Source organism: Bacillus pumilus, assembly GCF_900186955.1.
Lineage (GTDB): Bacteria > Bacillota > Bacilli > Bacillales > Bacillaceae > Bacillus > Bacillus pumilus.
On record NZ_LT906438.1, the window covers coordinates 3,209,081 to 3,324,423 of the forward strand.

General features: G+C 41.4%; 116 protein-coding genes, 1 tRNA gene, 1 pseudogene and 1 other annotated feature (2 of these 119 running past the window's edge). Of the genes and pseudogenes, 22 read left to right on the forward strand and 96 right to left on the reverse strand.

The window, feature by feature from the left end:
• The 13 genes from CKW02_RS16840 to CKW02_RS16900 form a co-directional block, all read right to left on the reverse strand.
• Window positions 1–7: the beginning of a DegT/DnrJ/EryC1/StrS family aminotransferase gene (locus tag CKW02_RS16840; RefSeq protein WP_003213516.1), read on the reverse strand. The gene continues 1,172 nt to the left of window position 1, outside the view; 7 of the gene's 1,179 nt are visible here — the first part of the coding sequence; it begins with the start codon at window positions 5–7; the stop codon falls past the left edge of the window.
• Window positions 7–693, reverse strand: a complete 687-nt coding sequence (locus tag CKW02_RS16845; protein WP_050782669.1) for an acetyltransferase — start codon at window positions 691–693, stop codon at window positions 7–9. Before CKW02_RS16845 ends, CKW02_RS16840 begins: the two co-directional genes overlap by 1 nt.
• Entirely contained in the window at window positions 656–1,249 is a 594-nt protein-coding gene (locus CKW02_RS16850) for a sugar transferase (protein ID WP_080550302.1), read from the reverse strand. Before CKW02_RS16850 ends, CKW02_RS16845 begins: the two co-directional genes overlap by 38 nt.
• A gap of 20 nt (window positions 1,250–1,269) precedes the next feature.
• Window positions 1,270–2,784, reverse strand: coding sequence for an MATE family efflux transporter (locus CKW02_RS16855; RefSeq protein WP_003212858.1), 1,515 nt, complete (start codon window positions 2,782–2,784; stop codon window positions 1,270–1,272).
• 28 nt (window positions 2,785–2,812) lie between these two features.
• On the reverse strand, window positions 2,813–3,841 hold the full coding sequence (locus CKW02_RS16860; protein WP_050782670.1) for a polysaccharide pyruvyl transferase family protein: 1,029 nt from the start codon (window positions 3,839–3,841) through the stop codon (window positions 2,813–2,815).
• A 5-nt stretch (window positions 3,842–3,846) separates the two neighbouring features.
• The gene (locus tag CKW02_RS16865; protein WP_003212646.1) at window positions 3,847–4,869 is read right to left on the reverse strand and encodes a glycosyltransferase family 2 protein; all 1,023 of its coding nucleotides are present in this window, start codon (window positions 4,867–4,869) and stop codon (window positions 3,847–3,849) included.
• A 27-nt stretch (window positions 4,870–4,896) separates the two neighbouring features.
• The gene (locus tag CKW02_RS16870; RefSeq protein ID WP_003213102.1) at window positions 4,897–6,000 is read right to left on the reverse strand and encodes an EpsG family protein; all 1,104 of its coding nucleotides are present in this window, start codon (window positions 5,998–6,000) and stop codon (window positions 4,897–4,899) included.
• A 14-nt stretch (window positions 6,001–6,014) separates the two neighbouring features.
• Window positions 6,015–7,145 carry a glycosyltransferase family 1 protein gene (locus CKW02_RS16875; RefSeq protein WP_095117889.1) on the reverse strand — a complete coding sequence of 377 codons (1,131 nt, stop codon included), beginning with the start codon at window positions 7,143–7,145 and terminating at the stop codon, window positions 6,015–6,017.
• The gene (locus CKW02_RS16880) at window positions 7,138–7,977 is read right to left on the reverse strand and encodes a glycosyltransferase EpsE (RefSeq protein ID WP_003213036.1); all 840 of its coding nucleotides are present in this window, start codon (window positions 7,975–7,977) and stop codon (window positions 7,138–7,140) included. Before CKW02_RS16880 ends, CKW02_RS16875 begins: the two co-directional genes overlap by 8 nt.
• Window positions 7,978–7,979: 2 nt before the next feature.
• Window positions 7,980–9,119, reverse strand: coding sequence for a glycosyltransferase family 4 protein (locus CKW02_RS16885; protein ID WP_003212708.1), 1,140 nt, complete (start codon window positions 9,117–9,119; stop codon window positions 7,980–7,982).
• Window positions 9,085–10,959: a polysaccharide biosynthesis protein gene (locus CKW02_RS16890; RefSeq protein ID WP_003212834.1), complete on the reverse strand. Its 1,875-nt coding sequence runs from the start codon at window positions 10,957–10,959 to the stop codon at window positions 9,085–9,087. Before CKW02_RS16890 ends, CKW02_RS16885 begins: the two co-directional genes overlap by 35 nt.
• Window positions 10,960–11,124: 165 nt before the next feature.
• Entirely contained in the window at window positions 11,125–11,808 is a 684-nt protein-coding gene (locus CKW02_RS16895; protein ID WP_003212774.1) for a CpsD/CapB family tyrosine-protein kinase, read from the reverse strand.
• Complete coding sequence (locus tag CKW02_RS16900; protein WP_003213148.1) at window positions 11,798–12,529, reverse strand: YveK family protein; 732 nt, start codon at window positions 12,527–12,529, stop codon at window positions 11,798–11,800. The genes CKW02_RS16895 and CKW02_RS16900 overlap by 11 nt, the downstream gene beginning before the upstream one ends.
• A 257-nt stretch (window positions 12,530–12,786) precedes the next feature.
• Here CKW02_RS16900 and slrR point away from each other — a divergent pair, with 257 nt between their 5' ends.
• The gene (slrR, locus tag CKW02_RS16905) at window positions 12,787–13,257 is read left to right on the forward strand and encodes an HTH-type transcriptional regulator SlrR (RefSeq protein WP_003212780.1); all 471 of its coding nucleotides are present in this window, start codon (window positions 12,787–12,789) and stop codon (window positions 13,255–13,257) included.
• A gap of 88 nt (window positions 13,258–13,345) precedes the next feature.
• Here the strand turns inward: slrR and CKW02_RS16910 are convergent, their stop codons facing one another.
• The 4 genes from CKW02_RS16910 to CKW02_RS16925 all read right to left on the reverse strand — a co-directional run bounded on the left by CKW02_RS16910 (window position 13,346) and on the right by CKW02_RS16925 (window position 16,659).
• Complete coding sequence (locus CKW02_RS16910) at window positions 13,346–13,570, reverse strand: phage holin (RefSeq protein ID WP_003212682.1); 225 nt, start codon at window positions 13,568–13,570, stop codon at window positions 13,346–13,348.
• A 139-nt stretch (window positions 13,571–13,709) separates the two neighbouring features.
• On the reverse strand, window positions 13,710–14,615 hold the full coding sequence (locus tag CKW02_RS16915; RefSeq protein WP_034620137.1) for an iron-hydroxamate ABC transporter substrate-binding protein: 906 nt from the start codon (window positions 14,613–14,615) through the stop codon (window positions 13,710–13,712).
• Window positions 14,616–14,632: 17 nt separating this feature from the next.
• Window positions 14,633–15,634 carry a FecCD family ABC transporter permease gene (locus CKW02_RS16920; protein WP_003213657.1) on the reverse strand — a complete coding sequence of 334 codons (1,002 nt, stop codon included), beginning with the start codon at window positions 15,632–15,634 and terminating at the stop codon, window positions 14,633–14,635.
• Window positions 15,631–16,659, reverse strand: coding sequence for a FecCD family ABC transporter permease (locus CKW02_RS16925; RefSeq protein ID WP_197699514.1), 1,029 nt, complete (start codon window positions 16,657–16,659; stop codon window positions 15,631–15,633). The genes CKW02_RS16920 and CKW02_RS16925 overlap by 4 nt, the downstream gene beginning before the upstream one ends.
• Window positions 16,660–16,968: 309 nt before the next feature.
• Here CKW02_RS16925 and CKW02_RS16930 point away from each other — a divergent pair, with 309 nt between their 5' ends.
• On the forward strand, window positions 16,969–18,378 hold the full coding sequence (locus CKW02_RS16930) for a polysaccharide deacetylase family protein (RefSeq protein WP_003213091.1): 1,410 nt from the start codon (window positions 16,969–16,971) through the stop codon (window positions 18,376–18,378).
• Window positions 18,379–18,393: 15 nt separating this feature from the next.
• On the opposite strand, the gene abc-f is transcribed toward CKW02_RS16930, so the two are convergent.
• The 5 genes from abc-f to CKW02_RS16955 all read right to left on the reverse strand — a co-directional run bounded on the left by abc-f (window position 18,394) and on the right by CKW02_RS16955 (window position 23,141).
• Window positions 18,394–19,953 carry a ribosomal protection-like ABC-F family protein gene (gene abc-f, locus CKW02_RS16935; protein ID WP_003212762.1) on the reverse strand — a complete coding sequence of 520 codons (1,560 nt, stop codon included), beginning with the start codon at window positions 19,951–19,953 and terminating at the stop codon, window positions 18,394–18,396.
• 491 nt (window positions 19,954–20,444) lie between these two features.
• The gene (locus CKW02_RS16940) at window positions 20,445–21,614 is read right to left on the reverse strand and encodes a macrolide family glycosyltransferase (protein ID WP_003213609.1); all 1,170 of its coding nucleotides are present in this window, start codon (window positions 21,612–21,614) and stop codon (window positions 20,445–20,447) included.
• Between the two features lie 261 nt (window positions 21,615–21,875).
• On the reverse strand, window positions 21,876–22,340 hold the full coding sequence (locus CKW02_RS16945; protein ID WP_003212622.1) for a DinB family protein: 465 nt from the start codon (window positions 22,338–22,340) through the stop codon (window positions 21,876–21,878).
• Between the two features lie 305 nt (window positions 22,341–22,645).
• Window positions 22,646–22,721: transfer RNA gene (locus CKW02_RS16950), tRNA-Arg, on the reverse strand.
• A gap of 114 nt (window positions 22,722–22,835) precedes the next feature.
• Complete coding sequence (locus tag CKW02_RS16955; protein ID WP_034620141.1) at window positions 22,836–23,141, reverse strand: TM2 domain-containing protein; 306 nt, start codon at window positions 23,139–23,141, stop codon at window positions 22,836–22,838.
• 228 nt (window positions 23,142–23,369) lie between these two features.
• Between CKW02_RS16955 and clpP the strand changes: the two genes are divergently transcribed.
• Window positions 23,370–23,966 carry an ATP-dependent Clp endopeptidase proteolytic subunit ClpP gene (gene clpP / locus CKW02_RS16960; protein ID WP_003212962.1) on the forward strand — a complete coding sequence of 199 codons (597 nt, stop codon included), beginning with the start codon at window positions 23,370–23,372 and terminating at the stop codon, window positions 23,964–23,966.
• A 59-nt stretch (window positions 23,967–24,025) separates the two neighbouring features.
• Here the strand turns inward: clpP and CKW02_RS16965 are convergent, their stop codons facing one another.
• Complete coding sequence (locus CKW02_RS16965; RefSeq protein WP_034620142.1) at window positions 24,026–24,604, reverse strand: LOG family protein; 579 nt, start codon at window positions 24,602–24,604, stop codon at window positions 24,026–24,028.
• A gap of 136 nt (window positions 24,605–24,740) precedes the next feature.
• Between CKW02_RS16965 and CKW02_RS16970 the strand changes: the two genes are divergently transcribed.
• Window positions 24,741–25,070 (forward strand): MazG nucleotide pyrophosphohydrolase domain-containing protein, encoded by a 330-nt coding sequence (locus tag CKW02_RS16970; protein WP_003213115.1) that lies wholly within the window; start codon window positions 24,741–24,743, stop codon window positions 25,068–25,070.
• 28 nt (window positions 25,071–25,098) lie between these two features.
• Here CKW02_RS16970 and CKW02_RS16975 read toward each other — a convergent pair whose 3' ends face one another.
• Together CKW02_RS16975 and CKW02_RS16980 are read right to left on the reverse strand one after the other, a co-directional pair.
• Window positions 25,099–26,721, reverse strand: a complete 1,623-nt coding sequence (locus tag CKW02_RS16975; RefSeq protein ID WP_003213243.1) for a SulP family inorganic anion transporter — start codon at window positions 26,719–26,721, stop codon at window positions 25,099–25,101.
• Between the two features lie 37 nt (window positions 26,722–26,758).
• Entirely contained in the window at window positions 26,759–27,340 is a 582-nt protein-coding gene (locus CKW02_RS16980; RefSeq protein ID WP_003213318.1) for a beta-class carbonic anhydrase, read from the reverse strand.
• A gap of 553 nt (window positions 27,341–27,893) precedes the next feature.
• On the opposite strand from CKW02_RS16980, the gene CKW02_RS16985 reads away from it, so the two are divergent.
• Together CKW02_RS16985 and CKW02_RS16990 are read left to right on the forward strand one after the other, a co-directional pair.
• Window positions 27,894–28,871, forward strand: coding sequence for a 2-hydroxyacid dehydrogenase (locus CKW02_RS16985; protein WP_003213741.1), 978 nt, complete (start codon window positions 27,894–27,896; stop codon window positions 28,869–28,871).
• Window positions 28,872–29,055: 184 nt separating this feature from the next.
• A complete protein-coding gene (locus tag CKW02_RS16990; RefSeq protein ID WP_003212642.1) occupies window positions 29,056–29,544 on the forward strand; it encodes a ribonuclease in 489 nt (162 codons plus the stop codon).
• Window positions 29,545–29,594: 50 nt separating this feature from the next.
• Here CKW02_RS16990 and CKW02_RS16995 read toward each other — a convergent pair whose 3' ends face one another.
• The 17 genes from CKW02_RS16995 to CKW02_RS17075 all read right to left on the reverse strand — a co-directional run bounded on the left by CKW02_RS16995 (window position 29,595) and on the right by CKW02_RS17075 (window position 45,293).
• A complete protein-coding gene (locus CKW02_RS16995; protein ID WP_003213548.1) occupies window positions 29,595–30,338 on the reverse strand; it encodes an arylamine N-acetyltransferase family protein in 744 nt (247 codons plus the stop codon).
• A 39-nt stretch (window positions 30,339–30,377) separates the two neighbouring features.
• On the reverse strand, window positions 30,378–30,635 hold the full coding sequence (locus tag CKW02_RS17000; protein ID WP_003212821.1) for an HPr family phosphocarrier protein: 258 nt from the start codon (window positions 30,633–30,635) through the stop codon (window positions 30,378–30,380).
• Between the two features lie 26 nt (window positions 30,636–30,661).
• Window positions 30,662–31,612 carry a DNA-binding protein WhiA gene (gene whiA / locus CKW02_RS17005; RefSeq protein ID WP_003213321.1) on the reverse strand — a complete coding sequence of 317 codons (951 nt, stop codon included), beginning with the start codon at window positions 31,610–31,612 and terminating at the stop codon, window positions 30,662–30,664.
• A 17-nt stretch (window positions 31,613–31,629) separates the two neighbouring features.
• A complete protein-coding gene (locus CKW02_RS17010) occupies window positions 31,630–32,589 on the reverse strand; it encodes a gluconeogenesis factor YvcK family protein (RefSeq protein WP_003213226.1) in 960 nt (319 codons plus the stop codon).
• Window positions 32,590–33,477, reverse strand: coding sequence for an RNase adapter RapZ (rapZ, locus tag CKW02_RS17015; protein ID WP_034620188.1), 888 nt, complete (start codon window positions 33,475–33,477; stop codon window positions 32,590–32,592).
• A 39-nt stretch (window positions 33,478–33,516) separates the two neighbouring features.
• On the reverse strand, window positions 33,517–33,981 hold the full coding sequence (locus CKW02_RS17020; RefSeq protein ID WP_003213484.1) for an 8-oxo-dGTP diphosphatase: 465 nt from the start codon (window positions 33,979–33,981) through the stop codon (window positions 33,517–33,519).
• 357 nt (window positions 33,982–34,338) lie between these two features.
• Window positions 34,339–35,289 (reverse strand): thioredoxin-disulfide reductase, encoded by a 951-nt coding sequence (gene trxB / locus CKW02_RS17025; RefSeq protein WP_034620189.1) that lies wholly within the window; start codon window positions 35,287–35,289, stop codon window positions 34,339–34,341.
• A 233-nt stretch (window positions 35,290–35,522) separates the two neighbouring features.
• A complete protein-coding gene (locus CKW02_RS17030) occupies window positions 35,523–36,911 on the reverse strand; it encodes a C40 family peptidase (protein ID WP_003213684.1) in 1,389 nt (462 codons plus the stop codon).
• Between the two features lie 363 nt (window positions 36,912–37,274).
• On the reverse strand, window positions 37,275–38,732 hold the full coding sequence (locus tag CKW02_RS17035) for a tetratricopeptide repeat protein (protein WP_003213004.1): 1,458 nt from the start codon (window positions 38,730–38,732) through the stop codon (window positions 37,275–37,277).
• A 131-nt stretch (window positions 38,733–38,863) separates the two neighbouring features.
• The gene (gene hisIE, locus CKW02_RS17040) at window positions 38,864–39,493 is read right to left on the reverse strand and encodes a bifunctional phosphoribosyl-AMP cyclohydrolase/phosphoribosyl-ATP diphosphatase HisIE (protein WP_003212812.1); all 630 of its coding nucleotides are present in this window, start codon (window positions 39,491–39,493) and stop codon (window positions 38,864–38,866) included.
• Entirely contained in the window at window positions 39,490–40,248 is a 759-nt protein-coding gene (hisF, locus tag CKW02_RS17045; protein ID WP_003213021.1) for an imidazole glycerol phosphate synthase subunit HisF, read from the reverse strand. The genes hisIE and hisF overlap by 4 nt, the downstream gene beginning before the upstream one ends.
• A complete protein-coding gene (gene hisA / locus CKW02_RS17050) occupies window positions 40,245–40,982 on the reverse strand; it encodes a 1-(5-phosphoribosyl)-5-[(5-phosphoribosylamino)methylideneamino]imidazole-4-carboxamide isomerase (protein ID WP_003212965.1) in 738 nt (245 codons plus the stop codon). Before hisA ends, hisF begins: the two co-directional genes overlap by 4 nt.
• On the reverse strand, window positions 40,979–41,617 hold the full coding sequence (gene hisH, locus CKW02_RS17055; protein WP_003213571.1) for an imidazole glycerol phosphate synthase subunit HisH: 639 nt from the start codon (window positions 41,615–41,617) through the stop codon (window positions 40,979–40,981). The genes hisA and hisH overlap by 4 nt, the downstream gene beginning before the upstream one ends.
• Complete coding sequence (gene hisB, locus CKW02_RS17060) at window positions 41,617–42,201, reverse strand: imidazoleglycerol-phosphate dehydratase HisB (RefSeq protein WP_003213246.1); 585 nt, start codon at window positions 42,199–42,201, stop codon at window positions 41,617–41,619. The genes hisH and hisB overlap by 1 nt, the downstream gene beginning before the upstream one ends.
• Window positions 42,198–43,487: a histidinol dehydrogenase gene (gene hisD / locus CKW02_RS17065; protein ID WP_003213239.1), complete on the reverse strand. Its 1,290-nt coding sequence runs from the start codon at window positions 43,485–43,487 to the stop codon at window positions 42,198–42,200. The genes hisB and hisD overlap by 4 nt, the downstream gene beginning before the upstream one ends.
• Complete coding sequence (gene hisG, locus CKW02_RS17070; RefSeq protein WP_003213329.1) at window positions 43,484–44,125, reverse strand: ATP phosphoribosyltransferase; 642 nt, start codon at window positions 44,123–44,125, stop codon at window positions 43,484–43,486. Before hisG ends, hisD begins: the two co-directional genes overlap by 4 nt.
• Complete coding sequence (locus tag CKW02_RS17075; RefSeq protein ID WP_003212893.1) at window positions 44,118–45,293, reverse strand: ATP phosphoribosyltransferase regulatory subunit; 1,176 nt, start codon at window positions 45,291–45,293, stop codon at window positions 44,118–44,120. The genes hisG and CKW02_RS17075 overlap by 8 nt, the downstream gene beginning before the upstream one ends.
• 233 nt (window positions 45,294–45,526) lie before the next feature.
• Between CKW02_RS17075 and CKW02_RS17080 the strand changes: the two genes are divergently transcribed.
• The gene (locus CKW02_RS17080; protein ID WP_003212710.1) at window positions 45,527–46,321 is read left to right on the forward strand and encodes a C39 family peptidase; all 795 of its coding nucleotides are present in this window, start codon (window positions 45,527–45,529) and stop codon (window positions 46,319–46,321) included.
• Between the two features lie 215 nt (window positions 46,322–46,536).
• Here the strand turns inward: CKW02_RS17080 and CKW02_RS17085 are convergent, their stop codons facing one another.
• From CKW02_RS17085 to hprK, 7 genes are all read right to left on the reverse strand, one after another.
• Window positions 46,537–47,178: an NAD(P)-dependent oxidoreductase gene (locus CKW02_RS17085; RefSeq protein WP_003213607.1), complete on the reverse strand. Its 642-nt coding sequence runs from the start codon at window positions 47,176–47,178 to the stop codon at window positions 46,537–46,539.
• An 86-nt stretch (window positions 47,179–47,264) separates the two neighbouring features.
• Window positions 47,265–47,693 carry an Rrf2 family transcriptional regulator gene (locus CKW02_RS17090; protein WP_003213266.1) on the reverse strand — a complete coding sequence of 143 codons (429 nt, stop codon included), beginning with the start codon at window positions 47,691–47,693 and terminating at the stop codon, window positions 47,265–47,267.
• A 69-nt stretch (window positions 47,694–47,762) separates the two neighbouring features.
• On the reverse strand, window positions 47,763–48,281 hold the full coding sequence (locus CKW02_RS17095) for an acyltransferase (protein ID WP_003213425.1): 519 nt from the start codon (window positions 48,279–48,281) through the stop codon (window positions 47,763–47,765).
• Window position 48,282: 1 nt separating this feature from the next.
• Window positions 48,283–48,933: a pyrophosphatase PpaX gene (gene ppaX / locus CKW02_RS17100; RefSeq protein WP_003213698.1), complete on the reverse strand. Its 651-nt coding sequence runs from the start codon at window positions 48,931–48,933 to the stop codon at window positions 48,283–48,285.
• Window positions 48,930–49,874, reverse strand: a complete 945-nt coding sequence (locus tag CKW02_RS17105; RefSeq protein WP_003213258.1) for a nucleoside recognition domain-containing protein — start codon at window positions 49,872–49,874, stop codon at window positions 48,930–48,932. The genes ppaX and CKW02_RS17105 overlap by 4 nt, the downstream gene beginning before the upstream one ends.
• Window positions 49,875–49,893: 19 nt before the next feature.
• Window positions 49,894–50,718 (reverse strand): prolipoprotein diacylglyceryl transferase, encoded by an 825-nt coding sequence (gene lgt / locus CKW02_RS17110; RefSeq protein WP_003213250.1) that lies wholly within the window; start codon window positions 50,716–50,718, stop codon window positions 49,894–49,896.
• An 11-nt stretch (window positions 50,719–50,729) separates the two neighbouring features.
• The gene (hprK, locus tag CKW02_RS17115; RefSeq protein WP_003212943.1) at window positions 50,730–51,662 is read right to left on the reverse strand and encodes an HPr(Ser) kinase/phosphatase; all 933 of its coding nucleotides are present in this window, start codon (window positions 51,660–51,662) and stop codon (window positions 50,730–50,732) included.
• A 177-nt stretch (window positions 51,663–51,839) separates the two neighbouring features.
• Here hprK and nagA point away from each other — a divergent pair, with 177 nt between their 5' ends.
• The 3 genes from nagA to CKW02_RS17130 are packed head-to-tail and all read left to right on the forward strand — an operon-like array spanning window position 51,840 to window position 54,505.
• Window positions 51,840–53,030, forward strand: coding sequence for an N-acetylglucosamine-6-phosphate deacetylase (gene nagA, locus CKW02_RS17120; RefSeq protein WP_003213032.1), 1,191 nt, complete (start codon window positions 51,840–51,842; stop codon window positions 53,028–53,030).
• On the forward strand, window positions 53,030–53,755 hold the full coding sequence (nagB, locus tag CKW02_RS17125; RefSeq protein WP_003213114.1) for a glucosamine-6-phosphate deaminase: 726 nt from the start codon (window positions 53,030–53,032) through the stop codon (window positions 53,753–53,755). The genes nagA and nagB overlap by 1 nt, the downstream gene beginning before the upstream one ends.
• 24 nt (window positions 53,756–53,779) lie before the next feature.
• A complete protein-coding gene (locus CKW02_RS17130) occupies window positions 53,780–54,505 on the forward strand; it encodes a GntR family transcriptional regulator (RefSeq protein WP_095117891.1) in 726 nt (241 codons plus the stop codon).
• Window positions 54,506–54,534: 29 nt separating this feature from the next.
• On the opposite strand, the gene CKW02_RS17135 is transcribed toward CKW02_RS17130, so the two are convergent.
• From CKW02_RS17135 to CKW02_RS17155, 5 genes are all read right to left on the reverse strand, one after another.
• Window positions 54,535–58,392 carry a lamin tail domain-containing metallophosphoesterase family protein gene (locus tag CKW02_RS17135; protein ID WP_003213216.1) on the reverse strand — a complete coding sequence of 1,286 codons (3,858 nt, stop codon included), beginning with the start codon at window positions 58,390–58,392 and terminating at the stop codon, window positions 54,535–54,537.
• 95 nt (window positions 58,393–58,487) lie between these two features.
• Complete coding sequence (locus CKW02_RS17140) at window positions 58,488–58,874, reverse strand: phage holin family protein (protein ID WP_003213568.1); 387 nt, start codon at window positions 58,872–58,874, stop codon at window positions 58,488–58,490.
• Window positions 58,875–59,069, reverse strand: coding sequence for a PspC domain-containing protein (locus CKW02_RS17145; protein WP_003213763.1), 195 nt, complete (start codon window positions 59,067–59,069; stop codon window positions 58,875–58,877).
• A gap of 6 nt (window positions 59,070–59,075) precedes the next feature.
• Entirely contained in the window at window positions 59,076–60,167 is a 1,092-nt protein-coding gene (locus tag CKW02_RS17150) for a DUF4097 family beta strand repeat-containing protein (protein WP_003212648.1), read from the reverse strand.
• A gap of 12 nt (window positions 60,168–60,179) precedes the next feature.
• Window positions 60,180–60,515: a hypothetical protein gene (locus CKW02_RS17155; protein ID WP_012011387.1), complete on the reverse strand. Its 336-nt coding sequence runs from the start codon at window positions 60,513–60,515 to the stop codon at window positions 60,180–60,182.
• A 197-nt stretch (window positions 60,516–60,712) separates the two neighbouring features.
• On the opposite strand from CKW02_RS17155, the gene CKW02_RS17160 reads away from it, so the two are divergent.
• A complete protein-coding gene (locus CKW02_RS17160) occupies window positions 60,713–60,943 on the forward strand; it encodes a hypothetical protein (RefSeq protein ID WP_003213489.1) in 231 nt (76 codons plus the stop codon).
• A 229-nt stretch (window positions 60,944–61,172) separates the two neighbouring features.
• Here CKW02_RS17160 and uvrA read toward each other — a convergent pair whose 3' ends face one another.
• From uvrA to CKW02_RS17185, 3 genes are all read right to left on the reverse strand, one after another.
• A complete protein-coding gene (gene uvrA / locus CKW02_RS17170) occupies window positions 61,173–64,049 on the reverse strand; it encodes an excinuclease ABC subunit UvrA (protein ID WP_003213743.1) in 2,877 nt (958 codons plus the stop codon).
• A 7-nt stretch (window positions 64,050–64,056) separates the two neighbouring features.
• A complete protein-coding gene (uvrB, locus tag CKW02_RS17175; protein ID WP_003212686.1) occupies window positions 64,057–66,042 on the reverse strand; it encodes an excinuclease ABC subunit UvrB in 1,986 nt (661 codons plus the stop codon).
• A 294-nt stretch (window positions 66,043–66,336) separates the two neighbouring features.
• Window positions 66,337–66,582 carry a CsbA family protein gene (locus CKW02_RS17185; protein ID WP_003212837.1) on the reverse strand — a complete coding sequence of 82 codons (246 nt, stop codon included), beginning with the start codon at window positions 66,580–66,582 and terminating at the stop codon, window positions 66,337–66,339.
• Window positions 66,583–66,866: 284 nt separating this feature from the next.
• On the opposite strand from CKW02_RS17185, the gene CKW02_RS17195 reads away from it, so the two are divergent.
• The 6 genes from CKW02_RS17195 to CKW02_RS17220 all read left to right on the forward strand — a co-directional run bounded on the left by CKW02_RS17195 (window position 66,867) and on the right by CKW02_RS17220 (window position 74,791).
• Window positions 66,867–69,398, forward strand: a complete 2,532-nt coding sequence (locus CKW02_RS17195) for a PEP/pyruvate-binding domain-containing protein (protein ID WP_003212944.1) — start codon at window positions 66,867–66,869, stop codon at window positions 69,396–69,398.
• A gap of 90 nt (window positions 69,399–69,488) precedes the next feature.
• Window positions 69,489–70,061 carry a TetR/AcrR family transcriptional regulator gene (locus CKW02_RS17200; RefSeq protein WP_003212647.1) on the forward strand — a complete coding sequence of 191 codons (573 nt, stop codon included), beginning with the start codon at window positions 69,489–69,491 and terminating at the stop codon, window positions 70,059–70,061.
• A 40-nt stretch (window positions 70,062–70,101) separates the two neighbouring features.
• Window positions 70,102–71,436: an MFS transporter gene (locus CKW02_RS17205; protein WP_003213302.1), complete on the forward strand. Its 1,335-nt coding sequence runs from the start codon at window positions 70,102–70,104 to the stop codon at window positions 71,434–71,436.
• Window positions 71,437–71,712: 276 nt separating this feature from the next.
• Window positions 71,713–72,696: a YncE family protein gene (locus tag CKW02_RS17210; RefSeq protein ID WP_003213342.1), complete on the forward strand. Its 984-nt coding sequence runs from the start codon at window positions 71,713–71,715 to the stop codon at window positions 72,694–72,696.
• Complete coding sequence (locus CKW02_RS17215) at window positions 72,693–73,379, forward strand: response regulator transcription factor (protein WP_003213668.1); 687 nt, start codon at window positions 72,693–72,695, stop codon at window positions 73,377–73,379. The genes CKW02_RS17210 and CKW02_RS17215 overlap by 4 nt, the downstream gene beginning before the upstream one ends.
• Window positions 73,376–74,791 carry a HAMP domain-containing sensor histidine kinase gene (locus tag CKW02_RS17220; RefSeq protein ID WP_003213526.1) on the forward strand — a complete coding sequence of 472 codons (1,416 nt, stop codon included), beginning with the start codon at window positions 73,376–73,378 and terminating at the stop codon, window positions 74,789–74,791. Before CKW02_RS17215 ends, CKW02_RS17220 begins: the two co-directional genes overlap by 4 nt.
• Window positions 74,792–75,003: 212 nt before the next feature.
• Here CKW02_RS17220 and CKW02_RS17225 read toward each other — a convergent pair whose 3' ends face one another.
• Both CKW02_RS17225 and CKW02_RS17230 read right to left on the reverse strand, forming a co-directional pair.
• Entirely contained in the window at window positions 75,004–76,353 is a 1,350-nt protein-coding gene (locus CKW02_RS17225) for an amino acid permease (RefSeq protein ID WP_003212968.1), read from the reverse strand.
• A 75-nt stretch (window positions 76,354–76,428) separates the two neighbouring features.
• Window positions 76,429–76,653: a binding site (T-box leader), on the reverse strand.
• A gap of 90 nt (window positions 76,654–76,743) precedes the next feature.
• Complete coding sequence (locus CKW02_RS17230; RefSeq protein WP_003212634.1) at window positions 76,744–77,418, reverse strand: NAD(P)H-dependent oxidoreductase; 675 nt, start codon at window positions 77,416–77,418, stop codon at window positions 76,744–76,746.
• 229 nt (window positions 77,419–77,647) lie between these two features.
• Between CKW02_RS17230 and CKW02_RS17235 the strand changes: the two genes are divergently transcribed.
• Window positions 77,648–78,013: a winged helix-turn-helix transcriptional regulator gene (locus CKW02_RS17235; protein ID WP_003213136.1), complete on the forward strand. Its 366-nt coding sequence runs from the start codon at window positions 77,648–77,650 to the stop codon at window positions 78,011–78,013.
• 10 nt (window positions 78,014–78,023) lie between these two features.
• Here the strand turns inward: CKW02_RS17235 and CKW02_RS17240 are convergent, their stop codons facing one another.
• The 3 genes from CKW02_RS17240 to ctpB all read right to left on the reverse strand — a co-directional run bounded on the left by CKW02_RS17240 (window position 78,024) and on the right by ctpB (window position 81,426).
• Window positions 78,024–79,211: a PDZ domain-containing protein gene (locus tag CKW02_RS17240; protein WP_003212835.1), complete on the reverse strand. Its 1,188-nt coding sequence runs from the start codon at window positions 79,209–79,211 to the stop codon at window positions 78,024–78,026.
• Between the two features lie 68 nt (window positions 79,212–79,279).
• Window positions 79,280–79,633: a swarming motility protein SwrAA gene (locus tag CKW02_RS17245; RefSeq protein WP_003212923.1), complete on the reverse strand. Its 354-nt coding sequence runs from the start codon at window positions 79,631–79,633 to the stop codon at window positions 79,280–79,282.
• A 344-nt stretch (window positions 79,634–79,977) separates the two neighbouring features.
• Window positions 79,978–81,426 carry a carboxy-terminal processing protease CtpB gene (ctpB, locus tag CKW02_RS17250; protein WP_003213030.1) on the reverse strand — a complete coding sequence of 483 codons (1,449 nt, stop codon included), beginning with the start codon at window positions 81,424–81,426 and terminating at the stop codon, window positions 79,978–79,980.
• A 153-nt stretch (window positions 81,427–81,579) separates the two neighbouring features.
• Between ctpB and CKW02_RS17255 the strand changes: the two genes are divergently transcribed.
• Window positions 81,580–82,320, forward strand: a complete 741-nt coding sequence (locus CKW02_RS17255; protein ID WP_003213751.1) for a sulfite exporter TauE/SafE family protein — start codon at window positions 81,580–81,582, stop codon at window positions 82,318–82,320.
• Window positions 82,321–82,370: 50 nt separating this feature from the next.
• Here the strand turns inward: CKW02_RS17255 and CKW02_RS17260 are convergent, their stop codons facing one another.
• The 5 genes from CKW02_RS17260 to CKW02_RS17280 all read right to left on the reverse strand — a co-directional run bounded on the left by CKW02_RS17260 (window position 82,371) and on the right by CKW02_RS17280 (window position 86,930).
• Entirely contained in the window at window positions 82,371–83,636 is a 1,266-nt protein-coding gene (locus CKW02_RS17260; RefSeq protein ID WP_003213367.1) for a murein hydrolase activator EnvC family protein, read from the reverse strand.
• Between the two features lie 111 nt (window positions 83,637–83,747).
• Complete coding sequence (gene ftsX, locus CKW02_RS17265) at window positions 83,748–84,638, reverse strand: permease-like cell division protein FtsX (protein ID WP_034620145.1); 891 nt, start codon at window positions 84,636–84,638, stop codon at window positions 83,748–83,750.
• A complete protein-coding gene (gene ftsE, locus CKW02_RS17270) occupies window positions 84,631–85,317 on the reverse strand; it encodes a cell division ATP-binding protein FtsE (RefSeq protein WP_003213646.1) in 687 nt (228 codons plus the stop codon). The genes ftsX and ftsE overlap by 8 nt, the downstream gene beginning before the upstream one ends.
• 380 nt (window positions 85,318–85,697) lie before the next feature.
• Window positions 85,698–86,033: a cytochrome c551 gene (cccB, locus tag CKW02_RS17275; protein ID WP_003212771.1), complete on the reverse strand. Its 336-nt coding sequence runs from the start codon at window positions 86,031–86,033 to the stop codon at window positions 85,698–85,700.
• 48 nt (window positions 86,034–86,081) lie between these two features.
• Window positions 86,082–86,930, reverse strand: a complete 849-nt coding sequence (locus CKW02_RS17280; protein WP_003212797.1) for a YitT family protein — start codon at window positions 86,928–86,930, stop codon at window positions 86,082–86,084.
• 189 nt (window positions 86,931–87,119) lie between these two features.
• Between CKW02_RS17280 and CKW02_RS17285 the strand changes: the two genes are divergently transcribed.
• Entirely contained in the window at window positions 87,120–87,875 is a 756-nt protein-coding gene (locus CKW02_RS17285) for an alpha/beta fold hydrolase (RefSeq protein ID WP_095117959.1), read from the forward strand.
• Window positions 87,876–87,933: 58 nt separating this feature from the next.
• Here the strand turns inward: CKW02_RS17285 and CKW02_RS17290 are convergent, their stop codons facing one another.
• The 25 genes and pseudogenes from CKW02_RS17290 to CKW02_RS17405 form a co-directional block, all read right to left on the reverse strand.
• Window positions 87,934–89,727, reverse strand: coding sequence for a M3 family oligoendopeptidase (locus CKW02_RS17290; protein ID WP_003212697.1), 1,794 nt, complete (start codon window positions 89,725–89,727; stop codon window positions 87,934–87,936).
• Between the two features lie 124 nt (window positions 89,728–89,851).
• Window positions 89,852–90,953, reverse strand: a protein-coding gene (gene prfB, locus CKW02_RS17295) for a peptide chain release factor 2 (protein WP_106030063.1) whose coding sequence is annotated in 2 segments (ribosomal slippage) — window positions 89,852–90,880 and window positions 90,882–90,953 — 1,101 coding nt in all. Because the reading frame shifts where the segments join, the coding sequence is not laid out codon by codon here.
• 64 nt (window positions 90,954–91,017) lie between these two features.
• Window positions 91,018–93,543, reverse strand: coding sequence for a preprotein translocase subunit SecA (gene secA / locus CKW02_RS17300; RefSeq protein WP_003213679.1), 2,526 nt, complete (start codon window positions 93,541–93,543; stop codon window positions 91,018–91,020).
• A gap of 186 nt (window positions 93,544–93,729) precedes the next feature.
• On the reverse strand, window positions 93,730–94,293 hold the full coding sequence (gene hpf, locus CKW02_RS17305) for a ribosome hibernation-promoting factor, HPF/YfiA family (protein ID WP_003213481.1): 564 nt from the start codon (window positions 94,291–94,293) through the stop codon (window positions 93,730–93,732).
• A 189-nt stretch (window positions 94,294–94,482) separates the two neighbouring features.
• The gene (locus CKW02_RS17310; RefSeq protein WP_003213333.1) at window positions 94,483–96,168 is read right to left on the reverse strand and encodes a methyl-accepting chemotaxis protein; all 1,686 of its coding nucleotides are present in this window, start codon (window positions 96,166–96,168) and stop codon (window positions 94,483–94,485) included.
• Between the two features lie 32 nt (window positions 96,169–96,200).
• Window positions 96,201–96,581, reverse strand: a complete 381-nt coding sequence (locus CKW02_RS17315) for a DUF8042 domain-containing protein (RefSeq protein WP_003213093.1) — start codon at window positions 96,579–96,581, stop codon at window positions 96,201–96,203.
• Between the two features lie 13 nt (window positions 96,582–96,594).
• Window positions 96,595–96,936, reverse strand: coding sequence for a flagella biosynthesis regulatory protein FliT (fliT, locus tag CKW02_RS17320; protein WP_003212921.1), 342 nt, complete (start codon window positions 96,934–96,936; stop codon window positions 96,595–96,597).
• Window positions 96,933–97,337 (reverse strand): flagellar export chaperone FliS, encoded by a 405-nt coding sequence (gene fliS, locus CKW02_RS17325; protein ID WP_095117893.1) that lies wholly within the window; start codon window positions 97,335–97,337, stop codon window positions 96,933–96,935. Before fliS ends, fliT begins: the two co-directional genes overlap by 4 nt.
• Window positions 97,338–97,354: 17 nt before the next feature.
• Window positions 97,355–98,884, reverse strand: coding sequence for a flagellar hook-associated protein 2 (locus CKW02_RS17330; RefSeq protein ID WP_003213471.1), 1,530 nt, complete (start codon window positions 98,882–98,884; stop codon window positions 97,355–97,357).
• Window positions 98,885–98,904: 20 nt separating this feature from the next.
• Complete coding sequence (gene flaG / locus CKW02_RS17335; RefSeq protein ID WP_003213002.1) at window positions 98,905–99,246, reverse strand: flagellar protein FlaG; 342 nt, start codon at window positions 99,244–99,246, stop codon at window positions 98,905–98,907.
• 153 nt (window positions 99,247–99,399) lie between these two features.
• Window positions 99,400–99,624 carry a carbon storage regulator CsrA gene (csrA, locus tag CKW02_RS17340; protein ID WP_003212955.1) on the reverse strand — a complete coding sequence of 75 codons (225 nt, stop codon included), beginning with the start codon at window positions 99,622–99,624 and terminating at the stop codon, window positions 99,400–99,402.
• Window positions 99,618–100,052 (reverse strand): flagellar assembly protein FliW, encoded by a 435-nt coding sequence (gene fliW / locus CKW02_RS17345; RefSeq protein ID WP_003212676.1) that lies wholly within the window; start codon window positions 100,050–100,052, stop codon window positions 99,618–99,620. The genes csrA and fliW overlap by 7 nt, the downstream gene beginning before the upstream one ends.
• A gap of 28 nt (window positions 100,053–100,080) precedes the next feature.
• Window positions 100,081–100,659 carry a DUF6470 family protein gene (locus CKW02_RS17350; RefSeq protein WP_003213106.1) on the reverse strand — a complete coding sequence of 193 codons (579 nt, stop codon included), beginning with the start codon at window positions 100,657–100,659 and terminating at the stop codon, window positions 100,081–100,083.
• A 48-nt stretch (window positions 100,660–100,707) separates the two neighbouring features.
• Entirely contained in the window at window positions 100,708–101,619 is a 912-nt protein-coding gene (gene flgL / locus CKW02_RS17355; RefSeq protein WP_003213719.1) for a flagellar hook-associated protein FlgL, read from the reverse strand.
• A 9-nt stretch (window positions 101,620–101,628) separates the two neighbouring features.
• Window positions 101,629–103,149: a flagellar hook-associated protein FlgK gene (gene flgK / locus CKW02_RS17360; RefSeq protein ID WP_003213544.1), complete on the reverse strand. Its 1,521-nt coding sequence runs from the start codon at window positions 103,147–103,149 to the stop codon at window positions 101,629–101,631.
• 15 nt (window positions 103,150–103,164) lie between these two features.
• Complete coding sequence (locus CKW02_RS17365; protein WP_003213076.1) at window positions 103,165–103,647, reverse strand: flagellar protein FlgN; 483 nt, start codon at window positions 103,645–103,647, stop codon at window positions 103,165–103,167.
• 18 nt (window positions 103,648–103,665) lie between these two features.
• Window positions 103,666–103,929, reverse strand: coding sequence for a flagellar biosynthesis anti-sigma factor FlgM (gene flgM, locus CKW02_RS17370; RefSeq protein ID WP_003213252.1), 264 nt, complete (start codon window positions 103,927–103,929; stop codon window positions 103,666–103,668).
• Window positions 103,930–104,008: 79 nt separating this feature from the next.
• On the reverse strand, window positions 104,009–104,428 hold the full coding sequence (locus tag CKW02_RS17375; RefSeq protein ID WP_003212865.1) for a TIGR03826 family flagellar region protein: 420 nt from the start codon (window positions 104,426–104,428) through the stop codon (window positions 104,009–104,011).
• Between the two features lie 56 nt (window positions 104,429–104,484).
• A complete protein-coding gene (locus CKW02_RS17380; protein WP_050782676.1) occupies window positions 104,485–104,991 on the reverse strand; it encodes a ComF family protein in 507 nt (168 codons plus the stop codon).
• A 12-nt stretch (window positions 104,992–105,003) separates the two neighbouring features.
• Window positions 105,004–105,171 (reverse strand): annotated as a pseudogene (locus CKW02_RS20770) (ComF family protein); the annotation flags it as partial.
• Complete coding sequence (gene comFB / locus CKW02_RS17385; RefSeq protein WP_003213271.1) at window positions 105,168–105,461, reverse strand: late competence protein ComFB; 294 nt, start codon at window positions 105,459–105,461, stop codon at window positions 105,168–105,170. The pseudogene CKW02_RS20770 and the gene comFB, both read right to left, overlap by 4 nt.
• Before the next feature lie 66 nt (window positions 105,462–105,527).
• Window positions 105,528–106,907, reverse strand: coding sequence for an ATP-dependent helicase ComFA (locus tag CKW02_RS17390; RefSeq protein WP_269457875.1), 1,380 nt, complete (start codon window positions 106,905–106,907; stop codon window positions 105,528–105,530).
• A gap of 119 nt (window positions 106,908–107,026) precedes the next feature.
• Complete coding sequence (locus CKW02_RS17395; RefSeq protein ID WP_003213402.1) at window positions 107,027–107,869, reverse strand: DegV family protein; 843 nt, start codon at window positions 107,867–107,869, stop codon at window positions 107,027–107,029.
• Between the two features lie 217 nt (window positions 107,870–108,086).
• Window positions 108,087–108,776: a two-component system response regulator DegU gene (gene degU / locus CKW02_RS17400; protein ID WP_008348273.1), complete on the reverse strand. Its 690-nt coding sequence runs from the start codon at window positions 108,774–108,776 to the stop codon at window positions 108,087–108,089.
• A gap of 64 nt (window positions 108,777–108,840) precedes the next feature.
• Window positions 108,841–110,016, reverse strand: coding sequence for a two-component sensor histidine kinase DegS (locus CKW02_RS17405; RefSeq protein WP_003213166.1), 1,176 nt, complete (start codon window positions 110,014–110,016; stop codon window positions 108,841–108,843).
• Window positions 110,017–110,237: 221 nt separating this feature from the next.
• Between CKW02_RS17405 and CKW02_RS17410 the strand changes: the two genes are divergently transcribed.
• Together CKW02_RS17410 and CKW02_RS17415 are read left to right on the forward strand one after the other, a co-directional pair.
• Window positions 110,238–110,906 carry a YigZ family protein gene (locus CKW02_RS17410; RefSeq protein ID WP_003212936.1) on the forward strand — a complete coding sequence of 223 codons (669 nt, stop codon included), beginning with the start codon at window positions 110,238–110,240 and terminating at the stop codon, window positions 110,904–110,906.
• The gene (locus CKW02_RS17415; RefSeq protein ID WP_003213564.1) at window positions 110,891–111,967 is read left to right on the forward strand and encodes an LCP family protein; all 1,077 of its coding nucleotides are present in this window, start codon (window positions 110,891–110,893) and stop codon (window positions 111,965–111,967) included. Before CKW02_RS17410 ends, CKW02_RS17415 begins: the two co-directional genes overlap by 16 nt.
• 35 nt (window positions 111,968–112,002) lie before the next feature.
• On the opposite strand, the gene CKW02_RS17420 is transcribed toward CKW02_RS17415, so the two are convergent.
• The 4 genes from CKW02_RS17420 to tuaF all read right to left on the reverse strand — a co-directional run.
• Window positions 112,003–113,070, reverse strand: a complete 1,068-nt coding sequence (locus CKW02_RS17420; protein ID WP_003212692.1) for a glycosyltransferase family 4 protein — start codon at window positions 113,068–113,070, stop codon at window positions 112,003–112,005.
• A 131-nt stretch (window positions 113,071–113,201) separates the two neighbouring features.
• Window positions 113,202–114,392: a teichuronic acid biosynthesis protein TuaH gene (gene tuaH, locus CKW02_RS17425; RefSeq protein ID WP_003213164.1), complete on the reverse strand. Its 1,191-nt coding sequence runs from the start codon at window positions 114,390–114,392 to the stop codon at window positions 113,202–113,204.
• A gap of 25 nt (window positions 114,393–114,417) precedes the next feature.
• The gene (gene tuaG / locus CKW02_RS17430) at window positions 114,418–115,173 is read right to left on the reverse strand and encodes a teichuronic acid biosynthesis protein TuaG (RefSeq protein WP_003213624.1); all 756 of its coding nucleotides are present in this window, start codon (window positions 115,171–115,173) and stop codon (window positions 114,418–114,420) included.
• Window positions 115,174–115,196: 23 nt separating this feature from the next.
• Window positions 115,197–115,343, reverse strand: partial view of a teichuronic acid biosynthesis protein TuaF gene (gene tuaF, locus CKW02_RS17435; RefSeq protein ID WP_003213233.1) — the 3' portion only. Its footprint extends 531 nt past the window's final position; the window shows 147 of its 678 coding nt (coding positions 532–678); the start codon falls outside the window, past its right edge; the stop codon is at window positions 115,197–115,199.

Consider the following 115,343-nt stretch of genomic DNA (forward strand, 5'->3'; position numbering starts at 1 on the left):
CTTGCATCATTTCCCACCCTCTCGCCGATCTTTGATTTCTATTGCAGGAATGCCTACAGCGACTTTCTGATCGTGTATATCTCTTGTTACTGCGGCTCCTGCGCCAATGATTGTCCAGCTTCCGATCGATGTCCCGGGTATCACAACAGCTCCTGCCCCAATATGGGTACCCATTCGTACAGACACACAGCCAGTTAACACTGCTCCTGGTGACAGATGGACAAACGATTCGAGTATACAGTCATGCTCTACGATAGATCCTGTGTTGATAATCGCATGTTCACCGATTGCTGCATCTGCTTGAACTACTGCCCTTGCCATCACGACAGTTCCCCTTCCAATGACTGCTGATGGACTTACGACCGCCTGTGGATGGATGAGTGTGGCAAATGCCGTGTTTTCAAAGGAGAGGCGTTCCTTTACTAACTGTCTGCTCTCATTTTGTCCGATCGCAATCAGCCATTTCATATGTGGCATTGTCTCTCTCAGCTGTTGACTCATGGAGATCGGTCCATACAAGATACTGCTTTGAGTCGTCGTCTCTTCAAATTGATCATCTAATACGGCACATAATGAGTAATCGGGATGGACAGCAATCATTTCTTGAATGACTTTGCTATGCCCGCCAGCCCCAATTAAACCAATCGGTTGCTCTTTACATATCAGTTCCTTTGAATTTTTCAGCTGTGGCATGATGCGGCTGCTGCACCCCCTCTGTTTTGATGACTTTCAGCAAGGTCATCCATAAAATTTTCATATCAAGCCAAAATGATTGATGCTCGACGTACCAGAGGTCATAGGTGAATTTCTCCTCCCAAGAGATCGTGTTCCTTCCATTCACCTGTGCCCATCCAGTAATGCCAGGCTTGACAAGATGGCGCCTTGCTTGCTCCTCTGTATACATCGGCAAATACTCCATCAGAAGCGGCCTTGGTCCAACGAGACTGAGCTCTCCTTTTAGGACATTGACTAGCTGCGGCAATTCATCAAGACTGAGCTTGCGAATCAAAGCGCCGGTTTTTGTTAATCGAAGATGATCTGGCAGGAGCGCCCCTTGCTCGTCACGTTCATCGGTCATCGTCCGAAATTTATATAGCATAAATGGCCGGCCATACAGACCAGGCCGCTTCTGCCGAAACAACACAGGCGTCCCAATTTTCCACCGAATCAGTCCATAAAGCAGAGGAAAAAGAAAACTGCCTGCGATGAGAAGCGTCAATGCCACCATCACATCTAACATTCTTTTCATCATGAAATCTCCTTATCTCACTAGCGGGAAACAGCTTGTTTTACCTTATGCACCAGCTGCTGCCGCTCTCGTTTTGTTCCTGCAAATTGATACAAGTAGCCCATATAAAGAAAGAAACATAGACCGCCAATACAAAACAGCTCCCACCAGGACGTCACGTCATAAATCGCTTGAATTCCTGCACAGACGCCCCAAATCATGAGCGCTCCTGCAAGTGGAACCATCGTATGTTTGTAAAAGATGGTGCGTTTCTGATTCGTGATGCGGGCCGTATAAAATGGCAGAAACACAATATTTTTGATCAATAAAACAATCGCTCCCGCTGATGCAATGCCGTATAAACCAAGCTGAAGCGTATGAGTCAATCCATAGGCAAAAAGTACATTGGATACACCTAATATGAGCGTGACCACCGCTGGAACCTTCAATCGATTAAAAGCGGTCGGCACATATGTCAGCGGTAAAAACATCAAGGTCAAGCATAAATAAGCAGCATGAATCATAAGAAGCCATTTCAGCTCTTCAAAGGCAGGTCCAAGCCATAAAAGCATGAGCGGACCGGCAAGTCCTCCTAGCAGAGCGGCCGGAAACGCGACAAATAATCCGCTCCACTTAATGGCACTGGCTGCATATTGAATGAGACCTTTTTCATCTTGATTCGAGTAAAATTTCGTAATCGTTGGGGCAAATACAACCGCCAATGTCCCTGCGAGTGTGCGTAATAATAATGGAAATTGTAGTATCGCCGCATACTGTCCCGTCGCTTCCGCTCCAATGAGCAGATTCGTCATCAATAAATCAATCTGTAAAAATAGCAAAATCCCCATTTGCTCAAAAGAATGCCAGACCCCTGATCGAACAAGTGTAAGACTAGAAGATAGTGAAACGTGCCGCCACTTAAACGAAAACCAAGGAATAAGCTTTTTAAAATAATAGATACCAATTCCCATAGCCGCCAAGCTTCCTATCACAGCCGCAAGTGGAATATGCCAGATGGCGGGTGCCGTCCATGTAAACAGCAGCACAATCATCATTGCCCTCAAAAACATTTGAATAGCCTGACCAATACTTGATACATATAACTTATTCGCATAAAACGGCGCAGCCCCAATGCCGGACATGACAAAATTGAGCATAAATAAAAGACCCCCTAATATAAAGGCGGTCTGTGTGTCTTTTGCGAGATAAATAGGCACATGAAGCCACTCTACCAGCTGGCGGGACATGAATAGACAAAACAGAAAAAGACTGATCGATAAAAAAATGGAACTGACGAAATAAGATGAGAGATAGCGCTGCGCCCTCTCCATTTCCCCTTTATGAGCCGCCACAGAAAAAAAGCGCACCACCACAGCACTTAATGACGCCGTAATAACCGATAAATAGTTGATCATATTTTGCGTCAGATGGATTAAGCCGAATGCTTCGACTCCAAGTGTATGAACGATGTACGGTGTTAAACAAACAGACATAAGCATCATCAAGACAAACGTCATGATGTTTGCACTGGCATTGTAAAGAAACGCTCGATTCATTTTGATTTCACGCAGCGTGTAAAAGCCTTCATCCAGCTTCCTCTCCCTTTTGTCCGCTCGTTTTCATCAGCTGATGAATCGCCTCTTTCACAGACGCCCCATTCGGATCTTTCAATAGCGTCAAAAACGGAAGATGAGCCACCCATTCATACCCTTCCATCACCTTATGATCAAACGACCTGAGGACAACACATGGTGTTTGCGTAATCGCACAAAAAATCATACCGTGAAGCCGGTCTGTCACGACGACCTGCGCCTTACTTAACTCTATCCATAAGGCAGATAATTCATCTAAGCGAGTCGTTCGATCCACTCGTTTGCCAATTGTCGTTGTGATCAAATCGACTTGATCATACGTCTCTTGAATTTGCTGCTTTAGCTGCCGCCGCTCCTTTTCGGTGAGGTACGCTTCCTTATCCTCTCGCAAACAAAGTAAAACCCCTTCACGTTTTTGTTCCTTGTTTGATTCATCTAATGTCAGCACCATATCAGGCTGTTTCCACACATCTTGATCAGGGAAGTGCTGCTTCATCCAAGTGTAGGTTGTTTGATCTCTTGCCATGAGAAGCAGCCTCGGATGGTGTTTGTATGTTTGAATGGCGCGGCGTTCCTCTCTTTTTCCTCTCTTTGTTTCTGTAAAATGGGCAGTGGCCGGCAGTTGAATCACCGGATAGGACTTGAAGGTTTTCATGATAAATTGTCTCGTCCATTCTTCATAACGGTATAAGTCCCCCATATTGCCCCCACCGATGATACAGACGATGTCTTCCGGGTGCCGCATACGCTTTAACGGACGGGCGAGGCGATAGATCTCTTTCATGTCCACTTCCATGATGTCATAGGCGGGAAAGTGCTCTTTTAAAAAACAATAACTCGCATAGGCAATCGCATGATCCCCTAAATTATCATGTCCTGGCAGCAGCGTGAGAATGATTTTCTTCTGATGACTCCGCTCTGGCAGGCTTTGGCGGCTCAGTCGATATTCAAGCGGATATTTAACCTTTAAGAGCAGCCACTCTGCGGCGTGCGCCTTCAATTGCTGCAATGTCAATCTCATCACCCCTATTTCCTTGTTTGATATTCGATCCATTTTTGATAGCTAGAAGCGGCGGCAGAAAGTGGATAGACCAGCCGGCACTTCGCAAGGAATAAAATCATTCGCTTCCGCGCGGTGAGCTTCGATGGTTCCACTTGTTTGACGGCATGCTGAAAAGCCTCGTGTGTCACCATTTCCCGCATATGATCAAGCTTTTCCCGAAGAGAGAGTGCATTTTGGCTCTTCCATTCGTTGAGCATACAATGAAGAGTGTGATTGACAATAAAAAAATCAAGTGCCTTCTCATACAGAGAGATGTCATCATATTCTGTCAAAAACAAGCGCTGTGCATGATAAAAGGTTAGTCCATGATGAAAATACTGCTTTTGATATCGCTGCACAATAGAAGATAGATGAACACGGTAGTAATAAAGAGGTTCATGAACAAAGGCAATGCTGCGTGATAAAGAAAAACAGCGCAGCGTCACATATTGATCTTCTATGTTCTCAAGTTCTCCCCGCAACGGAAATCGAATGTCGTGTTCTTCGATAAAGGCACGCCGATACAGCTTATTCCATGAGAACCCCGTCATGTCTCCGTGCAATAACGCTTCAATTAAAATCGTTTTTTCGGCCGACCGCTCGGCTAACAGCGTCGTTGGTATGGTTCGCTTTGACTGTTCAAATTGAATCCAGTACTCACTGATCACTAAATCTGCGCCGGTCATTTCAGCTTTTTCATGCAAGGCTTCGCAGTAATGAGGCGCGAGAATATCATCTGAATCAATAAAGGCAATATACGTGCCCTTTGCTTCTTCGATACCCCGGTTTCTCACAGCGCCTAACCCTTGATTGGTTTGATGAATGACCCGAAACCGCTGATCTTGTGCAGCAAATGCTTCAAGATATTCTCCGCTGTGATCTGTAGATCCATCATTCACGAGAATAACCTCTATATCTGAAAAACTTTGATCTGCAATTGATTGAAGGCATTGCTCCACATACTGACTCGTATTGTAGACTGCGACCAATAGACTGATAGCTGGCATTACAACATGCCCCACCTTTCTCAAAATCTACTTTGTAAATATCGTCCTGTACGGTAACACAGATGAATCGAACGGCATCAGCATGATGCTGTACAGAATATAGCAAACAGCAATCCCTACATAGATAAAAACATTAGACCGCTGATCAAAAATACGTGTGAAATACGGCAGTAAAATAAGCTGATACAAGCCAAAATAAATATGAAATCTTGCATAAATGACATCCTTGGTGGCAAGGATGCCAAACAAGAAACCGAGCAAACAAAAGTTCACAACGTAATCACTCTCAGGCGTCAGCTCACGAAGCCGTTTTCGATAAAAGAACGCAAGCAAAAGCGGCAAAATCAATACACCGATTTTTGTCACATTCATTCCATTTGTATTCGTTGTGAGCCATTCCTCGTAATGCCCATATGAACTGCCTTGCAGCATTACGACAAACACGGAAATAAAGCGGTCATAAAGAGCGGTTAACCCTAAGAAAATCATGCATAAGACCAGCATCATCCAAGACCACGATTTTGTTCTCACGATAAAATACACAGGAATCATGATGAGAGCCGATGAATGAAACAATGAACATACGAGGACGAGCGGAAAATACAATTTCCACTGACCATTGATCACAAGACGGATGGCATAAAAAAGAACCGCCGCCACCATATACTGACGCATGCCATTAAACGAAGCGTAATAATGAAAGGTGCCGAGAAAAAGCAGCATACTCAGCTCAAAGGGACGACCATATTGAATGAGCGTCTTGATGATAAAAAAATAAGTGATCGCCCCAACCGAGATATACATGATTTGCGGATCATGGGACAGTTGATTGAGCATCCATAAAATAAACGTAAATCCTGGGTCAGTGGCCGCCTTGTCCACACCAAATCCGAATATGTGCCAAGGCTTTTCATAATTGATGGAGAACTCATACATCTGTCCATATGTGACAAAATCGGTTCCTACTTTGTAACGAATACCAGCGACAATACAAAGAAACAAAAACGGAAATAACACGAGAATCTTGTTAGGCCGCCATCCGCTTTGAATGGTATCATCACGCCTGCCGTAAAATGCGGCAAAGCTCGACCATAAATAGACCATGATCATGTTCACCAAATATACCGCCATCTGCCATTCCTTCCTTACAGTCCATATCCTTTCAACACACGTGTGATGTTCTGTTTGACATCAAATCCTCTTTGTTCAAGCTGGTACGTAATGGTCTCTTGAAGAGGAGGCTCTGCATGATACGCTTCAAGCACCGCCTTCATCCATTCATGCGCGGAATCCCGGAGCGACATTCTTTTCACAAGACCGCAGCCTAAATCTACTTCCTCTGTAATATGATCTGAAATCACACAAGGCAATCCAGATGCCTGTGCTTCCACTAAAACAAGCGGAAGGCCTTCAAACAAGGAAGGCATCACAAATACATCAAATGCTTTCATATAGTCTGGAACGTCCGATACAACGCCTGTAAAGACAATGTTGTCTAACAAACCGGCCTTTTCCGTATATGATTCAACCACCTGCCTCAGCGGTCCATCCCCTACAAGGACGAGCTGAAATGAGACCCCCTGCTTCTTTAAGGTCTGTGCCAGTTCCATAAAAAAAACGTGATTTTTTTGTTCATGAAAACGGCCAATATGACCTATCACCATACTCTTTTCCTGAAGACCCAGCTGCTTTTTGATCTTCACCTTTTCTTCTGGATCAGGCTGAAAGAAAAGGGATAAATCAATCCCATTCGGCAGCACCTCAACCTGTCTATTCTTCATTTTTTTCTGCCCAAATAAAAAGGAGCCGGCATCCTCACCGCATGCAACAAGCTTTGTAGAAAATGCAAAAATCAGCCGGCGAAACCCTTTGAGCATCAAATGGTCTACCCAATTTGGCGACTGTTTCCAAGCTGTATTATGCGAATGACAAATCCGCACCTTTACACCCGCCAGTTTCGCAGCAAGAGCAGAGAAGCCTGTTTGAAAATCTGTATGTGCATGCACTGCTTGATACGGTCCTGTTCGTTTGATCGTCTTTGTCAATGTTCTGACAAATACCAAAGGAGAGGACGCTCCAATACTCGGGACGTAAAAGATACGTCCTCCGAGCCTCTGAATTTCCTCATCATAATCACAGACATCCTTCCGGTGGGTAATAAAGTCAAATTGGAGGACATTTCTATCGAGTGCACGATAGATGTTCATGATCATCGTTTCAGCTCCGCCGCGGTTCATCCCGCCCACAATATGAAGTACACGCTTTGGCTCACTCATCCCGAATCGTCCTCCTTTTCAACAAAGACGCCTCCAGCTTCCGCTGGTGATAAAATTTCATGATCTTCGGTGATAAACAGGCGCGGATCACCGGCTTTAGCGCAAACAAATAATGAACCGGCGGCAATTTTAATAACCAGCATGCTTTTAAAACGAGCCAAGCATTATCTATCGAATATTGAAACCTACGACGCTGAAAAGCCGCTTCATCCTCTCTCACAAGGTATAACGGCTCTTGTAAATTAAAGCCTTTTCTCCCCGTAGCAAAAAAACGGATCCACAGATCAATATCTTCCATCCGCCTCGTTGTTTTCACAGAGCGATATCCATTTAAAGCCTTGTACGCAGCAGCCCTCATCATAATGGTTCCATGACAAAAAGGCGTCCCTCTTGCCAGCACTTTTCGATCAGGCTCTGAAATCAGTGCACGTACCCCTTTTGTACCCGATTCATCAAACACCGTCATCGCCGTCCCGACCACATCATATTCAGGATGTGATTCAAGGAAATGCACCTGTTTTTCTAAACGATCAAGTACTGATATATCGTCGCCATCCTGCCTTGCAATCAAGTCTCCCCTCGCTTCAGCTAGACAGCGATTCAGACTGGCAGCGAGCCTTTGATTATGCTCATTGCGGATAAGGCGAATTCTTTCAGGTTCTCGTTTTGTATAGGACAGCACTTTTTCATAGGTGCCGTCTGTTGATGCGTCATCACATATGATGAACTCCCAATTATCATATGTTTGATGAAGAATGGATTCAATACTTTCTTCTACTGTGTCTTGGCAATTGTAGACGCCCATGATGATAGACACCTTTGGCTTATGCATGCTCACATCACCTTCTCTGCTTGATCCATATAAGTTGTATAAATTTCTTCCATAGCACTCACCGTCTGCTCCTGTGCAAATGCATGGGCTAAGGAGCGCCCCGCTTTTCCCATGAGGGGCAGCTGATCTCTTCTGTGATAAAGCTGGTGCAAATATTCAGCCAAATCATTCACATCATGCGGTTTGACTAAAAAACCATTCACACCATGTCTGATCAACTCACAGTGTCCTCTATTCTCTGTTGCAATGACCGGCTTTTCCGCAGACATCGCTTCAAGCAGATTCATGCCGAGCCCTTCTCTCAAACTAGTCGACACACATACATCACTCAAATGCATCCATTCCTCAATTTGTTTGCAAAAACCAGCAAAGTGGACATGCTTTTCAAGATGGAGCTCGTGAACCAGCTTTTCATACATCGGCCTCATTGCCCCTTCACCGGCAAACACGATCTTCACATTTGGTATTTTCCTATATAGCTGGGCACATGCTTTGATGAGCATCCCTTGGTTTTTATTCGCATTTAATTCGCCAGCGCACAGCACAATAAAATCTTCTGAAGAAAAGCCATGGACTGCACGAAGACGCTGCTTCTCTTTTGCAGTAACTGGTGCAAATCGTTTCATATCCACACCCATACCAGGAACATAGTAGACAGATGCCCGCTCTTTTGATAGACGATCTGCTCTTTTAAAATCCTCTCCATTAATGGTGATCAGAGCGTCTGTATGGCGGGCGAGCCATCGCTCAATCGGATAATAGAGCAGCCAGTTTTGAAGCGGTGCTCCTTGCCAAAAGTGAAAACCATGTGCTGTGTAAAGAACCTTCGTCCCTTTTTTGCGCGTGCTTTTGGCTGCTAGTCTGCCAATCACACTTCCCATTGGTGTGTGGCAATGGATAAAGTCGTAGTGCTCTTTCGCTAACAGCTTCTTCAGCTCCACATACGCAAACCGGTTGTGCACATGAAAAGGAGATCGCTGAATCGGAATCGAGTGCGCTTGATCCACATAGGGAAGCTCCAGCTGACCATTTGCCGCTGTATGCACTTCCCATCCTTGTTCCTGAAACCACCGGAAATACGGAAGGTGAAATGCCTTAAAATGATAGTCAACCGTTGCGCAAAACAAGACTTTTTTCTTCATCAGCAAGCGCTTCCCCCTCTCTTTTCATCTGTTCAGACAACAAATCATCCGATTCGATGGCAGCAAACAATGCTTCTCTCATTTGCTCTTCACTCATCATGTCAAATTCATGGATAAAGCGGTTCAGCACATATGGGTCTCCATCCAGCGCATGGCCGATATGAATTTTCGGGAAAATTTGTTCCTGTGCTTTTTCATGCTGGTTGAGTAGTTCCTCATACATTTTCTCCCCAGGGCGAATGCCTGTGAACGTAATCGGAATCTGGTCTGTGGTGTAGCCTGAGAGGTGAATGAGGTTTTCTGCGAGGTCAACAATTTTCACTGGCTCCCCCATATCTAATACGAAAATCTGTCTTCCTTCTGCCAAGGCACCCGCCTGAATGACAAGTCTCGATGCCTCTGGAATGGTCATAAAATATCTTGTCATGGCTGGGTGTGTGACCGTGACCGGCCCGCCTTGTTCAATCTGTTTCTTAAAAATTGGAATGACGCTTCCCCTGCTTCCGAGTACATTTCCAAACCGAACCGCGACAAATTTTGTGTCACTGCTTGCCCCCATTTGCATGATCAGCATTTCAGCAAATCGCTTTGTGGCGCCCATCACATTGGCAGGATTGACCGCTTTATCAGAGGAAATGAGGACGAATGTTTCAATGCCATGCTCATGTGCAGCTTCTGCGACATTTTTTGTCCCGATAATATTGTTTTTTACTGCTTCTTTTGGACTGATCTCCATGAGCGGGACGTGCTTATGTGCCGCAGCATGATAAATCATATCCGGCTGAAATTGACCAACGATTTCACTCATTTTCTGTTTATCTTGGATATCCGCAATTTGCGGATAGAGACTGATGGTGTCCCCATACATTTCTTTCAGCTCTAGTAAAATAGAATGAATGCTAAATTCTCCATGTCCCACAAGCACAATCGCTTGAGGAGCAAACACACAAATTTGACGACAGATTTCTGACCCAATCGATCCGCCTGCCCCTGTGACCATGATGGTTTTCCCCTTTAAATGGACAGATAGACGGCTCGAATCTAATTGAATCGGTTCTCTACCTAATAAATCCTCTGGCTGTACATCTCGTAATTGATTCAGCGCATGGGTTCCTTTTAAAATCTGCTCCATCTCCGGCATGATCTGCGTTTTAACCCCAGTCGCTACGCATTCCTTATACAGCCCTTTTAACGTATGGCTGCTTTTGGACGGAATGGCGATGATGATCTTTTGAATATCCATCATCACAACAGCTGTTTGAATCTGTTCTTTTCCCCCTAGAACAGGCAGTCCCATGATTTCAAGCCTATGCTTCGTCTTGTCATCATCTATGAAGGCGACTGGCTCAATATGTACATCACTCGATTGCTGAAGCTGACGAACGATGATCGTCCCAGCTGATCCGGCGCCAATGATTAAGGCCCGCTCCTTTTCTACCTGCAGCCGCTTTGCCCCATCATGTAATAGCCGGGACGCCATTCGAGATGCACCGATGAATAATACGTGAAAAAGCCACACGATGAATAAAAAACGGAAGGGCCATGTCTGCACGAAAAGGTACAGCATTGCCATTGAAAATAAAAAAGAACATACAAAGGTCTTCATTAAAGAAAATAGCTCTCTTACCCCTGTATAAGCCCATACTTGCTTGTACACGTGAAAAATATACGAAAACAAATGGTGCCCAATGAGTAGACTGAGCGAAGAAATGACGAGCATTTCAAATGTATAAACAGTTAACGCCGCTTCTTGGACAAATTGAAAACCAAAAAAGACAGCCACTAAGATGAGATATGAATCTAGTGCCACGATGATTGATAATCTTTGGGCGTAAGTCAACGCTCCTCCCCCTTTTTAAAACATCACTATTCTTACGTAAAATGGGCATCAAACCCGTCCTCACATCCCACTATTGATGACGAGCATCTAAGGCATTGGTCATGCCCACAGCAGGATCGAGTGCCTCCATTGTTAAAGATTAGGAGACATCACCTATCAATCTTGTTAATACATATACAGCCTTCCCTTTTTCTCTTTCTTGCCATTTAGCATAGCCCCAAGCAGTTTACCTGTTGTCCCGTCTAACACTTCTTTTGATTTCTTGACCGCAGCTATCTTGGTTTTGCCGCTTAAGACAACAAGAATGCTTCCATCTGTCCGGTTCGCCAGGATCTTTGCATCGGCTACTGGCAGAAGCGGCGCAGAATCAACAATCACCATGTCATATTGCTGTTCAATTTCATAAAACAGCTGCTTCATGACAGATGAGGAGAGCAGCTCAGCTGGATTCGGCGGAATGGTTCCGCTCGGAAGCAGCTCTAAATGTTCAATAGGTGTGGGTAAAATAGCTTCCTCCAAGCTGCAATTATTTAATAGCACATTGGTCAAGCCCGTGTGATGACTCAGGTCAAAATATTCATGAACAGCCGGCTTTCTCAAATCAGCATCCATTAGCAGCACCCGCTTTTTCTGCTGTGCAAAAACAGCTGCTAGATTTGCAGCCGTAAATGATTTCCCTTCCTTCGGCAAGGAGGATGTCACCAATATGGATTTCAGCCTTGTTTGGATTGATGTGAATTCGATGTTCGTTCGGATCGTACGAAATTGTTCTGCTATGACAGAGTGAGGATCTAATACAGAAATACAGGATAAATCTCTCTTTTCTCTTTTCTTTCTCTTAAAGATCAATGTTCTGTCCTCCCGTTATGACGGACTGCTTGTCTTTTTTTGCCCTCCTGTCTGCCTGCATCTGATAGACGCTGCCGAGCGACGGCAATCCGATCTCTTCTCTTATTTGATGCGTTCGTTTTACAGTATCATCGAGTAGGTTCATTAAGAAAATGAGTGTTACCCCCCCTAATAAAGAGGCGCCTAGTGCCAGTACGATATGAACGAATTTTCTTGAATTCATGAGAATCGTATTGGACAGCTTGGCTTCAGACAAAACATTAATGCGATCCATATTCATGGTTTTTTTGATTTCTTCTTGCAGCACCTCTGTTGCAGTATTCGCGATGGCAACTGCCTTTGCGCGATCCTCATCTTGCACAGAAATATTGATGACCTCAGACTCATTTTCTGTACTTGTGGCAATTTTGTGTTTTAATCCTTCAGCTGATTCTGTGAGATTGAGTGTTTCTTTTACTTTTTCAATAACGATCGGACTTTTTAATAAAACTTGAAAGGTACGTGTATATTGAAGGTTCATCTGAATATCGTTTAAGTTCGCTTGTGCGTCATTGCTGCGTTTATGAACAAGAATTTGAGTGGTTGCCTGATATACAGGAGTCGAGACATAGAACTGATAGTAGGCTGAAATGCCCGTTACGATCAGGACAATCAGGATCAGAAGGGCCATTTTCTCTTTAATGACAGAAAACAGCTGCTTAAAACCTATATTCTCATTCATAGATACCTCCCGATTTCATCATAAAAAGGTTATATATGGTTTCTTTTTGTTAATGATTGGATTATAAAAGATAATACCCGCAAAGAAAAATGTCATAATAGGTCTTATAGTTCTTTTTAAAGAACGAAATCGTTCGTTTTCTTTTGTTTACTTCCTGATTCTTACGTTTTTGAATTTTATAAAGAACAATTTATTTCTTATAATGAACAAAAAGGTCGCAGTACGATTCGCCAGGGAGAAGGGAGATCATTAATCGAATGATAGGAAAGGTGATACGCATTTACCGAAAGAGGAAAGGATACTCCATTCAGCAGCTGGCTGAAGATGCCCATGTTTCTAAATCGTATTTGAGTAAAATTGAGCGTGGTGTCCACAAAAATCCATCTGTCCAGTTTTTAAAAAAGGTATCCTCTTCGCTAGAGATTGATTTACAAGAGCTATTTGATGCAGAGACGTTGATGTTTCATGACTCTGAGAGTGGTGAACACGAATGGCGGGAGCATATCGTCAATGCCGTCCAATCCGGCATGCCAAAAGAAGAACTCTATCAGCTGCTCCAAACGTACCAAAAGGAGCAGGAAGAAAAGACGTTACATGTCACTCATAGAAAGTTGACGGATTCGAATATAACAGAGTGGAAGCGTCTGATGAGTGAGGCGAAAGCTATCGGCTTAAGCATTGAGGAAGTAAAAGCATTCCTCGCCAACATGGGAGAACGACGGGCGTAAGCCTTTCAGGAAGAGTCAAATTGCGGGGAGAGGCGTTTGACGCTTCGCTGAAAAAGAGCCTTTTATCATGAAAAGGCTCTTTTTCCTCTTATTCTGCTTTTTTTGTTCGTGCTTTTTTCGTTATATCATTGTTTTTCCAATAGGCCCAGAGAGATGTAATTCCAAGAAAGACTAACGTGATGAATTGCTGAATACCTTCTTCATCAATAGGAATTGGGCTTTTTCCCGCAGCGGTTAGCGCACTGTTGACAAGTGCGAGCAAAAGCAGCACAAGCCTTGCGATTGTACCTGCACTAATTTTTTGAACTTCCAACTGTAACCCCTCCCTTTCTTCCCCTTCACGGGCGGTAAGGCTCGTTCTCTCTCATATGTATGCAAAAACCGAAAGAATAGAAGACCGGATCAAAAAAAGAGACATCATGCCTATATAAGGAATGATGCCTGATTTCATCTTATTTTGATGTAGAAAACATCTCTTTCGCTTCATCCAATGCCATTTTATTGCCTAGTGCTGAGTAATCGAGCCATGGCTGATCGGCAATCGGATAGACTTGATTGTTCTTCACAGCTTTTAGACCCTTCCAAATCGGCGTCTTTTCTAATTGCTTGAATGCCTGCTGCGCTTTATCGTCACGGTTCACGACGACAAAGATAGCATCTGCATCATAGTCAGGAAGAACCTCTTGAGAAATCACTTCAAATGGCCGTTTGCTGTCCAGTTTCTTCACCCCATCGACAGGTGTGAGGCCTAAATCCTCGTACAAAATTGGACCCATTGGGCGCTTCATGCTAAATACTCGAAGCTCCTTTGCCGTCACACGGATCGCCATCACTTTTCCGTTTCCAATCTTTTGTTTGATGAGCGATTTGACTTCTTTTGCTTCTTGATTGTAATCCTGAATATATTGATCGGCTTCTTTCTCTTTATTGACAAGCTTGCCGATTTTTTTCAAATGATCACGCCAAGTGCCGTTATTTAAATCAAACACTTCCGTTTTGGCGATTTTCTTATATTTCGATAAATCTTGTCCAGCTAGTTCTTCATCAACGTAAATAACATCTGGTTGTAATGCAAGCAGCGACTCCATATCAGGATCGGCTGCGATACCAAGCTTCTTCGTACCACTCAGCTGCTTCTTCGCATGTGGAAGGAAATCTTTTAAATCCCCTCCTACAACAGAGCCTGCTGGCTTGATACCGAGTGCTAATAAGTCATTCGTTAAATGAATAGACAAGGAAGCAATTTTCGGTGTTCCATGATCGTTTTGAGTTGTTGTATTCTTTTTTTCCTGTTGACCACAAGCGGCAAGCAAGATAAAACAGAGCGTTAAACCAAGCACAAGTAATTTTTTCATGATGAGTTCCTCTTTCTTGTTTATTTCGTTTTTGCTAATAAATAGAGAAAATAAGGAGCGCCGATAAAAGCCACAACGACACCCGCTGGTATGGCATTTGGGGCAAAGATGGAACGTCCAATTGTATCGGCACTGACCAAAATCAACAAGCCAATCAGTGCACTAACTGGTAAAAAATATTGATGGAGTGAGCCGACAAGCCGCCTTGCCAAATGCGGAGCGACAAGTCCAATAAAACCAATACCGCCTGTCATCGAAACACTTGCACTCGCCAAACCAACAGCTAAGGTCAGCAAAAGGAGACGCTGACGCTGAACACGTACACCTACACTTGAGGCGACAGCATCTCCTAATGTCAACGCATTGAGCGTGCTTGACTGCATCAGCGTAAGCGGCACAAGGCAGACAATCCAAGGCAGAAGCGCTAACACATGAATCCAGTCTCTTCCCCAGACATTGCCGACAAGCCATCTTGAAGCAAATGTGTATGTATCTTCATCTAGCTTCAATGACAAAAATAACGTCAAAGCACTGAATCCCGCGGCAACTGCAATTCCTACTAGGATCAGCCGGATGGGAACGAGCCCTTCCTGCCGGTCATACGCCAGAAGCACGATGACCGCTGCCGCAAGAAGCCCTCCGCCAAATGTAAAGAGCGGAATAAGAAGAGAGGGATTGCCTTCTAGTGCGTGGAAATACGTCACATACACGATTAAGCCAAATGCGGCGCCTGCATTCAGTCCAATAATCCCTGGATCGGCCAGCGGGTTACGAGATAAACTTTGCAAAATGCCTCCCGCAATACCAAGACCAATTCCCGCTAGCATCGTTACCACGATTCGAGGCAGACGATAGTCAAACAGCACCGTTTCACTTTGAAAATCTCCAAAGCCGAATAACGTTTTGACGACTACAAGAGGATTTAGTTTCAGCGTACCGGTATTTAAGCTATACAGCACAACGGCCACACTTAAACAAAGCAAAACGACTGTCACAACAAGAGCCCGCTGTTTCTCTCTCATGACAGGTTCCTCCCTTCTTTTCTGGCAATATACAAGAAGAAAGGAACACCGACAAGTGCCACCATCACGCCAATGGCAAGCTCTCGCGGCGGATTAACGGTGCGGCTGGCAAGGTCAGCAAAGACAAGCAGTACCGCGCCTAATATCGCTGACATCGGAATGACGAAACGATAGTTTACACCAACCAGCTTTCGTGCGATATGCGGGATGACAAGACCGACAAACCCAATGGAGCCGACTGCTGACACAGAAACCCCTGCTAATAATACAGCAGCTACCATTCCTAGTATTCGCACTTGTCGCGTTTTCACCCCTAAATTTGCCGCTACATCTTCACCAAGCGACAGTAGCGACAGTGACCGTCCTAATAGCATCGCCCATACGATCACTACGAGAATGACCGGGGCAAGAATTGTCAGCTGCGGCCATTTCACACCTGCCACTCCGCCTGCATACCAAAACGCAAGGTCCTGACTTAAGTCAAAATAAATCGCGATTCCAGAGCTAAGTGCATGAAGCAATGCAGCCACAACGGCTCCTGCTACTGTTAAGCGCATTGGTGTCAAAACGCCACCAGCCGCACCAATCGCAAAGATCAGCAGCGTACTGAGCACTGCACCAAAAAAGGAAAACAACATAAGTGCCGAATAAGGGATGCCTGGGAAAAAAGCAAAACAAAGAGCGACCACGAACATCGCACCGCCATTGATGCCTAAAATCCCCGCATCGGCCAGCGGGTTTCTTGTAATCCCCTGCATGAGCGCACCCGCTACGGCAAATGCCGCTCCAACAAGAGCTGCTCCTAAAACACGAGGAAGTCTTAATTCATGGATGATCTGCTGCTCTGTGACATCTGACTGATAGTCAAATACAGCTGTCCAAACCGTTTGCAGAGACAATGTTTTGGCACCATATGACACAGCCAAAAACATGGCAGCTGCCAAACTAAGGACGGCGAGAAAAAATATCAAAAGGAACAGAATATATGATGATCGTTTTTGTTGAGGTGTTCGCTTATCCTGCAAAATCGGTGTCATCCTTTTCTTCATTAAAAGTCTGTTTGAAAATGAGAATCATAATCATCAAAATTATATCTGCCTGCCTCTCAAAAATCAATGTACACCTTATTTTTTAATTAATGAAGGTATGCAGATGACAGTCTTTGCTCGTTTGAAATGACCTATCATTTTTTCTCATAGTTTAATAGGAAAATAGTTGACATTCCGCCTGAATATCCTCTAAAATGACAAAAGTAAGTCAAATGTTATAAAAATATTACAAACAGATGTCAAACTGATAAAGAATGACCCGTCTTGAGAGGAGATTTGAACGTTGTGTCATTAAAGGGAAAATGGAGTATCGGCCTATTTGCACTTGCGATCGTCATTGGAGTCGTTGCTTTCTTTCAGAATCAACAAGCAAGTGGTACCGAGAAGAAAAATGTAAAGCAGGATACGAACTATAAAAACGTCGAAATCGTCACTCTCGTAAATGACGGGAAATTTATGAGATATGCAGTCAACTATCCTCTTTTTCATCAAAAAGAGCTAGATGACAAGATTCAAAGCTATGCCAATTCAGCTTTAGAGCATTTCAAAAAGACGTTTAGTGAAGCCAAGGACGTCGATGAAAACAAACGCTTTGAACTGAATATTGATTATGACATGGTGCATTATGCGAAGCAGTCGGCTGCTATTCGCTTTACGACTTATACCTATACAGGTCAACAAAATGGGACCACCAATCATCTCACGATCAACTATGATTTTCAGAAAAAAACCTTTCTTGACACAAAAGATTTATTTCTACCTAAAACCAACTTTTTGAAGAAATTATCCTACATTACATATTCGGAGCTTTTAAAGGACAAAACCTTATCTAAGGATCAGACGCTCCTTCAGAAGGGAACAGCCCCTACTGCTCAAAACTTCAGTCAATTTGCCTTGAAAGAGAAATATGTAGAATTTTATTTCCCAGCATCTCAAGTAGCCAACGAGGATCTTGGTCCCCAAACACTTGCGGTTAAAAAGACGCTGCTGAAGGATATAATGAAGCCAGAATATATGAATAAAACCAAAAATCAAAATGAAATGAAAGAACCAAATCCGAAAAGAAAAGCCGTCAAGCTGCCGCAAAAATCAAAGCTTGATCCAAATAAAAAAGCCATCGCCCTCACATTTGATGATGGTCCGAATCCAGCGACCACCTCAAAGATTTTAGAAGCACTGAAGGAAAATAAAGGACATGCGACCTTTTTCGTATTAGGCAGCAGGGTGCAGTATTATCCTAATATGCTTGCTGATATTCTAAAAGGCGGGAATGAAATCGGAAACCATTCTTACAGTCATCCTTTATTAACAAGACTGCCTTTAAAGGAGGCTGTAAAACAAGTGAAGGACACTCAGAAGCTGATTGAGAAAGCGAGCGGGTATACACCTACGCACTTTAGACCGCCATATGGTGGAACAAATCAAGACATCAATCAAGCGGTTGGGATGAAGGTCTCTTTATGGGATGTTGATCCTGAGGATTGGAAAATTCGCAACAGCCAGCAGATCACAAACCACGTTCTTTCACATGCAGCAGATGGCAAAACGGTGTTAATGCACGATATTTATGACAGCTCAGCTCAAGCAGCAGTGAAGATCATTCATGAACTCACCAAACAAGGCTATCAGCTCGTCACCGTCAGTGAGCTTGATCAATTAAAAAAAGAACGACATGAACAAGCCCCTGTGCAATAAACACAGGGGTTTTCTTTATGACTCCAAAGATTTCTTTTGTTTCAATAATGCTTGAAATGTCTCCTCCAGCTCCTGAGACGGCTCAATACTTAACCGGCTGAGCACTTCAGACAGCTGTAAATCAATTAACAGAAGCTCCTCTTCTCTTTGGGTCACAGCTGGTTTGTCGCCTTTTTGTTTATACGCTTCATATGTTCCACAAAAAGCTTCAATACGCTTTTCATGAACATGGAAAATGCGAGTCGCCACATTCTCAATCAGTCTGCGATCATGGGAAACGAACACAACCGTACCCGGGTAATCCTTCAATAGACCTTCAAGCGCTTCAACTGCCGCCAGATCTAGAAAGTTCGTCGGTTCATCCAGCATGAGAACATTGGCATCGCTGACAAGCAAGGACGCCAGCATGGTCTTCACCCTTTCTCCTCCGCTTAACACCCCGACAGGTTTATACACGTCACCCCCTCGAAACCCAAGTCTCGCTAAAACCGTTCGTACCACTGTCTCATCTTGAACTGCCTCTTTCAGCGCATTTTGTAAAATCGATTCATCTACCTTTAATCCTGAAAGATCTTGACGAAAATAGCCGAGCTTGACAGCTTCTGAGCGAGAAACTCCGGGATGTCCATTTACCAGCATTCGGAGAAATGTCGTTTTCCCGCTCCCATTCTTGCCAATGATGGCGACCTTGTCCCCGCCTCTCACTTCCACATTCGCCTGTTTCCAAAGCAATTGATCGCCCGCCTTGCCATCTACATTTTTCACTCGCAAAATGGTACGGCTCGCTACTTCCTTCATTGTATGCTGCGTCATTTGAATGGGCTGAATGTCTTTTACTTTCTCAACCTTTTCTAATTTCTCCATCCTTGTTTCAATCGATTTGGCTGTTTTTTGCAGCTTTTTTTGCTTATTTGCATAGTAGGGCTTTGCAATTTTTGGCCCTGAGGATTTCAGCTTTTGGGATGGCTTTGTAGCTTTGTCGGCTTTTTTCTTTTTCTTTTCTAGCGCATGCTCTAACTGTTTTTTCTTTTGGGTATAAGCTTCGTACGCTTCCACCTGCTGACGATGCGCCAGCTCTTTTTGATGTGCAAATTGCGTGTAGTTGCCTTTGTATTGATTGAGCTGTCCATGATCCAGCTCCCAAATCTCCGTACATACCGCATCTAAAAAAGCACGATCATGTGAAACGACAATGAGGGCTCCTTGATAATTGTTCAGCTTCTCTTCCAGCCACTCAATGTGCTCTGTATCTAAATGAGTCGTTGGTTCATCTGCTAATAAAAGGGCAGAAGGACGGTTTAACGCGCTTTCAATATACGTCTGAGTCATCTCACCACCACTCTGTATGCCATCCGCTTGTTTTAGCTGAGGAAGCAGTGTGCAGGTCGTTGTGGCGGCAAACGTGCCACTGTCTGGTGTCTCTTGCCCCGCGAGCACATGCAATAACGTCGTTTTCCCGCTTCCATTTGCCCCGACAAGTCCAATGCGGTCACTTTGATGGATGGCAAGTTCCTCAATATCAAATAACAATCGATCTTTTCGAAACACCTTTAACTGATTGGCTTTTACTAACATCCAACCCTCTCCTTTCGTATCAGGAGACATGAAAAAGCCTCCCATTCTCAGAATAGGAGGCAAAATGGTGTACAAAAATAAGCGGATCAATTCCAGATGACGTGCCGTTCCTATCTGAACACACACATCCCCCGTATCAATCTTCTCATTCTTTGATTCCCAAGCTGTACCATCCTATTCCGAAGCTAAAAAATGAAAACGCAGCAAACATGGCAAACCAATCGTTTGCTCACTGCCTTCGTTTTTTCATTTTGCTTACAGGTCATAGGATTAGTACTTCATTGCATTGGGTCACCCTTCCGTCGTTTGTTACGTTTACAATAAAAGATTGGTTATTTTTTGTCAAGCTGAAATGGTACAGGTGAGTCCATTCATTTCAGCGTAATAGAAAACCTTTGAAGTCTTGGAAGGACTGGTACCGAAGCAGAGCGAATTCCACTTTCACGCACGTCAGACACCAAATACGAGGGTTTGCCTACACGCTGACAGACTCATGATTGAGTCTGTTTCGTCTGCATCCATTGATCAATCGTCCGCAATGCTTTATCTGTTCCACCTGCTGTTTGGAAGCTTTCTTCAATTTTTTCGATTCCAGCACGGTATGTGTTACTTCCCAGAACAGATTCCACGGTTTCTCTTAGCTGCTTTGCTGTCAGTTGGTCTTTATCAAGTGCACGGGCAGCAGATAGCTCGGTCAGTCTTTGTGCGACCATCGGCTGATCTTTGTCGACCGGAATGACAACCATCGGAACGTGATAATGAATGCCTTCATTGACACTGTTCATTCCGCCATGCGTCACAAACACATCTGTCAGATCAAGCACTTCAAGCTGCGGCACATAAGGCTCGATCAGAAAATGAGAAGGTGCTTCTTTCAAGAGAGACCGATCCACTTTTTCACCTGTTGCGAGCACCACTTTTCCATCAAAGTCGGCAAAGGCATCTATACACATATTAAAAAATGCCTCTGTATCCCCAAGAACGGTGCCCATCGAAATAAAGACGACTTTATCTTGCTCAAGTGCTTCCAGCGGGAAATCATGCTGATCTGCCCTTTTTAGAAAGCTCGGTCCAATGAAAACAAATGAATCGTTCACTGCATCGACAGACGGCTGAAAATACTCACTTGTATACACGATATTCAGTTCTCCGCGATTTTTCATGAATTGCATCAAACGCGTTGGCTGAACGCCAAAACGCTCTTGTATGCTTTCTAACAGATGATCGGCTTTCTCATCTTTTCTGTATAGCGGTGTATCAAAATGCGCCTCTTGCAGCACAAAGGATGGGTTTGAACCGATCCCTGGAATTTGTAAATAATCTCGAACAAGCTCCCCTGCCCCAAACATATCAAAATAGACAAAATCAAATGAATGCTGCTGAGAAAGTATTTCCACCACCTCTAAAATATCAAATGATGTTTGCAGCATGGCATGAAAGAATGGCTGCATGGAATCGAGATTTCCTTCATCCACGTGTAATGTCCGAATATAGTCTGGATGTTTATGTACGTGAGCGCCTAAGCGTTTGATTCGTTCCTCATAATGTACAGTTGTGACCGCATGCACTTCATCTCCACGATCCGCCCAAGCTTTGATGATCCCTAACATAGGATTCACATGCCCTTCAGCGGGAAATGTAATCAATAAAATCTTTGCCACAAGAAATCCCTCCTCATTGTCAATTCTCTTCCATGTTAATCATATACAGCCAGCGGGCTCAACAAATACGCCTGTAAAGGGAAGAAATGAGTCTTATGGCTAGTAATTTTAAGAAGATATCAAAAAAAGACAAAGCCCCCTGTTCAGTGGTTTGTCTTTTTTCTATTATTTTTTGAGCAGCATTTGTTTAAACGCAGCAGACTGTTTTTCAATTGAGATCGGATCAGCATAGATAAATTCATTGATTGAAGTTGAAGAACATTATTCAAACATTAAAATTTTGGGGTCTTTATTGTAACAGTGAACAAGCATAGCATGTAATTGTCCCCTATGATGATAAACATGTGCTAATATCTCTAACAACCATTCATACCTTGTATATGTCACACCCCAATATGAAGTGGTACGAGACAGTAGTTCTGTGTCCGATAATTTCATATAATTATTTTTTAATGAATGAAAATTAGTCATTAAGCCATTTTCTATCGACTTTAAAGTTTTATATGATACATTAGCATAAAAATTTTCCATCTCTTCTTGGGTAGCCTCATTAGCAATACGCCAGTCAGCTTCACAAATGATCGCAATGTGTTCCAGCAACTCTCCGATAGACTGCTTATGAGGTGTTGGTCTTTTTTGTAAATCATCTTCTTCTAATTGACTTACTATTTTTATTAATGTTTTAACAGCTACTTCAATTTGATGTAAAACACTTTCACAATTCATGAGTGCCTCCTTATTAAAGGATTCTGCCCTTTTAGTTGAACAAGCTTTGAGAATATTGTTGATTCAATGATTTTATACTCCAATTATAGATTAACTTTACTTAATTGCTATCATAAAGAAAATTTGTCTTTTTAACAATTTCAATCTGTGCTTTTTGATACAAAATGAACTACTTCACTTAAACGATGATAAATAGTGAAGCTCCTCTCAATTTACTCACACAATAACACTCATAAAAAACAAAAAACCCTTTATTTCAAAGGGTTTTCAGGTTCTTTCACAAATGATCAATCGGATACTATAGACGCGCTCGGAGGGATTCGAACCCCCGGCAGACGTGGTACCGGAAACCACCGCTCTATCCGACTGAGCTACGAGCGCACGATATGTTTTTGAACGTCAGCATATCAAATTATAAGGGAAATGCTGCAAGAAAGCAATAATATTCTGATGACTTCAAAGAAGCCTGCACCGAAAAGATGCAGACATATCAATTTATGCACTTTTAACAGACGCAATAATTTTTCGTTCTATGTTTTCATTTACTTCATCCACTGTTTTGACAAGACAAATGATCCCATCAATAAATGGCCAAATGAAAAATGTCAACCATCCTAGTAGAAGCATGGTCACTGCATAACCTTTTTTTTCATCAAGATAAAAACGATGAATAGCAATAGCTCCAAGGAACCACCACAAAATAAATACAACTAATTTCGACTTTTTTTTGGCTTGAAGTTCGGTTGATACAACAATACGCTGTTGATCAGTCAAACTACTTTTCTCCAAAAGATTATCCACTATTCTTCCTTCTTTCCGACTATATATAATAATAACATAGGTAATATTACCTCATAACAGAAAGTTTTACCATATTTTTTTAAAACTTTTCCATGGTTTAAGAAAAATAAATTTTGGGAAAAATAACATGTGGCTGTCGAATTTTTTGATTGCGTTTTGTTTGACCTTTATTGACCAAAAATGTATCATTGAATTACATACTTACCTAAAAGGTGAAGGAGGAACATTATGAATTTAATACCTACAGTCATTGAACAAACAAATCGTGGGGAAAGAGCTTACGACATTTATTCTCGTCTTTTAAAAGACCGTATTATCATGCTTGGTTCTGCGATCGATGACAATGTTGCCAACTCCATCGTGTCCCAGCTGCTTTTCTTAGAAGCTGAAGATCCAGAAAAAGATATTTCTATCTACATTAACAGCCCTGGCGGTTCAATCACAGCTGGTATGGCCATTTACGATACGATGCAATTTATTAAACCAAAGGTATCAACCATTTGTATTGGTATGGCTGCATCTATGGGTGCGTTCCTGCTTGCTGCTGGTGAAAAAGGTAAGCGTTATGCTCTTCCAAACAGTGAAGTCATGATTCACCAACCACTAGGTGGTGCCCAAGGTCAAGCAACAGAAATTGAAATTGCGGCAAAACGAATCCTTTCTTTACGCGATAAACTGAACCAAGTACTTGCTGAACGCACTGGTCAGCCAATCGAAGTGATTGAGCGCGATACAGATCGTGACAACTTCAAAACAGCGGAAGAAGCACTTCAATACGGACTCATTGACAAAGTCTTGACCCGTAATGCAGAAGAACAAAAATAATATGACAAAACAAACCGTCTGCTCCTCGAACAGACGGTTTTTTGTGGTTGAAATACGCTTTAAGACAGCTCCGTCCATTTCTGCTGAAGAGATGGTGTTTGATAAGAAGCCATCTGCGTGATTAATTCCTCCGGTTCGCTGGAGGCATGTAACAATTGGAGGTGTGATTCATTCGAGAAACCTTCCTGTACACTAAACTTCACCATGTCAATGAGCGGATTGAAATAGTCATTCACTTGATACAAGCCGATTGGCTTTTGGTGAATGCCGATTTGTGCCCAGCATAGCACCTCAAATAATTCTTCATATGTACCAAAGCCGCCTGGCATCGCAATAAATCCATCAGCCAGCTCACTCATTTTCGCTTTTCGTTCATGCATTCCTGTTACCTCGATTAATTCTGTCAGCTCTTGATGTACAACTTCTCCTCTAAAAAGCCCCTTAGGCATAACTCCAATGACTTGCCCGCCATGTCTTAAGACCTCATCTGCAATGGCACCCATCAATCCAATTCGTGAACCGCCGTATACAAGACGGATGTCATGCTCTGCCATATAAGTCCCCAGCTCTACAGCCTTTTCTTTGTACACGTCCTTCACGCCTGGATTCGAACCAGCAAACACACAAATCGTTTTCATCAAAACAGCTCCATCTCTCTCTATGATTTCTTCACCCACTCATTCTACTATAATTGTTTTTAAAAAAACAGCCGCTTCATCTATATATAGTGTAAAATCAAAAGGTGCACACCATATAAGGAGCTGTATAAAGAGAATGCAAACAAATGAGATGGAGAAATGGATCAAGGATTTTTACAAAAAGAGAAATTGGACAGAATACGGACCGTTTATCCGGTTAGGGTTCCTGATGGAAGAAACAGGAGAACTCGCTCGCGCTGTTAGAGCCATCGAGATCGGACGTGACCGGCCTGACGAGCAAAAACAAAAATCATCTGAGTTGAAGAAAGAACTCGTTGAAGAAATGGGAGATGTGTTAGCGAATCTACTTATTTTAGCCGATCTCTATGATGTCACAGTAGAAGAGATTTTCTCCTCTCATCAACAGAAACTCACAAAGCGTTTTTCAGAACTGAAAAGCACGTGACCACATCGTCACGTGCTTTTTTCCACCTTTATAGCTGCTGTGGTGAGATATCATCTGTTCGTTCAAAAAAATACTGTTTTCCAATATGATGGAAAAGACCTGTTCGACGCAAAAGCTCTTTCGGCTGTGATTGAAGTCCGACAATCATCAGCTTACCATTATGATGCTTTAACCGATTGGAGATATTCATCAGCACCGCTTCTGCTGATGTGTCCATATAATTGACTTTATTCATGAGCAGAATGAGGGTTTTCGGCTTTGTCTGAACATGGTCAAGAATCGAATTTTCGAGTGAATCTGTTGTCCCGAAAAACAGCGGCCCTTCAATGGCGTACATACTGATGCCTTGCTGGTCTGTCTGTTTTTCTAAAGCAGCTGCTGTTTCCATCTGGGGAACCGCAACGTTTGGATGAATGCTGGTCGTCTGGCTCATTTTTTTGATGAAAGCGATAAAGGCTAAAATGAGACCTGCGGTGACGCCAATAATCAAATCACCGATGACCGTCAGCAGGAAGGTCACAACAAGTACAAGGGAATCCGCATTTTTCACTTTTACAATATTGATAAACTCTTTTTTCTCACTCATATTCCAAGCCACAAACATTAAAATCGGTGCCATCGCAGCAAGTGGAATCATCGACGCATATGGCGCAAAGAGCATTAAGATGAGCAGCACGACGACGCCATGCACAACACCTGAAATCGGGCTTGCTCCGCCATTTTTGATGTTTGTTGCCGTACGGGCAATCGCCCCAGTCGCCGGTATTCCTCCGAACAGCGGTGCCGCCATATTGGCGATCCCTTGTCCGACAAGCTCCTTGTTGCTATCATGCTTAGAGCCTTTCATATTATCAGCAACCATTGCGGACAAGATCGATTCTACTCCGCCTAAAAGCGCAATGACAATCGCTGGAGGGAGGAGGTAGATCATTTTTTCAATCGTTAATTCAGGAAAAGCAAAGCTTGGCAGCTGACGAGGAATTTCCCCATATGCCGAGCCGATCGTTTCAACTTGTCCTTGGAAAAAGAGAACAGCTAGAAACGTTGAAGCCAATAGACCTAATAGAGCACCAGGTATTTTGGGAATGTATTTTTGTGCCACCAATATCACAATAAGCCCAATAACAGCTGTGATGATGGCAAGACTGTTTGCGGTACCGAGATGGACCACAATTTCTCTCATATTGAGGAAAAAGCTTTCATGCTTTTCAACACCCTTTAATCCGAGGAAATTGGCAATCTGTCCTGAAAAAATAATGACAGCAATGCCAGCAGTAAAGCCGATGATAACCGGACGAGGAATAAATTTCATGAGCTTCCCTAGTTTGAATATCCCGAATAATACAAGCATACACCCTGCCATAAAACCGGCAATGAGTAAGTTTTCGATACCGTATTGGCTGACGATACCAAATAAAATCGGAACAAACGCCCCAGTCGGCCCGCCGATCTGATACTTTGAACCACCAAACAATGAAATCAAAATGCCGGCAACGATGACTGTGTATAATCCATATTCTGGTCCGACACCAGATGCAATGGCAAAAGCCATGCCTAAAGGAATTGCCACAACGCCCACGACAAGCCCAGCGATTAAATCACGTCTAAATTTTGATGAATCATATCCTTCAAATCTTCCATAAAAACGCATGGTATGTGTTGGCCTCCTTCAAGTATGTGTAGATGATTTAGGTATACTGCGCATCAATCTGATTATCTTTCACAACGACATCCAGCTTTCCCGTTGCTGGATGAATGACAAGTCCATGAACAGCCACATCACTTGGCATCAATGGATGCTCTTTAACCAATTTCACACTTTGGGACACACTCTCTTCAACCGAATCAAAGCCTGTCAGCCATCCCTTTAAATCAACTCCTGAGTTTTTCACAATGCTCAAACATTTCTCTTCAATGCCACGCGCTTTCGCCTTTTCAAGTAAAGGATCTGCCGCAAGACCTGCCATTCCGCATTCATGATGTCCTACAATGCATACCTCTTCTGCCTTTAGCTCATAGATTGCTAGCAGAATACTCCGCATCACACTGCCAAAAGGATGTGTTACGATGGCGCCCGCATTTTTAATGATCTTCGCATCACCGTTACGTAGCCCCATGGATTGCGGCAATAATTCCAAAAGACGTGTATCCATACAAGTTAATATGACGAGTTTCTTTTCAGGAAATTTCCCCGCTTTGTAAGGCTCATAATGTCTCTCTTGTACGAACTTTGAATTGTGCTGAAGAATCTGTTCTAATTTTGATCCCATCCTGCCATCTCCCATCTTTTTATAAGTCACGTAAGCTCCTGCCTGTCCTCCTTTTCTTTCGTGTGTTCTCAAGCATAAAGATGAAAAATGATAGAAAAAAAAGAAAAAAATGAGAAAACGATGAGAAGAAATGTGATCATTTTCTCTCATTTACGCTTCATCGCAAGGGGGACGCGGTCTTCCTTTCAATCTATCGTTCTCTACTCGCCAAAAGACGATGAAATGGTTTAGTAGAAAACGACCTTCCCGTTTAATATGTTTCAAATATAATCATTTTTCTATCAAAAAATCTCGATCTATTTTCCAGTTTGTCAGATAATCTCTCAGAAAAACCGGCTTTTTCATATATCACAACTCCCATTAGCTGATTTTCATCTAAGTAAAAAATGAATCAGATGGCATATGAATACCCTTTTTCACTAAGAAAATGTCTCTCTTTTCCGTTATTTTAGTATATTAAATATTGAGCAGATAACCTTCAAACGTGTTCAGCCGAAATGGTTGCTTTATAATAAAAGGAGCAAGATGATCATGTGAAAGGAGCGAGTTGACAATGAAACCACACATTTTTGTCGCCAAACCATTACCTGCTTCATTTGAGGAAATACTAAAGGAACATTGTACATACGAGGTTTGGCAATCCAAGGACCCCATTCCAAAAGATATTTTGTTTCAAAAATTGCAGCATGCTGATGGTCTTTTAACGTCTGGAACGAAAATCGATCAAGAGCTATTAGATCACGCACCAAAACTCAAAGTAGTGAGCAACAACTCTGTCGGCTATGACAATTTCGATATAGAATTGATGAGGCAAAGAGGCGTAATTGGTACACACACGCCTCATACACTCGACCACACTGTGGCTGACCTTGCATTTTCACTCATTCTTTCCTCTGCGCGAAGAATTGCCGAGCTTGATCGTTTTATCCGTGAGGGGAAATGGACGAAATTTGTACAGGAAGAGGATATCTTTGGCATCGATGTCCATCATCAAACGCTTGGCATTATTGGCATGGGACGAATCGGAGAGCAAGTCGCCAAACGAGCTGCACATGGTTTTGATATGAATGTTCTGTATCATAACCGCAGCCGGAATGAAAAGGCTGAATCAGCATATGGCGCTTTATATTGCACACTTGATGACCTGCTAAAGCAAGCTGATATCATTGTGTTGATTACACCGCTGACCGATGAAACGTATCATATGATTGGCGAACGAGAATTGAAGTTAATGAAGCAAACGGCTTTATTTGTAAACATCTCCCGCGGGAAAACAGTGGACGAAAAAAGCCTCATTCAAGCGCTTCAAGAGGGATGGATCAAAGGCGCAGGTCTTGATGTGTTTGAACAGGAACCGCTTCAGGAGAATCATCCTTTCAAAGAAATGAACAATGTCACCCTTGTTCCCCACATCGGTTCCGCTACTGAAACAACACGGGATCTTATGCTGAAACGAGCCATTCATAATGTGATTCATGGAATTGATGGCAAAGCCCCTGTAGATATTGTGAAGGAGCTTGCTTCATCTTAATCGGAAAAGACGCAGGATTCAGAGCTGCGTCTTTTTATTTATTTCAATAGAAGGATATCAGGAGAAAAGCCTCATTTTAGCAAAGATCCTGTTTCTTTACATTTCCTTCATATTCGGGTGCTATAATATGAGGTAGACAAGCATCAAGAGGACAGCTTCCGATTTCCTTAATAGGAGGATGAAGATGAAAAAAATCAGTTCGGTTTTTACTATGTTTGCTCTGATCGCTGCTATTCTGTTTTCTGGTTTTATTCCGCAGCAAGCCTATGCCGAAACACCACTTACACCGACCGCCACAAATAAAACAGCTTCTATTCAACTGACATCAGATGTTCATACCCTTGCCGTCATTAATACGTTTGATGGTGTAGCCGATTATTTGATTCGCTACAAACGACTGCCTGATAACTACATCACAAAATCACAAGCAAGTGCTCTTGGATGGGTGGCATCGAAGGGAAATCTAGCAGAGGTTGCCCCAGGCAAAAGCATCGGTGGAGATGTTTTCTCTAACCGGGAGGGACGTCTCCCTTCAGCAAGCGGCCGCACATGGCGTGAAGCAGATATCAACTACGTCTCAGGCTTCCGCAATGCTGATCGCCTCGTGTATTCAAGTGACTGGCTCATTTACAAAACAACAGACCATTACGCTACATTCACACGTATTCGATAATCAATCAAAAAACAGCCCCATTTGACGCAGGGCTGTTTTTTTGATGCTACTTATGGCAGCAGGGTTTTCACGTATTCCTCAAAAGGCAGAGGCAGCGGTTTTTTCGACACTTCTTCATGTTCATGTATGGTGACATGATCCTCGGTGACGATTACACGTCCTGTTGGTGTGAGCTTTGAAGCAAGCGGTCTTTTGTTAAAAGGAGAGGCTTCATTTTCATAAATCTGCTTTCTCATTTGGACCAATGTAGGCTCACTCACCTCTTCCAATGTAAATGCATAGCCTGTCTCAGCGCCTTCTCCTCTATCTAATTGGACAAGATGCGCACCTTTTTCGGTTTTCTCTTCTTTGACTCGAAACCGAATAGACGCTCCTTCCACCCATTCTTCAGTAAAGGGTACAGGCTGGAGAGGTAAATTCACACCAAAACCCGCATCAATAAGGAAGCGTTCGTTGTGATGATTCAACGTCATGGCTACGTGCGTGCCATCGATTGCCCATGTGCCCGCTTCCTTGTTATACACGGTCCCTTGAACGAGCTGTACAGCGAGTCCTGCCTCTTTTAACACATAATATAAAAGAGGATTGAGATCGTAACAAAGACCTCCTCTGCCTCCTTCAAGAAGATGCTGCTTCAATCCTTCTTGATTCAAGGCATAGGATTGTTTGTTCAGCACAGATCTATTTTCAAATGGAAAGGTGTAGGCCATCTTTTTTAATAATGCAGGCAGGTCATCAAAGGTGATAGACTGTCCTTCGTATCCGATCTTCTGTAAAAATGCTGATTGCATCATGTTCATTCCCTTCTAAAAAAACTGAGTCTGTGAAGAGACTCAGTTTTCTTGATTGATAAAATCAGTTAACGCATCAATGGCTTCTTGTTCATCCGCACCATCTGCTATCAGTTTGACAGTGATCCCAGAGCTGATCGCAAGGCTCATGAGACCCATAATGCTCTTCGCATTGACTCTTTTTCCGTCCTTCTCTAGAAAAATTTCAGCCCCAAAGCGATTCGCTTCCTGTACGAACAAAGCAGCGGGACGTGCCTGCAAGCCTGTTTTCAACTGGATGGTGACCGTTTTTTCCACCATATGATCTGCCTCCCTTTTTCATTCTCCTATTTAAGTGTAACAGCTTGTCCGTTTCGTAATTGTTCTGCAATTTGATCTAGCTTTCTTAAGCGGTGATTAATGCCTGATTTGCTGATCTTGCCGCTTTCCACCATTTCTCCCAATTCCTTTAGCGTGACCTCTTGATAGTCGACTCGCAGCTTTGCAATTTCTCGCAGCTTATCTGGCAGGGCATCAAGTCCAATTTTTTCATCAATGAATTGAATGTTCTCGACCTGGCGCAGTGATGCACCAATCGTTTTATTCAAGTTTGCTGTTTCACAATTGACGAGCCGGTTCACGGAATTCCGCATATCACGGACGATCCGAACGTCTTCGAAGCGAAGAAGTGAATTATGCGCACCTACAACACTTAAGAATTCAGTAATTTTTTCGGCTTCTTTCATATATGTGATGTAGCCTTTTTTACGCTCAAGTGTTTTACTGTTGAGATGAAATTGGTTCATGAGCTCACAAAGGGCATCATTGTGTTCTTTATATAGGGAAAAAATCTCAAGGTGATAGGAAGACGTTTCTGGATTATTCACAGAACCGCCTGCTAAAAAAGCACCTCTCATATAGGAGCGCTTACAACATCTTTTCTTTACAAGCTCTTCTGAAATATTACGCTCAAATACAAATTGCTCACCTAATATTTTCAAATCCTCTAAAATGGTTTTCGCTCGTTCTACTAGTCTGACAATATACACATTATTCTTTTTTAATCTCATTTTCTTACGAACGAGCAGCTCGACTGTGACATCATATTTCTTTTTTAGCAGCGTATAAATCCGTCTTGCGATAGCTGCGTTCTCTGTTTGTATATCTAGAATTAATTTTCGATTAGAGAAAGATAATGAACCGTTCATACGGATGAGGGCAGAAAGCTCTGCTTTTGTGCAGCAGTCCTTCACGTCCAGATTAGTCAGCTCTTTTTTTGTTTCGGATGCAAATGACATCCTTGCCACCCCCATTCCTATTTTTTCTTATGCAGCAGGTCGACAAGCAGCGCGGCTACTTTCAGCGTGTCGTGACGAATCACATGCTGGTCGTATGTAATGATTTCCCCAGGGATGACTTCCAGTCCCATTGCCTTGAGTACATCTGTGTCGAACTGTACAGGCTGTGCCTGTTCTTCTGCATATTTTGCTTTGATCTCTTCTGGAATTTCTTTATTGTTTACAAAAATGGTATCAATAAATGGACGAACCATATGATCGTTTAATGCCTGCACATGATCAGCTGCACTGTAGGAAAGCGTTTCCCCTGGCTGCGTCATGACATTGCAAATATACACTTTTTTCGCCTTAGAACGAATCACTTCTTCGCCAATATGCGGTACAAGCAAGTTTGGCAAGATACTTGTATACAAGCTGCCAGGTCCAATGACGATCAAATCGGCTTCACGAATGACTTGAATCGATTCTGGGAGCGGCTCAATCGTATCAGGTGTGAGGAACACTCGTTTAATTCGCTCACCGTATGTTGGGATTTTTGATTCTCCTGTTACCACTTGCCCATTTTCTAATTCAGCATGTAGAACAACACTTGAATTCGCTGCTGGCAAAACTTTTCCTCTCACATTTAAGACCTTGCTCATTTCTGTGACGGCATGAAAAAAATCACCGGTTATATTTGTCATGGCCGCAAGAATGAGGTTGCCAAGAGAGTGGCCTGTTAAGTCATTCCCTTTGTTAAAACGGTGCTGAAATAAGTCTTCTACAAGCGGTTCAACATCAGAGAGAGCTGCAAGGACATTTCGAATATCGCCTGGAGGCGGAATATTCAAATCATGCCGCAGTCTGCCTGAGCTGCCTCCGTCATCAGCAACCGTTACAATAGCGGTAATGTCCACTGGCTTTGTTTTTAGCCCTCTGAGCAAAACAGATAAGCCAGTGCCCCCGCCAAGAATGACCACCTTTGGAAGTGTCTTCATCTATTTTCTGCTTCTCTTTTCAATGTCCCGGTGAGTGACATGAGTGTAGTAGTCATTTTTAAAATACTCCGATAAGTAGTTCGCTAGCGTCACTGATCGGTGCTGTCCGCCTGTACAGCCAATAGCGATCACAAGCTGGCTTTTTCCTTCTCGTTTATAGGACGGAAGCATAAAGCTGAGAAGGTCAATTAATTTCTCTGTGAATTTTTGTGTCTCGCTCCATTTCATTACATAGGAGCGCACTTCTTCATCGTTTCCAGTCTGTGGACGCATGCTCTCAATATAGTAAGGATTCGGCAGAAATCTCACATCAAATACAAGATCAGCATCAATCGGCAGACCGTATTTAAAACCGAAAGACATCACATTCACTGTAAACACCTGCCCTTGGGTCGTGGCAAAGTGCGCGACAATTTTTTCTCGAAGCTGTTTTGGTTTTAAATCCGATGTATCAAAAATCATTTGAGCCCGACCTTTTAACTCTTCTAACAGATCGCGTTCCATTGCGATTCCTTCGAGCGGCAAACCTGTAGTCGCAAGAGGATGCGAACGTCTCGTTTCTTTGTATCTTGAGACAAGCACCTTATCGTTTGCATCTAGAAATAATATTCTTGGTGTGATCCAGCCAAGATCACTCATTTCATCTAAGGCTGCAATCAAGCTGTCAAAGAATTCTCGTCCGCGCAAATCCATCACAAGGGCAACCTTACTCATCTTCGAATTCGATTCCTTCATGAGTTCTAGGAACTTTGGTAAAAGTGATGGCGGCAAGTTATCTACACAGAAGTAACCTAAATCTTCAAAGCTTTGAATGGCAACGGTTTTCCCCGCACCTGACATTCCTGTAATAATCACAAGCTGAATATCTTCTTGTTTGTGCGTATTCATGCCTGCTTCCTCTCCTTCTTTATAAAAACGGTTCATGTATTAGTCTCCTTGAGGATCTAACCGATAAGCAATCAATTCAAAATCAGGTGTATACGTAAAAGTACCGTGAAGAAGTCCTTTTCCCTTTAGCATGAAATCAAGAATATGGGAATCCCCTGGTGCCATCGGTAAATGCGGCACATCCTTTACTTCATGCCACTTTAAAATGCCTTCCTCTGACTCTGTCACGTTTTTTCCAGTAAATGAATCTGCCATAAAGGTGAACATCATCCACTCTTGAACGATTTGATCGCCTTCTTTTATGATAAAGGTAAAAACACCTTTTAACTGTGGATTTAAAATATAAATTCCTGTTTCTTCTCTATACTCTCGAACGACTGAATCCTTGACCGATTCTCCGCTTTCCATTTTTCCGCCCGGCGCTACCCACCAGCCTCGTCTTGGCTTTTGCAGCAAGAGAACTTGATCTTCGTGATGCAGCACACAATTGGTTACTCGTTGCATCAGCTGTCACCTACTCTTTTATGTCTTTAACTTATTATACAGGTTCATCCTGACGTCCACAATGAACATGCCCCTTCTTCACCGAAAACAGACCGAATTTCGTCTGAAAGAAGTGGCGAGCATTTTCTCTACTCTTTATTTTACAGCAATCAATGGTTCTCCATGCGTCATTTGTGAACATCTCATGAATTTCTGATTTTAAGCAAAAAAAAGGACACGGATTCTCATCCGTGCCAAACATGTATTCCTTATAAAAGGGGGTCAATTACTAGTTTTATCATAACGGAAAATTGTTTCACCCGTGTTACATTCCAGTTAAAAGCCCATGACGCTATATTAAGGATTTACGACAGCCTTTTATTTCGTTGCTTTAAGTTTTTCAGCAAGCTCTTCTACATAATGCTGTGCGCTTTGTGCGGCAATACTTCCGTCACCTGTTGCTGTCACAATTTGACGGAGTGTTTTTTCACGAATGTCACCAGCGGCGAAAATGCCTTCCACTCTCGTTTCCATTCTTTCGTTTGTTTCGATGTAGCCTTCTTTATTTGTAATGCCGAGATTTTCAAATGGTTTAGACAGTGGCAGCATTCCGATATAGATAAAGGCGCCATCTGTTTTAAAGTCTTCTTCTTCACCAGTCACCGTATCAATCAAAGTCACACTGCCGACTTTACCGTTTTCTTCATTAATTTGTTTAACGGTTTTGTTCCACATGAAGTCGATTTTTTCATTATCAAAAGCACGTGCTTGTAAAATGCTTTGGGCACGAAGCTTGTCGCGTCTATGAACGATCGTTACTTTTGACGCAAAGCGTGTCAGGTACACACCCTCTTCTACCGCAGAGTCTCCTCCACCAATGACGACGAGCTCTTTGTTTTTAAAGAAAGCACCGTCACATACTGCACAGTAAGAGACGCCTCGACCGCCAAGTTCTTTTTCACCTGGTGCACCGATTTTTTTGTATTCCGCACCTGCTGCAATAATGACAGAGCGTCCTTTGTATTCTTTTGAACCGGCTTTGACGATTTTGTACTCTTCACCGTCTACGATTTCTTTGATATCGCCATATGCATACTCAGCACCGAATTTCTTCGCATGGTCAAACATTTTATTTGAAAGTTCTGGCCCTAAAATGCTTTCAAAGCCAGGATAGTTCTCGACATCTTCCGTATTAGCCATTTGACCGCCTGGAATCCCTCTTTCAATCATCAATGTTGAAAGATTTCCACGAGATGTATAAACAGCGGCTGTCATTCCGGCAGGTCCCGCTCCAATGATGATCGTATCGTAGATTTTTTCTTCTGACACAACTGTCACTCCCTCTTCAATTGCTGCTAGCATTTCTTATTAGAATGCCCTTGGGTGATGCTTCCATTCATGACAGAAAGCATCCATTCCACTCTTATTTTTATTCCTTACCCATATCCTATTAAATCTGCGGATAATAAGCGAATCATTTGCTCATATGTTCAAAAAAAGAAAAAGCTTCCTTAAACTGCTGTTTAAGGAAGCCTGTTTACGGTTATATAGTAAGTAATGATTTATTCAACGACTCTTCTTACAACGCCATTGAATGCTTTTTTCCAGTAAACATTGCTCATAGAGTCAACTGAAACACCGCGAGAGCTGTTATCGTTCAAGAATGTACCGTTTCCTAAGTAAATACCAACGTGTCCATTTACTTTATACGTATCAAAGAACACAAGGTCTCCGCGTTTCATGTCAGATGCACTTACAGCTCTTCCTTTACCTACAAGCGTATCTGTTGTTGTACCGCCAACTGGTCCAAGGTTGATGCCTGCTGATGCAAATGCCCAGCGAACGAATGAAGAACAGTCAAAACGACGTGCGTCAATATCAGCTTGTGATCTGCCACCAGCCCATTTATATGGAGATTGTCCAACAATGGAAGAACCTGTGCTGATTGCACCTTCGATTCCGCCTACGTTACTGCTGACAGGTGATCCACCGCCAGTAGATGGCTTCTTGCTTGGTGAACTGCTGTTGTTATTATCGTTGTTGTTTGAAGATCCACTGTTACTGTTATTTGAAGACGAGCTGCTGTCGTTCGTTGAGCTGTTGTCTTCTGCTTGAACACTAGCTTGACGCTGCTGTTGTCTTTGTACTTTTTCTTCTTTTGCTTTTTGAGCTGCTTCTCTTGCTTCTTTTTCAGCTTGTTTTTGAGCAGTGATTGTTGCGTCTTTTTCAGATGCAATGCTGTTAGCCTCACTGTTTAACTCGCTAATTTGAGAAGAAGCACTTCCTTTTTGCTCTTTCACTTGCTTGAATAGCTTGTCTTTTTCATCAAGCTGTTTATTCAAGTCTGTTTGAAGTGTTTCAAGCTTTGTAAGTGTCTTTTGAACATCTTCAAGCTTTGTGTTTAATTCGTTTTCAGACTTTTGGAGCTCAGCTTTGTCTTTTTCTTGCTCTTTAATGATTTCGCTGTCTGCGTTGATGAGTGTAGATACTGCACCTGCACGGCTGATGAAATCGCTAAAGCTTTTCGCTCCTAGTAATACATCTATGTATTTCGTAGAACCGCCGCTTTCTTGAAGCGCACGTACACGCTTTTTCAAGAATTTGTTTCGATCTTCAATACGTTTTTCAGTATCAGCAATGTCTTTTTTCAGTGCATTGATTTCTTTTTTCGTTTGTTCATTTTCTTTTTGTTTTTCTTCGATTTGATCACTTGTTTTTAAAGCTTTCTCGTCAATTTCTTTTAGCTTTAGTGCAAGTGCCTCTTGTTTTGCTTCAAGCTTTGAAAGCTCATCTTTTTTCTTTTGAAGGTTTTTGTTGACCTCAGATTGCTTGCTGTCCAGCTCTTGTTTCTTTTGTTCAAAGTTCTGTGCGTTTGCTTCATGAGTAAATGGGATAAATAAACTGCTCGCTCCGATGACCGAAGCTAAACCGAAAGTAATAAACTTTTTCACGAATAGTTCCTCCTTTGACAATTTCCAAGCGACATGAGAAAGCAGCAAATTCTCTGCGACCAATCTGTGCTATCTATGTCTTTCTTCCTGATTGATCAGTCAGATGTTGACCAGATTGTTTCTATCACTAGGTGTTTCATTATGTATAGTAAAATATCTAAATATATGTCTTTGTTTTAATCCACGATTTTCATTATACATGAGACATCGACAAAATGAGCTAATATTTTTATTACATTTATGTTTCAAAAACATGTCGTGATTGTCATACTTCGCCAAATCCTTGCAAATCCCACCTTTTTATCCAAGAAAAAAGCATGACCTTTTCGGCCATGCTGCAATCTTCTAAATCTATTTACCTATTTAATCAATTAATGTACAAATGACTTGTTCATATTTAGACAGTGTTTGAACACTGATTTGAAAAGAGGCTGCAATCTCTTTTTTGCTCATAGATTCTTCTTGCTCCTGCATCCATAAATAATAGGATGCTGCTGCCCATGCAGGCGCATTTTTCTTATCTACGCCAGAAGCACGTGCCTGCTGAATAATATGGAATAACCAAAAATAAGGCATATGGCTGTCAGGCTGAACAGCTTCTTCCAAGCTGGATGCCGCCTGTTTTGCGAAAACCGCATCTTCTGAAAAAGACCGTTCTTCCATTTCATCTTCGTATAAGAGCAGTTCAATGAATTGCTGTTCAAAAGCTGTTTTCGCTGCGCGTGCATCAAGGACAGATTGAAGAACGTCACGTTCTCCTTTTTGTTTGCTTACATAGTACGCCGTCAGCCGCTCCTCAATGGAGACCATTGGCTCAGTCTCCTCAGGTTTATCCTGCCATGGCTTGATTTCATCTGCATCGATATCTTCTTCGACCATCTTATCCCAAACCGTCTGTGCAAGCGTTTTGTGACCTGTATAATAAGCTGCGCTTGCGAGCCAGTATAAAAATGTACTATCTCCTTGAAAGCCTGTTTTGTACAAAGAATAAAGCCATTTAAATGCCCATTCAAATTCTCCAACTAGGGCAAATGTTGCGCCAAGCTTATAACGCTGTTCACTTAATATTGGATACACGTGCGTTAATTGCTTTGCTAACGTATTGACCTTTTCTTCTTCTTTTTCATAATGATAGAAGACTAGCTGGTTGCAAAGGGCATGCAGATTACCCGGATTTTCATGTAGAACCCGGTTCAGCATCTCTTTTGCCTGATGGATTTGACCAGAATAAAAATAGGCCAATGCGAGATTGTTATACGCTGACCAAAATTCTGGATACTCAACAATCATCTGTTCCAGCATCTCAATGGCTTCATCAAGCCTGCCGCTTTCCAGTAAGTGATTTGCTTGATCCTGCTTCACAATCAGGTCATCCTGATCGTAAGGAAAATCTTCGTTCTCTTCGTCACTCATATCGAGCAGGTCGAGAAGGTCATCATTTTCATCTGCAAATTCCCCGTTCTCTTCTAATGAAGCATAGGCAGTCGCTGACTTATATGCCTCTTGAAAGAGTCCTAGATTCGCATAATTATTGGCTTTAAAATAGTGACACTCAAACATATTTTCATCAATATGTTCAAGGATGAAATCAAGCAGTTCATTTGATTGTTGGAAATGACCCATTTCAGTATAAATAATAGCAAGCTGTGACAGCATTTCTACATTTTCAGGCTCAAGTACGATAGCCCGCTGTATGAGCTTACTCGCTTTAGATAGATTTCTTTCTCTATAAGCTTTTAGACCTTTATGAAAAAAGTAATGCCCATCTTGGAATAGCTGGACGACTTGTGTGTGATTATTTTGAGAAGTGTATTTACTCACTGATACCCTCCATTTCGAACAGTGTACCGTGTGTAGTATAACATACTTCAAGAGTCGTCACATAGAACAAAAGAAAAGGAAGGATTTGTTTTTCACTTAGGAAATAAAAAGCCGGAGGTGTCCCCGGCTTTTCACTCGCCTTGATGACGTTTTTTTAATACTTTTAATACATCATCAAGTGGCAATTGCTGTTCACGTAATAACACAAGCAGGTGATACAGAAGATCGGCTGTTTCCCATTTCAATTCTTCTTGATCCCGGTTTTTCGCGGCAATGATGACCTCTGACGCTTCTTCCCCTACCTTTTTCAGGATTTTATCGACCCCTTTTTCAAATAGATAGGTTGTATAAGCGCCTTCTGGCATTTCTGCCTGACGTTTCGCAATCACCTGTTCAAGTTCATTTAAAATTGCAAAACGATCCTGCTCTTCCGTTTGACGCTTCACGCCTTCTTCCGAAAAGCAGCTATAGCTGCCAGTGTGGCACGCTGGTCCACTTGGTGAGACAAGAATAAGCAGAGCATCCTTGTCACAGTCATATCGAATGGATGTGACTCGCTGAGTATGTCCAGATGTGGCGCCTTTGTGCCAAAGCTCGTTTCTTGATCGGCTGTAAAACCATGTTTCCCCTGTCTCTAGTGTTTTTTCATAGGATTCTTGATTCATATACGCCAATGTCAATACTTCCTTACTTTGAGCATCCTGTACAATCGCAGGTATCAGGCCTGCCTCATTAAAGGATAATTCGTTTCCCTGTTTCATCTGACCTTCACCCCGTGTTCTCTCAAGTATGTCTTTACCTCTTGAATTGAAGTCTCTTTATAATGAAAAATGGAAGCTGCTAAAGCTGCATCCGCTTCTCCTTTTGTAAATGCCTCCAGCATATGCTGAGCATTGCCAGCACCTCCCGAGGCAATGACAGGTACGGTGACAGCTTCTGACACAAGCTTTGTTAATCGATGATCAAAGCCCTTTTTCTCACCGTCGGCATCCATACTTGTCAGCAAGATCTCTCCTGCCCCCCTCAGCACGGCTTCTTTTGCCCAATCGCTAACCTCTATATCCGTTTGACGGCGCCCTCCGTGTGTATAAACCATGTACGCTTTTTTCTCTTCATCGTACTTTGCATCTATTGCAACGACGATGCACTGAGAACCAAAAAAATCGGCGCCTTCAGAAATCAGTTCTGGTCTTAAAACTGCCGCTGTGTTCACAGATACTTTGTCTGCACCCGCTCTTAATATGCGCTTCATGTCATCAAGGTGGTTAATTCCGCCGCCTACCGTAAAAGGGATGGCAAGAGTGGACGCCACTTGCTTGACCATATCCACCATCGTTTTCCGGCCTTCATGAGAGGCAGAAATATCAAGAAAGACGAGTTCATCCGCCCCTTCCTCATCATACATCTGCGCTAATTCTACCGGATCACCGGCATCCTTTAAGCCGAGGAATTGCACCCCTTTGACCACACGACCTTCCTTCACATCGAGACATGGGATGATTCGTTTTGTCATCATACGCGGTCAAGCCCTTCAATTGCTTCAGCTAAAGTAAACCGCTCCGTATAAAGTGCCTTTCCAATGATTGCACCAGAAACGCCTGACTGTTTTTGTGCTGACAGCTTTTGGAGATCGGCTACCGAACTGATACCGCCTGAGGCAATAACTTGTTTGCCAGTAGCTTCTGCTAAGCGAATTGTACTTTCCACATTGGGCCCAGCCAGCATGCCGTCCATTTGAATATCTGTGAAAATAAAGACCTCCGCGCCTTCCTTTGCCAATTCTTTGCCGAGATCCTCTGCCTTCACTTTCGACGTTTCAAGCCACCCCTCAGTCGATACGAATCCATTTCGCGCATCAATGCCAATCGCTATTTTCTCCCCATATTGCGCAAGCATTTTTTTCACAAAGGCAGGGTTAGAAACAGCCGAGCTGCCAAGGATGACTCTAGCTACACCATTGTTTATATAAAAGGCAACGTCTTCTTCTGTCCGAATGCCACCACCAATTTGTACATTTACATCTAAGGATGAAGCAATCGCCAGCACATGCTCATGATTGACGCGACTCCCCGCTTTGGCACCATCTAGGTCAACGAGATGAATCCACTTTGCTCCTTCATTTGCAAATCGCGTCGCCATATCGAGCGGCGAATCTCCATAAATGGTTTCTTGATCATAATCTCCTTGCACGAGCCGTACACATTTGCCATTTCTCATATCAATCGCTGGATACAATGTAAAGTCACTCATTTGTTCACCCTCTGTTCGTTTGCTAATTGAATAAATTGTTTGAGCAGCGCCATGCCCGTTGTACTGCTTTTTTCAGGGTGAAACTGTGCGCCTAGCACATTTCCCATGCCAACAACTGCTGGTACTTGAACGCCATAGTCTGCGCTTGCTAATTGCTCTTCTGGATTCATATCCCTCACATAATAAGAGTGAACAAAGTACGCAAATCCTTCCGGTACCCCGTCAAACAATGGGGAGGGCTGATGAAATGTGAGCTCATTCCACCCCATATGAGGCACCTTCAGCCTTTGCCCACCCTGGTCACGATCCTTTAGAAGAACGACACGCCCTTTTAGCAGCCCCAAACCTTTCGTACGCCCTGCCTCTTCACTTTCTTCAAATAACAGCTGCATCCCAAGACAAATGCCAAATAGCAGCTTTCCTTCCTGCACTACTTGGTGGATAAACGCCTCAAGCCCTGTCTGTTTTAACAGCTGCATCGCATCACGAAACGAACCGACCCCAGGCAAAATATAAGCATCTGCCTTTTTGAGCTCCTCCACATCAGAGGAGACGATATAACGGGCACCTGCTCGTTCCAGTGCTTTTGATACGCTGAACAAATTTCCCATTCCGTAATCAATGACTCCGATCATTAGAGCATCCCCTTTGTTGAAGGAATCCCTTTCACACGTGGATCAATGGTTGTTGCTTCATCTAAAGCACGTGCCATTGCTTTAAAAATAGCTTCAATTATATGGTGTGTATTGGTTCCATAGTGAACAATTACATGAAGATTTATACGAGCTTCTAACGCAAACTTCCAAAGAAACTCATGTATGAGCTCTGTATCAAAGGTACCGACCTTTTGACTTGGAAAGGCCGCTCTCATTTCTAAATGAGGACGATTGCTTAAGTCGACCACGACCTGGGCAAGCGTTTCATCCATTGGAACAAAACTGGAGCCATATCGCTTGATTCCCTTTTTATCACCTAACGCTTCCTTAAACATTTGCCCAAGCACGATGCCGATATCTTCCGTTGTGTGGTGATCATCAACATCCGTATCTCCTTTCGCATCGACGGTCAAATTAAAGTGTCCATGCTTCGTAAATAGATCGAGCATGTGTGTCATAAAAGGGACATCTGTTTGAATATCCGCTGTTCCTTCCCCATCAATCTCTAACGATAACGAAATATTCGTTTCATTTGTTTGTCTCGCTGTTTCCGCCTGTCTCATGACGATTCCCCCCGCTTTCTCGATTCAATCGACCTTGCATGTGCTTCGAGCCCCTCTAACCTAGCAAAAGCCGCAATGCTATCCCTGTGTGTCTCAAAGGCTTCTTGACTATATGAAATAATGCTTGTTTTCTTTTGAAAATCGGTCACACCAAGCGGGCTAGAAAATCTGGCTGTTCCGTTGGTTGGCAGCACGTGATTCGGTCCTGCAAAATAATCTCCCACCGGCTCAGGGCTATAACGCCCTAAAAAAATCGCCCCTGCATGCTTGATTTGACCAAGAAATGATTCTGGATATGCTGTCAGCACCTCTAAATGCTCTGGCGCTAACTGATTGACGACGTCTACTGCACGTTCCATGGAATCTGTCACGTATATACGGCCATGATGTTGTATGGATTGTGCAGCGATTGATTTTCTTGGCAAGGTGTCCAGCTGCGCTTGCACCTCAGCTCGCACATTTTCAGCAAGTGTCTTAGACGGGGTCACCAAAATACTAGATGCTAGCGCATCATGCTCTGCCTGAGAAAGTAGATCGGCCGCCACCTCATATGCTATGGCCGTGTCATCTGCTAGAACCGCAATTTCACTAGGACCGGCAATCATATCAATGTCTACCTGACCAAATACTTCCCGCTTTGCCAGTGCGACATAGATGTTGCCTGGACCTGTGATTTTATCAACAGGCTGGATGCTTTCTGTTCCATAGGCAAGTGCCGCAATCGCCTGTGCACCGCCCATTTTATACATCTCTGTAATGCCGAGCTCCTTCGCAGCAACGAGTACAGCGTCAGAGAGGTAGCCGTTTTTCCCTGGGGGTGTCACAAGGACAATTCGCTGAACACCAGCGACAAGCGCGGGAATCACATTCATCAAAACAGATGATGGATAAGCAGCTGTTCCGCCGGGGACATACACACCAACTGCCTCAAGTGGTGTCACCTTTTGTCCGAGCATCGAGCCATCCTGCTGGTGATAAAACCAAGAGGATGTCAGCTGACGCTCATGGTATGTGCGAATATGACGGATAGCCGTTTGGATCACATGAATCATGGCTGGGTCCAAACGTTCGGAGGCTTTTGTCATTTCCTCATCTGTGACAAGCGGATCTTCAAGCAGCACCCCATCAAATTGCTTTGTAAAAGACTGTACCGCTTGATCACCATTTAGCCTCACTTCTTGTATAATCCGCTGAACAGCCAGGCGCTGCTCTTCCGTGCCTGTATCTAAAGTCCGTTTGAGCGAGAGTGTCTCTGTCTCACCTTCTTGTATATAGGTGATGTTCATGATGTTTCCTCCCCTTCAATGATTCTTGCAAGGCGCTGCGCCATTTCATCGATCACCGCATCCTTCATCCGATAGCTCACAGGATTGACAATAAACCGTGATGTAATATCACAAATATGCTCCGTTTCAACAAGTCCGTTTTCCTTGAGTGTTTGACCTGTAGAGACAATGTCTACAATACGATCGGCGAGTCCGATGAGCGGTGCTAATTCAATGGAACCATTCAGCTTAATGATCTCCACCTGCTCCCCTTGCTCTCTAAAATAGGAAGATGCAACATTTGGGTACTTTGTTGCCACACGCGGTGCGACACCGCCCCAGCTAGCTCCCGGCAATCCGGCAACCGCTAAATGGCATTTACTGATGTTTAAATCAAGCACCTCGTACACATCACGAGCTTCTTCGAGCATGACATCCTTTCCTGCAATGCCAACATCTGCTACACCGTGCTCTACATAAGTCGTCACATCCATTGGCTTCGCTAAAATAAAGCGGAGGTTTTCTTCCGGTACATCGATGATTAACTTTCTTGAATCCTCGAATTCCTCTGGCAGTTGATATCCTGCCTGCCTTAACAGCCCTGCGGCTTCTTCAAATATTCGGCCCTTTGGCATCGCCATCGTCAATACTTTACCCATTTTGTTCTCCCTTTCTAGCGCCGATAAAATAAGTCACCTGCTCAAATGCCTTGGTCATCGCGTCAATATTTTCAATCCCTGCTAAGTCTTGCAAGACGATCTTTTTCCCTTTTGACCGCTCCTTTTCTGCAAAAGCAAAAGCCTCCAGCCGTTGTTCTTTACTAAAAATCACTGCCTCCTGCGGCTCATTGATTTCTTTTGCATCAAGCGCTTCAAGCAGACGGTCTAATCGAAGTCCGAATCCTGTAGCTGGTGCAGGTGCATCAAAATGAGCAAGCAATTGGTCATATCTGCCGCCACTTCCGATGACTGACCCAACATGATCTGCAAATACTTCAAACAAAATACCCGTGTAGTAGCTCATATGACTCACCATGCTTAAATCTAGACGGATATATTCTGTACAGTCGTAATCTTCAAGTGTCTCCCAAAGCGACTTTAACTGCGTAAGCACCTCTTTTCCTTCTTGTGAAACGACGATTTCCTCTGCCCGCTCTGTGACTTCCTGGCCGCCTCTTAACTCTAAAAGCTGTAACAGCCTCGTTTTATCGATGGAGGAGAGTGGCAATTGCTTCACATGCTGACGGTACCCTACATAATTCTTTTCATATAAAAATCGGCGAAGAACGTTTGCACGCTCTGTATTTCCCAGTACATCTACAAATAACGTCTCTGCTAAAGCGACATGCCCAATCGCGATTTTGAAGGATTTGAGCCCAGCATTTTTTAATGCGAATACGACAAGCGCGATCACTTCAGCATCTGCACTAATCGAACCGTCTCCAATTAACTCAATTCCGACCTGCTCAAATTCTGATGGCCTTCCGCCTTCTCTTTCCTGTGCCCGGAACACATTGGCCGCATACCCAACGCGAAGCGGATACGCCTGTTCATGAAGCTTTGATGCTGCCACTCTCGCAATAGGTCCCGTCATATCAGGTCTGAGTACAAGGGTTTGCCCGTTCTGATCTAAAAGCTTAAAGAGCTGTGTATCTGTAATCGCCGATTGAACACCGACTGTATCGTAAAATTCAAGCGTTGGTGTCTCCATCAACCGGTAACCCCAACCGTTCATGACCTCTGTTAAGGAATGTCTCACTTTTTTCTTCGTCTCATACAATCCTGGTAATGAATCCCGCATACCATATGGTTTCTCAAACATAAACATGTTCTTCTGCACCTCCAACACATTAAAACAAAAAATTCAGAATCCTTTAGTTCGCTAATATGATAATATACTAACAAAATAAAGTAATTAAATCAATCATTTTTATTTTCTCTCTATTTTCATGAAAAATTTGTGGAATTATTACATTCAAGTGACACCTATCTCTTTTCTGCATGTTGGGTGAAAGAACGTGCTATAATACATAAAAATATTGAATAAAACAGGAGATTACAGTGAAGTTCATCCAGACATTAATCTTAACTTTGTTGTGCGCATGCCTTGTTTATTTCGGCTTTATATACGTGACACAAATCGACCAAGTCAAAAAGACAGCTTCACCACACGAAGCAGCCAAAGAAAAAGAAAACGATACGGCACTCGCAGCTGAAGAAACACGATCAACGAAAAAAACAGATACCACCTATTCTTCCTTAAAAGGAAGCAAAAAAGCCATGGACGTCATCCTCTACAATCAAATGGATGCCCCAAAGCTTTATAATGGATGCGAAGTCACAAGCTTAGCGATGCTTCTTCATTACAGCGGCTACGAGCAAGTGACGAAAGACACATTGGCAAATGAAATTAATCGTGTTCCACTCAATTATGAAAATGGCTTAAAAGGAGACCCACATGACGGGTTTGTAGGCGATATGGAGAATGGACCAGGTCTCGGTGTATACCATGAACCTATTTATCAGCTTGCGAAAAAATATGCGGGCGCTCAAGTCGTCGACTTAAGCGGAAAACCTGTCAAAAAGGCCATCTATCAATCACTTGAAAAAGGGTATCCTGTTTGGGTGATTACCACATCCACCTTTGACAAAATAGATAACATCGAAACATGGAATACACCAAATGGCAAAATAGATGTAAGCTTTAATATGCATAGCGTGGTCATCACAGGCTATGACAAGGAGCATGTCTACTTAAATAACCCATACGGAGAAAAGAATCAAAAAGTCGATCGCGATCAGTTTGAAGATTCTTGGGAACAGATGGGCAGGCAGGCGATTATCATTAAAGCATAGAACAATTTCTCTTTGAAAACATGAAAACCCATCCTCTATCCGAATAGAGGATGGGTTTTTCATGATGATAGTATTTCCTTCAGACTGTTCTCAAGCTTTTCAGCTGTCATTACTCCTCCGCCTACACTGAAGCATTCAACCTTTTTTAATAAAAATGAGAGATAATTCTTGATCGTTAAACTCCTCACTCATCGTTTTTAGCGGCAACGAATCGCTTATTCTGCTTCAGATACAACCGTAAAACGTTCTCCAACATGGGCAGCCTGCTCAATTTCATCGACAAGCGCAATGGCGTAGTCGGCATAGCTCACATAGCTGTCACCTTTAGAATTGACAATCAGTTGGTCTTTCCCTTTCACATAAGAACCTGTGCGTTTGCCAGCTGGATCAAAGAATGCAGCAGGGCTGAGGAAAGTCCATTTTAATCCTTCGGTTTGTTGAAGGTCTTTTAAGTTTTCACCTTGCTGTGAAGCAGTAGGCACATACTCCTTTGGAAATTCCGGTGTGTCAACAAGTCTTGTTGTTTTGGCTTCATCAACAAAAAGACTGCCCGCTCCACCCACAACGATTAAACGGGTACCGGGTACCTCTTTCAAAATATCAATCAGCTTTTTCCCTGCCTCTACGTGAAGGTGCTCTTGTCCAGCAGGTGCGCCAAATGCATTGACGATGACATCAAAGCCTTTGATGTCTTCTGCTTGTAAATGAAACACATCCTTCTCAATAACAGCTACGGATGAATCTGTCACTTTTTTCGCATCTCGAACGATGGCTGTTACCTCATGTCCTCTTGATTGAGCCTCTTTTACAATTTCCTGTCCTGCTTTACCTGTAGCGCCAATAATGCCGATTTTCATATGAATTCCTCCTGTAAAATGATTTTATTTAATAAACAAAGGTGTAACCGATTTAGTTACAACAGAGGTAAAAAAAATTGAATAGATCATCCAATTTTTTTGATTAACACCTGCGTTAGTTCACTTAATTTGATCTCAGCAAGCACTTGCTCCATCGCACTTTGAGCGCGGCACAAGATTAACTCAAGCACAGCCTGGATATTTGCACCGATCGGACAGTCAGGATTTGGGCTTTCATGGATTTGAAACAATTCTCCCTCATCCACCACCTCAACCGCTTTATACACATCAAGCAGCGTGATATCGTCTTCACTGCGGTTCAGCTGAGAACCGCCTTTGCCAAGACTCGTTGAGATTAGGCCTGCTTTTTTTAATTTACTCATAATACGGCGGATGACCACTGGGTTTGTATTTACACTTCCCGCGATATCCTCCGATGTCTGTAATGATCCTTTTTCAAGTGATAGCAAGGCCAGAATATGGACAGCGACAGTAAATCTGCTGCTGATTTTCATGTTTTCTCACCTCTGTTGTAATCATTATAGTTACACCATAACATATTGTCAACAAAAAAGTCTGCCGAGCTACTCAGCAGACGTAGATTGACGTGCATTCATTTCTTCTTTCGTATAAATCATGCGCATTGGATTTCCTCCAACAAATGAGCCTGCTGGAACATCCTTATGAACAAGTGTACCAGCGGACACGATCGCCCCATCCCCAATAGTCACACCAGGTAAAATGGTGGAATTGGCTCCAATTAAGACTTCATCCCCAATATAGACTTCCCCAAGTCTGTATTCTTTAATCAAATACTCATGGGTCAAAATGGTTGTGTTATAGCCAATCACCGAATTTCGACCGACCGTGATTTTCTCAGGAAACATGAGATCCACCATGACCATTAAGGCAAACGCTGTATCTTCGCCAACCTTCATACGAAGAAAGGTTCGGTATATCCAATTTTTCATTCCCATAAAAGGCGTGTACCGTGCGATTTGAATGAAAATAAAGTTTTTCACCACTTTGAAAAAGGGGACCGTCCGATAGACTTGTCGTAACGAATTGACCCCTTTTACAGGATATCGATCTGTTTTTCTCAACTCAATCAGCTCCAACAATCGCCAGAAGATCACTCATTTTCTTTAGCATAAAATCAGGGCGATGCTTTAAAAGGGCCTCTTCTCCCTTAATTGACCAAGCAACACCTGCTGTTTTTGTCCCTGCCGCTTGACCAGACAAAATATCGTGATAATTATCGCCGACCATCACCGCTTCATGTGGATCACTGCCAAGCTTGGATAATGCCAGCTGGACTGGCTCCGGATGCGGCTTCTCATTTTGGACATCATCGAGCGTCACAATCACCTCAAAGAATGGCTCTAAACCGGTCAGCTTCAATCCCATTAACACTGTGTCACGTACCTTTGTTGTGACAATTCCAAGCTTAAATCCTCGATCCTGCAAAACCTTCAATGTATCTATAACAGTCTCATATTCAGTCACGAGCAGATCATGCTGTTCATGATTAAACGTACGGTACATCTGAATCATGTCATCCGTTAGATCAGGGTCCATCGCAGAGAATGTATCAAATAATGACGGACCAATGAAATGGAGGATCTCTTCACGGCTGTACTGATCAGGGTAATAATGATCAAGCGTATGTTGAAATGAAGCAATAATTAATTCATTCGTATTGATTAATGTGCCATCTAAATCAAATAGCACGGTGTTAACAGTTGATTCGTTCATATGGCTTCCTTTCTAACAACTGCGAGCTCGCGCTTTCGCCAAATATAGCTAATGGCAGCTGTTAATAAAATAGCAGATATCAGACGGATGACAAGAAGCGGCCACACAGGAATCCCAAGTGGAATAAATATCAGCGTGTCTTCGACTACTGCATGGCAGGCAACAAGGAAAATGAAAGCAAGGGTTAAATCCTTTTTACTCACGCCGTCCTCTTCCACTGCCTTCATCATCACGCCAGCTCCGTATGCTAGACCAATGGTTAACCCAGCGACCATCGTCATCGACGTATTTTCTTTCATTCCAAGCATTCTCGTAAATGGAGACAGCCACTTAGACAGCGTATGGAGCCATCCTAAATCTCTCATGAATTGAATGATGATCATGAGAGGGATGACGATACAGGCGAGCTGGAGCACACCGAGTACGGCTTTTTGTAAAGCGACAAGGACGATCATGTACCAGCTGGAAGGCACATCAGCCGTTTGGGCTGCTGTCAGCAGTCCATATTGTGCCGGCTCCTGGCCTCCCTGCCAAACGAGATGAATAACAATAGCCGAAACAACAGCAAGACTGATTCTGACCAGCAAAATGACAGACACTCTCAGTCCAACCTTTGCTGCCACAGTCGATTCGATGATCAGGTTGTGACAAAAGGACAGCATCACGGCCAAAATAAACACTTCCTTCACAGGAAGATCTAGAGTCAAAATGGCCGCTATGCCCGCATACAAGTTCAGCACATTTCCTAACACAAGCGGAATGGCTGCTTCTCCTGAAAGACCAAACAATCCCATAAATGGCCGTATGAATTGAATGATCCAATCCATAACAGGCGTATGCTGCAAGATACTGACGAGAATGGTAACCGGAAAGATGACTTTTCCAAGTGTCCAAGTTGTCGATAGCCCTGCTTTTAAGCCGTTTTTCCATGTCTCCTGCATCCTTCTGATCCCCCCTGCTTTAATTCGATGAGTTGTTCTCTTTATACGGGATCGATGCGTGACCTTTTATTCTTCTAAAGATCAGCAGCAGAACAGCCACTACAAAAATGGCAATCGAAATCATTTGAGCGATTCGAAGATGTTCTGTCAGCATCAAACTGTCCGTTCTCATACCTTCTATGAAGAAACGACCGATTGAATACCAAATTAAATAAGACAAGAAGATTTCGCCTCTGCGCATCGATGTTCTACGTAATAAAATCAAGATCACAACACCGGCAAGATTCCATAATGATTCGTATAAGAACGTTGGGTGATAATACGTCCCATCAATATACATTTGATTAATGATAAACTCAGGCAAATGCAAATTCTCTAAAAAGGCTCTTGAAACAGCCTCACCATGCGCTTCCTGATTAATAAAGTTCCCCCAGCGTCCAATGGCCTGCGCCAGTAAAATACTAGGTGCTGCTACATCCGCTATTTTCCAGAAGGACACCTTTTTCACTTTTGTGAAGACGATCGCTGTCAGCACAGCACCTATCAGCCCGCCATGGATGGCAATTCCGCCATGCCAAATCTTAATGATTTCATTTGGGTGCTGCTGATAGTAATCCCATTCGAAGGATACATAATAAATTCGTGCACAAATAATCGCTATTGGAATGGCAAATAAGATTAAATCAATAAACGTATCTTTATTGATTCCTCTTTTCTCACATTCTCTCAGTGCGAGCCAGAGTCCTAGTAAGGCTCCGACCCCAATGATCACACCATACCAATGAACCGAAAGAGGTCCGAGCTGAAAAGCAATCGGATCAATTGGCTGAATCGCTTCGTTCATATAGACAACTCCTATTCATCTTGGCCATTGTCTTCAATGACATCGGCTAGTTTACTTGTAAATTGTTCCGCCGCATTATGTCCCATGCGTTTTAACCTGAAGTTCATCGCAGCCACCTCAATGATAACCGCTAAGTTTCGACCAGGGCGGACAGGAATGGTCAGCTTCGGTACATCTGTATCGATGATTCGCATTTTCTCTTCTTCAAGTCCTAAACGATCGTACTGTTTGCCTTGTTCCCAAAGCTCAAGGTTCATGACAATCGTAATTCTCTTATAGCTTCTGACAGCCCCAGCTCCAAATAAGGTCATCACATTAATGATGCCTAACCCGCGGATTTCTAAAAGATGTTCAATCAGCTCTGGTGCGCTTCCGACTAGCGTATCCTGATCCTCTTGACGGATTTCCACGCAATCATCTGCGACCAGCCTGTGTCCTCTCTTCACTAATTCTAAGGCTGTTTCACTTTTTCCTACTCCGCTTTTTCCAATTAACAATACACCTACACCATATACATCAACAAGTACGCCATGAATCGCGGTCGTAGGTGCAAGCTTGCTTTCTAAAAAGTTGGTCAAACGACTCGAAAGTCTTGTCGTTTTTAGGCTTGAACGTAACACAGGTACACCATTTTCATTTGAAGCTTCAATTAATTCCTTCGGCACTTCACGATCTCGTGACAAAATAATTGCAGGGGTAATATCAGTACAAAGAGACATCATTCTCTGCTTTCGTTCGCGTTCTGGGAGCTGTTCAAAAAAAGAAAGCTCTGTTTTCCCTAAAAGTTGAACTCTTTCTTTTGGGTAATATGTAAAATAACCAGCCATTTCAATACCTGGTCTGGAAAGATCACTGATTGTAATGGGACGATTAATCCCTTCTTCCCCACTTACCAGTTCAAGATGAAATTGTTCCATTATGTCCTTCGTACGAACTTTCGGCACGCTTCTTCCTCCTTTTATCACAGGCGATTCAGAAATACAGCTCTATTTTATCACTTTCAATGATGATCCCAAAACAGTATTTTATCCTGATCCTGTTTCCGTTCATTTACTGGTATAGACAACTATACTTAAAAAGGGTAAACTAAGTCAAAGACAATGACTAAAGGGGGCACAATCATGAGCAGCTCTTTATTGCTCTCCAATATTCATATTGTGACAAAGACTGAAATGATTGCAAACGGTTTTGTCGGTTTACGCGACGGCAAGATTGACTATATTTCAACAACACCACCGACAGGAAATTATGAAAAAGTATATATTTCCCGGGAAAACTTTTATTTACTTCCCGGAATGATTGATATTCACATCCATGGCGGATATGGAGCAGATATGATGGATGCGACATCAGAAGCCATGAATACACTCGCTGACAACTTACCGTTAGAAGGAACGACAAGTTTTTTAGCCACAACCATCACTCAAAACCATCATGAGATAGAGCAAGCACTTAAAAATGTCGCCAAGTGGAAACAATACAATGAAGAACAAGCAGGCGTTCAGGCACAATGTTTAGGTATCCATCTTGAAGGTCCTTTTATTTCTAAAGATAAAGCAGGGGCACAGCCTGTTCAATGGATACAGCAGCCCGATCGCCCTCTTTTTGAAAAATGGTTGGATGCTTCTGAACGGCTTATTCGAATTGTCACGTTCGCACCTGAGGAAGACCCTGACTTTGCTTTTCTTTCCTTGTTGCAAGAAAAAAACATTATTCCTTCTATTGGACATACGAATGCCCATCATGACATGATTGAATTAGCAGCAAAGCATGGTGCACGCCATGTCACGCATCTTTATAATGCACTGAGTTCGTTTCAGCATCGTGAACCAAACGCTGTAGGAGCTGCTCTTACAAACGAGGATCTCCATACTGAGCTGATTACGGATGGGATACACTCCCACCCACTTTCCATCAAGCTTGCGTATTTGGCAAAAGGAAGTGATCGTTTAATGATGATCACAGACTCGATGCGCGCAAAAGGACTTGGAAATGGCACGTATGAATTTGGGGGTCAAACAGTCACAGTGAGCGGCGAACAAGCTTTACTGGCAGATGGTACACTTGCAGGATCGATTCTGCGAATGAAAGATGGCGTCAAACGGATGAAACAGATCACACATTGCGAATGGACAGAGATCGCAAAGATGACCTCAACTAATGCAGCCATTCAGCTAGGACTTGATCAGCAGCTTGGTTCGATTGAAGTTGGAAAACAAGCAGACCTTGTGATCTGGGATGAGTCTGGTGAACTAATGATGACGATCTGCCATGGACAAATCGTCTTTGAGAAAAAGGAGGCCAACCACTAATGAACATCATTGAATTTGAAGATAAAGAACAATTAGGAAAAGAAGCAGCAGCCCTGATCGCGCGCACAATCGCTTCTAAACCAGATGCCGTACTCGGCCTGGCAACGGGCGGTACACCTCTTGATACGTATCAAGAGTTAATTCACCTTCATCAATCACAACAATTGTCTTTCAAACAAACAAAAACAGTCAATTTAGATGAATATGCAGGCCTTGATCCAGATCATGAAAATAGTTATATGACCTATATGAAACGTCATTTATTTGATCATATTGATCTTCCACAGGATCAGTATTTTCTTCCAAATGGCGCTGCACCTGATTTAGAAAAAGAATGCTTAAGATATGATCAGCTCATTCAAGATATAGGCGGCATCGACCTTCAGCTTCTTGGAATCGGTCAAAATGGACATATTGGGTTTAACGAGCCCGGTACCCCATTTAACTCAAAGACTCATGTCGTGCAACTAGATGAAAACACACGGCAGGCCAATGCAAGATACTTTTCTTCTATTGATGAAGTGCCTACACATGCCATCACCATGGGCATTGCAAGCATTCTTTCTAGTAAAAAGATTCTCCTTCTTGCATCAGGAAAATCAAAAGCGAAAGTGATACAATATTTAGAACAGACTGAGATACACCCAGACTTCCCAGCATCTGCTCTGAAACTTCATGAAGATGTGACGATTTTGATTGATCGAGAAGCTGGTTCACTACGCTAAAGCTAAACACGAGAGGATTTTCACATGTTTATTGATAAGCAGTCACCTATTCCGATGTACCATCAGATTATGGAGAACTTGAAAAAACAGATTGAGGATGGAACATTAGCACCTGATACACTCATTCCTTCTGAAAGAGAATATGCCGAGCGCTTTGGTATAAGTCGAATGACTGTCAGACAAGCCTTATCGAACCTTGTGAACGAAGGATATTTGTATCGACAAAAAGGAAAAGGCACCTTTGTGAGTCGAAAAAAATTTGAACAGCCGCTTCAAGGCTTAACAAGCTTTACAGAGGATATGCGTCAGCGTGGTCTTAAAGCTTCAAGCCAGCTGATTGATTTCACAAAAACCGTCTGTCCAGATCACTTGCTGCCTGTCTTACAACTGTCAAATGGCGATGCTATATTTGAACTCAAACGGATACGCCTCGCAAATGATGAACCGATGGCGATTGAAACGAGCTATATCCCTGAAGCATTTGCAGGAGATTTAACAAGGGAACATTTAACTGGCTCTATATATGAATATATAGAGACTCAAACAGGCCTTACAATTGCTCATGCAAAACAAGAGCTTGAATCGAATGTGGCTTCAAATGAAGAAGCACATGTGCTGTCTATTTCAACAGGCGATCCCGTGCTCTCAATCGCAAGAACGACTTATTTTCAGAATGATATTCCGTTTGAATATGTTCTTTCCGTTTATAGAGGAGATCGTTACAAGCTCATTCATACAATGGAAAGATAAACAGTGCCCTTATAAAAGGAGCACTGTTTTTATTTCCTAAGAAATGTTTCTTCACGATCATTTTTTGTATGGATTTTCCATATCGGTGAAATCGCTTTTCCTTGAAAACGATCTTTTGCTACGGTGTACCAATAATAGTCTTCGTTTGGCTTTAAGCCTTTCCACTCAAAGCTTGCTTTTTTGCCGCTTTTTACGCCGCGCGCCTCTCCTAACAAAACATTTGTGTACACATTGAGTTCAAAATAGTTGGTTTTGACAGATTTCATTTTCGGCGTCAAATCCACATCGATTGAAAATTCATCCTGATCTCCATACGTTTTAGGATCGTAGAAATGCTCTTGATTCATGTAAGGTGAGTATGTCGTAAAATGAAGCTGGTTTTTTTCTTGATCGGCTGTTATCAATCGCATAAACCCTTGTCCACCTTCAGGCCCTGACTGATAATCGGCGAGTATTTGATATACTTTCCGGTCTACTTTACCATCCTTGTCATCGTCAAGCTCATCTACTTTCCTGCTCGCTCCGTGATAGTGACCGCTAAATACCGCCACTATATTGGGATGGCGTTTCACTACCTGGTGGAAGATGAGGTCGCCAATCGGACTGCGGTTGCCACTGACCAACAAATACTCATGGAAATTTAAAATGACGATACGGTCTGGATGCTCAGAAATCACACGGTTCAACCAATCAATTTCATCTTGCTTAATCCCCCAGCCCATGTATACCATCATATAATCATTGCCACCGGCAGAGATGAGATCATAATGACCTCGATTGTTTTGATAGGATTCACCATAGTACGGTTTATTTGCAAAGCGTTTCTCACCGAAATATTTCCCATATTCCGCATAAAAACCGTCCTTATGTCGAACATCATGATTTCCTGCTAAAACACCATAAGGAATCTGATGCTCATCTAACACGCGCATAAACGTATCGGCTCGTTGCCATTGTTTATCTTTTGAATCATCCACAATGTCACCTGTATGGAACACATATTGAATGTTTAACTTTTCTCTCTGGTCTCTGATCCACTCGACCATTTGTTTAAAGATATGAGGATAGCTCTTTGCATAATATTGTGTGTCAGACATCCAAACCATCTTATATGGCTTTTGCGCTTTACTGATTTCATCCTGTACAAGCAAATCAAACGTATGATTCTTCATGTACTGTCTGACGGACAGCAGTCCTTTCAGGTAAAATTCCTTTTGATCCTTAGCAAAATGATGAGTAATTTTATCCCACTTTTCTTGCTGATGATTCCATGCATACATGGTCACCTTTCTCCCTGTCAATGAACTCCCTTTCCATATCGCTTCGACGACATCCTTTTCACGTACATCTTGATGAACCTTGATTTGAAAACGATGATAGGGAAAACGATGTAAATCCTTCGTTTCAACTGACTTACCATCAGCAAATGCAATGCGATTCCTTTCTTCATGAGAAAAGATCATTTCTCCTTTTTCGTTAAAGCTCTTTGGCGGTTCTGTCTCCGCTGCATATTTCAAAATGTTCATTGATGGATGCAACGATGTATATTGATACGCACGGTAAAAGGAATAATCCAGCTTATCATTCGTTGGGTCCTTGGTGAGCACAGTTTGCTTTGACGATTTCATTTTCGTCTTATCTGCTACACGCTCTGGTGGCTCAGGGTGTTCATGTACCGTCTTGAATTCCTTTTTCAACGTTGACATGTTTCCTGCGGCATCTTTTGCTTTAATTGTTAACGTGTGCTCCCCCGGGTTTAATTCGCTAGAGGACGTCTGGTATGGCAAGGAAATTGGCTTGCCATCTACATATGCTTTCATCTCTTCTATGCTACTCCAACGATCCGTTACCTTTGCTTTTAACGTAAAAGCTCCTTTATATGGATCCTTTGTTTGGACGTTGGTTTTAATTTTTGGACCCGTATTATCAACCATCACATGTACAGATGCATGCTCGTCTGATGTTTTGGCCTCAATCAGGTGCGGCCCCTCTTTCAACCTTCTTGTATCCCACTTCATAAACGTTGAAACATAAGCTTCTTTTGGTATTTCAAATTGAAATGTTCTGACCTTTTTGGCGTTACCGCTGTCTCCCATTCTCCATTCTTTTTCCGGCTTTGCATTGATTGGAGGAATTTGAGTTCCATTCGATAAAATCATTCGGACGTTTTTTAGTTCAAAATCATCGTGATTCTCACCAGGCAACCGATCAACTGGAGAAGATTTTGTTCCTGCATGGAAGGAGATCGATTGGAGACCTGCTTTTTTCATCTCTGCTTCTGGTATTGGCATTGTATAGGTACGATACACTTTTGTCGAATCATCAAAAATAGAAAGTAAGTGCTTACCTATGGACACACCATTTTTAAAATATAAATTTGTCCCTTTGACATCAAATGCAATATATGGATCTGCTTCAAGGGCAGAAAACACTTGCTGATTCCGCTTTCCATCTATCAATAATTCAATGCTTTTTTTCTGATCAGACGTTGCTTTTAATGGAAATAATCCTGAAACCGTATCTCCTTCTTCTACATTGAATCGAAGGCCATGAGCTTTGCTAACTTGCTCCACATCAATCATTTTTTTCATCGTCATTGCTGTATTTTCACCGTCTGACGCTTCAAGCTGATATTCCAATTGTTCTTTACCAATCAACTCAGGTGAGTAAATAATATGATGAAATAATCGGTCGTTATGATCTTTTTGAAGCAGTATTTCCTTAAAATCATCTTTCCGATTTGTTTGATAGCGAAGCTTGACGGTTTTGACGACCTGATCATCCTGTACATCTGCTTTAATCTCTATGCTTTCAGTTGGTTTCACTGGTTTCCTCACTGTCATATCTTCAATCACAGGTTTATGGATATCTTGAGAAATTTCTTTTTTCTCAGATGGAATTTGTGCTTTTAGCACTTTGCCAGGCGTAGGCTCTTCTTCAATTTTCGAGATTAGCTTCATTTGCGAAGTACCGTCCATTGGATATTTGAACAGCAAAGATTTATGCTCACTAAACCATGAAGGCTTTAAGCGAAATGCTGCTGAAGAAATCTCCTCCCCTATATTCGTTGTAATGGAAACAAGACGAGATTTAGAGTTGGAAAGCCCTTTGCTTTCGATGACAGATACATGCTCTCCCTCTTTTAATTGACTTTTGTACATGGCATTGAAGTCCGCTACAGTTAAATGCTCCTGTCCTTTTTTCCTCAGCCAGAAAACATACGGTTTTCCAGGTGAAAGAGTGACTGGATTTGTGTGAAAGGAATACACATCATCCATTTCGGTTCCTTGTGCAGGATTGCGGTAGCGAAGCTGATAATGTTTAAGAGAGATAGGCTCATGTGTTGTGTTATATACCTCAATAAATTCAAATGCATCTTTGCCTTTGCGATTTTTTGAATTGACAACAATTTCTGTGATGACTAAGTCCGGAATGCGCGAAAGATCCTCTTCAAATCCATTTAAGTGGACAGATTGTTCTGCCGTTTTGATCACGGACTTTTGCGTAAGAAACTCTGTATAGTAACGAACGGTTGAATTCCATAATTGATCTGGCGGAATTTTCGCTGTAAATTCTGGCTTCATACCTGGCAGCCGTTCCATTGGGATCAAACGGTACCCTAGCTCATCACTTTGTTTATAATACAAGTTCGCAGACAAAATTTGTTCCGGATCCGTAATCGACGCACGAAAATGGAGATCACGGCTTTTTTCCCCTAGAACTGGACGGACATCCACATGAAAGGGATCAAAGATAAAAGGAGAAAAAGGCTTGTCCGGTATATTGACCTGTGTTTGAATAAAAGGCCCTGCTGAAGCAGGCTGATTGAAACAAAAAAGAATGATAAAAAAACATAAAAGCATGATTTGTCTGCTCACGTTCACCATCGTGCACCGCCTCCCTTCGGATATTGTGTCTCCTGAAGGAAGTTTTTATGTCAGATGAAACGGAGAAACGATACAAAATGGGTCAAAAAAAACCGTTAGCTTTTTTTCGCTAACGGCTCCACAATTCCTTTTTGTATCAACAGATGGAAAATGGATAAGATGACAGCCATCCAAATGGCCGTTCCAAACCCATCAATATTAAAACTATCGCCCATAAAACTTGATGTCATCATAAGTGTGATGGCATTAATCACAAATAAGAACAATCCTAGTGTAAGAACGGTTACTGGAAGCGTTAAAATGATCAAAAACGGCTTCACTAAAATATTGAGCAAGGATAAAATGATACTTGCCACAATGGCTGCGCCAAACCCTTCAATATATACGCTCCCAAGCCCTGGCAGAATGCCTGAATCAAAATATCCAGCAATGACGATTAAAAGTAATGCATTGACTAAAATACTGACGATCCATCTAAGCATTTAGTTAGTGCCTTCTTCCGGAACAACAAAATACCAGATGAAGTAAACCAAGAAAATCGGCATAAATGCTGTCATAAATCCGATGATGACCGTTAAAATGCGAAGCAGAGATGCATCGACCCTTAAGTATTCGGCAAGTCCACCAACAACACCCGCTATTTTTTTATCTGTTGCTGAACGATAAAGCTTCTTCATGTAGAATCACTCCTTGTCTGATTGGTGCTTTACTTGTATTGAACCTGTTTTTGTTTCTGCAAAAATGGATATACTGTTCACTGCCTGTTGGTTGGCTTTGATCATTTTCTCTTTTTGTAATGTCTCATTTTTCTCTTTAATCATCTCTGCATCAAGCAAATCGTGAGAAATAGACCCAAGATTGCTTTTCAGCTCAGCGGTCACTGCACAAGCACGCGGGATCTGGACGTCCACACTGCCTGTTGTCGTTTTCGCATAAATGGAACGGCACTTCTCATCCGACAGCTGAACAGCAATGTTTCCGTTAAAGCTTTGGGCATCAATTGACTCACTTTTCCCGCGCAGGTCAATAAGCCCATTAATGGTTTCTACTTCAATCATACCACACTCGTGATCCGCCAGTTTAATTTGTCCGTTTGCTGTTTCAATTCCAACCTTTTCCGCCTGTAAAGAGGCAAAAGAGACAACACCATTGGTGGTTTTCGCAGTAAGTTCTTTTGTCTTTAGCTTTTCCCCGCGGATCGGACCATTAAACAGCTTAACCTTGATTTTATCGTATTGGATACGTGGCACATATAAAGTGACATTGACTTTCATTGTCTTCTTTTCGGTCCGGATAAAAAATTTATCCCCTTCGAGGCCGCAGTCCAATTGATTGAGAAATTGCTGTCTTGCCTGCTCTCCGTCTTCTGCACGGTAGATTTTCGCATGGCATTCTGCTCGAATATCACCATCGTCCCAAGGCATCACATTGAGACTGCCGTTCGCCAATTGAATATCTAAATGAGAGAGCGAAGCGTCTTTGAACTGAAAAATGTGCTCAACGTCGATCGACTGTCCAAAGTTCAAATCAAGATCTACGTCTTTCACCTTTTTCACCGCAGAATCTAACCAGCCAAACAACTTTGCACCAAGATTTTCTGTACCAGTTCCTTTGCTCTCCGTGCCTGCTTTTTCTTCATGAAAGGTGTGATCAACCGTTGATTTTTCTAATGAAACAGACGGATTTCCCTCCAGTTTTTCAAGCAGCGTAATCGCTTCTTTTGCAGATAATGTCCCGTCTTCTACTAATTTTAAAATGCGTTCTTTTTCATTCATACAAAGCCCCTCCTACGATTTGATGGATTGAAGTACTTTAATACCTTGAATGATATTCCAAATGACAGAGATCAAAAAGCCAATAGCGACTAAAAAGGACAAGATGAGCATCGTGATCACTGGCATGAGTGAGTCACTTGCCTGTGTCGACAATAAAAATGGGATAGACCCAAAAACCAGCAACACGCACGCTGCGACTGGCAAAACATGTGACCATAATGCTCGCAACGCGTGCCGTTTCGGTTCCTTTTGGTCGACTACAAAATATGCCACGATCGGTACAATAAACGGCATAAAAAATACACTGAAATAACAAATTGATGCAATGATCGACTGATCTCTATTCATATATATTCGCTCCTTCATGATGAAAATTCCTTTCTAACTCATACGTTTATTGCGTATCAAAAGTTTCAAAATCATTCGATTTACATATGACCTTAGACACAAATTACATCTTTTTGCACCTAAGTGTAGATTCTTCACGGATTACCCTTTAAAATATGTTGAAAAGATGGTGATTATCATTATAGGGGGTAATTATTTTGACAGATCATCATAATACTAACCACACGGCTCAAACGCTTTTAGACCTTATACAGAAACAAAAAAGCATGAACAGCGATATGATCAGGGAGCTTGAGACCATTCATCCGTCTCATCCACAGTATGGTGATATCCGTTATTTAAAAGTACTGCTCGACAGCAGCAGCACGCATATTTTAAAGGATTTAACGCAGCTCAGTCATTTAATGCCAAAGGAAGATGCGCAATAAAAGGAAAACCCCTCTTAACGAGGGGTTCAGATTGTTGACAAAGGGCTAAAATGATCTTGATTTTAGCCCTTTGTCTTCTTTTCAGCGTGATAGAAAACCTTTGAAGTCTAGAAAGAGCGAGCACTGGCGCAGCAGAGCGAATTTAACATTCGTGAGCACCAGCGCGCAGACCTGACAACGAATGCGAGGGTTTGTCTACACGCTGAAACCCCTCTTAACGAGGGTTTTTTTATGATGAAGTCACACTTTCTATTTCTTTGACCAACTGTTTCATTCGTTTACGGTCACGCTCTAAAATAGGCTTTAAGTATCGACCAGTGTAAGAAGCTTTTTCTTTTGCAATTTGCTCAGGAGTCCCAGAGGCAATGATCGTTCCGCCGCCAGCACCGCCCTCTGGTCCGAGATCAACGAGGTAATCAGCAGCCTTGATAATATCAAGGTTGTGCTCAATCACTAGCACCGTATCTCCGTTTTCGACCAAACGCTGAAGCACTTTTAATAAACGGGCAATATCATCCACATGCAGACCCGTTGTCGGCTCGTCTAAAATATAAAGAGACCTTCCGTTTGAACGTCGGTGAAGCTCAGATGCCAATTTCACACGCTGCGCCTCTCCCCCGGACAATGTCGTCGCAGGCTGTCCAAGTGTAATGTACCCTAGTCCAACATCAAAAATCGTTTGAAGCTTCCGCTTAATTTTCGGGATGTTCTCGAAAAATTGGAGTGCGTCCTCCACAGTCATTTCAAGCACATCAGCAATGTTCTTCCCTTTATATGTGACCTCAAGCGTCTCGCGGTTATAACGTTTCCCGTGGCACACCTCACAAGGCACATACACATCAGGTAAAAAGTGCATTTCGATTTTAATGATGCCATCTCCGCGACATGCCTCACAGCGTCCACCTTTGACGTTAAAGCTGAATCTACCTTTTTTATACCCTCGTACCTTTGCTTCATTGGTTTGTGCAAACACATCCCGCACATCGTCAAATACACCTGTATACGTGGCAGGGTTGGATCTTGGCGTACGGCCGATTGGAGATTGATCAATATCAATCACCTTATCTAAATGATCCATTCCTTTGATTTCTTTGTGCTGTCCTGGCTTCGTCTTCGCTCTGTGCAGTTTTTGCGCAAGTGATTTTAATAGAATTTCATTCACAAGCGTACTTTTCCCTGAACCAGACACCCCAGTTACAGCTGTAAAGACGCCTAGAGGGAACTTCGCATTGACGTTTTTCAGGTTGTTTTCTTTTGCACCTTTGATCTCAATATAGCGGCCGTCAGGCTTTCTTCTTTCGATCGGCAGAGGGATAAATTTCTCTCCTGATAAATATTGTCCTGTTAAAGATTTCTTGTCCTTCATGACTTCTTCCGGCGTTCCAGCTGAAATCACTTCTCCTCCATGAACTCCTGCTCCAGGTCCAATATCAATCAAATAATCAGCGGCTAGCATCGTATCTTCATCATGCTCTACGACAATGAGGGTATTCCCGATATCGCGCATGTTTTTCAATGTCCCGATCAATCGGTCATTATCACGCTGATGCAGACCAATAGATGGTTCATCTAATATATAAAGAACACCTGTCAGCCTTGACCCGATTTGAGTCGCCAGACGAATCCGCTGCGCCTCTCCTCCGGATAGTGTGCCAGCCGAGCGGCTCAATGTGAGGTAATCTAATCCCACATTATTTAAGAAGGACAAGCGCTCTTTGATTTCACGTAAAATGAGCTGAGCAATCTGCAAATCTTTCTCAGACAACTCGATTTCACCATATAAATCAAGGGCATCAGAGACAGACAAATCAGTGATTTCTCCGATATGTTTGCCATTGATCAGAACCGCAAGCGTCTCTTTTTTCAGACGATATCCTTTACATGTCGGACATGGCTGGTTCGCCATATACTTCTCCATTTGCTCACGAATATAATCAGAGCTGGTTTCCTTATAGCGTCGTTCAATGTTACGAAGAACACCTTCAAATTCAATTTCATTTTCACGTACCTGACCAAAATCATTTTCATATTTAAAATAAATCCGTTCAGAGCCGCTGCCATATAAAATTTTATCGAATAAATGCGACGGTATATCTTTCACTGGAATGTCCATGTCGATTCCGTAATGTGTACATACTGCCTCAAGAAGCTGAGGATAGTATTGTGAGCTCTGCGGCTCCCAAGGGGCAATGGCATGCTGTCGTAACGTCAAATCCTTATTAGGAATGACAAGCTCTGGGTCAACTTCTAGTTTAGAGCCAAGCCCATCACAGCTCGGACAGGCACCAAAAGGACTATTAAATGAAAACATTCTCGGCTCAAGCTCACCAATAGAGAACCCGCAGTGCGGACAGGCATGATGTTCACTGAATAACAGCTCTTCTTGTCCAATCACGTCAATCATCACACGGCCTTCACCTAGTCGCAGCGCCGTTTCAAGGGAGTCAGACAGCCGAGCCGCAACGCCTTCCTTCACCACGATTCGATCAATCACGACTTCAATGGAATGCTTCTTGTTCTTTTCAAGCTCGATCTCTTCTGATAGATCTTCCATCTCTCCGTCGACTCTTACTCGCACATAGCCTTGCTTTCGAATTTGATCAAGTACTTTAACATGTGTTCCTTTGCGGCCTGATACGACCGGCGCAAGCACTTGCAATTTCGTTCTTTCTGGATATTCTAAAATACGATCTGTCATCTGCTCAATCGTTTGGGACGTGATTTCAATCCCATGTATCGGACAAATAGGTTTCCCAACTCGAGCATACAAGAGTCGTAAATAATCATAGATTTCAGTAACGGTTCCAACTGTTGATCTAGGGTTCCGGCTCGTCGTCTTCTGATCAATACTAATCGCCGGAGAAAGACCTTCAATGGCATCTACATCCGGTTTATCCATTTGACCGAGAAATTGGCGCGCATACGCTGAAAGAGATTCAACGTACCTGCGCTGACCCTCTGCATAAATGGTATCAAAGGCAAGCGACGATTTTCCTGAACCAGATAAACCCGTGATGACCACTAACTGGTCACGCGGGATATTCACATCAATATTTTTAAGGTTGTGGGCTCTAGCACCTTTCACCTCTATTCGTTCCATAGCCATCAGGCAATCATCCTTCCGCTTTTAGCTCTAGCAATAGATCTCTTAATTCTGCTGCTTTTTCAAAATCAAGCGCTTTTGCTGCATCTTTCATTTCCATCTCGACCTTTTCGATCACTTTTTCTCGTTCTTTTTTGCTCATTTTTGACAGCTTTGGTGCTGCATTTGTTTCATATTCTTCCGATTCTTCATGTATCTTTGTTGCTTTAATGGCATCTCTGATTTTCTTATGGATGGTTTGCGGAGTAATTCCATATTTCTCATTATACGCCTCTTGCTGCTCTCGTCTTCGCTTCGTTTCTTGAATCGCAATATCCATTGATTTGGTCATTTTATCTGCATACATAATGACCCGGCCTTCCGAATTTCTCGCTGCACGGCCTATCGTCTGGATGAGGGATCTTTCAGAGCGTAAGAAGCCTTCTTTATCTGCATCTAAAATCGTCACGAGCGAGACCTCTGGAATATCCAGTCCTTCACGAAGAAGGTTGATTCCCACAAGCACATCATATTTTCCGAGACGTAAATCGCGAATAATCTCAATCCGCTCAAGGGTCTTAATTTCTGAATGCAGATAATTGACTTTGATTCCGATCTCTTTTAAGTAATCTGTAAGATCCTCAGACATTTTCTTCGTCAGCGTCGTCACAAGCACACGTTCATTTTTCTCAACCCGCGCATGAATTTCTCCAATTAAGTCATCAATTTGCCCTTCAATCGGACGCACTTCAATGATTGGATCAAGTAAACCTGTTGGACGAATAATTTGTTCCACAACCTCTGGGGTTTTCTCAAGCTCGTAAGGACCAGGAGTGGCAGATACATGTACAATATGGTTGATATGCTTTTCAAACTCATCAAAGGTGAGCGGTCTGTTATCAAGTGCTGAAGGCAGACGGAATCCGTGATCAACCAACACTTGCTTTCTTGCTTGGTCCCCGTTGTACATCGCGCGTATTTGCGGTATTGTCACATGTGACTCATCGACAACAATCATAAAATCATCTGGGAAATAATCAAGCAATGTGTAAGGTGTTGAACCAGAAGGACGCAAGGTCAGGTGCCTTGAGTAGTTCTCGATTCCTGAACAAAAGCCCATTTCTCTCATCATCTCAAGGTCATATCTTGTCCGCTGCTCAAGACGCTGCGCTTCTAGCAATTTTTCATTATCTCGAAGTTTTTCGAGCTGCTCTTCAAGCTCTTGTTCAATATTAATAATCGCTTTTTCCATTTTTTCTTCTCTTGTGACGAAGTGAGATGCTGGGAAAATAGCAACATGCTCACGATCACCGAGTATTTCTCCAGTCAGTGCATCCACTTCACGAATACGTTCAATTTCATCACCGAAAAACTCCACTCTGATACAATGCTCATCACGTGAAGCAGGGAAAATTTCAACGACGTCTCCTCGTACTCGGAAGGTTCCGCGCTGAAAATCTATATCATTACGAGAATACTGAATGTCCACCAGCTTACGAAGAAGCTGATTTCGTTCAATCTCCATTTCAGTACGTAAAGACAGCACAAGCTCTCGATATTCCTCTGGCGAACCTAAGCCATAAATACAGGAGACACTGGCAATGATGATGACATCTCTCCGCTCAAATAACGAGGACGTAGCGGAGTGTCTCAGCTTATCAATCTCATCATTGATGCTGGCATCCTTTTCAATAAATGTATCAGTCTGAGGCACATACGCCTCTGGTTGGTAATAATCATAGTAACTCACAAAATATTCGACAGCATTATTCGGAAAAAATTCCTTGAACTCGCTGTATAGCTGACCGGCAAGTGTCTTGTTATGCGCAATGACAAGTGTCGGTTTGTTCACTTCTTTGATCAGGTTGGATACAGTAAAGGTCTTTCCCGTACCTGTAGCACCTAACAGCGTTTGATGCTGTTTCCCCTGATGGATACCCTCAACAAGCTTTTCAATTGCCTTCGGCTGATCTCCTTGGGGCTGATAGTTAGAAACTAATTCAAAGCGGTCACTCACATCAAAGCCTCCGTTTCGTTACGAAATCTATCTAATGAATATATTATCATAAAAGAACACAAAAATACGAACTAAAGTTCGGCTCTTACTTGATTTTTATTTCCAATACAGTCATACCCTCTCTTCAATACCAAATAACCCTCTTGCGAAAACCTTCCTTTCAGTATGGAACATTTTGGTGAGAGATATTCGATGAGCAGAAAAAGAGAACAAAAGAAAGCTGCACTCACTAGAATTCGTAAGCACAGCTTATAAAACGTCATCTTTCTGCCTAACATGCTCTTGATGATGATATCAATGATTTTTTTCAGCCTTTTCTCTCTTTTCAATTTCTTTTTTAGCCATATATAATGCCCCAGCTACTAAAGAAATGATATCTAATCCCACAATAAAGTAGGTTTCTGTATAGCCCTTCATGTACGAGGCAAATAAAAGCGCTGCTGTTAATGCAATGCCCACATAATGATTATAAGTAACCTTTGAAAATAAAATAACGAGCAGGAAAGGAAAAACAAGTGCAAATATGGCTTTTGTAATCACAAAAACCCTCCCTCTTCTTGGTCTACTCCCTTGATTATAGTAAAGATTGGCATATTGAACAATTCACAGTTTTCAATTTCACCTATTTTTCTTTCTGTTCGGAGACTTTTGTTATAGATATAGAAGGAAATTAGTGAGAATGTCCCCTTTGTAAAGATAGGTCTTTCCGTCTTTGACAGTAACATCCAATAAATCCTATGATTAAAATGATAGTGCGCACTATCATTTTAAAAACAATAGAGAGATAGACAAACCATTGGCTATTTGGATAAGGGGGCATTCCCATGTATTCAGTTTTATTTCATGCGGCTGAAGAATCCGCAGCACTCGCAGGGGCAAAAGGCCTGAATTTAATCAAATTAAACAATCACGGCCTGCCAGTCCCAGATGGATTTATTATCAAAACCAACAGCTTTTCAAGCTTTCTTTCATATCACAACCTGCACCAAACTGAACAAAACCTTGCTGACAAAATCAAAAAAGCATCGTTCCCTTCTCAAATGGAAGCAGAACTCCTTTCGTCCTTTCAATCATTGCGGAAGACTTATCCCTCAGTTGCAGTTCGATCCTCTTCTGTTGCTGAAGATCTCGAAGGCGCCTCATTTGCAGGACAGTACGAGACCTATTTAAATATCAAAACAAATGAAGAATTCTTACAGGCTGTCAAAGAATGCTGGTCTTCTTATTTTGAAGCAAGAGTGACAGAATATAAGGAAGAGATGGGTGAAAACGAGGAAGAGATGCCGCTCATGGCTGTTGTCGTTCAAGGATTGATCCATTCTGACGTCTCCGGTGTCATCTTTAGTGAAAATCCCGTAACAGGAAAAACAAATGAAATGATGCTCACAGCAAGCTACGGACTAGGAGAAGCAATCGTCTCCGGGATTGTGACACCAGACACATTTATTGTAGACAAAGAGACACTTTCTATTGAAAAATCACTTGGAACGAAAGAACTGCAAATTGTACCTTATCAAGAAGGTGTCATTGAACAATCAGTAACTGAGGAAATGGCTGGTCAGTTTTGCCTGAATGATGACCAATTAGTAGAAATCACGCAAATCACCAAACAAGTAGAAACACTTTATGGTCATAGCGTCGATATCGAATTTGGAATAGCAAATGGCACATTTTATTTACTTCAAGCCAGGCCGATTACTGCAGCCCTCTCAAAAGCAGCAGATGAGACAGCGGGCGCTTCTTTTCAAATGCAGCCAGACGAGCTGCAGGATTTCTGGATCTCAATGGACGATCATATGCCGGGCCCAACAAGTCCTCTCTTTTCAAGTCTGATCATCCCAGCATTAAAAAGCGGTATGAAGAAAAATGGTGAAAAATATCAAGTGCCTGATCTGAATATTAAAGATATCAAGCTTTATAGAGGTCACCTGTATTCATCACCGTCCCTGCCTGAAGCGAGTGCAGAAACTGCACCAGTTTTTGATGAGAGCATATTTGAGTTATTTCCACATTTAAGTGAACGTATGTATGAGATTTTAGAGAAAAATTTCTTTCCCTTTTATGAAAAACTCGATCGCCAAATGAAGGAACCGATGACCATTGAAGACGCCATCGTCGGCTTCGAAAAATTAAAGACTTTTTATATACAAGCATACGATGATCATTTTGATATTGTCATACCTCAAGTCATTTTATCGACTATGATTGAAGACATGCTTGTGACGTATACTGGTGATCAATCACAAGTGATCCTGCTGCATGAGATGATGATAGGCGTGATGAACAAATCTCTTGAAACAGACAAGAAGCTATCTGATTTTGCAAAGAGTGTCCTTCAAGATACTGAACTTCATCAAGCGTTTATGAAGCATGAAAAGAACCCAGAGCTGCTTGATGCACTCACTCAATCGGAAAAAGGCAGACACTTCATTTCGGAATTAGAGGAATTTCTTCAAGTCTATGGCTGGCGATCTGTTAAAAGTCATGATCTTACGGAGGAGACATGGGCGGAAAACCCTGAGTTTATACTAGATATCATCAGAAACAACATTCAACACCAATGTGATTTTGATGAAGAATTTGCACAAGCCGTCATCAAAAGACAAGAGACATATGAACATTTTATGAGCCAAGTGAAGGATGAAGCGTTTAAAACGAAATTTGAGACACTTTATCAATTTGCTCTACAGGCTGCTAATATCCGTGACGATCACCACTTCTACATTGATGCCATGTTAGATGCTAAAGCCAGGGTATATCTATTAAAAATTGGTGAACTTCTTGTACAAAAAGGAGCGATTCCTCATCCAGAAGATCTATGGTACCTCTACGATGAGGAGGTACACACAGCGCTCACAACCTCTACATCATTTGATACGGTCATCGCACAAAGAAAAATTGACATGAAAGATAATGAAGCCATCCAACCACCAGCTTATATGGGTACCCCAACTGAAGCTGAATTGCAGCAAGTAGAAAGAATGCTCGGTTCATTAAGAGAAAATGAAAACAATACAAGCGATATGATCTATGGAATTGGCGCATCTAGCGGCATTGTTTCTGGAAGAGTAAAAGTCATTACATGTGCTGAGGAATTCTCTCAATTTCGAAAGGATGATATTTTAGTTTGCAAAACAACCACACCTTTATGGACGAGCTTATTTAGAGATGCAAAAGCAGTCATCACCGATGCTGGAGGCATTTTGTCTCATTCAGCTATTATCGCTAGAGAGTATATGATGCCAGCTGTCCTAGGAACCCGAATAGCGACTGAAACACTTCAATCAGGTGACCTTGTGACAGTAGATGGAAGCAATGGACGCATTCAGATATTAAAACAGCATGCACGTGTCTAACTTTATCGTTTTGGATCATATTGGCGGTCATAGGTTTTATCGGTATACTTACTTTGTTGCAAACACATTCATAACCTGAGGTGAGTATGCTTGTTAAAATCTACAAATCAACGAATCATTCGTGCAACAATGGATTTATTGACTGAAAAGGGCTATCAAAAAACCACAACAAAAGAAATAGCCACAAAAGCGAATGTCAGTGAAGCAACAATTTTCCGCAACTTTAAAAACAAACGCGGCGTTATTGCTGCCATTATGAAAATGAAATCAACGCCGACGAAAACCTTAGAAGCAGAATTTAAAGGGGATTTATACACCGATTTAAAGTTTCTCGGTTCTTATATCCTTGAACATTTAACTTCAAAAAAAGAATTCATTTATATCAGCATGCGAGAACCGGCTATGTTTAAAGATCTGACCAGTCATGAAAAAATTTATCCTCAAGAACTAAGGGAAATGCTGATACAATACTTCAAAAAGATGAGTGCTTTGCAGCATGTCTTAAAAGGAAAAGAAGACATTTATGCAGACATTTTCATTAGTACGTATTTCGGTTTTTTTATTCAGCAGCTTGAGCAAGACTTCCAGCTCGTATTAACACAAAAAGATGATTTTATTGAGACATACACACACATTTTCATGAGAGGAATTTCTCCCGCTTAAAGGGTGGAATTCTTCTTTTTTACAAAAGGTGGTATACACATTGAAATTGCAAAAAGAGAATTTGATCATCTATTCTTTGTTACTTGGAGCTATACTAGTTCCGGTCAACTCAACGATGATCGCAGTCGCTTTATCATCCATATCAACTTATTATGATCAATCCATTTCAAACATTACTTGGGTTGTCACGATTTATCTTATTGTCATGGCGGTCACACAGCCTATCGCTGGTAAGTTAGGAGATATATATGGACACCGCCGCATGTATTTAACCGGAGTGACACTCTTTTTAATCGGCTCGATTGGCTGTGCTTTAGCACCTAATCTAGCATTTCTCATCATCTTTCGCTCCATTCAAGCAGCTGGCGGGGCTATTTTAACACCGAATAGCATTGCTTTGATTCGTGCAACAGTCTCACCCGAAAAGCTATCTAAAACAATGGGTTACTTTGGATTTGGTGCTGGTATTGGTGCCGCACTTGGGCCATTTATTGGATCGATTCTCATTCAGAGTTTTGATTGGCATTCCATATTCTTAGTAAATATTCCATTTCTGTTTCTTACACTAGTCACCGGCGTCTTGCTCATTCCAAACATAAAGCATACACGCATACATGCAAGGGTAGATATGATCGGTTCATTGTATTTAACCATCGGAATTGCCACAATCATTCTATGCTCAAAAAGCCAGCTACTAAATGAATATTTAATTTATGGCATTCTAGCATTGATTGTCATTCCTTTATTCTTTAAACATGTACGGAAAGTAAAGAATCCAATTATCGATTTATCCCTATTTAAAAACAGTTCATTTACAAATGCGAATCTGTCGATCATGCTAAGTAATTTTGTGATGTATGCCATCCTTCTCATTATGCCGCTGTTTATGGAACAACAACTTGCGCTTTCTCATACACAAAGCGGTATGATTCTATCGATATTTTCTCTTTGTATGTCTCTTAGCGGTTTATTAGGCGCAAGACTCCATCCAAAAAAAGGCGCGAAAAAAATGATTCGCTTTTCATTTCTCTGCCTTACTTTATCAAGCATCATGTTAATTACACTGAGTCAGTACCCAACCTTACCACTGCTTATCGTGACACTAGTCGCAGGTGGAATTTCATCAGGGATTGGTATGACAAGTATGCAGATGGCTTCTTTAACAGCTGTTGATCAAAGCTTAACTGGTTCGGCATCTGGTATTTTCTCAACCTTTCGATATTTTGGCAGTATCATTTCGTCGACATTGATTGGTATCATGAGTGGTTTTCAATCTTTATTTATTGTATTAATGGGCGCAGGAATCCTTGGCTTCCTTTTATCCCAACGCGTCAAAACGAAATCTACCTCTCCATCATCTGGACATTCTGCCTAATCACTCCCTGCGCTCTATGGCGATTTAGAGCGGGGGAGTTTTCATTATTTTTATCACTGTAAGCTATAGCTGGCACAGGAATCAAATATTGAAAATCCTTTTTTAAAGAGGAAAAAATGCCACATGACTAGACAAAAAAGGAACTTTAAATCGAATTGTCCTCATTCATTCACCTAAAATCTGTTTTTCATCTCTTTCAGCATTGATAACTTCGATTTTTTTTCACAATTTTTGTGGTATGCTTTTTGAAAATAGAGGACGCAAAGGAGCGGAAGAATGGAACGTGTAAAATATGTTGTGATCTATTTATCAGCTCTATTGTTATTCCTGTCAGGCTGTGGAAAAGACCAGCAATTTACTCCACCTGACAGCTCTCAATCGATCGCGGTCATCTCTCAATTAAAAAAAGCCTCCTTTTCAATAGTTGATTTACAAAAGAATAAAATGATCTCTTCCGTTGATTTAAAACATCCGCTCACTGATCTTATCCAAATCAACAAAGACGTCATCATCGCAACTAGTAAAGAAGGAGAATCGCTTATCGAAATTAATTTAAAAAAAGGTACAGCAACAGATTATATGGATGTGAATAAAGGGCTGACTTCCCTTACATATGATGCAGCTTCTCACACCTTAATTGCAGCAGATTCGCAGAAAAACGTCGTTTATTTTATTGATACGCAGCGTAAAAAAATAAAAGCAACTGTGAAGACCGGAAAGTTACCTTCTTCTATGACACTTTCTCCGTCAGGTACTTTATTTGTTTTAAATGCAGAAAGTCATACTGTCTCTGTTATAGATATTGAGAAGGAAAAACATATACGTACGTTCTCTGTACTTGAACGACCATCTGGTATTCATTTTGATGGACAGTCCATTTGGATCGGTGGTCACGGAAAACCAGGCACCTTAAATAAGAGCATTTTTGCTTACGACCCTCAAACAGGTAAAAAGCAGCGAGAAATAAAACTAGGCGTTATGCCTGTTGCATTCTTTTCAGAGAAAAATTCTTCTACTTTATATGTACTTTGTCATGGAGATCATACGCTATACAAAGTAGATACAGAGACGAATAAGCAGCTTGCTTCTGTTGAAACTGGTCAAAATCCGAATTATATCACCGCTGATACCACATCAATATATGTGAGTAACTTAGATGACAATTCAGTATCAATTATCGATAAACATACATTCATGATGAAAAATCGACTGAATGTCCCATCAGGACCTTATGCTATCGTGTTGGAGGAAAAGAAATGAAAGAACAAATGCATATTTTAATTGTAGACGATGAGTTCGATATGCTTGAGTTAATCGGATCCTTCTTAAAAAGACAAGGCTTTCACATCATCACAGCTAGTAATGGAATGGATGCCTTACGTCAGCTTGAAAAGGAACCCGTTGACCTTGTAGTACTAGATATCATGATGCCTGATATGGATGGATTTGAAGTCTGCCAGCGTATCAGGCAAACATCTCAAATCCCCATCTTATTCTTAACAGCTAGAAGTTATGAGGAGGATCGAATTAGAGGCCTAGAAATTGGTGCGGATGACTACATCATGAAGCCTTTCAGTCTACGTGAGCTTGCAGCAAGAATTGAAACAACTTTGAGACGAATTAGAGGTCTTTCGCTAAAGCGCAGCCGCATACAGTTTGGTGACATAGAGATTGATCAGGATGGTAGACAAGTCTATATCCATCAGGAGCCCATTAATTTAACTAGAAGAGAATTCGATTTGCTCATGTTTCTTTTACTCAATCAAGGCCAAGTGTTTTCACGAGAACAGCTCTATCAAAAATTGTGGGAATCACATTCTACTAGTGGCTCATTACGAACAGTCGATACACATATCAAAACGCTGAGACTGAAATTAAAGGGAGCGGAACGGCATATAAAAACCGTTTGGGGTGTCGGCTATAAGTTTGAGGAGGAAGAATGAAGCCTTTATCGATTAAAAAGAAAGTGCTCTTCTTAATCCTTGTAGTGACCGGAATCGTTGCTGCCTCAGCTCTTGCCCTCACCTATTACTTATACCAGCACTTATATGTTGATAAGCAGATTGATTCCTTAAGTTTACAAGGTGAAAAGCTGGCACAAATCTATCATCAACACGGGAAAGATACGTATTTTACCGATAGAATAAAATGGGCTAACGACTCGAGTCAGGCGAACATTATTTTTACAGATGACCCAATGGAGCTTTCAAGTGGTCTTCCTTTTGATACGAACACAAATGATAACCTCATTACGTTTAAGGAACGCCAAAAGCTCCTTCAAGGGGAAACCGTCGTGTTGATTAGAGAACACTCACAGTTTCATCAAGATATTCTTGGCATCGCCATCCCTGTTTTTTCAAGCAAAGATGAGCTATCAGGGACAATTTTTCTATCCATGCCCTTATCGGATGTATATGAACCCTTTGTCCAAATCAGATTGACACTTGGCATATCCATTTTATTAATTCTGCTCCTGATTTTCTTTATCGGATATAAAAGCTCCAATAAAGTCGTTCGGACAATTAATCAAATGAAAGAAATTGCGATGGAAATGGAATCTGGTGATTTTTCAAAACGGATGGCTGTGACCAAAAACGGAGATGAATTAAACCAGCTGAGCCGCTCTTTTAACAAACTGTCTTCTACCCTTGAAAAGGTTGAGCAGCACCGCAGGGAATTTCTTGCGAATGTCTCTCACGAACTTCGAACTCCGCTAAGTTATATGAAAGGATATGCTGAAGGTATTGAAGAAGGGATCATTGATCAAAAAAAAGGAATGCACATCATCCAGGATGAGGCCGCACGTTTAAGCCGGCTTGTGAATGATCTTTTAGACCTTGCACAGCTAGAAGGAGATTCTTATCCACTAACGATGGAGCCAATCGTCTTTGCTCAGCTGATTCATGACGTTCTTGATCAAATGGCATTTATCGCTAATCAAAAGAGCATTTATCTGAAACGGACACTTGATGAGGATTGTATTGTGTATGGCGATAGCGATCGGCTGCAACAAGTGGTTCGTAATTTACTGGACAATGCCATTCATTACACTCCCTCTGGAAAATCGGTCTCGATTGAATTACTAGTTCACCAACATAAAGCTGAATTGAGAGTGACAGATGAGGGCAACGGCATTCCAAAAGAAGACCTTCCACATGTTTCTGAGCGATTTTACCGAGTAAATAAGGCACGTACGAGAAAAGATGGCGGCTCAGGTCTTGGACTAGCTATTGTCTATCAAATCATGAAAAAACATCATGGCACGTTCGATATTCAATCTGAGCCAGGATACGGTACGACAGCCATCATCCAGCTGCCAAATACTCCAATCGATGAAGACCTGCATACGATATAATCAATTAGATTTTTTAGGTAAGGTCATTCGTTTCATCCAAATATACGCATCAGTCGCCTAAATTTGAACAACTATTTTCAGCCCCTTTTTGATCATCTACTTTTATGCATCAATTCCTTTCAAAAGGATAGTCGATTGCTTTCGTTCAAACAATAAAACTGCATTTAAAAAAGCGTGCGAGACCTTCTTCAAGAGTCCTGCACGCTTTTAAATTAAACAGCTGTTTCAAACCGTTTTCTATTGATGAAGAAAGAAAGCGTAATGATGAGATAGATACCCATTGTGACCAAGGTTTGGACAATCGGAGTTGTTGATACTACGCCGATAAAAATGGCAATGATTGCAATGACAGAAAACCATGTTGTGAAAGGATACAGCTTGACGCGATATCCTCCTGGTGCTGCTACGCTTCGAGACTTTAAATGCCCGACAGCAATAATAAACCAGATGAATAAGACCGTGTAGCTTAAAGATCCCATTAAATAATTAAAGGTTTGACTTCCTACAAAAAGAGAGATTAATACGGCTGCATACAAAGTAGATGTACATACTAGAATCGCTCTGACTGGCACCTGCTGTTTCGACAGCTTCGAAAAGCCCTTCCATATACGGCCATCCATTGCCTGTGTAAATAGTACCCTTGAAGAAGCATACAGACCAGAGTTCATAGAAGACAAGATCGCTAATAAAATAATCCCGTTCATGATATCACTTGCATATGGCACACCAATCGTTGCAAACACCGTGACGAATGGGCTCACTTGTTCATTGTTTACTTGATTCCAAGGAATTAAGCTGACGATGATGAAGAACGGAAGTACATAAAAACCGATGATTCGTACAAATGTACTTTGAATGGCTTTTGGGATGACTTTTTCAGGGTTTTTCGTTTCTGCTAATGTAACCCCAATCATTTCAGTTCCGCCATATGAATACACGACCACCAGCATTGCCGCAATTAAGCCGCCTGTTCCATTCGGGAAAAATCCTCCGTGTTCGGTTAAGTTAGATAATCCCGGTGCTGCATGCTGTCCGAATGAGACAAACAGCATCGTTAACCCAATGATAATAAATAAAAGAATGACAGCAATTTTAATAGAAGCTAACCAGTACTCTGTTTCAGCAAACATTTTGACTGAACAAACATTGATCAATGTCACAACAAGTGAAATGATTAACACAAGTGTCCAAATCGGTACTTGTGGGAACCAGTACTGAATAAAGATTGCAGACACGATCGCTTCTGCTGCAATGTTCAACACCCACATTTTCCAATAGATCCAGTCTAGGAAATAGGCTGGGTATTTGCCTAACACAGGTTCAATTAAATCACGGAATGTTCTAGCGCCAGGTCGTGCAACTGTCATTTCGGCAAGTCCTTGCATAATAAATAATAAAATAAGACCACCAATCATATATGCCAAAATGACAGCAGGACCCGCGATATCAATGGCAGAACTGCTTCCTTTAAACAGACCAGCACCGATGGCACCGCCAAGTGCGAGCATCATAATATGCCTTGACGTCATTGTTCGTTTTAACTGCACATGTTCCTTTTCCATTTTCTATAGCTCCTTTAAATTTGAATCTTCAGACAAATATAAGATAAAAGCATATAAAAAGGCCAGTCATCTCCTTGAAGAGACGACTGACCTTGCAACCGCGTTACCACTCTTATTGACTCAGACATAGCTGAATCCAACTTGAAACCCGATAACGGAGGTCACACGTAAAGACTTACTATTCATTCAGTCTTGCCGCTCCTTGAGCGAGTTCAATGATCCGTTTTACTGCGTTGCACCAACCCGCAGCTCTCTTAAAAAACGGATATTCATTTACTATTCTCAAGTCAAAGCGTTTTATAGTCAATTTGTCTATTTATAAAAGATTTTATTTTTTAAATATACTGACTAACCACGCAATTGTCAACAGCCTTTTTCAGACATTTTCTTTTAACGAATCCAAACGGCTACTTCATCCATTGGACGACGCGTTTTGCCGCGCTTTGGCTCAATGACTCGATACCCAAAGGCAGCCATGACAGAGATGTCGTACTGACCATTTTCAAGTAATCCTTCTTCCTCAAGTATACGATGAATTTCATCGTAGCTGAATCCCTCAACAGGGCATGAATCAATGCCGATTTGTGCCGCGGCTGTCATCATATTTCCAAGGGCAATATACGTTTGTTTGGAAGCCCAATCGAAGAGCGTACGGTCAGTTTCCATCAAATGAAGATCATTCTCTTGGAATTGTTTGTAGCGTTCTTTTACCATCTCAAACGTTTCGTCTGTCATTCCTTTGATTTCCTTGTTGATGTATTCTGCATATGGTGAATCATACCGGGCGTCTGTTCTTGCCAAAATGATCACAAAATGGCTGGCAGTTGGAAGTTGCTTTTGCGCACCCCATGTACATTCTTTTAATTTCTCTCTAAATGCTTCATTTTGAACGACGAGGAACTTCCAAGGCTCAAATCCGACAGAGCTTGGCGAAAGTCTTCCTGTCTCTAAAATGAACGCAAAGTCATCTTCTGGAATCTTTTTCGCCGGGTCAAACTCTTTTGTCGCATGACGGAATTCATACGCCTCAATGATTTCTTTTTTTAATTGCTCTTTGTCTCGCATGGGATTCATCCTTTCTACTGACCGATTAGGGTGTGAAGTTTCATCAATCCAATTTCTTTCCATTCCCATATAGAAATTGTTATGATAAGAAAACAAACAACCCGAATGTGTGATGTGATATCTCTATGGTAAAAGAAAAGCTTCCCTTGATTCAAGTACGCACATTTTTGTTCGTTAGGTACAATCATGTTCGTTTATCACCCATTTCGTCTTAGAAAGGAGTGTAAAAATGAGTGCACCATCCAATCCAGTCAGTATTGTCAATCATGGCTGTCCCGTTTCAACCACCTCTAGTGTAATAGGAGGAAAATGGAAAGGAGTGATCCTTTATCATTTGACTTGCGGTCCAAAACGATACAACGAATTACGCCGGCTTCTGCCAAGAATTTCTCAGCGTGTTCTTACGCTACAATTGCGCGAGCTAGAACAAGACGGCGTTGTTCACAGAGAAGTCTATGAGGAGGTCCCTCCTCGTGTCGAATATTCACTCACTTCTCTAGGAGATACGTTAAAGCCTATCATCTTCGCTATGCGTGAATGGGGCGAATCCTATGGAAAAGAAGCGCGCCCAAAAGAAAAAAGCTGCCATCTCTAGCAGCTTTTTTTTATGATGAAATCGCCGTTGATTCTTGCTGTGGATCATCCTTCACAAACAGGATGCCAAGCTGATGATGCTCCCCTTCGTAAGAAGCGCGTTTCTCAAACCTTGTCTGACCATTCAAGCCAATGATCTCAAGCTTTGTCAGAGCACCATTGGTTTGAAGGGCTTCGTAAAATTCCGAAACGGTTTTGACTTCAATTCCATTCACCTTTGTAATGACTTCTCCGATCTCAAGCTTTAAATCAGCTGCAGGTGTATTCGGAATGATTCCCAGCACCATTAGCCCTTGATTACGCTTAGAGAAGTAGAATGGAGCCGCATTGTCGTTGACTCTCTGTTTCCATGAAAGGAAAGCTCTTCCGGCAATCGCTATCAATACAGCTGCCCATGCAATCGGCGTAAACCAAATACTTGCAGCACCTAGTAAAGCAACAGCGAGTCCAAGTATGAGAATACGCCGTGCCGTAATTTGAATGCTCACAATTGGCAGCGATCCTTGAATCCGCTGCCCGAAACCGATGATGTATGGAATCAAAATAAATGAAAAGCTTTGATCGTGTACTTGAAGCACCGGCCACCATGGCAGAGAAGAAGTAAATTCACCTGCCGGCATCAGCAAAACAAGCGGTAAAAGCCACAGACGGTTTGCCCGCTGCTGGCCAATCAAAAGTCCTCTCGCACTCATCACCATTGCAGGCGATGTTCGTAAATGCGCCGTTCGATAGGCTAGAATCCCCTCGGTCATTAATAAAAGACCTAGCAGAATAACAACGGCTGATGCATTCATCATTGAGAGCTGCGGCAGCCATGAATGACTCACTTGGACATACATGAGTCCTAGTGCCGCAATAAAACTGAAACCGAGTGTGTATGCAGACGAAAGCGCACTCGTCTTAAAGAATAAAGAGCAAACGATGGTCATCGCTGCAATCAGCACGATGAATCCAGGTGGGAGGGCAATCCCTAAGCCTACTGAAATGACGGATAGGCAAATCCCTAGAATCCATCCTTTTGAATATGTAAATTTAAGTTCATCGTATACATCTTCTATTCTTGTTTGAAACGCTTTTCTCTCCCGCTTTACGCGGATGTAGCCATGTAACAGGCTGATTAATATCATGAAATAAAAAAGAGGGTGGATTAAAAACAGACCGACCGCTTTTAATCCAGCTCCCATCCACTCCGAGCTCATTATCGTTCACCGCCCAAGTCAAGCATTTTCTCTTATTCTATCAAATAAATCGATGCTTGACACCAGGTTTATTTCTCCTGATTCATCCAAAGTGTGACATTGGACAGTGAAAAATCTTTTAAGTAGTGATTGACATCTACATCTAGTATGCCGCCGAGCAGCTGCATCGACCTCTTGATGTCGGTTAAGTTTATACCAAGTCTCTTATGATTATCCATTAAATAATTGAAGTATATCTCAGCACAGTCTTCATCGATTTCGTCGACTGATTCTACCGTTGTGTAATTGACCAAGTACCTGCTTAACAGCATGAGCAGACTTAATGCCTTTGTAGCGGAAAACGTCACATCTTTCGAACGACTCTTAAGCTCCTCTACCAACTCGTAATATTTTTTCTCTCTCACAATACTTGCCCTTTTCAATTGTGTACCCCCATTTACTAGTTCTTTTAAGAAAAGCGCAAACCTCGGTACAGCTTAATGCTCAAGCTGAATATCCGCAAAAAATAAAATATTTAAAATGAGTGCTACTTTATATTGTAAGAATTATTTATGTAACATACAACTTTCAAAAGTTTCATTTTCATGACATGTTTAAATCAACAGAAAGTCTCTTATATAAATATGTTATCGGGTAAAATCGAAGGAATGTTATGTTTTTTGTAAAATAAATGAATATATTTCTCGATATAATTTATTTTTAAGAATAAACTATTACATGTTTGTGACACTTATGAACCAAAAAAAAGAGGCATTTATTCGCCTCTTTATTTTTTAAGATATAGTGCTTTTAGTGCAGTCTGCAGTTGAAGATCATTTTTTTCATAGGATTTCACTTCATCCACCATTTTGTTCATCATTTTCGCTGTATTCAGATCAATTACACCTGATTTATCGAGATTGTATGTGCTTTGGAAGGCTAATACCGCCTTTTTCGTTTCTTCATCAAAGTAGCCGTCTACTCTGCCGGGGTCGAATGACAATCCCTTTAATAGCGTCTGTGCTTGTCTCACTTCTTCATTGTTCATATCAAGCTGAAGTGGTTCTTTCAGCTGAAGCGGTCCTACAGTAAAGTAATCTGGCTGATGAATCGCAATCGTTGGTACGACACCTTTTTTGTGAATCCAATTCCCTTTTGGCGTGAGCCATTTATACAACGTTAATTTAATGTTACTGCCGTCACCCATTGGAACCGCCTGCTGCACAGTGCCTTTACCAAAGGAGACATCACCGACGATTTCATATTTTCCGGCTTCTTTCATAGCACCAGCAAGTATTTCAGAAGCGGATGCACTGCCTTTATCAATTAAAACATTAACTGGGTAAGGCTTCTGTTCTTTCCGCTTTGAAAAATAGCGTTTCCTGTCGCCGTTCCGTTCTGCAATTTGAATATAAGGCTGATCCTTTGTGATAAAGTGCTTCAGAATGTCTTCTACACTTTGCAGATAGCCGCCAGGGTTTCCTCTCACATCAAGCACAAGACCTTCTATGCCCTTTTTCTCGAGCTGTTTCAGGCTTGACGTGAAATCCTTCGCAGTATCTTCTGAAAAGCTTGAGATCGCGATATAGCCTGTTTTATGACCATTCACCTCTTTCACAGAGGAAGTCACGGTTTCAAGTGGGATTTCTTCTCGTTTGATTTGGAACGTTAACTCTTTTTCAATCCCATTTCGTCTGATTTTCAGAGCGACGGATGTTCCTTTTTTCCCTCTTATTTTCAGTACAGCATCGTTTAAGCTTTTTTCTTTCATCGACTCGCCATCAATGCTGATGATTTCATCTTTCGGCTTTAGACCTGCTTTTGCTGCAGGGGATTTTTTAAAGGCAGAGACGATAATGATTTTTCCTTCATCCATCCCCACTTCTGCCCCAATTCCCTCAAAAGAAGAATCAAGCGAATCAGAAAATTGCTTGGCGGTTTGCTTGTCCATGTATACTGAATACGGATCATTTAAAGTTGAAAGCATTCCTTGAATGGCGCCTTCAAGCAGCTTTTGGCGATCCACTTCCTCTACATATTCATTCGAAATAAGGTCATAGGCTTTCTCAATTTTCTCCATCCCATTCTCTTTCGCCTTATCACTTGATTGAGCTTGTCCAGCCATTGCAGCAGCTGCTTGCGGTGACTCCGCATGAGTTCCCTCTTTATGCGTCATCACCCCTGCACTGATTAATAGAACGACACTTGCCATAATAGATGCGATTTGTTTTTTCATATTTGGCCTCCTTCTTCAACTCTTCCTGATGACCTGAGTTATTATATGCCAGAAGAAGGGATTTCATGTAAAGACATTCTGCCGCGAAGGCTTGACTAATTATTTTATTAGGTGTAATTTTTATTTTGTTATGATCGAGAAGGAGTCTTCGCTATGTATATTATATTGACGATGCTATTATTAGGAATTTTATTAGGATTTGTAGGAGCAGGCGGTGCTGGTTTTGTCATCGCATTGCTTACGTTAATTTTTGATATCCCTATCCATACCGCACTTGGGACATCTTTAGCCGCAATGGCATTTACGACGTTATCAGGTGCATACAGCCACTACAGGGAAGGGAATATTCAGCTGAAATCTGGTTTGATTGTCGGAGCTTTGGCTTGTGTGGCTTCCTTTGCAGGAGCTAAGATTGCTCCTTTTATTCCAGAAGGAAATCTGCACTATTTAACAGCCGGAATGCTCTTTTTATCCGCTGTGTTTATGATGATCAAATTATTTGTTCTAAAGGAAGAAGCTGAGCAGCAGCCGCTTTCTTCACGTCAGCTGCTCATAAGGGGTATTATTTTAGGACTTGTATCCGGATTGCTGTCAGGTATGTTTGGTATCGGGTCCGCACCATTTATCCAAGTAGGACTTTTGATTTTACTGAGACTTTCCATTCGACAGGCAGTTGGCACGACGATGCTTGTCATTATTCCGATTTCCATCGGTGGTGGAATTGGATATATTACAGAGGGCTATGTTGATTTTATCTTGCTGATTCAAATTTTAATCGGAACAGTATTAGGCGCATATATTGGCGCAAAATTCACACGCCTTGCACCGAAGCTTTTATTGAAATCGGCTGTACTGTTAACACCTATTATTGCCGGTTTACTGCTGTTATTTTAATTTTATTTAGAATAAGAAAAGCCGATAACGTGATGTTATCGGCTTTTTGATTAGCGAATATATTGCGCTGGATTGACTGCATTTGATTTTGCGCCATTCCATAATCCTTTATGAATTTCAAAATGGAGATGCTGACCATCTGACTGGCCTGTATTCCCCATGTATCCTAGGAATTGTCCTTGCTCGACTCTCTGCCCTGTGGACACACTTCTTGTAGATAGGTGGGCATATACCGTTTGAAAGGTCTGTCCATTGATATTATGCGTAATGAATATCACATTCCCGTAGCTCGATGAGTAGCTTGAGTTCGTGACTGTTCCAGATGCAGCTGCGACGACAGATACTGTGCCTTTTGCTGCAATATCTAAACCGTAGTGGTTTCCGCCAGAACGTCCGCCAAAGCCAGATGAGAATCGGCCAGCAGCTGGTTTAATAAAGCCTGAGCTGCTTGCTGGTGTATCAGATACTTGATCTGAACCGCCACTTTGAGGTGTAGGTGCACTTTTTTCAGCAGCTGCTTGTTCTGCTTTCTTTGCTTCTTCCTTTTGGCGGCGTGCTTCCTCAGACTTCACAGCCGCTTTTTGGTTCGCTAAAATTTCTTGTTCATTTTCAAGTTTGCCTAATTCATCATGGGCATGGTTCTTTTTATCTGTTACATTCCCTAAGATTTTTTCTTTTTCTTTTTGCTGTTTAGACAAATCCTTTTTCAACTCTTCTAGCTCTTTCAGAGATGTTTCAAGTCCACTTAGCTGATTATTTAGCTCTGCTTCTTTTTGCTCCACCAGCTTTAAATCATTTTCATGTTCTGTAATCATGTCTTTGTCTGCTTCGACAATGGTTGTAACAGCTCCAACACGACCGACAAAATCACTAAAGCTGCGAGCACCCAGCAGCACATCTAAATAGTTGATCGTACCGCCGCTTTTTTGCATCGAACGAATTCGATCTTTGAAAATAGCTTTTCTTTTTTCAATTCGATCATTGATGACTTGAATGTCTTTTTTTAGTTTCTTGATCTCTTGCTTCGTTTGTTTGACTTCTTTTTCTTTTTCAGCGACTTTTTCAGTTGCAGCACTTACCTTGTGGTCAATCTTTTCAATTTCTTTTTTGAGCTTGGATTCTTTCTTTTCAAGCTTAGCCAGCTCTGATTTCTTTTTCTTCAAAGTTGATTCAGTCTTTGATGTTTTCTCTTCGATTTGTTGACGTTTTTGATCTAGGTCTTCGTATGCGAATGCACGATTCTCGTTCCCTGGAATATATAGCCACGTTGTTCCAATAAACGCTGCCATTCCAGCCATCATCAGCTTTCTTTTCAAAACGATATTCCCCTCCTATGACAACTGCCTGCATGAAGAGTCGACCGGATGAATCGGTTCAACCGGTCACACCTTCTATCAAACTTTCGAGTGCTGCCATCAAAAATAGATTTATACTTTTAAGAATTTACGGATGGACGTCAAGCTTCCCCATACACCAATGATTGCACCGATCAAAAGAAGGACCAGTGAAACTTGATAGACAAACGGGTTATATGGAAGCATGGAAATAAATGAGCCTTGTACTCTCGGTGCCACCCAGCCCACTGCATATTGATATGTGCCAAGCAGTAGAGCAATCGGTATAATGGAACCAAATACACCAAGCAGTAATCCTTCAATGAAGAATGGCCAGCGGATAAACCAGTTCGTTGCACCTACGAGCTTCATAATCTCGATTTCTTTACGTCTAGCAAAAATCGTAATTTTGATCGTATTAGAGATCAAGAACATGGCTGTAAATAAAAGCCCAATAATGAGCGCAATCCCTACATTCCGCGCCACTCCAACCACATTAAAGAGTCGGCTGACTTCTTCTTTTCCGTAGGTTACTTTATACGTACCTTTTAGGTTTTCTAATTTCTTCGCTACTTTTGGTGTATCGTGTGGATCTGATGTTTTCACAATAAACGCATCGTTTAATGGGTTTTCTTGATCAACAAGTCCCATGGATTGTCCATTTTCACCAAAGCTTTTAATCAGCGCTTTTAGTTCGTCATCTTTAGATGAGTACTTGACATCACTGATTTCAGGAATCTTATCAATTTCTGCTTTTAATTCATCCTGCTGCTTTTGATTCGCCGTTAATTCGATTAACACTTTTACTTCTACTTCTTTTTCAGCGTTCGATGCCATGTTGTTCAAGTTGAGCATAATCACAAGAAAAACCCCAACTAAAATCAATGTGACAGTGACCGCACTAATTGATGCAAATGTCATCCACGTGTTTCTTCCAAGTGAACGGAAGCTCTCACGTAAATGCCGCGAGAGAGTTTTAATCATAAATGCCGTACTCCCCTCTTGCTTCGTCACGCACAATCATTCCATCTTCGATTGCGATGACGCGTTTCTTCATGCTGTTTACAATCTCTTTGTTATGTGTCGCCATGACGACTGTTGTTCCTCGGTTATTAATCTCTTCGAGTGTCTTCATGATTTCCCAAGATGTGTCTGGATCAAGGTTTCCTGTTGGCTCGTCTGCAATGACTACCTCAGGACTATTCACGATCGAACGAGCGATAGATACACGCTGCTGCTCACCGCCAGACAGCTGGTCAGGAAATTGTCGTGCTTTGTGCTTGAGCTGTACCAAATCAAGTACATCCAGCACTTTTTTCTTAATGATATGAGGCTGTTCCCCAATGACTTCAAGAGCAAATGCCACGTTCTCAAACACTGTGAGGGTTGGAAGTAGTTTGAAATCTTGGAATACTACACCAATTTCTCTTCTTAAGTAAGGGATTTCTTTTTCCTTAATCGAGCCTAAATCTTTGCTATTAATTAAGATTTTCCCTTTGGTTGGCTTCTCTTCACGATACATCATTTTGATGAAAGTGGATTTACCAGCACCACTGGGACCAACAACATACACAAACTCTCCTGGGTGGATAGAGACATTGATTCCATTGATCGCCTTTACACCGTTAGAATAGATCTTGTAGACTTCCTTCATTTCAATCATGTAATCACCTAATCTTTTCTTATTGCTGACTAACAGCTTATCATGATGTTTTGACACTTATCGTCAAAAAACGTTATGTATGGTCACGCACATACCCTTCGATACGTACAAGCAATTTATGTCCTTTTCATCCAAAAAGATGAAAAAATTGAATCGTCTAAATTTCAACAACTCCAATTATACGTCATGAATCGACGCAATGGTATTACATTTATATTTCAAAACTTATCGTTAAAAGGTAAAAACAACATTTAAAACCGAAAAACATGTCTTTTTACCCTTATTTTTTAAATAAAACTTAATATAATACGTTTTCATACTATCCAAAAGTCTTTTTCTACATATAAAAACAAAAAAACCTTGTCGATTAGACAAAGGTTTTATTTTTTCTCTGCAAGCCATTTTGCTACTTCTTTTGCTTGCTTCTCATCTACCATTCCGCTTGGCATAGAGCCTTTACCATTCTGTGCAATATCTGCAATTTGGCTTTCATTATATTTCTTCCCTACTTCTTTCAGGCTTGGTCCGCCTCCGCCAGATAGGTCTTTCCCATGACAGCCAATACAGTTTTGCTGATAAATTTCCTCACCACTGCTCACAGTTGAAGCACTTTTGCTGCCTTCTTTGTCACTGTCACTGCTGCTTGAATTTCCTCCACAAGCCGCAAGAACAAGAATCATCGCTGCAAACAGCATCATTAATCCGCTCTTTTGCATCAATTTCCCTCCCTTACAATCATTTGGTCAACGCTATTATATCCTTGTTTACGCCCTTTTAAAACCCTCACCAAGCACCTCTTTTGCATCCATTACGATGACAAATGCTGATGCATCGATTGCTTTCACCACTTGTTTCAACTTTGTGAATTGTGACTGTCCAACGACACACATTAGAATTGGACGGTCATGATCGGTATATCCTCCGACTGCTGAGATTTTTGTGACACCACGGTCAATTTGATCAAAAACTGCCTGTCTGACTTCATCCTCATGCCCTGTAATGATCATCGCCATTTTCGAGTGACTGAAGCCGGCCTGTACGACATCAATCGTTTTACTTGAAATAAACACACCAATGACAGCGTACAGTCCCTCTTCAATCCCAAAAACAGTCATCGCAGCCAGAACGATTAGGCCATCCATCATTGCTAAACAGGTACCAAGCGTGAGGCCTGTATATTTATTGATGATTTTGGCAGCGAGCGCCGTTCCACCTGTTGACCCATTTCCAAGGAACACGAGCCCTATGCCGATCCCAATCACCACTCCGCCAAAAATAGCTGCTAAGAGTGCTTCATGTGTCACAGGTGCAATATGCCTTGTGACAAACACCATCAAAGGTAAGAAAATAGAGCCAACGAGCGTTTTCACGCCAAATGTACCGCCTAATAAATAAAAGCCAGCGATAAACAGCGGAATGTTGAGCCCCCACTGCACATATGCCGCCTCAAAGCCGAATGACTGCATAATCGTACTAATCCCGCTCACACCACCTGCGGCAATCTGATTCGGTAATAATAACGTATTAAATCCAATCGCCACAATGGCTGATCCAATTAAAATGAACAAGTAATTTTTTGCTTCAATCCATAATTGTGAATGTCCCTGCTTCATGTCTGTCTTCCTCCGTTACTTCTGAATGCACACCTATTTTAAGCCCTCCAATTATGAATGTAAATAACAGCCAAATGCAGTGCTAATGGATTAATACTTTATCACACAAACGGATCAGCGTGCTTGCCGTTTGGCATAGGAGCAAATGATGGTATATTTAATATGTACATGAGAAAGAAGGGACATGCGATGAAGAAAATACTGAAGATCACAGGCATTTCATTACTTGCACTGATCATTTTGGCTTTTGGTGCTTTCTATACATGGAGCCGCTTTACATACGGACCATCTGCCGCTTTAAAAAAGCAAGTGAACATCGAGCAAGTGGAACATAAAAACGACGTATATACATTTGCATCAACTAAAAGCGATACGGGCATCATTCTCTATCCAGGAGCAAAGGTAGAACCACTTTCGTACGCCTATATTGGGAATGAATTGATGAAAAAAGGCTATTCTGTCTTTATCCCTGACATGCCATTTTCGTTTGCGATTTTTAATACAAATAAAGCACAAGATATCATAAAAGATCATCAAACGATCAAACACTGGTATATTGGCGGTCATTCACTAGGCGGAACAGCCGCCGCTATGTTTGCAGAAAAAAACCAGCGCAAACTCGACGGTCTTTTTTTTCTCGCGTCTTATCCAGCTTCAGATGAGCTAAAATCATCCTCCTTGAACGTCCTCTCTATATCAGGTGAAAAGGATGGACTTGCGACACAAGAGAAAATCAAGCAATCGAAAACAAATTTGCCGTCTCAAACCGTTTATCATGAAATAAAAGGCGGGAACCATGCTCAGTTTGGCATGTATGGTAAACAAAAAGGTGATCAGCCAGCGGACATTCAAGCCCTCACACAGCAAAAGGATATCGTTCAGACGATGCTTGGATGGCTAAAACCAGCAAAAAAGCTCCATAAAGAAGACAAAGGGCTAAAATAAAGATCATTTTAACCCTTTGTCAACAATCTAAAGCTTCCGTAATGGGGGTTTTTCATTTTCACTTTTTCGTCGCTTCTAAAAACTCTTCAGCGTCTGCTACAGCGAGGCTAATGGCTTCCTCCCAAAAGTCTTTTTGGGTAAGATCGACACCTAAGTGCTTAAAGGCCAAATCTTCTACTGTCATTGAAGCTGTGTCCTTTAATAATGCAATGTACTTTTCTTCAAACGAAGTACCAGCCTGCAAGGCCTTTGCATAAATTCCTAGTGAGAACATGTAGCCAAATGTGTACGGGAAATTATAAAACGGTACACCTGTGATATGGAAATGCAGCTTAGACGCCCAGAAATGCGGATGGTATTCATCTAGTGAGTCACCAAAGGCTTCTTTCTGCGCTTCTACCATCAGCTCATTCAACCGATCCGCCGGCACTTCTCCTTGTTTACGCTCTTCATAAAAACGCTGTTCAAATAAGAAACGAGATTGAATGTTCATGAAAAAAGCTACACTCCGCTGCAGCTTATCCTCTAACAAACTGAGGCGCTCCTCTTCATTTGCCGCTTCTTTCAATGAAGCATCAGCCACAATCATTTCTGCGAATGTCGACGCCGTTTCAGCTACATTCATCGCATATTTGCGATTAAGAATGCGAACATCCTGCATCACTTCCTGATGGAACGAATGACCAAGCTCATGCGCAAGTGTCGCCACATTGGATGGACTTCCTGAGAAGGTCATAAAAATACGGGACTCTCCGCTGTCAGGGAAATTTGTACAAAAACCGCCTACTCGTTTGTTCGGGCGATCCTCAGCTTCTACCCAACGCTCATTAAAGGCCTTTTCTGTAAAAGCAGCAAGCTCTTCTCCAAACCCAGCGAAATGCTTCACAATAAAAGCAGCTGCTTCCTGATACGGATAGATCTTGGTCTCACTGCCAATAGGAGCCCCAACATCAAACCAGCTTAGCTTATCCACTCCAAGCATGTCAGCCTTTCGATGTAAATAATCAATGAATGGCTGCTTATGTTCATCAATCACAGACCACATGGCATCAAGGGTTTCTTGTTTCATCCGGCAAATATCAAGCGGCTCTTTTAAGATATGATCCCAGCCTCTTGCTTCATATACTTGCAAACGAAAACCTGCCAAATGATTGAGCGTGCTTGCAAATAGATGTTCGTCCTGCGTCCATGCATGCTCTAGGTTATGATAAACAGCCTTTCTGACTTCACGGTCTGAATCATCCATCGCATTTTCCGCTTGGCCGACAGAGATCATCTGCGTTTCACCATGTTGTTCAAATGGAATCGTAATCTTATTCACTAAGCTAGAATAAAGCTCATCCCATGCATGGTAGCCATCTACGGCTAGCTTTTGAATCAATGTTTCTTGTTCAACAGGCAATTGATCCTTCACGCGTTCTCTGCGTTCATTTAATATGTAACGAACATCTGAAAAGGCCTCTGAATTCATGAGATCCTCCCATTTTCCAGGAGAGATGGCAGCAAGCGCCTGATCAAACAGCGCAAGAATGGTACCTAAATCAGCTTCCAGCTTAGCAATCGTACCTCGAAGACTGCCAGCCTTCATATCCTTTGTATTTTGAGATTGAAGACAGGAAACAAATGAACCTGCTTGAGACAGTTTTTTATATGTGGTTTCATACGTGTCAAGGACAGACGTTAACCTATTCTCAATGTGTGTATCTTCTTTTGAAAAGGCATCGACCTTTTGTCGTAATTCATCTAATAGCTGCTGAATGTGTTGCAAGTATGTTTTAAATTCTGGTGAAGCGCTGCCTCCTTTAAAAAAGGCATCTAAATCCCACGTCTCTTGTAATGTTGTTAATCCCAAAATATTTCCCCCTTTATTTGCTAATTTCATCATACAAAGGATATAGAGTCAGTATGGCGTATGTATTCCTTTATATTCATTATATTTTCTCACAATAAAAAAAACCCGGCAAGAAGCCGAGTTTTTATGATAATTTCGAACGTAAGTAAGCATCGATAAATGAATCTAAATCTCCATCCATGACCGCTTGAACATTTCCCATCTCCGTATTGGTTCGATGGTCTTTCACAAGAGAATACGGATGGAATACATAAGAGCGAATTTGGCTTCCCCAGCCAATTTCTTTCTGCTCTCCTCTAATTTCATCCAATTCAGCCTGCTGTTCTTCGATCCGTCTTTGATAAAGTTTCGATTTCAGCATTTTCATCGCACGTTCTCTGTTTTTGATTTGTGATCTTTCTGTTTGGCATGTCACCACGACATTGGTTGGAATGTGTGTGATACGAACGGCAGAGTCAGTCGTATTGACGTGCTGTCCACCTGCACCGCTTGCTCGATACGTATCCACTTTAATATCTTCTGTTCGAATATCAATATCGATTTCTTCATTGAACTCAGGCATGACATCACAGGAAACGAACGATGTATGTCTACGGCCAGATGAATCAAAAGGAGAAATACGAACCAAACGATGGACCCCTTTTTCTGCCTTTAAGTACCCGTATGCGTTATGCCCTTTAATGAGCAATGTCACAGACTTAATTCCTGCTTCATCACCAGGAAGATAATCAAGCGTTTCAACCTTAAAGCCTCTGCGCTCTGCCCAGCGAGTATACATTCTCAGAAGCATAGAACCCCAGTCCTGTGATTCAGTACCGCCTGCGCCTGGGTGAAGCTCAAGGATGGCATTGTTTTTATCATATGGTTCACTTAAGAGAAGCTGCAGTTCAAAGTCGTTAAATTGCTTAGTTAAGTTCTTCAGCTCTTTCTCAAGCTCTACATGAAGCTCCTCGTCATAATCTTCCTTTAACAGGTCATGTGTCATTTGCAGCTCTTCATGAGATTCACTGAGCTCATGGTATGAATTCACATTATCCTTTAGTGCATTGGCTTCATTGATGACGCCTTGTGCCTTTTGCTGATCATTCCAAAAATCAGCCTCTGACATGGTCGCTTCAAGTTCTGCAATTTTGGCTTCTTTTGTTTCGAGGTCAAAGAGACCCCCTAAAATCAGCTAGCCTGCTAGCCATATTTTCAAGCTCTTGTCTAATTTCTACTAATTCCATATCCTTCACCTCATAGATGTAGGGCTGACATGAATAGAAAGAGGTTTTCACCTCTTTCCATTACTTATTCTGTCTTCCCATGACAATTTTTATATTTCTTGCCGCTTCCGCAGTGACATGGTGAGTTTCGACCAATGTCTACGACTTTACGTACCGGCTTCTTTTTCACTGTCTTCTCCTCATCACCCTCTTGAGGCTGATGAGCTGTTGTTTGACCTTGAACGACTTCTTCACGTTCTAAGTTGTTTTGGATTTCTGATTTCAAAACATATTTGGCCACATCATCTTCGATTGAAGCGACCATGTGCTCAAACATCGCAAATCCTTCCATTTGATACTCACGAAGCGGATTTGTTTGTGCATACGCACGTAAATGAATCCCTTGACGCAGTTGATCCATTGCATCGATATGATCCATCCACTTTGAATCCACCGCACGAAGAACGATGACTTTTTCAAATTCTCGCATTTGTTCGTCGCCATATGTTTCTTCTTTTGCATCGTATTTTTCTTTAATACGATCCATAATGAAGGAGGTGATTTCATCTGCTTCTTTACCGTAAACATCCTTGACCGAAATGGCTCCTTCATCTAAATAGTTCGTGTTGATTAATTCAACAAGACCATCTAGTTTCCACTCTTCTGGAAGCTCTTCTTTCGGCGTATAAGAACCAACAGCGCGCTCAATTGAAGACTGAATCATATTGATCACAATCGATTTTAAGTTATCAGAATCAATGACTTCAAAGCGCTGCTTGTAAATCACTTCACGCTGCTGACGAAGCACATCGTCATATTGCAGAAGCTGTTTACGGGAATCAAAGTTGTTCCCCTCAACGCGTTTTTGAGATGATTCAACGGCTTTAGACACCATTTTACTTTGGATAGGCGTAGTGTCATCCATGCCAAAGCGGTCAAGCATGGCCATCGTACGCTCTGCACCAAATCGACGCATCAATTCATCTTCCATGGAGAGATAGAATTGGGTAATCCCTGGGTCTCCTTGACGACCAGAACGTCCACGCAGCTGGTTATCAATACGTCGTGATTCATGACGCTCTGTCCCAATTACAGCTAGACCGCCAAGCTCTTTGACGCCTTCGCCAAGCTTGATGTCCGTACCACGTCCTGCCATGTTGGTCGCAATGGTGACGGCACCCTTTTGACCAGCCTCTTCAATAATTTGTGCCTCACGCTCATGGTTTTTCGCATTTAACACTTGATGAGGAATCCCTTTATTTTTAAGCAGCTTAGAAATAAGCTCAGACGTCTCAACCGCTACTGTTCCGACAAGCACTGGTTGCCCTGTCATATAGCGCTGCGCAACATCTTCAGCCACTGCTTTAAATTTACCTTCCATTGTGCGGTAAATTAAATCAGGTCTGTCATCACGAACGACTGGTTGATTGGTCGGGATTGTCACAACCTGCATGTTGTAAATGTTACGGAATTCTTCTTCTTCCGTTTTCGCTGTACCCGTCATACCAGAAAGCTTTTCATACATGCGGAAGTAGTTCTGGAACGTAATCGTTGCAAGGGTCATGCTTTCGTTCTGCACTTCGAGACCTTCTTTTGCCTCAATGGCTTGATGCAGACCTTCACTATAACGGCGTCCTTTCATTAGACGTCCTGTGAACGAGTCAACAATAACGACTTGACCTTCTTCAACGACATAATCCACATCTTTTTGCATCGCAACATGTGCCTTTAGCGCCTGGGCGATGTGATGGTTCAGTGCGACATGTTTGACATCAAATAAGTTTTCGATGCCGAATGCTTTTTCCGCCTTCGTCATTCCACTTTCTGTCAGCTGTACACTTTTTGTTTTAATATCGTATGTGAAATCATCTTCTATTTTTAATGTACGAACAAATGCATTGGCTTGAACGTAAAGCTTTGTAGATTTCGCAGCTTGTCCAGAAATAATAAGAGGTGTTCTCGCTTCATCAACTAAGATGGAGTCAACCTCATCAATCACGGCATAATGAAGCGGTCTTTGAACCATTTGCTCTTTGTAAAGCACCATGTTATCTCGTAAATAGTCAAAGCCAAGTTCATTGTTTGTAGAATACGTAATATCAGCAGCATATGCTTCTCTTTTTTCATCTTTGTCTAAGCTGTTTAAGTTTAAGCCAACCGTTAAGCCAAGAAACTCAAAAATCTTGCCCATTTCCTCTGCATCACGGCTTGCCAAATATTCGTTGACTGTCACAATGTGGACGCCTTTTCCAGAAAGAGCATTTAAATAAACAGGCATTGTTGAAGTCAACGTTTTACCTTCACCTGTTTTCATCTCAGAGATGTTGCCTTCATGAAGCGCGATCCCCCCCATGAGCTGCACCTTAAATGGGAACATTCCTGTCACGCGGCGTGATGCCTCGCGAACCGTTGCAAATGCTTCAACCAACAGGTCATCCACGGATTGTCCTTTTTCAAGTTTTTCTTTAAATTCGTTCGTTTTATTTCGTAAAGCCTCGTCAGATAATTTCTCAAAATCTTGAGCAAGAGCTTCAATTTCATTTGCTTTTTTTTCATATTTGCTGATCGTACGTTTCGTAGGATCAAACACTTTGTTTAAGATTCCAAGCATATAATAACGCTCCTCTATTTCATGCAATTTTTCGGCATGTCCAAAAGATTGACAGGTCCATATTTACCTGCATTTATCATACCATACCTTCCTTCATTTCCAAAGAATTTGCAATGATTTCGCACAAAAAACCCGCCCCTCATGGAGGGAACGGGTTTACTTTTTTTAGGTTGTTTTTAGATCTGATTAAGCGTTCGGCTCAATCAGTCCATATTTTCCATCATTTCGGCGATAGACCACATTGGTCAAATTTGTCTCAGCATTTGTGAAGACGAAGAAACTATGACCTAACATGTTCATTTGAAGGATGGCCTCTTCGCTATCCATCGGTTTTAAATTGAAACGTTTTTGTCTGACGATTTCTGTTTCATCAATTTCTTCGTCATCTTGAACAGCTACATCAGCCGTCCCATTTCCTCCAGCAAATAAGTGCTTTTTGGCACCTTGTTCGCGGAATTTACGGTTTACTTTTGTTTTGTGTTTTCGAATTTGACGTTCTAATTTACTGGCTGCTAGGTCTACTGCATTGTACATATCTTCATTATGCACCTCAGCTCGAAGTGCTAGATCAGTCATTGGAATGGTAACCTCAACTTTAGATTCTTGATCATTGTAAAACTTCAAGTTCACGTTGACTGAAGCATCTACGTCTGTCTCAAAATAACGCTCCAGCTTTCCAATTTTTTTCTCGACATGATCTCTTAGTGCAGGTGTTACGTCGATGTTTTCTCCTCTGACATTGTAATTCATGTAAAGAACGCCTCCTTTAAAATTAAGGATATGTAAACCTATTTCTACTTTTCCCTCCTTTTCTCCTGCTCAAACGTAAAAAAAATGTGAATTTTTATTGAAATTTGTCGAATTTTGCGGTGCATCAACTGTTACTTGATAGGTGATGAATATATATTCGGCTCATTCTTGAAAAAGACCAGCGCACATTTAAATGGTGAAAGATGATATTGATGTTTTCAGCGATTGAGATAAGGTTTTTAAATCCTCCGCCGCTGCTTTCATTTCTTCATTTGCTGCCAATGATTCTTCAACAGCCGCAGACATGTACTCCGTCTCTTCTGAATTGCGTTTGGCTCCTTCTTCAATGACCCCAACCGTCTGAGATATTTCCTCTGTACTAGCTGAAATCTCCTCTGCAGTAGCTGAAAGTTCCTCTGCTTTCATCGAAATATCACGAATAGATTCCAGGATTTCATGAAAGCTCTGTTCTGACAATTGCGATACTTTCACACCTTCTGCTACATCCTGCTCAACCTTTGTCATCGAATGTGATGATTTTTCAGTATCTTTGTTCACGTTCGCGAGCAATTGACTAATTTGATCTGTCAGCTGACTAGATTCTTCCGCCAGTTTCCTCACTTCATCTGCTACCACCGCAAAGCCTCTCCCATGCTCTCCTGCTCTTGCCGCTTCAATAGCAGCATTTAAAGCAAGCAAATTCGTTTGATCAGCGATGGCATGGATATGACCTAACAAATCTTCAATGCCTGTAAACTGGGCTTGTACATGAGCCATTGTGGAATGGTGCTCGTTCACAGACGCTTTGATAGAGCTCATTTGTTTTACGAATTGCTGAATAAGCGCTGCACCCTCTTCAGCCTTTTCAGTCACTGAAATTGAGTGACCCGAAACATCGGATGTGTGTTCAGCTGCATTTTGCATACCAGTCGAGACTTCTTGAATGGCAGAAGCTACTTTTCCGACCGCGTTTGATTGTTCACGTGAAGCTTCACTGACCTGTTCAATCGAGCTAGATGTCTGCTCACTGGCAGATATGGTTTGATGAATCGTTTCCTCAAACTGAGCAGCAGAATCAGCTAATTGTCTTGATCCATGTTGCACCTGTAAAATGAGCTGACGCAAATGCTTTGTCATTTGATTAAAAGCAGTACCGAGTTGACCAATCTCATTTTTAGAGGTCACTTCAATCTCTTCAAGTGTAAGGTCACCATCTGCCATCCTTCTCGCAGCATTTGTGACAGACACAATCGGCTTTGTCATACGATAAACGAATCTTGTCCCAATCAACAAAAAGCCAACAATAATGACCGCACTAACTAGAATGAGAGTGAATAGTAATTGATTACTGTCTTGGTTGAGCTGATTGATTTTTTGGTCACGTTGCTTCAACTGAGTTTGAGCAAATTCTTTTGTAAAGGTATGTATTTCTTGTTCGATAGGTTGTAATTCTTGATTGAGGCGTGTGTTGAATTCTTTTTGATTTTGCATATTCAATGAATTAAATAGTCGGTTCGTTGAGGTGTAGTAGAGATAATTCTTTTCTGAGATTTGATCTAATAGATTTTTTGCTTGTTTGACAGAGCTCATTTTTGTAGCTTCCGTTGTTTTCTTATTAATCTCTTCATATGTTTGCTCAATTTTCTGTAAATTTTCAGCATCTTGCACGACAACATATGTTTTAATTTGTGCTTCCTGTTTTTGCAAAAGCGCCTCTAATTCCAGTGAGGTTTGATAAAGCTTTACTTCTTTGCTAAGAAGCGTCTTATAGGATTGATCTGTTTTGTAATAGATAAAGCTTGAGAATCCTAAAATACTGACAAACAATACACATATGACAATAAGCCCAAACAAAAATTGATTTTTTAGTCTCATAATTTCCTCCGAAAGTCTGAATTGAACAAAAATTAATGAATGACATACGGCCTCATACAGGCATGTATTTCATCCATCCACTTTCTATATTCAGGTATAAAATATGCTTTAAGGAATGATTGGAAGTGTATTGAAGGGAATGTATAGAAAGCTAGTATATCAAAACTTAAAAAAATTTGATCAAACGAACGAATCGTTTTGGCAAAGTGCTCATTTTCTATAATTGAAAGCAGAAGGGGATGTGTTGTCTCTAAATGAAAGAAGGCATGGATCAGATCATTAAAGATCCGATCCCCTTCTGTTTTAGCAAAATCCTTCTCAATTTCATCTAAATATTTTAGACTCTCTTCTATCGTAAATAGAAGTTCATAATATGTGGTTAATAAAATATAGTCATCTGAACGATACGCCACAGGTCTCACCTAATTATTTCCGTTTATCGTAATATACGCCGTCACTCGTCATAGGCTGGTATGGATTTTGATAATTCAGCTGTTTCGTTTTCTTTTTTTGAATGGCTTGAATATCTGCTTTGATCCCATTTTGGATCACAGTTAATTGCTTCGCCATCTGTTGATCTGTTTGGATGATTTCTTTGATTTTTTCTTTTTCTTGATCCGTCAGCTCATGCTGAATATCTCTCATTAATTCGTCTCTCTCAATTAAAAAGGCATCAAAGTCTTCAACCAAGGTGTCACTTTGCGGATTTGCCGTTATTTCGGCTGCCATTTTTAATGTTTGGTCATGCAGCTGGTCCACAATACTCATAGAGATCCCCCGATAGAGTGGTGACGCCCTTTTCGATCAGTTTGAATAACTTCCTTCCACGCATCACGAAAATCAGTTACGTATTGCTCTACTTCATTCAACATCTCTTCGTCATTTTGAAGATTGGCTTCAATCAGTCTGCGATAAATGTAATCATACATACTTGCCATACTATTTGATACGTCATAAGAACGATTTAAGGTGACATTTAATTCTTGAATGATGTTTTGAGCCTTTTTCAGGTTCACATTTCTCGTTTCTGCATCCTCTTTTTGAATGGCATACTTCGCTAATCTAATGAACTTTAAGCAGCCTTCATAAAGCATAAGCGTCAACTCGGCAGGTGTTGCAGTCTCAATAGAATTTTTCTGATAGGTGGCATAAGGGTTCTGAATTGCCATATGTTATAAACCTCCAATTATTGTCCAAGCAGTTGAGAAAGATAGCCAGATTGGTTGTTTAGCTTTTGAATCGCGCTATCCATGGCGTTAAACTTTTTGTAGTAACGGGCTTCAACCATCTTCAAACGGTCTTGGAACGTACCCATTCGTTTGGCCAAAGAATCAAGGTCCTTACCAAGTCCGTATTCCTTTAATTCCATCGTTGTGCTTCCCGCCTTTGTTTGAATGCTCTTCGTGAAGGCAGTTAAGGAATTTTTGACACGATAAATGATTCCTTGTTCTTGATATTGCTGCTGTGCTTTGTCTTTATCTTTTGAATCCACATTTAAACTACCCGAGATGAACATTTGTCTGACTTTCTCCGGGTCTTCTTCAATGGCTTTTCTTAATTTCTCTACTCCATTTATATCCTTACTAAATTCCAGCTTTCCACCATCTTTATACTTGGATGATGTCTCAATACCAATTTGTGTGAGGTGAATTTTATTCGCATCACTTGTCGTAATATTAGCATAAAAATCACTTCTTATTTTAGAGGCACCAGCTCGTAAAATGGAATCACTTCTCAGCAAGCCAGACTTCGCGGTCGTTTCCCATAGCTCTATTTCTTTTTCAGACATCCCTTTTTTCTCTTCAGCCGTTAATGGTTGATAGTCTCTGTTTTTCTTTTCATTGACTTTACCATTAATTTGCTCAACGAGCTCATTGTATTTATCAACAAATTGTTTAATTTTATCAAAGATTGCATCCACATCTGTTGAAACGTTTAAGCTGACAGGCTGATCCGTTGTTCCTTTAAGTTCGTACGTAATATCAGCCTGTGTGAATGTGTTGTTGTTATTTTCCATTTTCAGACCGTTAATCTCGTATTGTGCCTTCTGTCCTTGAGTGGTCGCAACTAATTTGTTATCTCCATCTACTTGGAATCCTAATTGCGTTAAAAATGAAGCCGAATTGCCATCAGCTGCTTTAATACTGACACCCTCACCAGTTGTCCGAGAAGTAAGAGCAATTGTATCCACGTAGTTCGTTCCATCAAAGATTTGGCCTTTGTAAGCCGTCACACCTAATTGCGCGTTGTTTAGCTTTGACACAATGTTATCAATTGTATCGGTATCAGAAGTATTGATCGTCACCATTTTCGGTTTTGTCGAATCTGGTGTCGTCACCTCAAAAGTAAACGTGCCGTTTGCTGGTGTAAATCCAGATGTACCAGAAGATTTGAAGACGGAAGCTGTCGCTAGTTGAGTGACATGAATAGAGCCAGAGGTCGCATTTGTTGACCCAGTTGCTGTGACAGCAGATTCATTAGAGCTTGTCACCTTTTTTGCGCCATATGTACTTGGACGCGTTAAGTTTAAACTGTTGATCAAATCATCTAATTCTTTGATTTTCGAGTTAACCTCGCGATAGCTGTCTCTTTGCCATTCAAGTGTTTGTTTCTGGCGTGTCATTTTATCAAGTGGTGCTTGCTCAGTTTTCATGAGTTTTGATACGATTTCATCAATATCAAACACATTTGAAAATCCAGTAATTCGATTGACCATTTTTTATGTTCTCCCTTCACTTACATTCTTTTATCTACAAATAAACCGACAATTTCTGTCATTGCCGCATAGAAATCAAGCCATTCCTTGGAAGGAATTTCTCTAATGACTTCTTCTGTTTGGTTATCTACGACTTTGACATAATATTCATTGAGTTTTTCATGTAATTCAAATTGCAGATGAAATTGAGTGGGTTCAATCAGCTTGTTTGCGCCTTGAAGCGTTTTTTCAATTTCTTCTTTTGAAACGACCTTGCCATTTGCTTGTAAATCAGAGTTTGCATTGTCATTCTGGTTATTAGAAACACGGGTTTGAAATGCATCGATAATTGGCTCTAGCGATGTCAACTTACCAACAGACATAGTTATTCAGCTCCTGTGCTTTAATCTACCTTTTATATCGGCTTGGAATTTTCAAATTAAATATAGATGGACCGATTTGTTAAAGTTTCATATAGATGGTGAACATCCACACAGAAACGTGGAGAAGGATAGCTGAATCAGATAAAAAAATCCTCACTTTTTTTGTGAGGATAATTGAGAGAGGAGATCTACGGATAAACTCGCAGCACGACTGTTCTCTTCTTGAATAGACAGGTACACTTCTTTCCTGTGAATATCAATGTGCTTAGGAGCTTCAATCCCGATTTTCACTTGATCGCCTTCGATCGAAATAATCTTGACTTCAATATCATCGCCAATTTGAATCGACTGGTTTAATTTACGCGAGAGAACTAACATGAGGATGCCACCTCTAACAAATGTTTTGTATGATAGGATGAATCATGCAAAATCACCTGCTTGGCTTTCATGTTTTTCCGGTTCACAATAATAGGCGCTCTTAAATTGGCTGTCGTTTTTTCAATAGAAGATTCCATTGTTAAGATCACCATGACTTCCACATCATTGGCATCTTCTACTTCTAGAATATCTACGACCGTTTCGTCTAGATCGAATTCATATTGATTGAAGAATAAAAACGGACTGCTGACAATAAAGCCTAACTCTGCGTTTTTCAATGATTGAAGAACTAAAAATGGAGACTCTTCTGATAAAGGTAAAATGACAAACTGTTTTTGATCCAGAAATCCTGGTATTCCATTAGAGAAGTTGATGATTTGCTCCTTTTTGATTGTCACTTCACCATGGTATTTTGTTTGAATGATCATAATTCACGACCTTTTTCATTTTTCTTAACTATACCTTATCACCATTTTGGCCCGTTTCGTCAACTTCTATTTTTAAATCTGGGTATTGTAACATATCAATATTGACCTTACCTGGCTGGTAGTTAACGATTGGTTTATGAGGCGTTGCCTCTATAATAGCTTTTTGAGGCTCCACTTCAATTTGAAGCTCAGATGGCTGATAGTGAATTTTCACACTAAAGAATGAAGGGATCACACCAATATTGAATTGTTTGGCTGGAGGAGTGCCATTGATTTTGGCAAACTCGGCAATTGCATTCCCACCATTCTCGATCTTGATGAGTTCACTGCCTTCTTCCGCTCTTCGGCCCATTCCCTCTCCAACAGCACGTTTCCCCTCAGCTGCCCATTCTTCAGAACGCCTAAAAATTGACTTGATATCCATATCGGCAAATGCTTCGGTTTGATCTATTGTTAACTTTGACGGTGTCCTTGTCATATTCATGACGGCTCTGGGCTGCTGAATCTCAAGGTCTGCTCTTGGCTGCTCTACTTCTTGCCGAGAAGGAGTTGTCGACATTTGCAGCTTTGCATAGGTTTGTTGCATTAACAATCTAGGGATTTGCATATAGGTTCACCTCCATGATGCAAAAAAGCACCCAACGGATGCTTTTTATTATCTTAAGAAATCGACAAGGGATGGCTGAATAACTTTAGCCGTCGTTGCTAAAGCAGCTCTATTCACAGTCTCTTGTTGAAGAAGATCAATAATTGCTTTTTCACTTTCTACATCTTCATTATCTGATTTGGCATTTTTCAGTACTTCGAATTGTGAAGTCAAGCGACTGCCTACTAAGTCAACACGATTTGAACGGGCTCCTAAGTCCGAGCGCTCAGCACTCATCACTTCTTTAAACTGATCGATACTTCCTAACGCATCATCAGAATTTGCGAACGTTCCATTTTTCAATGAGTTTTCTAAATCCGTCAGCATTTCAATGACATTTTGACCGCTGGCAGTCTGTCCACCAAACGCTGAAATTGGATTTGAGTTCACATTTAAAGTGATACCATCAGAAATGTTCGACTTAACAGAATTTGCATCTGTATAGTTTTCAAAGTTAAACGTAAACGTACCATCTGCGTTCTCAACAACTGGTTTGACATTTGTATTTGTTCCATTAAATACGAACTTACCTAACATCTGAGTGTTCATCGCGTCAATGATTTGTTTCTTCATCTGACCAATTTCCACGCCGACAGCTGCTAAATCTTCTGGCTGCTTTGTTCCATTAGCCGCATCAAGCACTTTATCTCGTACATTTGACATAATATCAATGATTTCAGTGACACTTGTTTCAGATGTATCAATCCAGTTCTGTGCTTCATTTAAGTTTTTTTGATATTGATCATTTCGAAACATTGCTGTGCTATATTGAAGGCTTTTTACTGCTGCAACGGGATCATCAGACGTTTTTGTGAAACGTCTCCCTGTTTGTGCTTGCTCATTTATTTTAGAAAGTTTTTCATAACTTTTACTAATATTACGAAGTGAGTTTTGAGAAATCATACCTTGTGTGACTCGCATCAGTTATACCTACCTTCCTACGACACCCATGCCGTTTATTACTTTATCCAATATTTCATCTTGTAATGTCACAACTCTCGCAGCTGCATTATATGCATGCTGAAATTGGATCATATTCGTCATTTCTTCATCAATGGAAACAGCACTCGTTGACATTCTACGCTCATTGGCTGAATTGACAAGAGCGGCTGAACTGCTTTCTAGCGTTATGTTCTTTTTCCCTTGAATCCCCATCTCAGCAATGACATTTTGGTAGTAATCCTGGATCGTCGTTGTATTGCCGCCGATTGGTACCTTTAAGTCTTGAATACCAGCTAATTTCGTAGCATTCGAACCGTCACCTTTTGTTTGATTGAGAGATGCTGCAATATTATCTGTTGATGCTAAAATAACATCACTCACTTTGATACGAGCAGCTAAACCTTTATTCAGATCATTATTATTCTCGATATCAAAAAAGTCTTGTCCACTTGTGCCATTTAATGTGTAACCCTGCTTATGCACATCATTAAATGTATCCATGAAGACTTGTGCTACTTCATCAAGCTCTGCAAGCATGTCTGGATACATGCCTTTTTCAGCACCATTTGACATGTAGCCATAAGCCTCAACAAGTGCTTTTACTTTACCATTCACTTGAAGCTGATCTGCTGCAATGGTTGTTGTTCCGAATTGAAGTGAGTTAACAAGTCCCGTTGTATTATCATAGGAGATTTGCAGTTCAGATTTTTCGTTCGTAATGCCATTCAAAATCGTTCCAGCAGATTGTCCATTTGCACCGATAATGTCGATGTTGACAGTTCCTTCTGCAATTTTGAGTGCATTCCCGCCAGATGGATTGTAGCTCACTTTAATATCAACAAGTGAAGATAATTGATCTACCAACGCATCACGCGTATCATATAGATCATTTGGAAGATATCCGTTTGGCTCAACTGCTGCAATCTGTTTGTTCACTTCATCTATTTGAGATAAAATCGTGTTCACATTTTTGGCTGTTGAATCGAGTTCTGTTTTTAAATTCTTTTGTATCGTTGTTAAAGAAGAATTAAGTAGACGGAATTGATCTACTAAAGCCTGTGCACTTGTTTTAACAACTGTACGCGCAGACGCTGTATCAGCATTTTTGGTTTCGGATAGGACCTGCAATGATTTCCAAAGGTTATCAAAAGCTCTGTTTAAGCCTTCATCCGTCAAATCATTCATGACTCCCTCCATTTGCGAAAGGGCATCAGATTTTGTTGAGTAGTAGGACAAGTTATTGTTATGATCTCTGAATTGCAGATCTAAAAAGCTGTCTCGAATTCTTTCAACGGTTCCAACTTGAACTCCTGTCCCCATTTGGCCATACGTCTTGCCGTCATAAACTGAAATGACTGGATAAGGATTATCTGCTTTAAAGGTAACTCTTTGTCTTGAGTAGCCATCTGTATTTGCATTGGAGACGTTGTTTGATGTGACATAAAGCCCTGCACGCTGGGCTGTGATTCCTCTTTTTGCCGTTTCTAGTCCCATGAATGTAGAACCCATTGGTATCCTCCTTGTTTACGCCTTTGAATCAAACAAAGCCCTCTGCTGTTTAGGCTTTGAACTCTCAAGACCATTTTGTCCGTAATTCATATTTTCTTTATTAGGGTTAACGAGATCGAATGTCAGTGAAATAAATTGAAGCGACTGCTGAATGAGCTGTTTGTTCAGTTCATTTACATCTTTCAGTTCCACCATGATGTCATTTAATTTGTCATATAACGAAATGAGCTCTTCTTGATCCGAACCTTCAGCCTTTTCGATACACGCGGTGATGGTTGGCGGTTCATCATTTTGTAAAAATTGAACTGTCGCTTCAATTCTTTTTTCTTCTAATTGAGAAATGGCCTGAATATATTTTTGCTCTAAATTCAGAACCTCTGAAAGAGCATCAATCTCATTACTTTTCAGCATTTCTGTTTTATCTTTCGACAGCTTCAAAAGCTGTTCATGCAATCCATAGAGACGATGCAGCTCTTCAATGATTATTTTAACTGACATTCACGCTACTCCCTTTTGTTATTGTTGTTTATAAAAATTCAGCATTTTATCAGCAATGCCCTTTGTATCTACTTGATATGTTCCGGCTTCAATGCTTTTTTTAATTTGGTCTATTTTATCTTGGCGTTCTTTCATGATATTCGGCACCTTTTGCATTTCGATTGCCTTTTTAGAAATTTCGACTTTATCAGTTGATTTTGCTTGATTTGATTGCAACGTTTGTTTCTCATATGTTTTCTTGTAAGGATTTACTGGTTGTGTTCCATATCGATTAATTTTCACGGGATTCCTCTCGCTTTCCGTTACAGTCTGTCTTGATTCTATCCATTTTATCGACCAAACTGCAACTTAGTTTAGGGAATCAATCGTTTTTAGGATTAATGGCATAATAGGTGTCTTTTTTCCTAGATTCAATCTCCCTTTTACGCTCTTCTTCTTGGTTCATTTGACTCATTTGCGACTGAATGTCCTGTTCACATTGACTGCACAGCTTGTTTTTTCTGATCGGTTGGCCACATCTTTCACAAGGATAGTTGATATTCGGAAATTGGCTAATTTGAAGTCTTTTCAAACGGATAAATTTTAAGATTAATTCTTCATCAACTTCTGTTGCATCTACTATTTCAGCAATGGTTGATTGTCTATTACTTTGCTTTCGCAAGAATTTATAAACGATATCAAAAGAACGTTCTTCTTCTTCAAAGCATTTGTTACAAACCGTTTGGATGGTCGTTTTTAAAAACAGCTGATTACATTGCGGGCAGTTTGCCAATTGATTCATAACCAAAACCCCTTACGTTATTTTCTCTTCTTATTATCGGTTAATTATCCTGAATTTTAACTACGGATCAACGTAAAAGAGGAAACACTTTTGGCACCTGCTTCTTTTAAAATTCTCGCCGCATCATAAATGGTGGCCCCTGTTGTATAAATGTCGTCAATTAAGATAACTTCCCTTTGAACGATCGCATCTGTCTGCGTGATTTGAAACATTCCTTTTTGATCTAAACGTTCATTTTTCTTTTTCTTGGACTGTTTGCTTTGATGTATTTTTACAAGTGGCTGAAGGATCGGCTCACCAATCAAGGAAGCAAGTATGACGGACTGATTAAACCCTCTTTCCTTTAGTCTTTCTTTACTTAAAGGAATCGGGATCAGGACAGGTTCTTTCATTGAAAAAGAGCGCTTAAATACTGCTCGGACATCTTGTTTAAAAAGCTCAGCTAAAGCTGTATCACCTCGAAATTTAAAGCGGGAAAGGACATCTTTCATCAAATCGTTGTAAGCATAGACAGACCTATTTTTCACAAGTACTGTAGTAGAATCAGGGCGTTCTTTCCACATGGAACAGTCTTGACATAATTGATCGTTCGACTGTGCTCTCCCGCAGGCTGGACAAATCGGGCGTTGAATTTTTTCTAGGTGATGCTTACATGCTATACATAGACGATCATCATTTAATAGAAGTAATGATTTCCATGTAAAAGAAGCGACAAAATGTCCCTCACAAATGAGGCAGATCAATTGTTATCCTTATTTATCGACAGACGATTTTCGCATCTTGGAAATGTGGAGACCTTTGAAGCGGCTTCTGTCAGAATGACCAGCATGGCCGTATTTTTCTGTTTGTCCACCATCTCAGATTTACTGTAAGATATTTTATTGATATCTGTTATATACTGAGGCTTCACTTGATTTAGTGAAATCGCTAATACATCTTCTATACACTTTTCACAGTGACAAATCATGTTTAATTGGTTGAGATATTGATAGAGGATTTCCTTGAGTAGTGTTTCTTTTGCATTGAGTAGCATATTTGTCTCTCCTGCCATTTGTGTATTGTGAATATAACTGTACCATGAAATTTAGTTGAACCTACATTATTTTTCGGAGAACTCTTTTTCAGCTGTATCATTCATTTTTACAATATGCTTCTTTGCTTGTTTCATACTTCTCGTTAAACCAAAATGAAAAAAGAAAACATCTCCTTTAAAAAAATCGGGATGTCTACCTGCTCTACCAGAAATCTGAACAAGTGCACTTTCTGTAAAGATAGTAGATTCTGCACCTAGTACCCCCACTTGCACATTTGAAATGGTTACACCTCTTTCTAGAATTGTGGTTGTAACTAGTACATCGTATTTGTAATCTCTGAATTGCTGGACCTTTTGTTTCCTATCTGGATCATCAGCAGACACCCCTTCTACATTTAAGTGGTGCTTTCTAAGAACCTTCGTTACCTTCTTCATAGTAGAAATAGAAGGAACAAAAAGTAAAACCCTTCTCTTTTTTGTAATATGTTTCTGCATCAAATTCATTACTTTAGGTGGGAGCTGATTCTTTTTTAATTTCTTCTTCCAATGTCCAATCCATTGAAAGGATGGGACCGGTAAAGGTTGTTGGTGAAAGCGCAGAGGAATTTTTATGGCTTCTAGTTGTCCACGAGATACATCTCTTATCATTTTCTTAGACGGCGTCGCACTTAAATAAACCCTAACCCCTTTCTTTCTCATTGCCTTTAAAACAGCAAATTGGAGACGTTCATCGATTGAATAAGGGAAGGCGTCGACTTCATCTATAATGAGCACATCAAATGCATGTTTATATCTCATCAACTGGTGAGTTGTAGCGATTACTAACGGTGCTATTTGGAACCTTTGAGGACTTCCTCCATAAAGAACAGCTATTTTCATTCCTTGAAAAGCTTTTTTAAGCCGCGGCTCTAGTTCAAGGACAACATCGGTTCTAGGTGTCGCAATGCAGACACTCATTCCTTGATGTAAGGCATATTCTATTCCATGAAAAAGCACCTCTGTTTTCCCTGCCCCGCAAACTGCCCAGATGAGTAGATCAGATTTGTTTTTTATCGCTTCGATCAATTTCTCTGACGCTCTTTTTTGTCCTTTAGACAGGTTTCCCTGCCATGTTAATTCCGAGTGACATGCTTCTTCCATTTGTGGACCCGTCCATTCATAAAGAAAGCCACATTCCGTTGTTTTCCCCATCATGATGCATGATCTACAATACACACAATCTTTTTGACACTTGTCACACGAAGAGTGGGCAAAGTACCGATTTTTTGATACACCACATCTGCAGCAAATAAGACCATTTGCTTTCCTCTCAATAGCAGGTGTTCGGATAACTAACCCTTTCTCCTCCAGCCAATCCAAATCAGACTGTGAGCATCTTGTTTCAGCAGTAAGCAGGTGGCGTGACTGCAGGTGTTGCCCTAGTTCCATTGCTTTGTCCATGTTCAATTTCAACAAACACCTTTCAACTGATGTTTGCCTATTATGCGCAAAGACATGACCTTTCGTCCAACAGCTAAAAAAGAAAAACAAAACCCCTTTTCTAAGAGAAAAGAGGTTTTTAGGATTTATCTAATCAGCCAGCCAAGAGCTAAAGAGCCTTCGCCTAGATGAGTGCCGATTACGGCACCAAAATAACTTTTATAAAATTCAACATGAGGATATTTTTCTGATAAGTGCGCAATTAAATCGTCTACTTCTTCTTCTCTATTACCATGTATCACGGTTGCTCTCATCGGGACACCACGCGATGCATCTTCATCAAATAGTTCAAACATACGTGAAATGGCTTTTTTCCGTGTACGAATCTTCTCAAAAGGGACAATTAGCTTGTTGTCAAAATGCAGTATAGGCTTTACCTTTAAGAGGCTCCCAATAAAAGCCTGAGCACCATTTAATCTGCCGCCTCTTTGTAAATGAGTTAAATCGTCTACCATAAAATAAGCTCTCTGATTCTCTTTCAGGTAATTGAGATGGGCTAACACTTCTTCTGGAGAAGCACCAGCTTGGATTTTCTCAGCAGCTTCTATCACATAAAAACCTTGTGCCATACAGCTAGTTTCTGTATCAAACGGATAAATGTCAATTCCGTCAACTAGGTCATTTGCTGAGGCTGCACTATTATATGTTCCACTAATTCCGCTAGAAAGGTGAATACTAATCACGGCATCATATGTTTCACTTAGTTTTTCATATAATTCTATTAGTTCACCGAAAGCAGGCTGAGAGGTGGTTGGAAGGTCTTTATGCTTTTTGACTTCTTCATAATATGTCTTCCAATCCATTTCTATTTCTTCACGGTATGATTCATTGCCAAAGATGACATTCAGAGGGATCATATGAATATGATGTTTATCACGCAGCTCTTGTGGTATATAAGCAGTACTGTCTGTTACAACGGCTATTTTCATTCTTAAATACCTTCCTTATCCGTTAAGTTGCTCTTTTTTATTTTCAAAGAATGATCATTGTTATTCATTAGATTTATAATAGTAATCAAAAAAGCCTGCCTAATCAATAGGCAAGCCCGTTATATCCGAAAAAGACTCCTTATCTACCTATCATTTCTCTCAAATTAACATGTGAGAGAATCAAAAACAGGCGAAAAAGGAGTACTTGTCCGGAATATTATCTCATTTCTACCCAGCCGTTCTTAATTGCTACAACAACAGCTTGTGTACGGTCGTTTACATTCATTTTTTGTAAAATGTTACTCACGTGGTTTTTGACTGTTTTCTCACTAATAAAGAGCGACTCACCAATTCCTCTATTGCTCTTTCCGTCAGCTAACATTTGAAGTACTTCGCACTCACGTCTCGTTAAGATATGAAGTGGTCTGCGAATTTCAGGATATACTTCATGCTGTGGATGTGCTGAAACGCCACTAGTCGCTAGGCGTCGGAATTCATTTACTAAGTTATGAGTAACTTTCGGATGTAAATAAGATCCTCCGTCAGCTACGACTTTCACTGCTTCAATGAGCGTGTCTGCATCCATTTCTTTTAACAGGTAGCCTCTTGCTCCTGTTTTCAATGCATGTGTCACATAGTTTTCATCATCATGAATAGATAGAATAATGACTTTTGATTCGGGATAAAGCTCAACTAGCTGCTTTGTAGCCTCTACACCATTTACATTCGGCATATTAATGTCCATAATGACAACATCCGGATGATAGTGTTCTACGATACGTGCAGCTTCGTCTCCGTCGTCTCCTTCTGCAACTACTTCAAAAGTAGGTTCAAAATCTAAAATCCGTTTGACACCTTCACGGAATAATTGGTGATCATCAATAATTACAATATTTACTTTAGTCACAAGCTACGCCTCCCCATGTTTATTGTTCTACACCTGAACTTTATGGTCAATATGTCTTTTGTCTCTATTTTACAATTTTATTTTGCAATGTTAATGGCACGCGAATCATGATGAATGTCCCTAGACCTATTTTTGAGTCTATGGTCATTTTACCTTCAAGTAAGTCTACGCGTTCTTTCATGCCAAGTAAACCGAAGGATTTGTTTTTGTTTGTTTTCACATCTTTCATATCAAAGCCTTTTCCATCGTCTTTGATAATTAACGTGACAAAGTCTTTCGTGACTTCTACTTTTACAGAGATTTCTTCAGCTTCGGAATGCTTCAGTGAATTTGTGACAGCTTCTTGAGCTAGTCTAAACAGTGCCACTTCAAATTGAGAAGCAATTCTTTCGCTTTCTGTATCCCCTAGGCATTGGAACGTGATCTTGGTTTTTCCATCATACTCTTCGATTGTGTTTAAATATTTTCTTAGCGTCGGAATGAGACCCAAATCATCTAAAGCCATTGGTCTTAAATCATAAATGATTCTTCTCACTTCGTACAGAGCATTTCGCACATTCTGTCTGAGACTTCTAATTTCTTTAAAGCCTTCTTCTGTCCCACGGTCTCTGAAAATACGTTCAATTAATTCGGAACGCATCATTACGTTTGCCAGCATTTGGGCCGGACCGTCGTGAATTTCACGGGATACCCTTTTGCGTTCTTCTTCTTGGGCTTCAATAATTCTAAGTCCAAAATCTTGTTTTGCTTGAGCATCTTCAAGTAACACGCCAACTTGACGTAAGTCCTGATTGAGATAGTTGAGAACAACTGTGATCTGACTCACAAGCGTTTCAGAGCGTTCAATGACGTCTTGTAGGCTTAACAATCGTCTTTCCAGATCGTCTCTTCTTTCTCTCAGCTGCTTTTCGCGCTGCTGGATCATAGTGAGTTCCACTTGCAGATTATGTGCTTTTTCGTAGGCCTCCCGTATTTCTTCTTCGCTAAATTTGTTGAAGTTTCTGCTGACCTCAGATAAGCGATTTCTAGCATGTCTCGTATGGACTTCTAGTTTATCCCCAAAATCAATTACTTCGTTTACTTGTTGCTTGATTTGCTTCAGCTCTTCTACAAGGCTTTCATATTGTTGACGGGACTGTTCGCCTATCCTAAATACTTCGTCCTTGCTGCCATCAACTGTACTTAGCATTTTCATGATGATTGAATCCAATAATTTCGGATCCATTTTAGGTGTTGTCATGGCTTTTCCCTCCCGTAACAGTGATGTCATCTTTTTTTATTATAAATGTCATTGATCTGCATTTTATGTCGAATTATAATGAAAGAATGCGTATAAATCATGAAGTTTTTATGACGACCCTTTTTCTACCCCTATCATCATAACAAAATACGCTGTAAAATTCTAAAATCAATGCAAATTTTCTCTAGTCTTACAATTTGCTTTTCAGGAGGGTATGTCTTTTGCTGCATCGCTATCTTACAGTAAAAAGTCGTGGCGAGCATGAGATCGTCATTGAAAAATCACGTTTTATTTGTCATATACAGCGTGCTGTCTCAGAAGAAGAAGCACAAGCATTTATACAATCCATTAAAAAACAACATTGGAATGCCACACATAATTGTTCTGCCTATCTCATTGGAGAACATGACCTGATTCAAAAAGCGAATGATGATGGTGAACCAAGTGGTACAGCAGGTGTGCCAATGCTTGAAGTGTTAAAAAAACGGAAGCTGAAAGATACAGTCGTAGTAGTCACTCGTTATTTCGGCGGTATTAAGCTAGGCGCCGGTGGTTTGATTCGTGCCTACGGAAAATCTGTATCAGAAGCCATCAACCATGTTGGGATGGTAGAGCGCTGTTTAATGCGTACGATGCACACAACAATAGATTATACATGGCTTGGAAAGGTAGAGAATGAGCTTAGAGCCTCATCTTTTCAGCTAAAAGAAATTCATTATGCAGAAGATGTTATTTTTGAGACGTATGTAGAAGAAACACAAACAGAGCAGTTCATTGAATGGATGACTGAGCTGACAAATGGAAAGAGTGTTACAAAAGAAGGCGAACTGATTTATTTAGAAAAGGACATTGGTCCGATAAAGGAGACAGATGAATGGCACAACGAGTAAAAGTGCGTGTACGAAAGAAAAAGAGTAAGAAGAAGAAAATTTTCAAACGTATCCTGGTTTTATTTTTGCTTCTTATCATCTGCATGGGCGGATTTGCAGTCTATAAAATAGTCAATACACTTCAAGCCGCTGACAAAACATATGACGAACTAAACCGCGGAGAGAAATCGAAGCTTCGTGATGCGGTCATTGATATTAAAAAGAAACCCTTCTCTGTACTTTTTGTCGGAATTGAGGATTATGCCACAGATGGTGATCATGGCCGTTCAGATTCACTTATTGTCGCAACAATTAACCCTCAAGACAAAACGATGAAAATGGTTAGTATCCCCCGTGACACACGCGTACAGCTTGCAAGTGACACGACAGGAAGTAAAGAAAAGATCAATGCAGCATATGCTAAAGGCGGTAAAGACGAAACGATTGAAACTGTCGAACAATTCTTGAATATTCCGATTGATAAATATGCGACCGTTGATTTTGACGGATTCAAGGATGTCATTGATGAAGTCGGTGGAATTGATATCGATGTTCCATTTGACTTCAATGAAAAAAGTGATGTGAAAAAATCGAAAAAGATTTATTTCAAAAAAGGCAATATGCATTTAAACGGGGAAGAAGCACTTGCTTACGCGCGGATGAGAAAACAAGATCCACGCGGTGATTTCGGACGTAATGATCGTCAGAAACAAATTTTACGTGCAATGATTGATCAAATGTCGAAGGCAAATAACATCGCGAACGTGGATAATATCGCTAAAGAAGTCAGTGATCATATTACGACCAACTTCCGTATCACAGAAGGTCTAGCGCTTCAGCAAATCTACAGCGGGTTTAAGGGAGACGACACAGAAACACTTTCTATTAAAGGGTCGGATCTTTATTTAGGGCCAAATCGAACGTATTACTTTGAGCCAGATCAAACCAATCTAGCTAACGTACAAAATGCATTACGGACGCATTTAAAGCTTCCTACTGAACCTTCGACTGAAACAAATCCATCCTCTGGTGAAACAGGATCAAGTGATACAACTAATCCTTCCAGCACATCAGGACAATAATAAAACAGCCCAGTTCCTAGGAACGGGCTGTTTTATTATTGTCTTTTCACCATTCGTTTATAGAATTTCGTAAATGGTTTGAACTCTTCGTTGACCAAACCCGTGACTTCCGCAATCACTTGCATAAACATCACCAGTAAAAAGATAATGATCAGCGATAACCAAATGGTCGCGCTTGTCAGCAAAATCGCACTTAAGCTAAAGACTAGGCCAATCATGTAAATCACGATGACAGCCATGCGATGGGACAAGCCAAAGGCCATTAGTCTATGATGAATATGAGATTTGTCCGGTGATGAAATTGGCTGTTTGTTTAATATGCGTCTAATGATTGCAAAGGTCGTATCAAATATAGGAACACCTAGAATGATCACAGGAACAACAACACTAAACAAAGTAACACTTTTGTATAGCCCTAAAAGTGACAGCACCGAAATCATATAGCCTAAAAATAGCGAACCGGTATCTCCCATAAAAATCTTCGCCGGATGAAAGTTGTAAAAGAGAAAGCCGATCGTACTGCCAATGACGACAAGAGATAAAGAAAGAATCAGAATCTTATCAGCAGAAAATGCCATCACTGCAATCGTTGATAAACCGATGACAGAAATACCGGCAGCTAGTCCATCAAGGCCGTCAATTAAATTAATGGCATTTGTGATGCCGACAATCCATAGCACGGTGAGGGGATATGCCATCCAGCCTAACTCAATTCGATCTGTTAAAAAAGGAACAGAGAAGAAGTCCATTTTTAAGCCCGTGCTCACAATCAAACAAGCAACAAGGACTTGTACGAGAAATTTAAATCTTGCACTTAAATTATATTTATCATCAAATATACCTAAAATGACGATGAGTACGGCACCAACTGAAATTGCTGTAATTTTATTATGTAGAAACAGCCCGCCTGCTAATGCTCCAGCCGCTACTCCAATAAAAATTGCCAAACCACCCATTCGAGGCATTACTTTATCATGAACTTTTCGTTTATTCGGCTGGTCCACTGCACCAATCTTAATTGCAAACTTTTTGACGATTGGTGTCACAATTAAAACTGTAGCCAGAGAGACAAAAAACGCTAATAAGGCGCGTTCGTAATCCATAGGTCAGTCTCCTTCTAAATTGAAATCTGTATTTTGTATATTGGCCGCTCTTTCCATTATACAATTGAATAGAGGATGATCACAACCTCCCCCGGTGATGAAACAAGTAAAAACGCACAATCCCGAATGAATTATGCGTTTTCTTTAATATTCGTTAGTTCCACCATGTTTGTGAACAGCGCGTGCCAATCTTTTTTCTTCGCTCGGCTTTGTCTTAGATGTCTATAGCTCGTGTCGTCTTTTTTGCTGATCACTTTCAGGCAGGCTTCTACGAAGAGCGCAGGATCATCGCCCTCTAAATATTCATACACATCCTTCTCTTTTAGCCTTTCCGTTGATGGGAGATTTAAACCGACAACCGGTATTCCAGCGGCTAAAAATTCATAAAGCTTGAGAGGGAACACCGCTTGATTGTAAGGGGATTGTTTATATGGCATCATACCTACATCAATCAGCTTCATATAAGCAGGCACTTCTTCTGGAGCAACAGCACCTGTCCAAATCACATTAGGCAGTTTGAGTGCATGCTGAAAAGATGGATCTCCATTCGTTCCATCCGGACCAACAAATAAAAATGTCCAATCAGGCCGCATACGAGCAGCTTCAGCTATCATGTCAAAATCGAGCTTTGGCTTAATTCCTCCGATAAAACCAAGCACAGTCCCTTCTCTTCCTTCCAGCACATCTTCTTTACACGGAAGATTGCTTTTCGCAAACACATCGTACTCGACCCCATTTTCCACCGTAAACACATCTTTCGGTTCTCCCATAAGACGTTTTTTGATTTGATCGTGTAAATATTGAGAAGAGCATGTAATGCTGTGTGCATATTTAATGATTCGATTTTCTGCTTTGACAATGACACGCTGCCTCATATAAGAAAGGATGTTATGGTTGCCGCTTATCGGCTCTCCCCACAGGTCACTGCAATCATAGACAATATGTTTCCATTCAAATAAAGAAGATAAGAGCGGAAAGCCCGGAAACGTATACCATAAACAAACGGCGATCCCCTTCATTTCCTCCTGCCGCAAATGTTCAAGAAGAGGGGATAATTTATGAATATAGAACATGTCTTGATATCGACCAAAGCGAAATAATTTGCTCTTGAGCACATCAGGAATGGTCAATTGCTTCATTCGATCTGTTATGGGCTGAAAGGGAGCTGTATGACGAGATGATGACGGGCATACCCAGATGACCTCTTTTGTTTCTGGATCAGATGCTAGAAATTCGGCCAGCCGATGCCGTCTGTACCTCAGTCCGTCCTGTCCCCATTCTCCCGTCGCTACGACAACATGTATGATCGAGTCTGCTTTCACCTTTATCACCTTTTTTCCCTTCTGTTTATAAGCGCTTCTTCACAGCATTTGTCGCATAGTGCATAAAACACCAAGACGCTTTGACAAAATGAAGCTGCTCAATTTCTCTGTAGACAAACCACGTTTTTTTCGCTGCTTTCCACTTGTTACTAGAGATGGAGTTCCCAACGATGCGATATTCACTGAGCGGTTCACTCATACCATAGGCTGTAAATCCTCTTTTTAATATAGACAGCCAAGTAGCTAAATCCTGCCTTGTGCGAATGTTCGGCATTTCCACATGTCCTACCTTTTGAAGATCAAGCATGACCGTTAAACAGCCGATAATGGTGTTTTTCAGGGCTTCATTATAGTCTAATCTCGCTGGCGCAGTGACGGTTTTTTCTAATGATTCTCCGTTTTCTGCAATGATGTCATATGCCGTAAATGTAAAAGCAAAATCATTTGTCAGCATGAAGTCTACCTGTTTTTCGAGCTTCGTCTCTTTCCACATATCATCGCTGTCTAAAAAAGCGATAAAGCGTCCTTTTGCCTGTTTGATGGCTGCGTTTCTAGCAATGGCAGCTCCCCCATTTTCCTCTAAATAAATGACGTTGATTCTGTCGTCCGCTTGACTTAAATCCCCTAATAGCTTTCTAGTTCCATCTGTAGAACAATCATCTGCAATGATCAGCTCCCAATTGGAATAGGTTTGGGCAAGGACGGAATGAACTGTATCCGTTAAATAACGTTCCGCATTATACGCAGGTGTAATGATGGATACTAACGGTTGATTGTTCACCTAGACTCATCTCCAGTTCATCATTAAGATTCTTTGAACACTTCGGGTAAGACCACAAACATGAGCGAGATACTAAAGCCAATGACAAGCCCAAGAAGTGCACGTTTTTTAGCTGACATGCCTTTATTGCCTTCATCAAGTACTTGGGCAGGATCAACAATTTTTGCCTG

Coding starts and splice junctions, on each gene's coding strand:
- CKW02_RS16845 (WP_050782669.1), bottom strand. CDS start 693: ATGCCACAGCTGAAAAATTCAAAGGAACTGATATGTAAAGAGCAACCG.
- CKW02_RS16850 (WP_080550302.1), bottom strand. CDS start 1,249: ATGAAAAGAATGTTAGATGTGATGGTGGCATTGACGCTTCTCATCGCA.
- CKW02_RS16855 (WP_003212858.1), bottom strand. CDS start 2,784: ATGAATCGAGCGTTTCTTTACAATGCCAGTGCAAACATCATGACGTTT.
- CKW02_RS16860 (WP_050782670.1), bottom strand. CDS start 3,841: ATGAGATTGACATTGCAGCAATTGAAGGCGCACGCCGCAGAGTGGCTG.
- CKW02_RS16865 (WP_003212646.1), bottom strand. CDS start 4,869: ATGCCAGCTATCAGTCTATTGGTCGCAGTCTACAATACGAGTCAGTAT.
- CKW02_RS16870 (WP_003213102.1), bottom strand. CDS start 6,000: ATGGCGGTATATTTGGTGAACATGATCATGGTCTATTTATGGTCGAGC.
- CKW02_RS16875 (WP_095117889.1), bottom strand. CDS start 7,145: ATGAGTGAGCCAAAGCGTGTACTTCATATTGTGGGCGGGATGAACCGC.
- CKW02_RS16880 (WP_003213036.1), bottom strand. CDS start 7,977: ATGCATAAGCCAAAGGTGTCTATCATCATGGGCGTCTACAATTGCCAA.
- CKW02_RS16885 (WP_003212708.1), bottom strand. CDS start 9,119: ATGAAGAAAAAAGTCTTGTTTTGCGCAACGGTTGACTATCATTTTAAG.
- CKW02_RS16900 (WP_003213148.1), bottom strand. CDS start 12,529: ATGAATGAGAATATAGGTTTTAAGCAGCTGTTTTCTGTCATTAAAGAG.
- slrR (WP_003212780.1), top strand. CDS start 12,787: ATGATAGGAAAGGTGATACGCATTTACCGAAAGAGGAAAGGATACTCC.
- CKW02_RS16920 (WP_003213657.1), bottom strand. CDS start 15,634: ATGAGAGAGAAACAGCGGGCTCTTGTTGTGACAGTCGTTTTGCTTTGT.
- abc-f (WP_003212762.1), bottom strand. CDS start 19,953: ATGTTAGTAAAAGCCAATCAGTTAAAGGTGTTTCGAAAAGATCGATTG.
- CKW02_RS16945 (WP_003212622.1), bottom strand. CDS start 22,340: ATGAATTGTGAAAGTGTTTTACATCAAATTGAAGTAGCTGTTAAAACA.
- clpP (WP_003212962.1), top strand. CDS start 23,370: ATGAATTTAATACCTACAGTCATTGAACAAACAAATCGTGGGGAAAGA.
- CKW02_RS16965 (WP_034620142.1), bottom strand. CDS start 24,604: ATGAAAACGATTTGTGTGTTTGCTGGTTCGAATCCAGGCGTGAAGGAC.
- CKW02_RS16970 (WP_003213115.1), top strand. CDS start 24,741: ATGCAAACAAATGAGATGGAGAAATGGATCAAGGATTTTTACAAAAAG.
- CKW02_RS16975 (WP_003213243.1), bottom strand. CDS start 26,721: ATGCGTTTTTATGGAAGATTTGAAGGATATGATTCATCAAAATTTAGA.
- CKW02_RS16980 (WP_003213318.1), bottom strand. CDS start 27,340: ATGGGATCAAAATTAGAACAGATTCTTCAGCACAATTCAAAGTTCGTA.
- CKW02_RS16985 (WP_003213741.1), top strand. CDS start 27,894: ATGAAACCACACATTTTTGTCGCCAAACCATTACCTGCTTCATTTGAG.
- CKW02_RS16990 (WP_003212642.1), top strand. CDS start 29,056: ATGAAAAAAATCAGTTCGGTTTTTACTATGTTTGCTCTGATCGCTGCT.
- CKW02_RS16995 (WP_003213548.1), bottom strand. CDS start 30,338: ATGATGCAATCAGCATTTTTACAGAAGATCGGATACGAAGGACAGTCT.
- CKW02_RS17000 (WP_003212821.1), bottom strand. CDS start 30,635: ATGGTGGAAAAAACGGTCACCATCCAGTTGAAAACAGGCTTGCAGGCA.
- whiA (WP_003213321.1), bottom strand. CDS start 31,612: ATGTCATTTGCATCCGAAACAAAAAAAGAGCTGACTAATCTGGACGTG.
- CKW02_RS17010 (WP_003213226.1), bottom strand. CDS start 32,589: ATGAAGACACTTCCAAAGGTGGTCATTCTTGGCGGGGGCACTGGCTTA.
- rapZ (WP_034620188.1), bottom strand. CDS start 33,477: ATGAATACGCACAAACAAGAAGATATTCAGCTTGTGATTATTACAGGA.
- CKW02_RS17020 (WP_003213484.1), bottom strand. CDS start 33,981: ATGCAACGAGTAACCAATTGTGTGCTGCATCACGAAGATCAAGTTCTC.
- hisIE (WP_003212812.1), bottom strand. CDS start 39,493: ATGAAACAGGGAAACGAATTATCCTTTAATGAGGCAGGCCTGATACCT.
- hisF (WP_003213021.1), bottom strand. CDS start 40,248: ATGATGACAAAACGAATCATCCCATGTCTCGATGTGAAGGAAGGTCGT.
- hisA (WP_003212965.1), bottom strand. CDS start 40,982: ATGAGTGACTTTACATTGTATCCAGCGATTGATATGAGAAATGGCAAA.
- hisH (WP_003213571.1), bottom strand. CDS start 41,617: ATGATCGGAGTCATTGATTACGGAATGGGAAATTTGTTCAGCGTATCA.
- hisB (WP_003213246.1), bottom strand. CDS start 42,201: ATGAGACAGGCGGAAACAGCGAGACAAACAAATGAAACGAATATTTCG.
- hisD (WP_003213239.1), bottom strand. CDS start 43,487: ATGAACATCACCTATATACAAGAAGGTGAGACAGAGACACTCTCGCTC.
- hisG (WP_003213329.1), bottom strand. CDS start 44,125: ATGGGTAAAGTATTGACGATGGCGATGCCAAAGGGCCGAATATTTGAA.
- CKW02_RS17075 (WP_003212893.1), bottom strand. CDS start 45,293: ATGTTTATGTTTGAGAAACCATATGGTATGCGGGATTCATTACCAGGA.
- CKW02_RS17085 (WP_003213607.1), bottom strand. CDS start 47,178: ATGAAAATCGGCATTATTGGCGCTACAGGTAAAGCAGGACAGGAAATT.
- CKW02_RS17090 (WP_003213266.1), bottom strand. CDS start 47,693: ATGAAAATCAGCAGCAGATTTACTGTCGCTGTCCATATTCTGGCCTTG.
- ppaX (WP_003213698.1), bottom strand. CDS start 48,933: ATGAACGAATCAACTGTTAACACCGTGCTATTTGATTTAGATGGCACA.
- CKW02_RS17105 (WP_003213258.1), bottom strand. CDS start 49,874: ATGCAGGAGACATGGAAAAACGGCTTAAAAGCAGGGCTATCGACAACT.
- lgt (WP_003213250.1), bottom strand. CDS start 50,718: ATGAACGAAGCGATTCAGCCAATTGATCCGATTGCTTTTCAGCTCGGA.
- nagA (WP_003213032.1), top strand. CDS start 51,840: ATGAGCAGCTCTTTATTGCTCTCCAATATTCATATTGTGACAAAGACT.
- nagB (WP_003213114.1), top strand. CDS start 53,030: ATGAACATCATTGAATTTGAAGATAAAGAACAATTAGGAAAAGAAGCA.
- CKW02_RS17130 (WP_095117891.1), top strand. CDS start 53,780: ATGTTTATTGATAAGCAGTCACCTATTCCGATGTACCATCAGATTATG.
- CKW02_RS17135 (WP_003213216.1), bottom strand. CDS start 58,392: ATGGTGAACGTGAGCAGACAAATCATGCTTTTATGTTTTTTTATCATT.
- CKW02_RS17140 (WP_003213568.1), bottom strand. CDS start 58,874: ATGCTTAGATGGATCGTCAGTATTTTAGTCAATGCATTACTTTTAATC.
- CKW02_RS17145 (WP_003213763.1), bottom strand. CDS start 59,069: ATGAAGAAGCTTTATCGTTCAGCAACAGATAAAAAAATAGCGGGTGTT.
- CKW02_RS17150 (WP_003212648.1), bottom strand. CDS start 60,167: ATGAATGAAAAAGAACGCATTTTAAAATTAGTAGAAGACGGGACATTA.
- CKW02_RS17155 (WP_012011387.1), bottom strand. CDS start 60,515: ATGAATAGAGATCAGTCGATCATTGCATCAATTTGTTATTTCAGTGTA.
- uvrA (WP_003213743.1), bottom strand. CDS start 64,049: ATGGCTATGGAACGAATAGAGGTGAAAGGTGCTAGAGCCCACAACCTT.
- CKW02_RS17195 (WP_003212944.1), top strand. CDS start 66,867: ATGTATTCAGTTTTATTTCATGCGGCTGAAGAATCCGCAGCACTCGCA.
- CKW02_RS17210 (WP_003213342.1), top strand. CDS start 71,713: ATGGAACGTGTAAAATATGTTGTGATCTATTTATCAGCTCTATTGTTA.
- CKW02_RS17215 (WP_003213668.1), top strand. CDS start 72,693: ATGAAAGAACAAATGCATATTTTAATTGTAGACGATGAGTTCGATATG.
- CKW02_RS17220 (WP_003213526.1), top strand. CDS start 73,376: ATGAAGCCTTTATCGATTAAAAAGAAAGTGCTCTTCTTAATCCTTGTA.
- CKW02_RS17225 (WP_003212968.1), bottom strand. CDS start 76,353: ATGGAAAAGGAACATGTGCAGTTAAAACGAACAATGACGTCAAGGCAT.
- CKW02_RS17230 (WP_003212634.1), bottom strand. CDS start 77,418: ATGCGAGACAAAGAGCAATTAAAAAAAGAAATCATTGAGGCGTATGAA.
- CKW02_RS17235 (WP_003213136.1), top strand. CDS start 77,648: ATGAGTGCACCATCCAATCCAGTCAGTATTGTCAATCATGGCTGTCCC.
- CKW02_RS17240 (WP_003212835.1), bottom strand. CDS start 79,211: ATGAGCTCGGAGTGGATGGGAGCTGGATTAAAAGCGGTCGGTCTGTTT.
- ctpB (WP_003213030.1), bottom strand. CDS start 81,426: ATGAAAAAACAAATCGCATCTATTATGGCAAGTGTCGTTCTATTAATC.
- CKW02_RS17255 (WP_003213751.1), top strand. CDS start 81,580: ATGTATATTATATTGACGATGCTATTATTAGGAATTTTATTAGGATTT.
- ftsX (WP_034620145.1), bottom strand. CDS start 84,638: ATGATTAAAACTCTCTCGCGGCATTTACGTGAGAGCTTCCGTTCACTT.
- ftsE (WP_003213646.1), bottom strand. CDS start 85,317: ATGATTGAAATGAAGGAAGTCTACAAGATCTATTCTAACGGTGTAAAG.
- cccB (WP_003212771.1), bottom strand. CDS start 86,033: ATGCAAAAGAGCGGATTAATGATGCTGTTTGCAGCGATGATTCTTGTT.
- CKW02_RS17280 (WP_003212797.1), bottom strand. CDS start 86,930: ATGAAGCAGGGACATTCACAATTATGGATTGAAGCAAAAAATTACTTG.
- CKW02_RS17285 (WP_095117959.1), top strand. CDS start 87,120: ATGAAGAAAATACTGAAGATCACAGGCATTTCATTACTTGCACTGATC.
- secA (WP_003213679.1), bottom strand. CDS start 93,543: ATGCTTGGAATCTTAAACAAAGTGTTTGATCCTACGAAACGTACGATC.
- hpf (WP_003213481.1), bottom strand. CDS start 94,293: ATGAATTACAATGTCAGAGGAGAAAACATCGACGTAACACCTGCACTA.
- CKW02_RS17310 (WP_003213333.1), bottom strand. CDS start 96,168: ATGAGACTAAAAAATCAATTTTTGTTTGGGCTTATTGTCATATGTGTA.
- fliT (WP_003212921.1), bottom strand. CDS start 96,936: ATGAGTATTGTGGACCAGCTGCATGACCAAACATTAAAAATGGCAGCC.
- fliS (WP_095117893.1), bottom strand. CDS start 97,337: ATGGCAATTCAGAACCCTTATGCCACCTATCAGAAAAATTCTATTGAG.
- CKW02_RS17330 (WP_003213471.1), bottom strand. CDS start 98,884: ATGGTCAATCGAATTACTGGATTTTCAAATGTGTTTGATATTGATGAA.
- flaG (WP_003213002.1), bottom strand. CDS start 99,246: ATGTCTGTTGGTAAGTTGACATCGCTAGAGCCAATTATCGATGCATTT.
- csrA (WP_003212955.1), bottom strand. CDS start 99,624: ATGTTAGTTCTCTCGCGTAAATTAAACCAGTCGATTCAAATTGGCGAT.
- fliW (WP_003212676.1), bottom strand. CDS start 100,052: ATGATCATTCAAACAAAATACCATGGTGAAGTGACAATCAAAAAGGAG.
- CKW02_RS17350 (WP_003213106.1), bottom strand. CDS start 100,659: ATGCAAATCCCTAGATTGTTAATGCAACAAACCTATGCAAAGCTGCAA.
- flgL (WP_003213719.1), bottom strand. CDS start 101,619: ATGCGAGTCACACAAGGTATGATTTCTCAAAACTCACTTCGTAATATT.
- flgK (WP_003213544.1), bottom strand. CDS start 103,149: ATGGGTTCTACATTCATGGGACTAGAAACGGCAAAAAGAGGAATCACA.
- CKW02_RS17365 (WP_003213076.1), bottom strand. CDS start 103,647: ATGTCAGTTAAAATAATCATTGAAGAGCTGCATCGTCTCTATGGATTG.
- CKW02_RS17375 (WP_003212865.1), bottom strand. CDS start 104,428: ATGAATCAATTGGCAAACTGCCCGCAATGTAATCAGCTGTTTTTAAAA.
- CKW02_RS17380 (WP_050782676.1), bottom strand. CDS start 104,991: ATGTGGAAAGAACGCCCTGATTCTACTACAGTACTTGTGAAAAATAGG.
- comFB (WP_003213271.1), bottom strand. CDS start 105,461: ATGCTACTCAATGCAAAAGAAACACTACTCAAGGAAATCCTCTATCAA.
- CKW02_RS17395 (WP_003213402.1), bottom strand. CDS start 107,869: ATGAAAATAGCCGTTGTAACAGACAGTACTGCTTATATACCACAAGAG.
- CKW02_RS17405 (WP_003213166.1), bottom strand. CDS start 110,016: ATGACAACACCTAAAATGGATCCGAAATTATTGGATTCAATCATCATG.
- CKW02_RS17415 (WP_003213564.1), top strand. CDS start 110,891: ATGGCACAACGAGTAAAAGTGCGTGTACGAAAGAAAAAGAGTAAGAAG.
- CKW02_RS17420 (WP_003212692.1), bottom strand. CDS start 113,070: ATGGATTACGAACGCGCCTTATTAGCGTTTTTTGTCTCTCTGGCTACA.